Below are 88,955 nucleotides of genomic sequence, written 5' to 3' on the forward strand. Positions count from 1 at the left end.
ATAAATAGATTTTATGCTTCTTGTAATGAAACGATCCATCATCATTTGTAAACTTTTTACTCTCGGTGATTGTTAAGTAGTAATCACCAGCTTTAGTAGCGCGAACATCAAAGAAATATGTACGTCTTCCGGCTCTTAAAACCTTAGAGTAAATTTCCTCTTTCTCCATCATCTCGTTATTGTGCATAGTTGTTGTTTGTTGTTATTGTGTCTCAAAAATATAAAAAAAATAAAACCAAGCAACATTTTAAGGTTTTTCTTTTAACAGATTTGTTATTAAATGCTTGAGCTTTCACTCAATTGCTTTAAATAAAGGTCTTTATAATAACCATCGCTGTCTATAAGTTGGTTGTGTGTTCCTTTTTGTACAATTTTACCATCGTCTAATACTATAATATGGTCTGCATTTTTAGCAGAAGAAATTCTATGACTTACAATAATACTTGTTTTTCCAACCGATACTTTTTTAAGATTATTTAAAATTTTCTCTTCTGTTTCTGTATCTACTGCCGAAAGACAATCGTCGAACAATAATATTTTTGGTTCTTTAATAATTGCTCTAGCAATAGAAACACGCTGTTTTTGTCCGCCAGATAAAGTAATACCTCGTTCTCCTAAAACAGTTTCGTAACCATTTGTAAATTTAGCTATGTTTTTATGTACCTGAGCGTTTTTGGCAGCAGCAATCACTTCCTCATCAGAAGCATTTTCTTTACCAAATTTTATATTATTGTTAATAGTATCGCTAAATAAGAAAGCATCTTGTGGTACGTAACCAATGGCATCTCTTAAGCTAGTAAGGTTTAGCTGGTCTATAGCTTTATTATCTATTAATAATTCGCCTTTATCAATATCGTAAAGTCTTCCAATAAGATCTAATATTGTCGATTTTCCCGATCCTGTTTTACCAATAATAGCTAAAGTTTCTCCAGAATTTACTTTAAAGCTAACGCCTTGTAAGGCTTTAATATTTGTGTCGTCGTAAGTGAAATGGACATCTTTAAACTCAATATCACCTGTAATTTCTGAAGGTTTAAGAGTATTGTTTTTTATTTCAGGTTCAATTTTTAAAAACTCGTTAATACGTTTTTGTGATGCTTCGGCACGTTGAATAATAGAAGTTACCCAACCTACAGTTGCTACAGGCCAAGTAAGCATGTTTACATAAATAATAAACTCGATAATGTTTCCAAGAGAAATTTCTCCATTAATATATTGCTGACCTCCAATGTAGATTACAATAATATTACTAATACCAATAAGCAATAGCATCATTGGGAAAAAGAACGCTTGTATGCGTACCAGACTTAATTGTTTCTCTTTACTTGTTTTGGCAAGTGTATTAAAATCGGCTTGCGTTTGTGGTTCTATTCCATAGGCTTTAATTACCGAAATACCACTAAATGTCTCTTGTGTAAATGTAGATAGCTTAGATAAATACTCTTGTACAACAGTACTACGTTTGTGTATTTCTTTACTAATTAAATAAATTAAAACCGATAAAATAGGTAATGGTATAATTGTATAAAGTGTAAGTGTAGGTGCTTCTTTAAACATAAAAGCCAAAGCGACAACAAATAGTGTAATGGTATTTATACTATACATAATTGCTGGTCCAGCGTACATTCTTACTTGTCCAACATCCTCACTAATTCTATTCATTAAATCTCCTGTCTTATTCTTTTTATAGAAATTTAAAGAGAGTTTTTGGTATTGTTGGTAAATCTCATTTTTTAAATCGTATTCAATATAACGGGATACATTTATAATGTATTGGCGCATAAAAAAAGTAAGAATACCGGCTATAATAGCTGTGCCAATAATAAGTAAAATATTATTTATCAATTCGCTTTTAAAATCTGCAATAGAATTTTCAGGATGCTGCAATTGGTTATTTACAATGTCTATTATAGAACCAATTAGTTTTGGAACATAAACTTTAAATAGAATTGAGATAATTGTGATACTAATTCCTATTAATAATTGCTTTTTATACTTAAAAAAATATTTATTAAGATGCTGTAATTCTTTCATTTACAGATTATGTGTTTAAATTTAATTATGAAATACTCAATTCAAGAGCTTATTTTTTGCAATAACATCAATATTTATTATTTTTACGCGTTCATTTTATGGAATCTGTAAAATGCAACCTTAATGAATTAAATGAATAATCTATGGTTTCAGAAGTTTTAAACACAAACGAATTACATAAAATCGATCCAGTATTTGGACAGTTATCATTCGATAATCACGAACAAATAGTTTTTTGCAATGACAAAGATAGTGGATTAAAAGCAATAATTGGTATTCATAATACTGTATTAGGTCCTGCTTTAGGAGGTACAAGAATGTGGCAATACAATAACGAATGGGAAGCACTAAACGATGTGTTACGTCTCTCTCGTGGTATGAGTTTTAAGGCAGCAATTACAGGTTTAAACCTTGGAGGAGGTAAAGCGGTAATTATTGGAGATGCAAAAACACAAAAAACACCAGAGTTAATGAAACGTTTTGGTGCGTTTGTACATTCATTAAGTGGTAAATACATTACAGCAGAGGATGTAGGTATGGAAACTAGCGATATGGATTTAGTACGTGAGGTTACACCTTATGTTACTGGAATATCGGAAAGTAAAGGAGGAGCAGGGAATCCTTCGCCAATTACAGCTTATGGTGTTTTTATGGGAATGAAAGCAGCAGCAAAATATAAATTTGGAACAGATGCTTTAGAAGGTAAAAGCGTAATCGTACAAGGTATTGGTCACGTTGGTGAAACGCTTGTAGATCATTTAACAAAAGAAGGCGCTAAAGTTATTATTACAGATATAAACGAAGAGCGTCTTGAAATAGTAAGTTCTAAATACGGTGCAGAAATTTATAGAGGTAACGATATTTATTCTGAAGCTGTAGATATTTATGCACCTTGTGCATTAGGAGCTACTATTAACGACGAAACTGTTAATAAAATACAAGCCAAAGTAATTGCAGGTGCAGCTAACAACCAATTAGCAAACGAAAAATTACACGGACAAATATTACAAGATAAGGGCATCGTTTATGCTCCAGATTTTTTAATTAATGCAGGAGGTATTATTAATGTATATGCAGAATTAGAGAAATACGGTAAAACTGAAATAATGAGTAAAACCGAAAACATATACAATACTACTTTAGAAATATTAAATAATGCCGATGTAAATAAGACTTCTACGCACCAAGCAGCATTAAATATTGCACAAGGTAGAATTGATGCTAGAAAAAAAGAAAATTCTAATCGTTAATATTAATTAATATTAGCTTTTAGTATTAATAAAATATACTATTTTTGCAGAGCGAAAGTGACCATCACTTTCGCTCTAATTTTTTTAAGTTCTTTGTAAAGATGCTAAGTAGAAGACACATTAGAATAAAAGTAATGCAAGTGCTTTATGCCTTTAGAGGTACTGAAAGTGATGATTTTTCAAAAGATCAAAGGTTTTTGTTAAACAGTATAGATAATATGTACAATCTATATTTACTAATGCTTTCTTTAATGATAGAAGTACAAAAACGTGCTGAAAATCATTTAGAGAAAACCTCTCAAAAACATTTAGCAACAGCAGAAGAAAAAAATCCTAATCGCAAGTTTGTTAACAATCAAGTGCTTGATATGCTTAAAAATAATGAGCAATTACAAGCAAAGTTTGAAGAGAATCATATTAATAATTGGGAGTTAGATTCTGAATACGTAGATGTTATCTTTAAAGAAATTTTAGCTAGCGATATCTATAAAGAATATTTAGAAACAGATACTACAACCTTTAATACCGACCGTAATTTTATTGTCGATGTATTTAAAGAAATAATTGCACCTAACGAGAAGCTTTACGACTACTTAGAAGATAAGCATTTAACTTGGTTAGACGATCTACCTACAGTTAATACTACCATACTTAAACTGTTACGTAAAGTTAAAAAGGATGCTAGTGCATTTCACTTCTTACCAAAACTTTATAAAGATTTAGAAGATAAAGAATTTGCTATCAAGTTGTTTAAAAAGACCTTGTTAAATCAAACAGCTTTAACAGCAGAGGTTACAAAGAAAACAACCAATTGGGATAGTGACCGTATTGCAAGTATAGATCTTATGTTACTTAAAATGGGAATTTGTGAGATTCAAAGTTTTCCATCTATACCAACAAAAGTAACTATTAATGAATATTTAGAAATTTCTAAGGAATACTCAACACCAAAAAGTAGTGTGTTTATTAACGGAATTCTAGATAAACTTACAAAAGAATATCAAACCGAAGGGAAGCTAAATAAAATTGGCCGCGGCTTGATGTAGTTCAAAAATATTCTTATTTTTGCTTGAAATTACTAATATATTTTAAAAATTAAATTATGAAAAAAGTAGTATTATTATTTAGTGCAATATGTATGATAGCATTATCTTCATGTAAAGAAGATGCAACAAATGCAGTAGACGATACTAAGGTTGCAGCAGCAGCAGTTAGAGATCAAGCAGCATCTAAATTTCCAGTAATTCAATTCAACAAATCAGAGCATGATTTTGGAGAAATTATCAATGGAACTCCAGTAGAAACTGTATTTACTTACAAAAACACAGGTGAATCTCCATTAGTAATTACAGATGTAAAAAGTTCTTGTGGTTGTACTATTCCTAAAGATTGGTCTAGAGAGCCTTTAGCTCCAGGTGAAGAAGGTAAATTTACAGTTAAATTTAACGGTAAAGGGAACAACAAAATATCTAAAGCTATTACAGTAACTGCTAACACAGAAAAAGGTAGAGAAGTAGTTAAGATTTCTGCTTTTATTAAGCCAGATCCTAATGCTCCAGCTAAAGCAACTCCATTATCTCCAGTAATTAAGTAATGGGCGATCTTACAAGTATGCTACCTATAGTAGCCATGTTTGCTGTTGTGTATTTCTTTATGATTGCACCACAGATGAAACGTGCTAAAAACGAAAAAAAATTCGCTGCAGAGTTAAAGCGTGGCGATAAAATAGTTACTAAAAGCGGGATGCATGGTAAAATTGTAGAATTTAACGAGAAAGATAATAGTTGCGTAATAGAAACTATGTCTGGAAAATTAAAATTCGATCGTGCTGCTATTTCAATGGAAAGTAGTAGAGCGTTAAATGCTCCAGTAAAAGAGAAAAAGTAATTATATTTATTACATATTTAAAACCTCAAGTTAACGCTTGAGGTTTTTTTTGTTTAAAACAGTTCTGCTACTATATACCTATAAAAAGAGAAGTCCATTTGTTTTACATTTAGCGATGTACTATCTTGTTATGATATAACCTATTTTTATTATGATTACTCTTAAAGAATTAGCCGAAAAACTCAACGTTTCTATATCAACTGTTTCCAAATCATTAAACGGAAGCAGTGAGATTGGAGAGGCGACTGTTTCTCGTGTAAAAGAGGCCGCTAAATTGTATAACTACAAACCCAATAGAGCAGCACTTAATTTAAAGAATAGTAAAACCAAGACTATAGGTGTAATTATACCTAATATATTAAATCACTTCTTTGCTAAAGTATTATTTGGTATCGAAAAAGAATCTGCAAAACTAGGATACAACATTATAACCTGCCTGTCTAACGAGTTATACGCAAAAGAAGCTAATAGTTTAGAGTTATTAGCAAATGGTAGCGTAGATGGCTTTATTATGTCTATAGCAGAAGAAACCCAAAAAGAAAATAAAAGCGACCATTTCAAGGACATAATCAATCAAAAAATTCCCATTTTAATGTTCGATCGTGTTACGGACGATATCGATTGTGATAAAGTTATTATGAACGATTTTCAAGCAGCCTATAGCGCAACTACACATTTAATAAAAGAAGGTCGAAAAAACATTGTTTTAATTAATAATATAGATGATTTAAGTGTTGGTAAACTAAGATCAAAAGGTTGTTTTAAGGCTATTGAAGATGCTAAACACTATGGTTGCAACTTAACAGAATTAAAGGTTCCTGAAACTTCAGAACTAGAAAAAGAAATCGATTTATTTTTTAAGAATAATAAAACAATAGATGGTGTTATTTCTATTGATAATATTTCTGGAGTTATTGCATTAAATACAGCTACTAAGAAAGGTTATAATGTGCCAAAGGATTTATCGGTAATAGGTTTTAGCGATGATAATGTTTTACCTTTTACAAGTCCTAAATTATCTACAGTTACTCAACATAGTGATGCTGTTGGTGAAGCTTCTGTACAGTTAATGATTAAACGTTTAGAGTCTAAAGAATCTTTAGAAACCGTAGTAAAAACTATCGATTTTTCCCTCAATTTAAGAGAGACAACATTATAAGATTTGTTTTAAGAAACTCTATTGGCTTACTTATTAAAATATGAGTTATGCTTTGCTAGCAATTTTTATACTTATCATGTAAACCACCTCCTTTTAATATCATTGCTTTAATTTTTTCAAGTCTTGATATTTTAGTTTTATCGCGTTTTGCTTCAATTATATAATTACAATATTCTCTTTGGCAGGATGGAGAAAGTTTATTAAAAGCAGTTTTAAAGCTAGTGTCGTTTTTTATTGCTTCAGTTAAAAGTTCTGGAATAACAACATCTTTTTTTGTGGTACGTTCAGGTTTTAATGCCTTACCTAGCTTTTGATTTTCAATAGCTTCTTTAATGTAGGCTAAAACTACAGGTTTATTTATGTCTTCTATAGTTTCAAAACGCATTTGTCGTAGTGCCTTTGTTTTTTCTTGGGCTTGTTCTAAGCAGTTTTGTTCATCTTTTAAAAACACACCATTAAAAAACCAAATACAAAAGTGTTTTTTAAAAGCACCTAAACCTAAAACGTTTTTACCGTTAATGCTGTAAACAGGAGCGTTCCATTTAATGTTTTCTTCCATGTTTAATGACGTAATTAAGTCTCTCAAATTTTCTAGAGGAGTTTTAAAATGATCATTTATTTCAATATACTCTTCTACAGATGTTGGTTTTTTCATAATAAACTATATGTATTGTAAAAATACACTTTTAGCATAAAACTATTTTTAATTCTATGTTATTGTTAGTCAAAATAATACAACTAATTGTTTTTAATTAGTCTAAATAAGCTTTGTGATTTTAGTTTTGAATTATATATTTGCGTTTTATTTATAATAAATCTAAATAACAAACCGATGTATACAAGATTAAGTTTACTTTTTATTCTAATTGTACAATTCTCCTTTTCACAAGCAGCACTTAAAGGTAGCATTGTAAACCAAAACAATGAAAGCATTCCTTTTGCTTCTGTAATTATTAAAAACACGAACTATGGAGCTTCTGCAGATGCTGATGGTAATTTTAAAATTAATGCTATTGAAGCTGGAGATTATATCTTAAAAATATCTTCTGTGGGTTACACGACTTTAGAATATGCTATAGCTATTAATAATAGCCAAACACAAAGTATAAAAATAGAATTAACAACGGACGGAAGCCTAGAAGAAGTAGAGGTTTTTGGAAGTCGTTTTACTCATCCAGATAAAATAGAGGCATTAACAAGATTACCACTAGAACCTTACGATCAAATACAAAGTATCTCTATTATTTCAGAAAAATTAATAGAGCAGCAAGGAAATTTAACTATTTCTGATGCAACAAAAAATGTTCCTGGTGTATATACATTTGCAACTTATGGAAATAAGAGAGAAAGTATGTCTTCTCGAGGATTTCGTGGTATTCCTATTCTAAAAAATGGTGTTCGTGTGCATTCCGATTTTAGAGGTACAGGAATTTTAACAGACATGCAAGGAGTCGATAATATTCAAGTATTAAAAGGTGCCGCAGCAATAACTCAAGGTGTAGCTACAGATATAGGTAGTCCGGGTGGAATAATAAATATTGTGACTAAAACACCTAAATATTATTTTGGAGGAAATGCTTCTTTACGTTTAGGAAGCTTTGGTCAAGCAAGAACAACATTTGATGTGTTTGGACCATTAGCAGAAACCGAAAATGTAGCTTTTAGAATTAATGGTGCTTTAGAACGTGCCGATAGTTACAGAAGCGGAATATCGTCAGACCGTTTTTATATTAATCCTTCGTTAGAATGGAAAGTGGACGATAAAACTAAAGTAACTCTTGAAATGGATTATTTTGAAGATAGTAGAACTCCAGATTTAGGTACAGTTAATTTAGGTGCTAACGATAAAAATAATATTTACGATTTACCAGAGAGCCAGTTTTTAGGTTTTGCAAACGATAAATCTTTAACAACAAGTACGTCTTATTCTATTAGGTTTGATAGAGAACTTTCTAATAATTTAACCTTAAAAGCTGCACTTTATAAGTCTAATTTAGATTTAGACGATAAAGGAGCAAGTTTAGGAAATGTAATTGAAGATGAATTAGGAGCACCAATTTATAACCAAGTTAAAAGAGGTTATACAACGTCTACACGTAGCGATGATAATAGTGTATTACAGTTTGATTTAATTGGTGAAGATGTAAATACAGGTAGTATTTCTCATACTTTTCAAGTAGGATTCGATTATAGAACAATTAACTATAGTACATTCTCTCAAAGTGTTGCAACTGTTGATAGTATTAATGTTTTTACAGCGAATACCCATGTTTTACCAAGTGATTTAGCTTTTTCTGCTCCTATTACTGCTGGTGCGAAGTCTAAAGCTTTAGGTTTTGTAGCGCAAGATGTTATTACTTTTAATAAATATTTAAAAACATTTATTGGTTTACGTTATAGTAAAACACAATCTATTACAGTAACAGAAACTACAGAAAGCGATGCTTTTAATCCATTATTTGGTGTAATTGTATCTCCATTTAAAAATGTTAATGTGTTTACATCTTATACAAACAGTTCTTATCCAAGAACAGCTACACGTTTAGATGTTAATGGAAGTGAGCTTGGTAACGAACGTTTTGATCAATTTGAAGCTGGAATAAAAACAAATTGGTTAGACAGTAGATTACGTTTTAATTTTACATTCTTTAAAATTAATAATAAGGATATTAATTTACCTGTTTACGATGAAAATTGGGTAGCTACTGGTTATTTTCAAAAAGGAGGAAATGACGAACGTAAAGGAATAGAGGTAGAGTTAAGTGGTCGCGTTTTAGAAAATCTAGAAGTTATTACAGGTTACTCTTATATAGATGCACAATATAAGGAGCATACATCTTATGTATATGGTTCTGCACCGTTAAACACACCTAAACATACTTTTAATGCTTATGCTAATTATAGTTTTAAACAACGTTTAAAAGGATTGTCTATAGGAGCAGGAGTGTATTATACAGGCGAAAGACCAATTAACGATTGGAGTTCTGGAGCAGTTACGCATGAAGGTATTGTGCCAAATCAAGAACCTTTTAATGTAGAGGCTTATACTCAAGTTAATGTGCAAGCAGGCTACAGATTTAATAAACATTGGAACACAAGATTGTTATTAAATAATGCCTTTAATGAAATAGGTTACAATGCATACAGAACTAGTTTTATAAACCAAACAGACCCTAGAAATTTCTCGGGAATATTAACTTACTCTTTCTAAATTTTAGCGTTATTTGCTTGTTGTTTTGTAAAGCGAATTTTAAGTAAAATTAAAAACGGAAAAAGCCAGTTATAAAATATTATAACTGGCTTTTTTTATAATAATAACCGTAAACTAATAAAGACTATAGTTTTCTATAGAAAGCTAATATCGTTTTTAAAACTATGTTCTGTTGGCCTTAAGAGTATTAAGTAAATTAGAATTAATATTCCAAAAAGTATAAACTCTGGTTTTAAAAATAAAATAACAAATGCAGAACCTTCTAAAATAGCCCAACGTGCTATAGAAGCTGTTTGAAATATGCTAAAGTTAAAATCTTCCGTAGCATTTTTATCTGCTTTTTTTAGTAAAAACTTATATATAAAGTTACTTGCAACAAATGCTAATAGTGGTATTGCTATATATAGGTAATCGTCTGTAGAAACCTCCGTGATGTTAAAAATATCACTAATAGAATTTATATTAGATAATATAGTAAAGGCAACAATAACACCAGCACATAAGGCTAAGTGAATAATTTGTAATGTTTTAATGTTTGGCTTCATAAGTTTATTTTTTAACACGTAAAATCTTGTCCATTTTACGTCCTCTAGCTAGTTCTTCTATTAGTTTATCTAAATAACGTGCTTGTTTGGTTAAAGGTGTTTCTATATCTTCTATTCTGTAACCACATATTACGCCTTTAATAAGTTCTGCATTTGGGTTTAATGTTGCACGTTCAAAGAAGGTTTTAAAAGTTACTTTCTCATCAATTAACTCTTGTAGCTTTTCTTCGTTAAAACCGGTTAGCCATTCAATTACAGTGTGTAACTCTTTAATTGTTCTGCCTTTTTTTTCAACTTTGGTAACGTAATGCGGATAAACAGAAAAAAACTTCATTTCTGCAACTCTTTTATCGTGTTCAGGTGTTGTGGTCATAGTATATTGTTTGATCTTAAAAATATGAAAATTTAATGACAGTTAATTCAGTAGTTAACTGTGCTTTTTCCAATATTTTTTTCCGTAGCTGCAAAATATTTCTTCACCAGATTTAATTTTCTTAGTTGCTTTTAAGCAAACATTGTCATCTGTATCTAAAGTGATTTCTGCATTTTTTTTAAAGCCACTATTAATAGCATCGTTGGCATACTTTGCAAAGCAGTCTGTATGCATGCTGTCCATAATAGTGCCATCTAATAAATTTATAAAATAACGATCGTTGTTTTGTTTGGCTCTTTTTTCGGCCTCTTTAGCATCGAGAATTTCTCCTTTAAACAATGTTATTATTTCATTTTTAAAGATATCTATTGCTGTAAATAATCCATTGCCAGCATTTTTAATTTGAGAAGCCTTAGTGTATAGATAATCTTCCTCTGGAGCTTCAATAGTATTTGTTTCTATGTAGTTGTTTTCAGGATTATCTACTTTCAATTTTAAAATATTTTGATTTTATATTAATGCTTAAAAAATCTAATTTAAGCTTTATTACTGTTATTCATTTTATGCTTTAATTTTTTTATAAGAATTACTGCTAAAGCACCTCCTAAAAATGAAACAATACAGTTGATAATAAATAACCAAAGATGAAACGCTCCGTTTTCCATTATAGAAAAAGGATTAAAACCCAATCGTCCAAAAGACTTAATTAAGAATATACTACCAAAAACACCGGCAATTGTATTGCCTATTAAACCAAACGAGTATTTTTTTAAGGCATAACCAGTACTGTTTGCACCAATTATACCAATAAGAATACTAATTAAGGAAATTAAAGTATCGGTCATAACAGTGGCTTTAAATTAATGTCCGTAATCCATTTTATCAATTTTTCCTCCCATTAGCCTTTTTTGGATAATCATATAGACAAAAAGAAGAATGAAACCTATAATTCCCCAATTAAGGGCTACAGATAAACCATACTCCGAAGCCGAAGTATTATAGATGGTTAAAGACTCGTTAACGTTATTAATGGATGGTAAAATTACTGGGAATAACGATGCTAGAGAAGAGGTTATGCCACCTAATACCAATAAGGTTGAAAAGGTAAAGCCGTAGCTCTCTTTTTTTAATTTCTTAATAAAGAATAAGCCAACTAGTCCTGTTAAATATATAATAGGAAAAAGTATTAAATAAGGTCTAGTAATAAAATTATCTAAAGCATTTGGGTTTACTTTTAGCCATACAATTACAGAGAAAATGGTAAGTATAACAAGCGCAATATTTAGTTTGAAAATAATCTTTTTAAGTTTGTTGTTTATAGATGAATTGGTTTTTAAAATAATCCAATTGGCACCATGTATTGCTAAGGTAACAACAGATATTATGCCTATAATAATTGTAAACCAATCTATAATTCCTGGTGTTTTACTTAATGGACTAAATGTACTATCCCATAAGGGTAAGAAAAAGTAATGACCTTCATAAGTCGAGACTCCGTTTTCTACACCACCTAAATTTACACCTCTAACAATGTTACCTAATGCGATACCAAAAAACAAGGCTAATAATAAACTTGCTACTCCAAAGGATTTATCCCAAATGTCTTTCCACATTTGATAGTTAAACTGTCCTCTAAACTCTAATCCAATAGCTCTAAAAATAATTAACCACAGCACTATTATTAACGGTAAATAAAAGCCACTAAATACCGAAGCATAGAAGGTCGGGAACGCCATAAAAAGCATACCACCTGCGGCTACTAGCCAAACTTCGTTAGAATCCCAAAATAAACCAGCAGACTTAGCTATAACTTCTTTATCCTCTTCTTTTTTAGCAAAGAATAAATGAATAATTCCTGTTCCAAAATCGTAACCATCTAAAATAAAAAACATGGCTAAAACAATAGCTATTATTATGTACCAAAATACTTCCATAATTTAATGTGTTTGAGGTTTTGGGCCTTGGTTAATAGTTTTACCAACTAAGACTAGAAATAATAAACCTAGTAGCATATACAAAGCCACAAAGCCAAGTAAAGTAAATAAGGTGTTACCAGATGAAACTGTTGGAGAAATACCATCGCTTGTTCTTAATAAACCATATACTAAATACGGTTGTCTGCCTAACTCTGCAACATACCAACCAGTAATATTTGCTATGTATGGAAACGGAACTAAAAACATAATAACCCAAAGTAAAGATTTGGAAGTGTATAGTTTTTTGCGCCATAATAAGAAAAGTGCTAATGCCATAACGCCAATAAATATAGTGCCTAAACCAACCATTATATGATAGGAGTAATACAATGCCGGAATATTATCTGGTAGTTCTTCTTCTTTAAACTGATCCATTCCTGGGATTTGTTTATCCCATTCTTGATGCGTTAAAAAACTTAATACATTAGGTACAGCAATTTTATTGTCTAGTTTTTTTTCTACCATATTTGGCTGACCAATCAATACAATTTCGGCACCAGCTTCTTCGGTTTCAAAAATACCTTCCATAGCTGCAAAAGAAGCTGGTTGGTATTTTGCTACATTTTTAGCATTCCAATCTCCTGTTGGAAAAGCCAATAGAATACTAGAAACCAAACCAAAAACAACTCCTGTTTTTAAGAATAACTGTCCGTATTGGGTTTGCTTATTTCTTAAAATATAAAAGGCACCTATGCTAGCAACAACAAAAGAAGAAGTGACAACAGATGCTAATTGATTGTGCAAGAATGCTGGTAGAAGCCAAGGATTTGTAAATAATGCCGAAAAGTTTTGTAATACAAATTTACCATTGTCTAAAATTTCGTAACCTACAGGATGCTGCATCCAAGCATTGGTTGCTAGAATAAACCAACCACTTGCCCAAGAACCTAAAAAGACTAGAAATCCGGTTAGGAAATGTAGTTTTTGTCCCATTAGTTTTTCGCCAAAAATAAAGAGCGCTAAAAAAGAAGATTCTAAAAAGAAAGAGAACATGCCTTCCATTGCTAGAGTCTGTCCAATAATACCACCTGTTAATTCAGAAAACTTAGCCCAATTGGTACCAAATTGAAATTCCATTGGAATTCCAGTTACAACACCCATTGTAAAGTTGATAGCAAAAATTTTCATAAAAAACTTTGCAGCGTTATTATATTTCTCAATGTTGTTTCTAAGGTATTTCCATTTAAAATAAACTATCAATAACGATAAGCCCATGGTTAATTGTGGAAATATATAATGAAAAGTGATAGTAAATGCGAATTGCAATCTATCGTAAAAGATCATGTCTTCCATACCCTTGTTTTAGACTATAAAAATACGACAGATAGAGCGATTTTGTGTAACATTTATTACAAATATTACATTAAGATTTTTGTGTGTAACTCTCGTTTAAATAATTTTATTTAATGTTATGGAGAAGTGTTTTCTCTGTTGAGAAAATTGAATTGATTTTTTTAGTTAGCAAAAATTATTATTTCATATTTTTTTATAATTATTTTCACAAAATTAAAATTTTTATAGTCAAATTTTATGGATTTCGCTTTTATGAGCTGAGCAAGATATTTTAGCTAACAGATGCATATCTTTGCGGCAAAAATTATACATTATTTATGAAAAAACCAACTATAGGATTTATCGGACTTGGCCTTATGGGCGGAAACATGGTTGAAAATCTTCAAAAGAGAGGATTCGAATTAACAGTAATGGATCTTAATAAAGATGAAGTTGCAAAAGTTATCGCTCGCGGTAATGCTACTGAAGCATCTTCTCCAAAAGAATTAGCTCAAAAGAGTGATATTGTAATGTTTTGCCTTACTACTTCAGCGGTTGTAGAAAAGATTGTTTACGGTGAAGACGGTGTTCTTGCAGGTATTAAGGAAGGTTCTGTTTTAATTGATTTTGGAACATCTATTCCAGCATCTACTATTAAAATAGGGAAAGACCTTGCTGCAAAAGGTGCAGGTATGATTGATGCTCCACTTGGGCGTACACCTGCTCATGCAAAAGACGGTTTACTTAACATTATGGCTGCAGGAGATAAAGATATTTTCGCGAAAGTAAAACCAGTTCTTGACGAACAAGGAGAGAACGTATTTTACCTAGGTGCTCTTGGTGCTGGACATACAACTAAACTGATTAATAACTTTATGGGTATGACAACTGTGGTTGCTATGTCTCAAGCTTTTGCTGCGGCTAAACTTGCTGGTGTAGATGGACAACAACTTTTTGATATTATGTCATCAGGACCATCAAATTCACCATTCATGAAATTCTGTAAAAACTATGCAGTAGATAATGTAAGTGATTTAGGTTTCTCTATAGCGAATGCTAATAAAGATTTAGGTTATTTTGTACAGATGATGAATGACCTTGGTACAACTTCTACAATTGCCGAAGCAACTTCTGGAAACCTTAAAGCTGCTTTAGGTGCAGATATGGGTAGTTTAAATGTTCCTGAAATCTTCGATTATTTCACAGATTTAAAGAAATAGTAGTACGTGAATTTATATTAAAAAATTAAATTTATAAAAAGTAAAAAAGCCAAAACAATATATGTTTTGGCTTTTTTGTATAAATTATATTGGGTGTTTTTTGTTTTTTATTCTCCTTTTTTATTTCCTGAACGAGCTATATCCTATTAAACTCCATATAACAAATAATCCTAATAGACCTATTCTTGCGTAGCCAAAAAACATTGCAAATAAAAGTAATAGGCTAAGTACTAAAGCTATCATTTTTATTCCTTTTACTGTTTTTCCGCTAGATTCAGATTTATTATTAATTAACTGATTTAAAAATATTTCATCAGATTTTTTTAAATAATACTGAATTTGAGATTCTTCTAAACCTTCCTCTTTTAATCTTTTTTTTATTTCGTTAGATCCAAAACCTTTCTTTCTTAATGAAATACTATAATCTAATTTATTCATTTCATTTAAAACTGTTGATAATGTTTAGTCGCTATAAAATTGTTTTAATATTCTATACCAAACATCAAACGAAGTTCGATTATTAATATTAAAAAGTCAAGTTAGTAAAAATGAAAACAGCCAAAACAAAATAGGTTTTGGCTGTTATACTTAAATTAGAGAGAATATGGTTTGTTTTTAAAAACGTTTATTCAGGATATTGATTTTTTAGTTTTTTTGAAGTTTCGTTTAATGTTTCGTTGATATAAAATCGTTTCAATGTTTTATATCATACGTTAAACGAAGTTAGCGTATTTTTTTTGCAAAGTCAAGTTTGTAAAAAGCAAAACAGCCAAAACAAAATATGTTTTGGCTGTTAAATTTATAGTAATAAAATACTGTTTATTTCTGCTCTGCAGTAAGCTCACAAATTTTGCAAATAACTTCGGTAGCTTTAATCATACTTTCTACAGGTACGTACTCGTAGCGTCCATGGAAATTATGTCCACCTGCAAAAATGTTAGGGCAAGGTAAGCCCATATAACTTAATTGAGAACCATCTGTACCACCACGAATGGCTTTAATTAATGGTGTAATACCTACTTGTTTCATTGCTTCTTCGGCAATATCTACAATATGCATTACAGGCTCCACTTTTTCTTTCATATTAAAATATTGATCTTTAATCTCAATTTCAATAACTTCTCTTCCGTATTGTGCGTTTAACTCGTTAGTTAACTTTAGCATGACTTCTTTTCTAGCTTCAAAATGTCCAAGATCATGATCACGTATAATATACTCTAGTTTAGTATCTTCAACTTCTCCTTTTATAGAGTATAGGTGAAAGAAACCTTGGTATCCTTCTGTATGTTCTGGTGTTTCCATACGTGGTAAAGAGTTTATAAACTCTGTAGCAATGTACATAGAGTTTACCATTTTACCTTTTGCATAACCAGGATGCACTATTTTACCTTTTACGGTAACTACTGCTCCTGCAGCATTAAAGTTTTCGTATTCAAGTTCTCCAATTTGGCTACCATCCATTGTGTAAGCCCAATCTGCACCAAATTTCTTTACATCAAATTTATGTGCACCACGACCAATTTCTTCGTCTGGTGTAAAACCAACTTTAACGTCACCATGTTTTATTTGCGGATTAGCAATAAGATATTCCATAGCAGAAATAATCTCTGTAATTCCAGCTTTATCATCTGCTCCTAAAAGTGTTGTACCATCTGTTGTAATTAAGGTCTGACCTTTATATAATAATAAATCGTCGAAATAATCTGGAGATAATACAATGTTTTCTGCTTCGTTAAGCATAATGTCTTTACCATCGTAGCTCTCAATAATTTGAGGTTTTACGTTAGCACCAGTAAAATCTGGAGTCGTATCAAAATGCGAAATAAAACCAATAGTTGGTGTGTCGTGATCTACATTACTAGGTAAAGTTGCCATAATATAAGCGTTCTCATCTATAGTAACATCGCTCATACCAATAGCCTTTAACTCATCTACTAATATATTTGCTAAATCCCATTGTTTTGCTGTACTTGGCGTTGTGTCGCTTTCTGGATCAGATTCTGTATCAACAGTTACATAACCTACAAAGCGCTTTATTATATCTTGTTTTGAAATCATTTTATCAATGTTTTATTTTATGAATTCGAGTGAGTGAACTTAATAACTCTTTAGAGTTTCAAAGTTACAATTATTAAGTTTTTTGGCTTTTGAATTGTTCATCTTTTTTTTTAGAAGTATTTTTGTATAAACATTATTAGATGTACAAATTACTACTAAGGCCATTATTCTTTCTTTTCGATCCCGAAAAAATTCATTATTTCACTTTTTCATTAGTAAAATTCACTTCAAAAATTCCTGGAGTAGCAGCTTTATATAGAAGTTTATTTCTTATTGAAGATGCTAAGCTAGAGCGTAAGCTTTTCGGTTTAACCTTTAAAAATCCAGTAGGATTAGCAGCAGGTTTCGATAAAAATGCGGTGTTGTATAACGAATTAGCAAACTTTGGTTTCGGTTTTATAGAAATAGGAACTGTAACACCAAAAGGACAAGCTGGGAACCCTAAAAAGCGTTTGTTTAGACTTAAAGACGATAAAGGGATTATTAATAGAATGGGTTTTAATAATGAAGGACTCCAAGCTGCCATAACACAACTTAAAAAGAATAAAGGCAAGCTAATTATTGGAGGAAACATTGGTAAAAACACACAAACAAAACCAGAAGATTATACTAAAGATTACCTAGAGTGTTTTAACGCTTTACATCCTTATGTCGATTATTTTGTACTTAATGTAAGCTGCCCAAATGTTGGCAGTCATGCAAAGTTAAATGATAAAGATTATTTGTTAGAACTAATTGGTGCTGTACAAACAGCAAATAAAACATTTGATAAGCAAAGACCAATACTTTTAAAAATTGCTCCAGATTTAAATAACGGACAGCTTGACGAAATTATAGAGTTGGTTGCCGAAACAAACCTAGATGGTGTAATTGCAAGTAATACCTCTAACGATAGATCGGGTTTAAAAGCGTCGGAAGAAAGACTTGCCGAAATAGGAAACGGAGGATTAAGTGGGCAGCCTGTTTTAGAAAAGTCTACACAGGTTATTAAGTATTTATCTGATAAGAGTAAAAAATCCTTTCCAATTATTGGAGTAGGAGGTATACACTCTGCAGAAGATGCCTTAGCAAAAATTGAAGCAGGAGCAGACTTAGTGCAAATTTATACAGGTTTTATATACGAAGGTCCTTCGCTTATTAAAAAAATAAATAAGGCAATCTTAAAAGATTTTTAAGTGAATTACGATACACTTATAGCGTTTATAGTAGCCACTTCGGTATTATCATTATCGCCAGGACCAGACAATATTTATGTTTTAATGCAAAGTATTGTAAACGGAACAAAATATGGTCTAGCAACTGTTTGTGGGTTAATTTTTGGCTGCTTGTTTCATACCACTTTAGTCGCCTTTGGAGTGTCTGCTATTATTAAAGAAAATGATACTTTATTTTTTGCTATTAAATGCTTAGGAGCTGGCTATTTATTATACTTGGCTTATAAGGTCTATAGAAGTGATGCGAAAGTGGATTTAAACAGTGATGCTGTACCTAAAAAAAGCATGTTGCAATTGTTTAAGCAAGGTGTAATTATGAATGTACTTAATCCAAAAGTTTCAATTTTCTTTTTAGCTTTTTTTCCAGGTTTTTTATATTCCGAAACCATAAGTTCTGTAAAACAGTTTTACGTTTTAGGCTTGTTGTTTATGGCAACTTCATTTATAATATTCTCAATAATAGCAATTTTGGCTGGTTCAATTTCTACGTATTTAAAATCTCATAAAAACATAGGCGTTGTTTTAAAATGGTTGCAAATTGTTGTGTTTGTAGGTATCGCAGTTTTTATTTTGTTTTCAGAAAAATAGAGTCATATAATTTAAGAGTTAATAATCACTAGTTTAGGCTTTGCCATTTGGTTTGGGTTTTTAGGTGCATTAATTTTACCATAATCTATAAAGAATAAAGATTTGTAAACGACTAATCTTTTTTATCTTTGAATTTAATATGAAAGACCACGTTAAAGTTATAGAATGTCCAAGAGATGCCATGCAAGGCATAAAAGCTTTTATTCCCACGGAAAAGAAGGTGCAATACATTCAATCTTTACTTCGCGTAGGTTTCGATACTATCGACTTTGGAAGCTTTGTGTCACCAAAAGCAATACCGCAAATGGTAGATACACGAGAGGTGTTATCTCAATTAGATTTAAGTAAAACAACGAGTAAACTACTAGCTATTATAGCTAATACTCGTGGTGCCGAAGATGCTTGTAAACACCCAGAAATAGATTATTTAGGTTATCCGTTTTCCATATCAGAGAATTTTCAAATGCGTAACACGCATAAAACTATAGCACAATCTGTAGTAACATTACAAGAGATTTTAAACCGTGCAGACCAAGTAAATAAAGAGGTCGTGGTTTATATTTCTATGGGCTTTGGGAATCCTTATGGAGATCCATGGAGTGTAGAAATTGTAGGAGAGTGGACAGAGCGCTTAAGTAAAATGGGTGTTAAGATTTTGAGTTTGAGTGATACTGTTGGTACTTCAGATCCAGAAAATATCGACTATTTATTTTCTAATTTAATTCCAGCATATAAAAATATAGAATTTGGTGCACATTTACATACTACGCCAACTACATGGTTCGAGAAAGTAGATGCAGCTTACAATGCAGGATGTAAAAGATTCGATGGAGCCATTCAAGGTTTTGGTGGTTGCCCAATGGCAAAGGACGATCTTACGGGTAATATGCCTACAGAAAAAGTACTGTCTTATCTTACTACAAAGAAAGCTTCTAACTTAAATGCAATGTCTTTTGAGAGCTCTTATAATGAAGCAACAAAGATTTTTACTAAATATCATTAAAAAACAATAGTTATAACTAGCTGTTTAATAGTTGGTTATAATTTATTTCGTTTTTTATTTAAATTTAGTCTAAATAAACTTGCGTAAATTACTTTTCATTTTTATTTTTGAAGTCGAATTACAAGTCTATTTGTAATTAGTCTAAATAACAATAAACAAATTAAAATGAAGAAATTCGTATTAGGATTAGCAACTTTAGCAACATTAGGTTTCACATCTTGTGATAGTGACGACGATGGAGGAACACCTGTAGTAACAAACAACGTAACAGCTCCAGATACTTATGTGTTTGAAAGAGGTGCAGCAAGTACAGTTAGTTTTGGAGGACAAACAACACGTATCCAAATGGCTCAAGAAATTGTTTCTGGATTAGTTAATACTGCTAATACAGAATTAGCTTTAGATAATATGTTTGCTCACGTTGAAAACGCTAACGATTTTACAGATGCAGATCTTAATGCTTCAGATAAAAGTGTAAGAAGTAAAGTAGCAGCATCAACAGATTATTTTGCAGCTAATACTACAGATGCTAACGTTATTAAATCAACATTCGATTTATACATAGAAGACCAAGTAAATACAGTATTCCCTAACTGGGCAACTACAGCAACTTCTGGTGTTGCAGGACAAATACAACAAGCTGGAGGAGGCTCTATACGTTATGTAAACGGAAAAGGTTTAGAGTATAACCAAGCATTTGCTAAAAGTTTAATTGGAGCTTTAATGGTAGATCAAATCTTAAACAACTACTTAAGTACTGCTGTTTTAGATGCAGGAGATAACGTTGCAAATAACAATGCAGATGTTTTAGATGGTGATAATAATTACACAACTATGGAGCACAAATGGGATGAGGCTTACGGTTACTTATATGGTAACGAAGACAATCCTGCTGTTCCTTTATTAGAAGCAGATAAGTTTTTAAGCGAATACTTAGCAAAAGTAGATGGAGATGATGATTTTTCTGGTATTGCTTTAGATGTTTTCAATGCTTTTAAATTAGGTCGTGCTGCAATTGTAGCTAAAGATTACGATGTACGTGATGCTCAAGCTGAAATTATTAGAGCTAAAATTTCTCAAGTTATTGCTGTAAGAGGCGTTTACTATTTACAACAAGGTAAAGCTAAGTTAGGTACAGATATGGCATCAGCATTTCATGCATTATCTGAAGCTTACGGTTTTATTTATAGCTTACAGTTTACAAGAAAGCCTGGTACTACAGAGCCTTACTTAACAAAAGACGAAGTACTATTATTAACAGACGAGTTAATGACAGGAAATGGTTTCTGGGATATTACACCAGCAACATTAGATACAATCTCAGATACAATTTCTGCAGAGTTTAGTTTTACTACAGCACAAGCTGGTAGTTAATAACTTATAAGTTTTAAAATAGTAGACGTTTGTTATAAACGTCTACTATTCTTATTTTTGCGCACTGAAAAAGAAAAAAATATTTATGAAAAAGTTAGCTTACATTTTTACTTTAATGTTACTAGTAGCCGCTTGTTCAGGGTCTGATGATTCTGGTAGTGGTAGTAATAGTACTCCAGATAATTACAATAGAGCTGCTATGCAAACTAACTTGGCAGATAATATAATTATTCCAAGATTTCAAGATTTAAAAACTGGATTAGAAACTTTAGCTACTGTTGGTGATACTTTTACAGCAACACCAAACCAAGCTAATTTAGATAATTTAAGAGCTGCTTTTGTTAATGCATATAAAGATTGGCAATTAGTAGAGCCTTTTAATATCGGTCAAGCCGAAGTTCTACAATACAGTTTTCAAATGAATGTGTATCCTACAACGACTGCAGACATTGAAGCAAATATAGCTAATGGTACTTACGATTTAACAGCAGTAGGTAATAATGATGCTGTAGGTTTTCCTGCCGTAGATTACATGTTACATGGTATCGCTGCTACAGATACAGAAATATTAAATAAGTATGCAACTTCAAATTACGCAACTTACTTAACAGATTTAATTGCACAAATGAATAGCTTAACACAAACTGTGTTAACAGATTGGACAACTAATTACAGAGCTGTTTTTATTAGCAGTACAAGTAATACAGTATCTAGTGCGGTAAATAAATTTATAAACGATTATATTTTCTATTACGAAAAAGGACTGCGTGCTAATAAATTTGGTATTCCTTCAGGTGTGTTTTCTTCAGGTCCTTTAGCAGATAAAGCTGAAGCTGTTTATAACGGAACAATCTCTAGAGATTTATCTATTATAGCGCTTGATAATGTGCAAAACATCTTTAATGGTAAAGCAACAAGTACCTCTCCAACAGGAGATGGTTTTTATAACTATTTAATTGAATTAGATAGAGCAGATTTAGCAGAATTAATTAATACAAGAATTGATAATGCTAGACAAAAAATACAAGTTTTAAATGCGGATTTAAAAACGCAGGTTGAAACAGATAACACAAAAATGACTGAAGCTTACGATGCATTACAATTAGTAGTAGTATCTTTTAAGGTAGATATGCTACAAGCGTTTAATGTAAGCGTAGATTATGTTGATGCTGATGGAGATTAATTTTAAGGAACACTAATTTTATTAAAGGTTGATTTTTAAATCAGCCTTTTTTTTGCATTATGAATTTTAGCCTAAAAACATATTTAAATAAAACTACAGATGCAGCTCCTTTGGCTGTGTTCAGGATTGGTTTTGGATTAATGATGTGTTACGGTATGATTCGTTATTGGTTAAAAGGATGGATTGAAACCATTTATATTCAACCACAATTTCATTTTAAATACTACGGATTCGAATGGGTTAAAACCTTAGGTGATTATACTTATTTGCTATTTTTAATCTGTGGTTTGTCTGCCTTTTTTGTAGCTATAGGTTATAAATATAGATTGGCAATTATTACTTTTTTTATCAGCTTTACGTATATAGAGTTCATGGATAAAACCACGTATTTAAATCATTATTACTTTATAAGCATACTTAGCTTTTTAATGATTTTTTTACCAGCAAATGCAACTTTCTCACTAGACAATTATACTTCAAAGATTAGTTATAAAACTATCCCGAAATGGACTATTGATGGTATAAAACTACTTTTAGGCATCGTTTATTTTTATGCAGGATTGGCTAAGATAAATAGCGATTGGCTACTAAAAGCGCAACCTTTAAAAATATGGTTGCCTTCTAAATACGATTTACCACTTATAGGCGATACGCTAATGCAACAAGAATGGTTTTATTATGCTATGAGTTGGACAGGTATGCTGTACGATTTATTGATTCCGTTTTTCTTATTATACAAGCGTACTCGAGTTGTAGCCTTTATAATGGTTGTCTTTTTTCATGTATTTACACGAATACTGTTTCCAATCGGGATGTTTCCGTTTGTAATGATTGTAAGTGCATTAATCTTTTTCGATGCTTCATTTCATCATAAAATAATAAGCAAAATCAAGTCGTTACTGGCATTTACTTCCGCGAAAGCGAAAAATATAGACTATAAAACCGTTTACAAAGTACGGTACAGCAAATTATTGCTACCAATGCTTGGATTGTTTTTTGTGGTGCAATTGGTGTTTCCGTTTAGGTACCTATTATATCCTGGCGAATTGTTTTGGACAGAGGAAGGTTATCGTTTGTCTTGGCGCGTAATGCTAATGGAGAAAATGGGTAACACTACTTTTAAAATTAAAGATGGAGAAGGCAACTCGTTTCTAGTGAATAACTCAGATTTTTTAACGCCTTTACAGGAAAAACAAATGAGTTTTCAACCGGATTTTATTTTAGAATATGCACATTATTTAGGTAATCATTTTACCAAACAAGGTCATAAAGGCGTAGAGGTATATGCTAAAAGTTATGTGGCTTTAAACGGCAGATTAAGTCAATTATTTATTGATGAAAGCGTAGATTTGTACCAAGAAAAAGAATCGTTTAAACATAAACACTGGATTTTACCATTTACAGATGAAATTAAAGGACTATAGCTTACTAATTATAACATTGCTAATCACTTTTGTAACAGTTGCTCAAGAGCAAATTACAGGTGTAATAGTAAATGAGCAAGGAGAGAAACTTAAAGACGTTGAGGTTTACGGTAAAAACTTAGGTCTTTTAGCGAAGTCTGATGCTAATGGATTTTTTAAAGTTGAAATAGAAGAAGAAAGTATTGTTTTAACTTTTTTTACATACGAATACAATGTACTTGAGCAAACAATTACTGTTAGCGAGAATAAAAATGTAAAAATAACTTTATTGCCTTTTGCAGAAACAACTTTGTCTGAAGTAGAATTAACCTCTAGAAAAGCACAAGCATTTAGTTTAAAACGCTTAAAAGATGTAGAAGAAACTGCTATTTATGCTGGTAAAAAGACAGAGGTGGTTTTAATAGACCAATCTATGGCGAGTTTAGGTACAAATAATGCAAGACAATTATACAGTCAAGTAGCAGGTTTAAATATTTACCAAAACGACGATGCTGGTTTGCAGTTAAATATTGGTGGTCGTGGTTTAGACCCTAATAGAACAGCCAATTTTAATACACGCCAAAATGGTTACGATATTAGTGCCGATGTTTTAGGATACCCAGAAAGTTATTATTCTCCTCCAGCTGAAGCTTTACAAGAAATTCAGATTGTTAGAGGTGCTGCTTCTTTGCAATATGGAACACAATTTGGAGGTTTAGTTAATTTTAAAACAAAAACACCAAATACTAAAAAACCATTAGAGGTAATTACTAGAAATACTATTGGTAGCAATGGGTTGTATACTAACTTTACTAGTGCGAGTGGTACTAAGGGTAAGTTTAGTTACTACACTTATTTTAATTATAAAAAGGGAGATGGATTTAGAGATAATTCTAACTTCGAATCTAAAAATGTATTTGCACATTTAGGTTATCAGTTTAATGATAAAACTAAGGTAGAAGGTGAGGTTTCTTATTTAAGATATTTAGCAAAACAAGGTGGAGGACTAAACGATTCTCAATTTGAAGAAGATCCATACCAAAGTAATAGAGAACGTAACTGGTTTCAAGTAGATTGGTTGTTGTATAATTTAAAATTATCGCATAAATTCTCTGAGGATACTAATTTTACTTTTAATGCCTTCGGATTGAATGCGTCTAGAAATGCTTTAGGTTTTAGAAGTAACCGTGTAGACCAACCAGATGCTAATGGTGTAAGAGATTTAATAAAAGGCGAGTTTAATAACTATGGTTTCGAAACACGATTACTAACCAATTACAGTCTTTTTAATAAAAAATCAATTGGTTTAATTGGTGCTAAGTTTTACAAAGCTGAAAACACATCGGAACAAGGTCCAGGAAGTGATGGGTCTGATGCTAATTTCGATTTTCAATACGATACGTTTCCAAATTATACTAATCAGTCAGACTTTACTTATCCTAATCTAAATGTTGCTGTTTTTGGTGAGAACATTATCTATTTAAACGATAAGTTATCTGTTACACCAGGATTTAGATTTGAATATATAAACACGCAAAGTGATGGTTTTTTTAGACGAATAAATACAGATGCTGCTGGTAATGTTATTTTAAATGAAAAAAATGAAGATGCATTAACTAGAGAACGTTCTTTTGTGTTATTAGGTTTAGGACTAAGTTATAAACCAGGGACTAATTTTGAGTTATACGGAAACGTTTCGCAAAACTACCGTTCTGTTACTTTTTCAGATATTAGTATTGTTAATCCAGCATTTACCATTAATCCAGATATTGATGATGAAAACGGTTTAACTGTAGATGCCGGAATTAGAGGAAAAATAAACAATAAAATATCTTACGATGTAAGTGCCTTTAGCCTTTTTTATAATGATAGAATTGGATTTGTACAACGTGTAGCGTCAGATACTAGTGTAAAGAGCGAACGTGGCAATGTTGGTGATGCTGTTTTATATGGAGTAGAGAGTTTAGTGGAATTTAATTTAGAAAGTTTATTCCTTAATAACAAGGATTATATCTTTAATTACTTTGTTAACGCCTCTTTTGTAGACTCTGAATACACTAAGTCTGATGAGAATGGAGTAGAAGGTAGTAAAGTAGAATTTATACCTAATTATAACATTAAAACAGGAATAAGATTTGGTTATAAAGACTTCTTATCTAATATTCAATATACATACTTGTCGTCTCAATTTACAGATGCAACAAATGCTGTTGAAGGTAATTTAAGTGGTGTTATTGGAGAGATTCCTGCTTACAATATTCTAGATGTATCACTATCTTATAAATACAAGAAGTTTAAGCTAGAAGCAGGTGTAAACAACCTTTTAGATACAGCGTATTTTACTAGACGAGCAACAGGATATCCAGGACCAGGAATTATACCATCGGCTAATAGAAACTTCTATACAACGTTAGAAATTAAGTTTTAAAAGCGTGCTTATTTTAAAACAGTCTAAATACAAACTGTTGATTTTCAGTGTGTATTAAGTGTTTTCGAGATGTGATTTTCTTATATTTAAGAAGTATTAACTTAAAAACAAGAAATTATGTCGATAAGAATAGGAAATAGTTGTGTTAATTGTCAGAGTTTAACTGCTAACGAAGTCTGTAAAGTACATGCCGTAAAAGTAAGTGATAATTATACTTGTGACAGTTTTGAAATGAAGGCTTCTTTAAAAAATGATCCCAATTGTAGTTCTTGTGCACGTTTTGAATCTTCAAACTGTGCAAACCCACAAAAGGCAGCACCAGGAATGTTATGTTCGCAATGGGCTCCGCAAAATGCTCAAGCTTAATTTTTAATAATAGTTTAAATAAAAAAAGACCACTTTTTAAGTGGTCTTTTTTGTTTGTTGCTAATCTCCATCATTATCTGTGGAAGTAATAATTATAGATAGTATACTTCTAACATCTACACTAAATAATATGCCTAGTGCATCTAATTCTGTATGTAGTGTTTCTACTTGATTGGGATGAGATGTTATAGCATCGAATAAAGGTACAGGAATGGCATCAATAGCATTCTGCACATCATTAATCTTGTTTTGAATCGCTAAATTTAAATCGTTGTTTTTAATAACATGATAAGTGTAATCATCGATTCCAACTCCTTCTGTATTAAAATAAACCTCTTCAACGCTATTTATATTTTCTTTTAAAATACTTAAAGATAAACTACTAAAATAAGCTTGAGATTGATCTGGGTTTGTAGCCTGAGAGTTCTCTAGTCCAGCAGGTTTACCTATTTTGGTTATTTTTGCAGTATCGATTAGGTTGTTTAAACCATTAAACAATCTGTTAAAAGAGTCTCGAATACCAGTCTCGTTATTATCTATGAATGCAGTGGCATAATTTCCAGGCGTATTCCAAATACCTTGTAATCTTTTAGCTTGAAATTCGAACTCTATGGCAGTAAATTTCAAATAGTTTTGCCTTTTTACCGAATTTATAAACTGAGCGTTTAACGTTGTTGCATCGCTTCCAAACAATAAATACTCTAAACCAGACAGTGTTTTTATTTGCGGACTTAAACTAGCTACTAACTCTTCTGTAATAGCATCATTATTTGTAATAACGTTTTCTAAAGCACTAGGTAGAGTTGGCCAATTGTATAATGCTAAGTGCATAAACTGGTCTCTAACATCACCAATGTTAAAGGCATATATTTTACCATAGGCTTTAGCAGTTACTCTCCATTGGTTTCTTGCTAAATTTAAGTCTGTTTCTGTATAAGTAGTTAAGTAAGTTTGTACTGTAGCGTTTAGAGTAATGCTTTCTGCTGTAAAAGTATCAACACTAGGTAATATTTGTTGGTTAGTAACATCGTCTAAAAGTTGCATAACATTAAATGTAGCTTCTTGTTCTTGATTGTTATCACTATTACAGCTAAAAATTAATAATAGTAGTAGTAATACTTTAGATTTTTTTATCATAATTATAAAGAGTTTACAAAATCAATTAATTGTTGACGTTTTTGTGCAGATAGATTTTTAAAATTTTGTTTAATTGTTTCGGCTTCGCCACCATGCCATAAAATAGCTTCTTCTATATTTCTAGCGCGACCATCATGCAAAAGGTTAGTATGGTTATTAACTGTTTCAATTAAACCAATTCCCCAAAGCGGTTGTGTTCTCCATTCGTTGCCATTGGCATTAAAATCGTTTCTATTATCGGCTAAGTCGTCTCCCATATCATGTAATAAAAAATCTGAATATGGTTTTATAGTAATATTCTCTAGAAACTCACTTTCAGCATCTGTACCAGTTGTTTGGTTTATGGCATGACATCCAATACAATTAAGTTCGGAAAAAAGCATTCTACCTTGCTGCACATCTTCATCTAAATAATTACGACGATTAGGTACTGCTAAATGCGCTTGGTAAAAAATAACTTTGTCTAATTGGCTATCTGTAACTTCTGGAGTCCCTCCATTTGGAGCATCAAAGCAATCTTGTTGAGGTGAAGGACAATTTTGTTCAGAAAAAATAGAAGTGGTTAATCCCATATCGCCATGAAAAGCTCCTGCTATTTGTTGTTTTAAACTTGGTGCATTCGCTTTCCAACCATATTTACCTAAAGCTGTTGTATTTGTTTCGTAATTATAAACAAAGTTGGCACGACCAGAAATACCATCGTTATCACTATCATTTATATCTTCAAATTTTATAATTTCAATGTCTGGCAAAGCCGAAATTAAACCTAAACCAATAGTTTGTTGTGCAACTCTAGGAGATGTGTTAACACCTGCTAAAGAACCAAATTGTTCCTCTTGAAAAGTATATATTGGTTTTTGAAGCTGATATTCACTGCCATCTGCGTAAGTACCATTTATAATTTGATAGTTAACATTTATTTTAGTTTCGTATTGAATACCGTTATTAGCAAGATCTTGTAATTGTAAACCATAACCAGGAACAGGAATTGCATCTCCATTAGCATCTTGTCCGTCTAAACTAATACGCATTAAAAAGCCATTAGAATTTGTACCATTAATTAATGGAAATCCTCTACCATCTTTAAAGTGGCAAGTAGCACAAGCCCGCGCATTAAATGTAGGACCCAATCCATCTCTTCCAGTTGTAGAAGCCGGAGAGGAAACCCAAGTTTGATTAAATAATGAGTTTCCAGAAGCAAAGGTTGCTAATTGTTGAAATGATAAACCATCAATCTCAAAACCAAAAGCATTAGCACTTGTAGAGTTAACACCTAATGCACCTGTTAAGAGTTCCTCTCCTTCTATATAATTAGATGTAGGTTCTAGTACGGCTATATAATCATCATTATTACAATTAAAGAAGGTTAAAATTAGTAAAGAGAAAAGCGTTAATTGGTATTTCATATTGCAATTGTTTTAAATAGAAAAATCTCGAAACTAAATTCGAGATTTTTTAACTTTAGAAAGAGAATTATTTATAGACTAATTCCTATAGTTGTAGCAGATGCACTGATCTCGTCAGCCCAATCTTGAAGTGCTTGAACGCTTTGCATTACAACACCAAAGTTAGAATCTGTTGAACTTTCTAAGGTTATTAAATAATCGAACGGTTGCGCATTGTTAGCGATAGCGTTTACTTTTTCCATTGCATTATCGGCAGCAGCTTTTAAGGCAGCTGCTTGTGTAGGATTTGCTTGTTTTACTAAATCGTAAAATGATGCGCCATCAATAGCATTGTATGCTCCAAAAACAACATTGTAAACACCTTTTGCATTTGCATAAATATCACGATGCGTATTGTCACTAAAACAAGAATGTTCATCTTCTTGACCTAATCCTCCAATACCGTCTGTAGAATCTACAGGTGCAATAATACGCTCAGAACTTAACTCGTCACCAGCAATAAAAAAGGCACCATTAATTAATTGTTGTAAAGCAATGTCTTGATTTAAATCATTAAAAACAGTTCTATATGTTCCACCAGTAGCCCAAGTAGTTGTTAGTGCATTTAAATCGCTTACTAATAAGTTAGTTGCTACTTGTAAATATAGTGCACGTCTATCTGCATTGGTAGCAGTTGTGTAATCTGTAAATTCTCTTAATCCAGGTAAGTTTTCAGAAGGCATTGTATTGTCTTGTCCCCAAAGTAAAAACTCAATAGCGTGCCATCCTGTACTTATAGATTTATCATTTTGTCCTTCGTTTAAACCAGAAATAGTTGTTTGGTCTATTGAGATAGTAGTATCGCTTATAATACTATCGTAATTGTTAGCGTAATCTTCAGTTCCAGAAGCAACATAATCAATATAACTTTCGTCTATTGGCCAAGCATTCATTTGTCCTTCGGTTCCTAAAGACCAAGAATCAGATTCTGTATCTATAGGTCCGTTAGTTTCTCTAAAAGTTTCGGTTAAACCGTAAAATTCTCTAGCAGCTAACCATGAGGTTTTTGCTAAATCAAAATTAGTTTGGTTTGGAGTAGCAATAAAAGTATTGATGGCAGATTGCATAGTTACTGCGCTATTATAACTGTCAAGGTAGGTTTGATAAACAATATCACCATAGTTGTTTATAACGTCAGATTTACTAACGTTGTTCGCGCTATCTGTTGTATTGCTATCGTCATCACTACTACAAGAGAATAATGATAATGTTAAAGCAATGATAAAAGTTGATTTTAATAGATTGGTTTTCATATTGTTGTTATTTAGACTTAATAAAAATAATGCTGCAAATATATTTTTACTTGTAATACAAACCAAGCTATTTAGAATAAATCTTAATAATTATTATTATGATAATCTTTAGTTGATTGTAAGTCAATAGTTTTATTTGTAATTATTTTATATTCTAAATTAGAAAAGGTGTATTTATTATATAATTATATTTATCTTTACTCGCAATTAATTCCAATTGCAATGACAGCACACGAAAACAAGATAGTAGGTGAAGGTTTAACTTACGACGACGTACTATTAGTTCCAGCTTTTTCTGAAGTTCTACCAAGAGAAGTCAATATTCAAACAAAATTTACACGTAACATTACCATTAACGTTCCTATTGTATCTGCAGCGATGGATACAGTTACAGAAAGTAGAATGGCAATTGCTATGGCTCGCGAAGGTGGGATAGGTGTTTTACATAAAAACATGACTATCGAGGAGCAAGCAAACAAAGTGCGTAAAGTAAAACGTGCAGAAAGCGGTATGATTATCGATCCTGTTACATTACCACTTACAGCTGTAGTTTTAGATGCTAAAAATGCAATGCGTGAGCATGGTATTGGTGGTATTCCAATTATTGATGATAATGGCGTATTAAAAGGAATTGTAACCAATAGAGATTTACGTTTCGAACACCAAAACGATAGACCTATTGTTGAGGTAATGACGAGCGAAAACTTAATTACAGCTCCAGAAGGCACAAGTTTAAAAGGTGCTGAGATTATTCTTCAGAAAAATAAAATTGAAAAACTTTTAATTGTAAAAGGAGATAAGCTTGTTGGTTTAATAACCTTTAGAGATATAACTAAAGTAACTCAAAAGCCTATTGCAAATAAAGATACTTATGGTAGATTACGTGTTGCAGCAGCTATTGGTGTTACAGGAGATGCAGTAGAAAGAGCAGCAGCTTTAGTAAAATCTGGTGTAGATGCAATAATTATAGATACTGCTCATGGTCATACAAAAGGAGTGGTAAATGTATTAAAAGAAGTTAAAGCAAAGTTTCCAGGTTTAGATGTAGTTGTTGGTAATATAGCAACAGCAGAAGCAGCTAAATATTTAGTAGAAGCAGGAGCAGATGCCGTGAAAGTTGGTATTGGTCCAGGTTCTATTTGTACAACTCGTGTAGTTGCAGGTGTTGGTTTTCCTCAGTTTTCGGCAGTATTAGAAGTTGCAGCAGCTATTAAAGGCTCTGGAGTTCCAGTAATTGCAGATGGAGGAATTAGATATACAGGAGATATCCCTAAAGCAATTGCAGCAGGAGCAGATACAGTAATGTTAGGTTCTTTATTAGCAGGAACTAAAGAATCTCCAGGAGAAACTATTATTTACGAAGGACGTAAATTTAAGTCTTACCGTGGAATGGGTTCTGTAGAAGCTATGAAACAAGGTAGTAAAGACCGTTACTTCCAAGATGTAGAAGACGATATTAAAAAATTAGTACCAGAAGGTATTGTTGGTCGTGTACCATACAAAGGAGAGCTTTTTGAAAGTATTCACCAATTTATTGGAGGCTTAAGAGCAGGAATGGGTTATTGTGGTGCTAAAGATGTAGCAACACTTCAAGAGACTGGAAGATTTGTGAAAATTACAGCTTCTGGAATTAACGAAAGTCATCCACACGATGTAACTATTACTAAAGAATCTCCTAACTATTCTAGATAGAAATTTAAGTTTATATAGTATTGAAAAAGCGCAACCATTGGTTGCGCTTTTTTTATGTTTTCGAAAATAATATAACGGTCTTGTGTATGATTAGTTGCGTTTTTGTTTGCAGGGATTTTCCGTAGGAAAATCAACAAAAACAAAAATGCAACAACTTTAATGTATCACAAAAATAGCAATTAATTATACACGGTGTTGTAAATAGTTTTTATTTCGGTATCGTAATATTCAGGTCAATAACCTCGATAGATTCTAATTTATATTTTACAAATCTTCCGCTGATATTCGTTCCCTTTGCTTCTAAAACTATAAAATTCATAGGTGATTTTATTCTATTGTATAATTGAGTTTCAAGAGCAGAGAGTCTAAAAACAGAGAAATAACTTTTGTCTGTTTCTTTTATTACGAATTTATATTTCGCAACTTTCTTATTTTTATTATTCAGAATTTTTAAAGTAACCTCTTTAATTCCTTTTTTTTCTTTTATCTCAGAAAACTCAAATTTATTTTCAGTGACATTTTTTGTCATATTTTTTGTCTCTATAAAATATAGTTTTAAGGAATCAGATTTGTCAATATGAAAATAATGTACTTGATTTTCTTTTGTATCAAATATTCTAGATACTAGAGAATCGTTGCGGTTGTATATCTGCATATGATATGAATCATCCTCAGAATTGAATAGATTAGTCCATTCCTGATTCGGAAATAATTGAGTGGAAAAACTATTCTTTACTACTTTATCAAACTTATAGTTTTGGCTGTAGCAAATACCTATAAATAATAAAAAAAGTACGGAAAATATCGTTTTGAGTGTTTTCATAAATTATTTACAATGTGTCTCGAATATGATTCCGTTTCAATGAATTATATTCAACGTTATATTATTTTCGAAGTTAGTAGATTTTTTTTACAAAGTCAAGTTTAAACCTTTTGTAGAAAGAGTGTTAATATTATTTTAAAGAATCCCAAATACTTATGATTTTTGTTTATTTTGAAGCAAGAATTAAATTATAGTTATTGGTTGTCTGAAAACGAAATAATTTTTGATTACTAATTCGGAAAAACATCAAAACGGAATTGCATGGAAATTATTGGAAACATTATAAAGGGAGCTATTAACTTAAAAGGCGCTTTAACACCAGAAATTAATCCAATTGAAGCACAAGAAAAAGTGCTAAATAGCTTGTTAGAAACTGCCAAAGATACTTTATTTGGTAAGCATTATAATTTTGATGTTATTTTAAAATCAGAAAAACCTTCTGATTTATTTTCTAAAAACATTCCTTATTTCGACTATAATGAAATCAATGCTAAATGGTGGAATAAACTACACAATGGAGAAGAGAATATAACATGGCCTGGAAGCCCTTCATATTTTGCATTAAGTTCTGGTACTACCGGAAAAACCAGTAAACGTATTCCTGTTACAGATGCTATGTTGTCGGCTATTAGACAAGCAGGAATAGACCAAGTTACTGCACTTAGTAATTTTAATTTGCCTGCCGAATTTTTTAGTAAAGAAGCTATGATGTTAGGCAGCTCTACAGATTTAACTGAAAAGGATGATCATTTAGAAGGAGAGATTAGCGGAATTACAGCTAGTAACATTCCGTCATGGTTTAAAGGCTTTTATAAACCAGGAGAAGATATTGCTAAAATTGACGATTGGGATAAACGTGTAGCAACAATTGCGAAACGTGCAAAAGAATGGGATATTGGCGCTTTAAGCGGAATACCATCATGGATGGAGTTAATGCTAAAGATGGTTATAGATTATCATAAGGTAGATACTATTCATGATGTTTGGCCAAACCTGCAAGTGTATACTTCGGGCGGAGTTGCTTTTGGCCCTTATCAAAAAAGTTTTAATGCATTATTAGGGAAGCCTATAACGGTTATTGATACTTACTTAGCATCGGAAGGTTTTTTAGCTTTTCAAGCAAGACCAGAAACAGATGCTATGCAATTGGTTACAGATGGAGGAATCTATTTTGAATTTGTACCATTTAAACCAGAGTATATTAACTCTGATGGTTCTTTAAAAAAGGAAGCACCAAGTGTAACTTTAAGAGATGTGGAATTAAATCAAGACTATGTAGTCATTATAAGTACTGTTAGTGGCGCTTGGCGTTATTTAATTGGAGATACTATAGAATTTACAGATGTTGAAAGAGCCGAAATAAAAATTACTGGTCGTACTAAGTTCTTTTTAAATACGGTTGGGTCACAATTATCGGTAAACAAATTGGACGATGCCATTAAACATTTAGAGGAAACATTTAATACTACAATTCCAGAATATACTTTGTGTGCTAAACGTTTTAAGGATGGCTTTTACCACAGTTGGTATTTAGGATCTGAAGGTTTAAAAGAAGACAATACAACTATTGTAGAAGCTTTAGATGAATTTTTGAAAAAGGCCAATAAAAATTATAAGGTGGCTAGAGGTAAAGCATTAGAAGGTGTAAAAGTTGAGGTTATTAATACTAATGTTTTTGCAAATTGGAGCGGAGCCAATAAGAAAAAGGGAGGACAAGTTAAAATGGAGCGCGTTATGGGAGAGGATAAGTTTAAAGATTGGGAAGCTTTTGTAGCCAAGCACTAAGATTTAGATAGCTCAGCATCTCTTTGGTTTATAATTTCCATAATTTCTTCTGGAGACAGATAATACCTTTTAATGCGTGCAATGTATTTTTTATCAATATTTGCTTGATTTAAAATAAAGTCTTTGGTAATTAATATATACTTTTCCATACCAGATTTAACGGCATAAGTATCAGCAGCACGTTCTGCTTCAGCAATATGGCTGTCGGATAATATGTATTTTAATCCAAACCAGATTAAGTTTAAATTACTTCTGTTTCTATAATCCATAACATGACCTAATTCATGACCAATCCAACCTATTAAAACATCTTTTGGCATGTTTTTAGTGTAAAATACTTCGCCAGAAATGTTTACAGTTTCGCTAATATATATGTTATAAGAACGCTTTCCTTTTCGTTTAAAAAAACTACCAAAAGAAGGTTGCGCTTGCATTGTAGATTTTTTAATCTTCTTTTTAAACTCAAAATTTATTGAAGTCTCTTTTAACTCTGGATAAAAAGATAAAGCCGTTTGTATTTCGTCTCTTATAGATTCGGGTATGGTAGATTGTGAGTAAAGTGTATTAGTCATTAACAGTAGTATAATTAATTTAAATTTCATCTTCGTATTAAGATAATAGATAATAATTCAATTACTAAATATTTAACTTTAAACTAAAATATTTTAACATTATAATACTTTAAAACACTAATGTTTACTTTGTTTATTTCGGATTTAGAAGAGTTTTTTATATGAAGAGATAAGGCAGTCTAAAAACGCTTAAATAAAAATATTACTCCATATACACTTGACCACGATGTGGCTTTAATGCATCTCTAACAGGTTTCATTTCGTCTTCATTAACTACCATAAAAGCAATAGAATGAAAATCGTTAATAGTTTCAAAACCAGTAATGTTTAAGCTTATTTTTTCAATAGCTATATATTCTTTTAAATGTATTTCGTGATGTTGGGCAATTTTTAAACCATCAGGTCCTTTAAAATCCCATATTAATTTTAGTTTACGCATGTGCTACAGATGTGCCTTTTTCGGCAAAGTTTTTAAAATCGTTAAGATAAGCCATAGATTGTTTTTTTATAGACTTAGGAGCTAATAAAATCATTAAGCGCATATTAAAAGTTGTAGGTATAAGCTCGCATTTACAAATCCATTTAGTATGACCTTCTATTGTTTGTTTAAAGTAATTATGCTGTATAGTATGCATTCCTTTTGCGTCGTAATGCATGTGATATTCATGAGGGAATGAGTTTTTGGTAACGGTCTCAAAAAGTGAGATTTTTCTTTTCCCAAAACTATAGTTTAGTTTCATCTTTGTTCCAATTTCTCCAGGATCGCCAGAAATATGCTCAAAACTGTCTAGACCACGTTGCCAATGCTTCATATTGTCGTGATTATCGAATTTTTCGATAAACTCTTCAATAGGAATATTTACAATAATCTGCGAAGTGTACTTCATTTTAATATAAATTGAAGTTGCAAAACTATGCAAATTACTAGCAGTAGTTATTAAAGCAACGCTAAATGATTTTTTTATTCGTTAAAAGGACTGCGTTAGCATGCAGTTAACGTAATTTACTTGCCAAGCGTGTCTATTTATCTACAATAAACATTCTTTATCTATCGTTTTGTATTGTACTTGCATTATAGGCTAATATTGTTATTTTTGCAAGACTTTATAATATCTATATATAATTATGAGATTTAAACATTTACCATTCTTTTTTGCTTTTATTTTTGGATCTATGTCTTTAGCTCAAGCTCAGGATAAAGCAGTGCTTTTTACTATTGAAGAGACGCCAGTTTATGCTTCAGAATTTATGAGAGTTTATAATAAAAATTTGGACTTAGTAAAAGACGAATCTCAAAAGGATATTGATGGTTATTTAAAGCTTTTTATTAATTACAAGCTAAAATTACAAGAAGCAAAACGATTAGAATTAGATAAAAAGCCAAGTTATTTACGTGAATTCGAAAGTTATAAAACGCAATTAGCTAAAAATTATGTAACCGATAATAAAGTGACAGATGCTTTAGTGGAAGAGGCACACAACAGGTTGCAAACAGAAGTTAACGCAAGTCACGTTTTAGTAAGAATAGACGAAAATGCGGAGCCACAAGATACATTAGCAGCGTATAACGAAATTGTAAAATTACGTGAGCGTGTTATTAAAGAGGGTTATAAAAATGTGCAAAAATCTGTACATAATGGAAAAACAATTTTTGCAGAAGATTTAGGGTATTTTACAGCTTTTAAAATGGTGTATCCTTTCGAGAATGCAGCTTACAATACAAAGGTAGGTGAAGTATCACAACCATTTAGAACGCGTTTTGGATACCATGTTGTTACTGTTTTTAATAAACGTGAGGCTAGAGGAGAAGTTTCTGTAGCACACATAATGATAAAAACAGAAGCGGATAATAATAAAGAGAGCGAAACTAAAATTAACGAAATATACAAACGTATTCAGCAAGGTGAAGCGTTCGATGCGTTAGCAAAACAACTCTCTGAAGATAAAAGTACTTCAAGCAAAGGCGGAATGTTAAAGCCGTTTTCTAGTGGCGAAATTAGTGCAGAAGAATTCGAAAAAGTAGCATTCGAATTAAAAAATATAGACGATGTTTCAAAACCTTTTAAAACGCAATTTGGATGGCATATTGTAAAATTAAAAGATAAAAAGGGAGTTGCGCCTTTGGCAGAAATGAAACCGCAATTAGAGTCTAAAATTAAAAGAGATTCACGTTCTAAAGTTATTAACGACTCTAGAATTAAAGCCTTAAAAGCAAAGTATACTGTTACAGAAAATGCTAGCGCTTTAAGTTATTTTAAAGGAATAGTAAATAAAGACTATCTTAATAAAAAATGGAGTTTGCCAGAGGATTTAGAATCTGAAAAAGAGTTTGTTAAGATTCAAGAAAAAGTAATAACTTATAAAGATTTTGGTCAGTTTTTAGTTAAGAACCAGCGTAATTATAATAACACAATTACTATAGCTGCTGTTTTAGATAAGGTTTATGAAAGTTTCTTAGAAAACGAATTGCAAAAATATCAAGAAGAAAATCTAATGACCGAGAATAGTGATTACGCTCAAATTGTTGGTGAATATAGAGATGGTTTATTGTTGTTCGATTTAATGCAAACCGAAATTTGGGATGTTGCCAAAAACGATACTATTGCATTAGAAGAGTACTATAATACAAACAAAGATAATTATTACTATCCAGAACGTGTAGATGCGGTAGTAGCTTCTTCAGCTAAAAAAAGCATTATAAAAAAGATTGCTAAGTTAATGAAACAAGGCGCAGATACTAAGACTATTAAAAACTTAGTAAACACTAAAGATCAAGTAAATGTTAGTTTCTCTTCAGGAGAAATGGATAAAGAACATCAAGCATTACCAAAGCAATTTAACTTTAATAAAGGAGTTTCTAAAGTGTATAAACATAACGATGGTTATATAGTTGCCAATGTTAATAATGTTTTACCAAAAAGCATAAAAACATTTAAAGAAGCTAAAGGTCGTGTTACTAGTGAATACCAAGAATTTAAAGAAGAGAATTGGCTTAAAAAACTAGCTTCATTATACACGGTAAAAGTTAATGAAGACGTTTTAGATAATGTAAAACAGACTTTAAAAAAATAATATGTTTAAACGAATTGTATTGTACGTAATTATTGGTTTAGCCTTCGCTTCGTGCGAATATTTCAAGCAAGCCGAAACTCAAGATGCAATTGCTCGAGTAAACGAGACTTACTTGTATAAGCAAGATGTTGAAGATTTACTTCCCGAAAATTACACAAAGCAAGACAGTACAGTTATTGTAAATAATTTTATTAATAATTGGGCAACAGAACAATTATTGGTTCAAGGCGCAACTTTAAATTTAGACGAAAATACTCAGGAAGAATTTAACGATTTAATAAACCAATACAGAAGCGATTTATATAGCAAAGCATATTTAGAAGCGTTAGTTTATAAGAACTTAGATACTGTAGTTCCTAAAGCTGAAGCAACAAAATATTACGAAGCAAATAAACAAGCTTTTAAACTTAATGAAGATCTTATAAAATTTAGATACATTAATATAGACGAAAACAGACTCGATTTTAGCGAGGTTAAGCAAAAGTTTAAGCGATTTAATTCTAAAGATAAACGCGAATTAGATTCTATAGCAATTCAATTTAAATCTTATTCGTTAAACGATTCTGTATGGATAAGATTAGGTCAAGTAATTACTAAAATACCAACAGTTACTGCAGATAATAAAAATGAACTGTTAAAAAAATCTAATTTTATACAAAGCAAAGACTCATTAGGACTATATTTGATGCAAATTAACGATGTTTTACTTAGAAATGCCGAAGCACCTTTAGAGTACGTGCTGCCAACAATTAAGCAGATAGTAGTTAACAAACGAAAATTAGAACTAGTTAGACAGCTAGAAAAGGATATTACAAAAGATGCAATTAAAAATAAACAATTTGAAATTTACAATTAATTTGAAACACATAATAGCAGTTTGCTTAACACTTTTTGTCGCTAATGGAATATTAGCTCAAGAAATTATTGACGAAACAATTAAAAAAGAAGAGGTTGTAGATAGTATTAAGCCAACAACAGATATTAAAGTAGATGGTGTATCTGCAGTAGTTGGAGACTATATTATTTTGGAGTCTGATATCGATAAAACGTTTTTACAATTAAAAGCGCAAGGTGGAGATCCATCTGTAATTTCTAGATGTCAATTATTTGGAAAACTTTTAGAAGATAAATTATACGCGCACCATGCAATACAAGATAGTATTGTTATTAATGATGCCGAAATTCGTTCTTATGTTGGACAACAACTAGAGCAAATAAAACAACAAGTTGGTGGAGACATGCAACAGGTTTTAGATTTCTACAAAAAATCTGACGAGCAGAGTTTAAGAGACGAAATGTTCGAGATTAATAAGTCGCAAAAATTAGGTTCAGAAATGCAACGTAAAATTATCGACGAAATAGAAGTAACTCCAGAAGAAGTACGTCAGTTCTTTAATAAAATACCTAAAGAGCAACGTCCTACATTTGGTACAGAGCTTAAGGTAGCGCAAATAGTTATTAAGCCAGAACCAACACAAGAAGAAATAGATAACGTAATTGTTAAGCTTAAAACTATTAAAAGAGAAGTAGAAGAAGGAGGGAATTTTAGATCTAAAGCCTTATTTAATTCAGACGATCCTGGTTCTAAAAAAGATGGTGGTGCATTACCTCCAATGAATAGATCTAGACCTAGAATGGTAAAAGAATTTAGAGAAGTAGCATTTTCTTTGCAAGAAGGTGAAATTTCAGAACCATTTAAAACACAATACGGTTACCACATTATTTTACTTGAGAAAATTAGAGGTCAAGAATACGATGTTAGACACATTTTAATGATTCCTGAAGTAGCCGAAAGTTCTGTAAAAGCTGCAAAAGAGAAAATTGAAGAAACTAAGAAAAACATTGAAGAAGGTAATATTTCTTTCGCAGATGCTGCAAGAGAAGTTAGTGACGAGGTAGAAACTAAGTTTCAAGGTGGACAATTAATTAACCCAGCAACTCAAGATTATAATTTTGAACTAACTAAAATAGATACAGAAATCTATGTAAAAATTCAAGATCTAGAAAACAATACAATATCAGATGTTCTTGTAGATAGAGATGAAATTGGAAATGTACAATTCAAAATCCTTACGGTAACAGATAGAATAGATGAGCACGAAGCAAACTACGCTAGAGATTACCTTAAAATTAAAGAATTAGCGCTTAACGAAAAGCGTTTAGATGCAATAGCAAAATGGCAAGAAGAAAAAATTCAAGACACTTATATTAAAATAAGCGGATCTTATAGAGATTGCGATTTTACTAACAATTGGCTTAAAAAATAATATATAAATAGAATGTCGGACGTAGCAGCTATCAACCAATTAGTAATAAAGTATAACGCATTAAGACAAGAGATTGCAAAAGTAATTGTAGGTCAAGATGATGTTGTAAATCAAATATTAATTTCCATTTTCTCTGGAGGTCACGCTTTATTAATAGGTGTACCAGGTTTAGCAAAAACGTTAATGGTTAATACCATTGCACAAACTTTAGGATTAGATTTTAAGCGTATTCAATTTACACCAGATTTAATGCCAAGTGATATTCTTGGTAGTGAAATTCTAGACGAAAGTCGAAATTTCAAATTTATAAAAGGTCCAATATTCGCTAATATTATTTTAGCCGATGAAATAAACCGTACACCTCCAAAAACGCAGGCCGCTTTATTAGAAGCCATGCAAGAGAGGTCTGTAACGGTTGCAGGACATAATTACAAGCTAGATTTACCTTACTTTGTATTAGCAACACAAAACCCAATTGAGCAAGAAGGAACTTATCCTTTGCCAGAAGCACAATTAGACCGTTTTATGTTTGCTATTAATTTAGATTATCCAACGTTTGATGAAGAAGTTCAAGTTGTAAAAGCAACTACAAACGCTTCTAAACCATCTGTAAACGCACTGTTTAATGCGCAAGAGATTATAGATTTTCAACAATTAATACGTCGTATTCCTGTAGCAGATAATGTTATAGAATATGCTGTAAAAATGGTTGCAAAAACAAGACCTAATAAAGATACTGCTGCAGATTTAGTGAAGCAGTATATCGATTGGGGAGCTGGACCTAGAGCCTCTCAAAACTTAATTTTAGCAGCAAAAACACATGCAGCTATAAATGGTAAGTTTTCTCCAGATATTGAAAACGTTCAAGCTGTAGCTACAAGTATTTTAAGACACAGAATTATTAAAAATTATAAAGCTGAAGCTGAAGGCGTAAGTGAAGAGCAGATTATTCAAAGTTTGTTTTAAATGAAAGCGAAACAGTTTATTCTACCATTAATTATCTTCATATTAGGAATCATCCTTACTATTATTGGTGCTTTATTCAAAATTCAGCATTGGCCTTATGCATCGCAAATTCTAACGCTAGGAACAATTGCAGAAGTCATTGGTTTAGTATTTTTTATAGTGGTCTTAATCAAGTATTTTTTTAAGAAATAGTCAATAACTATTCATTAATAGTAAAATATTATTTTATAAATATCCTTCTTACTTATAGAGTAATTGACTTTTCTTATTAATTTGATATTTTTTGAACATTCAAATTATCATTTTAATAATAAACAGAAGTATTAAATTAATAATACTGAGTTATTCGCAAACGTTTTCGGATTGCGCTACAAATTTTTAAATTCTTCAATATTTTGTACTTTTGAAATCCAATTTTAATAGACCGTATAACGTTTTTTTAATCTTAAAAAGATGTTTGAAATTTGGAAAACAATAAAGCGTACTAACACAGCTTTCTAAGCTGAACAAAAACAGAACTAATTCTATTATATGAACATTTATAACGATTACCTTAAGCAGATCGAAAACCGAAAAGAGCAAGGGCTTCATCCGCAGCCAATTGATGGTGCTGAATTACTTAGCCAAATCATTGAGCAAATTAAAGATTTAGATAACGAGCATAGAGAAGAATCTCTTAACTTTTTTATCTATAACGTTTTACCGGGTACCACTAGTGCTGCTACTGTTAAAGCAAAGTTTTTAAAAGAGATTATTTTAGGAGAGTCTACAGTAAAAGAAATTACACCTGCTTTTGCATTCGAGCAATTATCACACATGAAAGGTGGACCTTCGGTAAAGGTATTGTTAGATATTGCATTAGGAAACGATGTTGATTTAGCAAAACAATCGGCTGAGATTTTAAAAACACAAGTTTTTCTTTACGAAGCAGATACAGACCGTTTAGAAGATGCTTTTAAACATGGAAATGAAATCGCAAAAGATATTATTGAAAGCTATGCGAAGGCTGAGTTTTTTACTAAGCTTCCAGAGATAGACGAAAAGATTGAGGTAGTAACTTACATCGCTGGTGTAGGTGATATTTCAACAGATTTATTGTCTCCAGGTGGAGATGCTCACTCAAGATCAGATCGTGAGTTACATGGCCAATGTATGTTCGAGCATAATAAAGATATGCAAAATGAATTATTAGCTTTAAAAGAACAACATCCAGATAAGCGTGTAATGTTAATCGCAGAAAAAGGAACAATGGGAGTTGGTTCTTCAAGAATGTCTGGTGTAAATAATGTTGCTTTATGGACAGGTGTTCCTTTTAGTAAATATGTACCATTCATTAATTTTGCACCAGTAATTGCTGGTACTAATGGTATTGCTCCAATTTTCTTAACTACAGTTGGTGTAACAGGAGGTATTGGTTTAGACCTTAAAAACTGGGTTAAGCAAAAAGATGAAGACGGTAATACTATTGTTGATAAAGATGGAGAACCGGTATTAAAACAAGAGTTTTCTGTGGAAACAGGAACTGTATTGACTATTAATACAAAAGAGAAAAAATTATACAACGGAGATAAAGAACTTAAAGATATTTCTGCAGCATTTACACCACAAAAAATGGAGTTTATGAAAGCAGGAGGTTCTTACGCTGTTGTTTTTGGTAAAAAATTACAAACATTTGCTTGTAAAACTCTAGGTATAGCTGTACCTAAAGTATACGCCACTTCAAAAGAAGTATCTATTGAAGGACAAGGCTTAACAGCAGTAGAAAAAATATTCAATAAAAATGCAGTGGGAACTTCAGGAGCAACTTTACATGCTGGTTCTTACGTTCGCGCAGAAGTAAATATTGTAGGTTCTCAAGATACTACAGGATTAATGACTTCTCAAGAATTAGAAATGATGGCAGCTACAGTTATTTCCCCAATTGTTGATGGTGCATACCAATCTGGTTGTCATACAGCTTCTGTTTGGGATGATAAATCTAAAGCTAACATTCCAAGATTAATGAGCTTCATGAACGACTTTGGTTTAATTACAGGTCGTGATCCAAAAGGAAAGTACTTTCCTATGACGGATGTTATTCATAAAGTACTTAATGATATTACAGTAGGAGATTGGGACATCATTATTGGTGGAGATTCTCACACACGTATGTCTAAAGGTGTTGCTTTTGGAGCAGATTCAGGTACTGTTGCATTAGCACTTGCTACAGGTGAAGCTTCAATGCCAATTCCAGAGTCAGTAAAAGTAACCTTTAAAGGGCAAATGAAATCTTATATGGATTTCCGTGATGTTGTTCACGCAACACAATCGCAAATGTTAAAGCAGTTTGGTGGTGAAAACGTATTCCAAGGTCGTGTTATCGAAGTACACATTGGGACGCTTACTGCAGATGAAGCGTTTACTTTTACAGATTGGACTGCAGAAATGAAAGCGAAAGCTTCTATCTGTATTTCAGAAGACGAAACATTAATAGAGTCTTTAGAGATAGCAAAAGGTCGTATCCAAATCATGATTGATAAAGGAATGGACAATGCTAAAGAAGTACTTAAAGGTTTAGTAGATAAAGCAGAAACAAGAATTATTGAGCTTAAAACTGGTATGAAGCCATCTTTAAGACCAGATGCAAATGCTAAATATCACGCAGAAGTTGTTATCGATTTAGATGAGATAGCAGAACCAATGATTGCAGATCCAGATGTAAATAACGACGATGTTTCTAAACGTTATACACATGATAACATTAGACCATTATCTTACTATGGAGGTACTAAAAAAGTAGATTTAGGTTTTGTAGGGTCTTGTATGGTTCATAAAGGTGATATGAAAATATTAGCTCAAATGTTAAAGAATGTTGAAGCTCAATATGGTAAAGTTGAATTTAAGGCACCTTTAGTTGTTGCTCCTCCAACTTATAATATTGTTGATGAGTTAAAAGCAGAAGGAGATTGGGATGTTTTAGTAAAATATTCAGGTTTCGAATTTGACGATAACGCACCTAAAGGATTAGCACGTACTAAATATGAAAACATGTTATATTTAGAGCGTCCAGGTTGTAACTTATGTATGGGTAACCAAGAAAAAGCAGAACCAGGAGACACGGTTATGGCTACATCTACACGTTTATTCCAAGGTAGAGTTGTAAAAGATACTGGTGAGAAAAAAGGTGAGTCTTTATTATCATCTACTCCAGTAGTAGTTTTATCTACAATTTTAGGTAGAACACCTACTATGGCAGAATACGAAGCAGCTGTTGATGGTATTGTTTTAACAAAGTTTAAGCCTTCTACAAAACAGTTAGTTAGATAATATAATTTTGTATATATACTTAAAAGGCTGAATCGAAAGATTCAGGCTTTTTTATTGTTATAACTTAAAAAGCGGTTAGCATAGAAAATTCCTATTTTAGAATCAATCTATAATAGCATTACAGCTTTTAAAGTCATTCTGTATTTTGTATATTAGAAGAATTAAACATTAAAAAAAAATAGTATGGCATTTGACATAGATATGATTAAGAAAGTTTACAGCCAAATGGCAGAACGCGTTGATGCAGCTCGTGATGTCGTAGGTAAACCATTAACACTTTCAGAGAAAATTTTATACAATCACCTTTGGGATGGTAAAGCAACAAAAGCTTTTACTAGAGGTAAAGATTATGTAGATTTTGCACCAGATCGTATTGCTTTACAAGATGCAACAGCTCAAATGGCTTTGTTACAATTTATGCAAGCAGGGAAAAGTAAAGTTGCTGTTCCTACTACTGCACATTGCGATCACTTAATACAAGCTAAAGATGGAGCTTCTACAGATTTAAAGCATGCTAACGATGTTAGTAGTGAAGTCTTTGATTTTTTAGAATCCGTTTCTAATAAATACGGTTTAGGTTTCTGGAAACCAGGAGCAGGAATTATTCATCAAGTAGTACTAGAAAATTATGCATTTCCAGGAGGAATGATGATTGGTACAGACTCTCATACGGTAAACGCTGGTGGACTAGGAATGGTTGCCATTGGAGTTGGTGGAGCAGATGCTGTTGATGTTATGGCAGGAATGGCTTGGGAACTTAAATTTCCAAAACTAATAGGTGTTAAACTAACAGGTAAATTATCTGGTTGGACAGCACCAAAAGATGTTATTTTAAAAGTAGCAGGTATTGTTTCTGCAAAAGGAGGAACAGGAGCTATTGTAGAATACTTTGGTGAAGGTGCTACTTCTATGTCTTGTACAGGAAAAGGAACGATTTGTAATATGGGAGCCGAAATAGGAGCTACAACGTCAACTTTTGGTTACGATGATTCTATGGAACGTTATTTACGTGCTACCGAAAGAGCGGAAGTTGCAGATGAAGCAAATAAAATTAGACCATATTTAACAGCTGATGCTGAAGTTTATGCTAATCCAGAGCAATATTTTGATGAAGTTATAGAAATTAATTTATCAGAATTAGGGCCATTATTAAACGGACCTTTTACACCAGATTTATCAACTCAAATTGGTAAAGATATGGGTGCGGCTGCAAAAGCAAACGATTGGCCAATAAATGTAGAATGGGGATTAATAGGATCTTGTACAAACTCTTCTTATGAAGATTTATCTCGTGCGTCTTCAATTGCACAACAAGCTATAGACAAAGGTTTAAAAATGAAATCAGAATTAGGTATTAATCCTGGTTCTGAAAAAGTAAGATACACAGCAGATAGAGATGGTATTCTTGGAATATTCGAAAAACTAGATGCTAAAATATTTACTAACGCTTGTGGTCCATGTATTGGGCAGTGGGCTAGATATAGCGATCCTAAAAATGCACCTAAAAATAGTATTGTACATTCTTTTAATAGAAACTTTGCTAAGCGTGCAGATGGAAATCCAAATACGCATGCCTTTGTTGCATCTCCAGAAATAACTGCAGCAATTGCAATTGCAGGCCGTTTAGATTTTAATCCGTTAACAGATAGTTTAATTAACGAAAACGGTGAAGAAGTAATGTTCGACGAACCTACAGGATGGGAATTGCCTCCAAAAGGTTTCGAAGTTAAAGACAATGGTTTCTTAGCGCCTATGGCAGATGGAAGCGGAGTAGAGGTTGTTGTTAGTCCAACATCCGAACGTTTACAATTATTAACGCCGTTTACACCAATTGGAAGTGAAATTAAAGGAGCTAAATTATTAATAAAAGCATTTGGAAAATGTACAACAGACCATATTTCTATGGCTGGACCTTGGTTACGTTTCCGTGGACATTTAGATAATATTTCTAATAACTGTTTAATAGGTGCAGTTAACGCATTTGGTAAGAAAACCAACTTTGTTAAAAACCAATTAACAGGAGAGTTTGGTGGTGTGCCAGATACTGCAAGAGCATATAAAGCTGCTGGTGTTCCTACAATTGTAGTTGGAGACCATAACTATGGAGAAGGATCTTCAAGAGAACATGCAGCAATGGAGCCAAGACACTTAGGTGTTGTAGCTGTTATTGTAAAATCTTTTGCACGTATTCACGAAACTAATTTAAAAAAGCAAGGTATGTTAGGTTTAACATTTGCTACAGAGAGTGATTACGATTTAATTCAAGAAGACGATACATTTAACTTTGTTGATATGGCAGATTTTGCGCCTAACAAACAATTAACACTAGAAGCTGTTCATGCAGATGGTAGTAAAGATGTTATTATGCTTAACCATACCTATAATCAACCTCAAATAGATTGGTATAATGAAGGTTCTGCATTAAACTTGATAAAAAAGGAGAATGCTTAATTAGTCATTCTTAATATAATTTAAAAACTCCTAATAATTATTAGGAGTTTTTTTATGCTGTATTGTAAGTAATATCGATAAAAATAGACCAATAACTATCTATTAACCAGCAAGCAATATATTATGAATTCACTTTGGTTTTTTGAAGACACAAACCTCTTCAAAGTATTATGTCCACATAAGTTTAAAGCATATAAGAAAGATCACGATTTCGATGCTTATAAAAAGAAAGACTACATTTATTTTACCGAAGATTCTGCTAATAAAGTTTACTTAATAGAAAAAGGTAAAGTTAAGGTTGGTTATTATAGTGAAGATGGTAAAGAGGTGGTAAAAGCCATACTATCTAAAGGACAGCTATTTGGGGAAAAAGCTATTTTAGGAGAATTAAAACGAGATGAGTTTGCACAATCTATAGATAATAGTACTTCAATTTGTCCAATAAGTGTAGATACAATGCATGATTTAATGAGAGATAACCAAACGTTTAGTTTTAAAGTGTATAAGTTTATTGGATTTAAATTTAAAAAATTAGAGAGACGTCTTCAGCTTTTAATGTTTAAAGATACTAAAACAAGATTGTTAGATTTTTTAGATGAGTTGTGTGCGGATTATGGATACGATTGTCCAAAAACGGGAGATCACGTTATAAAACATCCTTATACTCAAAAAGATATTGCCTCTTTAATCGGTACTTCAAGGCCAACTTTAAATATTTTAATTAATGAATTAAAGGAAGATAAGATTTTAGATTTTAATAGAAATGAAATTAGAATGTATAAACGTATAGCTTAATTGTAGAATGCTTTTTTAAATTAAGATTATAAAAACAAAAGAACCATAGTATTTACTATGGTTCTTTTGTTTTTTAATAGATACTGATAATATTTTAATTAAATTTTTTTGAAAAAAAATCGAGTTGTGTTAGCTAGCTAACATTTAATAAGAAGTTGCTCTCTTAATTTTGTAATAACAAATACAAACTTTAAAAAAACAGCAATGATTAAAAAAATGATTTTAGGAGCCTTGGCATTAGGATTTTTTGCCACCTCTTGTAGTAACGACGACGATGCAGCAGCAGCAGTATCAACAACTTCTGGTTTAACAATTAATCTTGACGGCTTAGAAGCACTTGGAGACGACTTTGTATACGAAGGTTGGGTAATAGTAGACGGAAGTCCAGTATCGACAGGGAGATTTAGTTCTGTGGCTTTTCCACAAACGTTTCAAGTAAATACAGCACAATTAAGTGCAGCAACTACTTTTGTTCTTTCTATAGAACCAACAGTAGATCCAGATCCATTACCAGCAGCAACAAAAATATTAGCAGGTGACTTTTCTGGAAACTCTGCAGCAGTAAACTCTAATTTAGTAGCAGACTTTTCTTTAGTAGAAGGAGCTTACATTTTAGCAACACCAACAGATTTAGATAATACTAATGAGTCTAGTGGAGTTTGGTTTTTAGATAATTCGTCAGGTAGTGCAGTTACAGGTTTAACATTATCAACATTATCTGACGGATGGAAATATGAAGGATGGGCAGTAATTGATGGAACACCAGTAAGTACAGGTACATTTACAGATGCATCAATGCAAGATGATAATGCTGCAACATCACCATTTAAAGGAGATGCAGGAAATGGTCCAGGATATCCAGGAGAAGATTTTTTACAAAATGCACCAGCAGGAATGACATTTCCAACAGATTTAAAAGGAGCGACAATCGTTATTTCTGTTGAGCCTAGTCCAGATAATAATCCAGCGCCATTTACATTAAAGCCATTAGCGCATATGGTACCAAGTGATGCTATGGATCATACAACAATAAATATGGGTGCAGGTCCAGTGACTTCTTTAATAGGATCTGTAACTAGATAATTATAAATAAAACTACAGAATACTATTAATTACCAAATTAAATAGAGTTTATAAGGTACTATAGTATAGTTTGTTTTTATTAGATTTGAAGCGTTAATCGAAAGGTTAACGCTTCATTATTTTATAATAATTGCAAGTAGATTTTAATATTGATATAGATTATGGCAAAAGGAAAAATTTCAACTAAAAATGTAATCTTTATAGTAATTATTGCTTTAATGGTCATTCCGCAAACAAGACAACAGATTCAAATAGCATTACATACAGTAATGGCTAAATTAAGTCCAAGTATAGAGAAAAGCGAAGATTATAAACAAGTTAGTAGTTATAATTGGCAATTACAGGACATAGAAAGTAATAGTTTTCAATTAAATAAAACAAAAGGGAAGATTATATTTGTAAATATGTGGGCAACTTGGTGTCCTCCATGCATTGCCGAAATGCCTTCAATTCAAGAATTGTATAATGATTATAGCGATAAAATTGAATTTGTTATAGTATCTAATGAAAAGCAAGAAGTGGTTAAAAAATTCTTAGAAAAAAAGAATTATAATTTTAAAACATATACACCTCTATCTCGAGCTCCAGAAACCTTTAATATATCAAGCATTCCAAGAACTTTTTTAATAGATAACGAAGGAAATATTATTATTGATGAATCTGGTGCTGCAAATTGGAATAGTGAAACTGTTCGTAATACTATAGATAAATTGTTAAAGGATAATTTACTTTAAATAGAAAAAGAGAAACCAAATTAGATTTCCCTTTTTTAAGAATTGATTAATAGTGTCTTTAATATTTTATCTAATTTAGAGGTTTCACAGTTGTTGTTTATATATCTTCCAGTTAAGATTGTAGGTTAATAATAATTTCTTGTTCTGTTATACCTCCAAAACCGTCTGTTGCAACAACTAAAATCGTGTTTTCTCCAGATAAAAATAGATTGTATTCAATAATATAAGTTAAGATATTTAAGTTTTCGATTATTAGATCACCATTTAAATAAATTGCATAAACAACATCTTGGTTATCTGGATCTACAGAAGCCGTCCAATTAAAAATTATACCTGTATTTGTGGAGTCTCCTTCTGTTACTGTAAAATTACTTGGATTACTATTAGCTGATGGTTGATCGTCATCAGAATTACAGTTAAAAATTAATAGTGTTAAGCAGGTTAAAAATAATGCTTTAAAAATGTTCATAATATTTTAGTTTAAATTAGTTTGCAAATATTAAAGAAATCAATAGTGTAAATGTGAATTATTTAATAAATTGTGAATTTTTTTAGTGAATAGTAAGTTTATAAACCAAAAAAGGAAATTTTTATACTTCCTTTTAATACTTGAAAAGTTGTTATTTGTATCTTAACTAGTGTGTATAAATCTTATGTAATATTTAATGAAAAGGACTACCACAAGATTCTGCAGTTTTAGGGCAACTTGCTTTGTGTTCATCTGCCATTTTCCAGCCTCTAAGTGTTTTTTGACCAGCAGGACTTTGCCAATACGCATCGTTTTTATTTTTAATGTATTCAGCATATTTTTTACCTTCTGCTTTTACTAGCTCTAAATCGGCTTCTTCTTTTGCAGTTGTTGTATGGGCAGCTTGCTTTGCTTTCATTGCCGTTAAATACTCAGTTATCATTTTTTTATTGTCCTGAGACATCAAAGCTTTATATTCCGGAGCTTTAGTGTAATCTTTTACAGAACGCGTATTTAATGCAACATCTTTGACTTTACTTAGAAATTTCCCGAATTTTTTCTTCTTTTCCTTTTTTTGTGGTTCAACGCCATCTGGTGTAGTACCTTTTAAAACGTAAACACGACTAATTTCTCCAAATTCTGTTTTACTTTTAAAATCTTTAAGAAAAAACACATAATTACCTATGGCTACATAACCTTCGTAATAACCGTTATGAAAAGTAATAGAGGTTTTAGGATAATTAATTAGATCTATATAGGTTTGTTTCGTCATATCTTGCCAGTATTTAACAGATTGTTCGCCGTCCTCCGAAACAGATAAAATCTCAAGTCCACAAGGAATATTCTCATGTTTTCTTATTTTTATCTGTACTTCTTCTGGCAGTCTCCCAGGATTAAGATGTGCGTAAAGTTTGCCTTTATTATCTTTTCTAATAGCTCCATATTCTAAATAGGTAATATTGTCTCCATGGTCTTCTAAATTTTCAAAAAATGTTTTTTGAGCAAATAAGCTTGTAGTTATTAATGCGATAAAAAATAATAAAATGTATTTCATAATAAATTTGGTTTTATAATTATGTAACAAAAGTGATAAAGTATTGAAAGTTAATTTCAATACTTTTAGTGAATAGTAGGTTTTGAATAATGAATAGCAACAAAAAAAGGAAAGTCCAAAAAGGCTTTCCTTTTTTTTAATATCATAGAATATGGTTTATTCTTTTACAAATCGTTTTACGTTCTGAATACCTTTATCATCTATAATCTTTATTAGATAGACTCCTTTTACAAGGCTAGAAACATCGAAAGTTTTAGTATTTGTTTTAAAAACTTCTTTTCCTAGTAATGAATAAATCGTAATACTAGTAAGCTCTGTGACTGTTTTTGTTTTAATATTTAATATTGATTTTGTTGGGTTAGGATATAGTGAGATTTCACTTGTATTCAATTCAAAATCTAAAGTACTTAAAGTTGAATTATACTCGTAAACACCAATGTCTACAGTAGTATTGAATATTCGTGAGTTTCCTGCTAAATCGGTAGTCGTTCCAGCTGGAATTTTAGAACTATCACCAGTATCTACTGCTGTAGAAGATCCTTGTAATGTATAATCATTTGATGCACTACTTGTAAACAACGGGTTCGCATTGCTGGTATTAGCTAAGTAAATTAAATTTGAAAAACTATCTTCTCCAATAGAGTTACTCACAATGGTTTGATTTGCAATAGTTTTTGCTAATTTTCCAACAGATGGTGTTATTGTGTTATCGGTAAGTGTATTGTCATATACAATACAATTAGATATATTAACATTATTTGAGCCATTATCTATTGACAAGCCTATAACAGCAGATTCTACACCAGAGGCAGCTAATAAATTGGTATTATTGGCAAACGTGCAATTGACTATATCTCCAGTAATAGTAGAATTATTATTATTAGCATGAAATTGAATAGTTGCGGTACCCTCATTAGGGCTTGTAATAGCAGAGCTGTAAATATTATTAAAAAATAAATTATTAACTAAAGTTACATTTAATCTTGTGTAGGTAGATCCTGTTTCGCAATAAATAGCTTGTCCCCAATATCTAGCACTGTTATTACTAAATTCGGAATTTTCTACATTAAAATTGGTAACAGCTCCAGCACCATTTTGTATTAATCCTGCAACAGCAAAATATACAATCCCTGCTGATCTTGAAGAATTATTTAAAAATTTGCAATTTTTAATAGATAACCCAACTTGAAAATTAGAAAATATAGCAGCTCCAGCAGTATCTGAATTTCCACCTTGCACAGTAACACCATTTAATTCAAAATACCTGCTACCTTGGGTAATTATTCTTCTTATATTATCAGCTCTAGAACTATGGTATGGATCTGTTGAAACATCATTACCATTAACATCGCCTTCTAAAATAGTGGGTGCATTATTTAAAACATCTCTTTCTGATAATTGTGTTTCTGTACCATCAAAACCACCATATAATGTAAAGCCTTCATTAACAATATTAAATGTACTAGCTGTACCGTTTCCTGTAGGAGTATATGTACCATCTGCAAGCCACATTTCTGTAGTATTAGTTCCAATATTATCTAAAGCATCAGTTAAACTAGTATATGCGTTTGCCCAAGAAGATCCATCGTTTGTTCCAGTTGCATCTACATCTACATACATTTTAGTTAAATTTAAAGGTGCTACAATTGTGTATTTTTTCATTGAAATTTTTGGGCCATCTTGATATAAAACATACAAATTACCATCATATTCATTAATTGCCATTTTTACAAAAAAACTACTAGCACTACTATTTAAGCCTATCGTTGGTAATGTTGACCATGTATTTGAATTGGTATCATAATTTTCAAAAACAATATCTTCTATGCTATTAGCATACATTAAATACAATTTGTTATCATTTAGACTTTTTCTTAACTCTACAATACCATTAGTTGCAGTTTCTGACTTAATAAAGGAACTTCCATTGTAAACTCTAATATCATTATTTGCTGCTCCTTGTGGAATTATATCATTATAAAAGGCATGATAATTAGAATCGTAAATTCCTGATATATTTTTTGTAGTAGTACCATTTAAAAAGTTTGAAAAATCAAAACTATTATTTGCCGATCCTACATTTTTACGTCCTGTAACTGATCCGTTGTAATTATTTTCTTGAGACACAAAATATTCGTCGTAGGCTGTATAATCATATCTATGGTCTCCATTATATTGATTATTAGAATTAAGTAAAACCTCTAGATGGTTTGGTCCTGTACCAGCTGTATCTCGTTCTACAATAAATAATTTTTGAGTCCATTCTCTTCCAGCTACTCTAATAGTACCTGCTGCATTAAATTGAATTTGTAAACGATGGTCTGACAAAGCTGAACTTCCAACATCTGTAAAAATTGATGTCCAAGTAGTTCCATTATATCTGTAAGCAGACATATTATCATTTGCGTTTTTATAAGCAACTGTTGGTTCATTTGTCAAGGGATTTAATTTTATAGCAACATTATCTCCTGCATCGGCAGATACTGCACCAATTGAGATCCAACTTGTCCCATCAAATTTACTAACGTAAACCTTATTCCCATCTAAAATATTAGTATATGCAACATAAATATCTCCATTTGTAGAATCAAAAGTCATTGCGCCATCTGAAGCAAAATTTGTAAACTGAGCTAACCCTACTTGCGACCAATTTTGCGCAAAAGTATAACTACTAACTAAAAACAATACATAAAGTAATTTTATTCTCATAATAAATTTAATTTTAAAATTATGGAACAAAAATGCTAAACTATAGACGTTAATTTTTTAACTTTTTAGTGAATGGTAAGTATTTGTAAATGAATGGTTGTTTTAAAATACTCGATTGATAATTTCCATAAATTCATCCTTACGGTCTCGTGCAATTGGAATGCTTTTATTATTACTCATTATAACTTGAAGACCATCTTTTTTAGTAATTTCTGCCATGTACTTAAGATTAATTAAATACGATCTATGCGGTTTATAAAACAAAGATTTATTACTTAATTGTTCTGTGAAATGTTTTAAAGTTTTACAAATTAATTCTGTTTTTCCATTTTGCAAATACACCTTGGTATACACACCATCGGCTTCAAAAAACAAAATATCTTCATGCGATACAAAACGAATCCCTTTTGGTACTTCTAAAGCGATTTTATTTAATGCTAACTGCTGAAAATTACGTTCGAGATTTAGTAGTTTTTCTTTTATGGAATTTTCTTCGAGATAGGTTGATGCTTTAGCAATAGCTACTTTCATTTCTTCTACATCAATAGGCTTCAAAAGATAATCTACAGCCGATAATTTAAAGGCTTCTATAGCATAATGACCATAAGCAGTTGTGAATATTATTTGAAAATTAATCGCATCCGTTTTAAAAAACTCTAAAATCTGAAGCCCAGAATGGTTAGGCATTTCAATGTCTAAAAAGACAATATCTGGTTGTTCTTTTTTTATAATAGTGACACCATTAACTAAGTTTTCAGCTTCAAAAACGGTATGTATTTTTGGACATTCTTCTTCAATTAACACATTTAAAATTCTTCTTGCGCGTTTCTCATCGTCTATAATAATCGCTTTCATAGTTCTACCGTTAATACGTTAATGTCATTGTAATAATTACTTTAGTGCCTTGTACTTCCCTTTTTTCATTGGTAATATCTTCAACTTCTAGTACTACTTTTTTATCTTGACTTCTATTCAATAAATCTATGCGTTTCTGGTTTGCAGATGTCGCAAAAGATTTATGTTGTTTTGAGCGTTGACTCTTAATGTTCTCTGAAGCCTCACGACCAATACCATTATCAATAATTTCACAGATTAATAAGTTTTGGACGTCATCTTTTATAAAATTTAACTGTATTCTCTTATTGTTTTTTTTATGAAGTAATCCATGTTTCAATGCATTTTCCACATACGGTTGTATAAATAAGGAGGGTAAAAACATAGTCTCGAGATTAAGACTTTTGTCTACTGTTATTTTATAATCAAAATCATCATCGAAACGTTCTTTTTCAAGATTTAGATATAAACTGAGTGCTTTTATTTCTTCTTTTAGCGATACTTCATTCGATTGACTGTGCTCTAAATATGTTCTTATTAAACGAGAGAATTTTACTAAATACTCTCGTGCTAATTTACTTTCGTTTAAAATAATATAATCTTGAATGGAGTTTAAAGCATTAAAAATAAAATGAGGATTCATTTGAGATCTTAAATTTTCTAATTGTGAGAATACTAATTGTTGATTGATTTTTGCTTTTTCTAAGGCTTGATGTTGGACCGCATTTAAACGCGCTGTTTTTCTAGAAAAATACCACCACACCATAGTTATTGAAATTATTAGAAACAACGTATAAAACCACCAGGTTTTATAAAATGGTAATCGTACTTTTAAAAATACACTTATTGGTTGTGTATATTCTTTTTGAAATGTGTTTCTTGCTCTTAAATGGAATGTAAATTTTCCGGCTGGCAAAGTATTGAATTTTACAAAATCTAAACCATCTTCTACCTCAATCCAATTATCACTGTAACCTTCTAATTTGTATTCATAATTTACAAATTTATTAGATTGAAATCCGTTTACATTAAAACCAAATCGAATTTCACTATCCGTTTGGTCTAATTCATAATTAGATTGAATAATAGTATCCTTTTCTAGAATTGCTACAGAGGTAAAATACGGTAGAAGTGTTTGTCTTGTTTTAATAATATTATTAGAATCAAATTGATATAATCCCATATTAGAACCAAAGAAAATATCATTTTCAAGAACTACAATAGAGTTAATGTTGTAAGAGTTTATGCCATCTTCTCTATTTATAGTTATTACCTTTTGGGTGTCATAGTTATAATTTTGTAAGCCTTTATCTGTAGCAATCCAAATTGATTTTTCATCTGGTGTAATCACATTAATTACATTAGAAGCTAAGCCGTTGTCCGTGTTTAATCTGTACTGTAGAGTATCATTTACAAAACCATACAACCCTTTATTATATGTGGCTACCCACACAATATCATCTTTAGTTATTGTAATTTTAGAACCATATATTGTTGAATCGTTAGAGGTGATTTTTTTATAGGTCTTAGTTTTTAAATCGACCATACCAAAACCATCAATAAAATTACAATAGGCTTTAGTTTTATTGGTGTTTAATACAGACCCATAGCTTCTAGTCTGTCGAAGTAAGGAAAGAGAATCTCTTTTTTTACTATAGATAGACAACGCGTGTGGAAGACTCACTAAATATTGATCGTCATCATAAACCGTTATAGATTTTGTTACAATAAGTTTACTCTTTTTATTTAATCTTTCTTCTGAATTATAGAAAACGGACTCTGTTGTCGCTACCATCAAAAGGTCTTTAGATAATGCGTTGTAGCAAATTCCATAAATATTGTTCCTAAAGGTGACATCTATTTTTTCTATATTATGATTTGTTTTAGAATAGTTAAAAATATTAAAGTCCGAAGTCGCCAAATACAAGTCTTTTTGGTACGTTTTTTCAATTGCAGTAATTCCTACATCATTCGGTAAAGGTATTTTTTTTAAGGCAAGATTAGGCATTACAAAAACACCGTCTTTTAGTGTTGTCACCCAGAAATTAGAATTTGAATCTATTATAAGATCTGTAGTGTAGCTATTTTTAAAATAGCGCTCAATAATAATTAGATTATTATTATTATTATTATTATTAATTTCAGTAATAAAAATACCTCTATTCGTTAATACCCATAATTGATTTTTTACTTGATGTGCGCTGACCACAATTAAAGATGTTAATAGCTCTGGTAATTGAACCTCTTGTACATCCTTGTGTTTTGTTATGTAAAACAAATTATTTCTCTTTGTAGAGGTCAATTCATTAAAAAAAAACACATGATTATTATATTTAAAATACTTTTTTGATCCACTTTGTTGAGCGGTTTCAAATGGATATTTATGAATTGGTTGAATATTTTTTAAAGCTGTATCTTCTGTAAAATGAATGAGGTTATTTTTATTAAAATAGAAACCATTTTTAAGGGCATTTAATTGATTAAAATGATCTTCATAAAGTTCATCAATTGTATTAACGACGGTTTTGGTGTCTAGGTTTACACTAACTAAATTATTATTTGCAGAAATTAAAAGATGATTATCATAGATGTTGAAATCTACTAATGTATTAATATCTTTAAAATCCTTAAAGAGTTTTAGCTCATCATCCTCGACATAAAAAAATTGTCCTGAAAGATTATTACACCAAAGACGCCCTTTTGCGTCTAAATTAAGTCCAAACAAAGAACGTCCACGCTTTTTAGGATTGGTGAACAATTTATAATGTTTACCATCGTAACGGTACAATCCTTTATCTGCAGCTAACCATATATAACCGGCTTGATCTTCAAGAATGTCGTAAAATTCAATATCCGGTAAGCCATCTTTTTCGGTTAGTTGTATGCTAACTGGTTGTTGCGCAAAAATTAATTGAACAACAATAAATAGTAAGATTATAAAAAATGTTTTTTTCAAGTGAATAGCTTAGAAATAAATTGAAATGTAAAGCTATTAAATTACTAATAGGTTATTATAGAAATTTAGTAAAATGCATGATTCTATTTATGAATGGTAAAATGTCTTGAAGAATGCTTTTATAAATGCTGAAGAAAATAACGATTTCATAATTTTTAATTCTTCTAATAATGAAGACTCCTCATCTAAAAATCTAAACATTGTTTCAATAGAATTTTTAGCATAAAATTGTTCGAAAATCCATTCGCCTTTTTCATTTTCATCGTGTAAAACTTTCAAGAATATCTTGTCGTAAAACTTATATTTCGATTTAAATAAGGCTGTAGATACTGGCTTATTTTTTTTAAAGTTTTCAATAATTATTGCAACTTTTTTTTCTGTGTGTTTAAAAGAATAACCTGTAGAACCTTTTACCCAACCTCCAGCAGTACCAATCTTCGTTATATTTTTAGTTGAATAATTTTCGAAAGGAAAATTCGTCATAGGAATCTTTCCGCTTTCAGTTTCAACTATTTTATAATTTTCAATTTTTAAAACACCTTTAATATACTCTTTTATGTACTTATCGTAGGTTGCTTCATCTACTATATTAGGAGTGAAATAAGTAAACTCTACAAGAGCTTTGGTTTTAGAAAAAGGCAAGACGTAGGTAAATGTTGTTTGTTCTCCATCTTTTAGTCTATAATCCATCATTGTAAATTGTTCAGGATTAAATACAGGTGTTCCAGTCTCAATTATCCAGCCTTTAAAATGCTGAATAACTTTTGTGTAATTATTTAATTCTGAAAAATAGTCTTCAGTTATTCTACTATCAAAAACATGATGAGCAGAGTAGGAGTTAGTTGCAGTTTTTACAATTGGTTTGGCAGAATCTTCAACTATTATAACTTCATCTATAATAAAATGAATATTAGATTTTTCTAAAAGGATGCGTTTAGCTTCAGAATAAAAATCTGAAGCATGTATGGTTTTGTAAGTATAAGGATTAAGATTTAAAGTAATTTGTTTTTCCGAAGAGTAAAATAAAGCTTCTTGCCACGATTTTTGAATAATATTATCCCATTTTCCTTTTCCTTTTTCCCAAAAACTCCAAGTTTTATCGTTTTCGTGCTTAGTAGATTTATCTATTAAAGCAATTTGTTTTTCTGCAAAAAAAGAATCTTGAGCAAATGATAAAGCTAACTGTAAACCAGCAAGACCGTTACCAACAATAATATAATCGTAAGACTCTCTATTATTCATTCAATAGAGCTTATCGCTTAAAATATTTAAACGGAACAAATAGCATTCCAAAACATTCTCCATCACCTTTTCCTAAATGCTTATGATGCATCTTGTGGGCACGTCTCAATCCTTTGGCATACCAATTATTAGAATTTCTTAAAAGCTTAAAACGTTGATGAATGAATATGTCGTGAACAATAAAATATGAAGCGCCATAAGCCATTATTCCTAATGCTATTGGTAGGCAATACCATACACCTTCGTAACTCCAAAGATAAAAACAGGTCATGCTTACTATGGCGTAAAAAATAAAAAAAGCATCGTTTCTCTCAAACCAACTGTCATGATCTTTGTGGTGATGATCTTTGTGTAAAGACCACAAAAAACCGTGCATAATGTACTTATGTGTAAACCAAGCCATAAATTCCATAGCACTAAATGTTGCTAAAAAAACGAGTATCCAGAATAGAGTTTGCATTACAATAAATTTAGTTGATATTTTACGTAACTCCTAGTTAAAAGTTCTACTTTTTTATAATTTGGAACTCTTACTCGGGTATTTTTTATATCCAAAGCGGGTGTCTTTTTTAGTTTTTTTAATAGCTGACTGTAATAACGGTAGGCCATAAAAACACCAAATTTAGCTTCTATTGGCAATAGTTTTATTCCTTCTAAGCCTTTAGCAAAATCACTTTCGATATCCTTTATAATTAGTTCTTTAGAACTTTCATCAAGATTATTTAAATCTGTATTTGGAAAATATGTACGTTCTAAAACATCAAAATCTGCTTTTAAATCTCGTAAGAAGTTTACTTTCTGAAAAGCAGAACCTAATGACATTGCAGAACTTTTAAGTTTGTTATATTCTTCAGTATTTCCATTAACAAAAACTTTTAAACACATAAGTCCAACAACATCTGCAGAGCCATATATGTAATCGTTGTATTCGTTTTCTGTTAAATATGTCGTTTTAGTGAGATCAAGTTTCATACTCTTCATAAAAGAATCTACCATATGCTTTTCAATATTATACTTATGGTAAGTATGCTGAAACGCATTAAGAATAGGATTTAAACTTATTTTATCTACTAAAGCAATTTCTAAATCTGCCTCAAATCTTTTAAAGAGTGTTTCCTTATCATAATCATGAAAGGAATCTACAATTTCATCAGCAAATCTAACAAAGCCGTAAATGTTGTAAATATCTTGTCTAATTGTAGTCGCAAGCATTTTGGTTGCCATAGAAAACGAGGTGCTGTAAGATTGAGTTACAATCTTACTACAGCTATTAGAAACGGTATCAAATAATGCTTTCATAAATTAATTATGGTGTTTTTTAATTAATCCTGCAACTAACTTTCCAGAAATAAGAGCTGGAGGAACACCAGGTCCAGGAACTGTTAATTGACCAGTAAAATATAAATTATCAACCTTACTACTCTTTAAATTAGGTCTAAAAAATGCAGTTTGTAATAAAGTGTTTGCCATTCCATAAGCATTGCCTTTATAAGAGTTGTAATCTTTAATAAAATCGTTTACACAAAAAGATTCTTTAAAAAGAATTGAATCTCTAACTTTTTGAGAAGTTAAGTTTTCAAAACGAGATATAATTTTTTCAAAATACTGTTCTCGTAGTGTTTCGTTATCTTCTATTCCAGGAGCTAGCGGAATTAAAAATATTCCAGCCTCTTTTCCGTTTGGAGCAGAACTACCATCTGTAATACTAGGGAAACTTGCATAAAATAATGGGTTTTCAGGCCATTTTGGGTTGTCATATATATCTTGAGCGTGAACATCAAAATCAACATCGAAAAATAAAGTATGATGATTTACATTTTTTAATTTTTTGTCAAAACCAACGTAAAACAGTAATGATGAAGGCGCAAATGTTTTTTTACTCCAATATTTTTCAGAATACTGTCTATACTGTTTATCAAGCAAAGTTTCACTGTGGTGGTAATCTGCACCACTTAAAATTATATCTGCAGTATATGTTTCTCCGTTAGAAATAATACCTGTAGCTTTTCCATTATCTACTATGATTTTATCAATCGGACTTTCAGTTTTAATAACAACTCCAAGAGATTTAGCTAAAGCTTCCATTGCAAGAACTACTTGGTACATTCCTTTTTTAGGATGAAATGTCCCGATTCCAAAATCGGCATAATTCATAAAACTATAAAAGGAAGGCGTATTACTTGGTTTTGCACCTAAAAATAGTACAGGAAATTCAAGTATTTGAGCTAGTCGTTCATTTTTAAACTCTTTTCTAACGTCTCTTTTTATGGTACTTAAAAATTGATTTATTTTTTTTATGGTAACCGGAGTTACTAATTCTAAAGGTGAAACTCCAGGTCTGTAAACTAAATCTTTTATAGCAACATCGTAGTTGTTTTGCGCGTTATCAATAAATTTCTTCAGTTTTTTAGAACTTCCTGATTCTTCTTTTTCAAAAGCTGAATATATTTTTTCTATTGTATCTTCAATAGTTATATAATCATCTTTACCAAAATAGACGCTATATGCAGGATTTAGTTTTTCTAAAGTATAGAAATCTGAAGGTTTTGTATCGAAATCGGAAAAGAAACGTTCAAAAACATCAGGCATCCAGTACCATGTTGGTCCAATATCAAAAGTGAAACCTTCTTTCTTTAATTGTCTAGCACGACCGCCAATAGTTGCATTTTTTTCAAAAATAGTTACTTCGTTACCTGACTGTGCTAAGTAGCATGCAGCAGATAGTGATGAGAAACCAGAACCTAGTATGTGTATAGTTTTTTTCATTTGTTTAACAAATATACTAAATAATTAAACAAAATTAATTTTTATCTATATTGAGTTTAGTAAATTTTCTATTGAGTTAAATTTATATGTGCCTTTTGGAAGCTTTTCTTCATTAAGAATACTTGTTTTATAGCCTAATATACAAAGATTTGCCTTTCCATTATTTGTAATTTGTTTATTAAAATTATTTATGTAGGAATACATATCCTTATTATCAGGTTTAATCGTAAAGTAAGTTATAAACGTAATATCTTTAAAAAGGATTTTGAAATTACTTAAATTATCTAAAGGAACACTTTCTCCAAGATAAATAGTTTTGTAGCCTCTGCTTCTTAATTCATAATTTACAAATAATAAACCAATATCATGAATTTCATTTTCAGGTAAGAATAAAACAAACGTTTTGGTTTCGTTTTTAAGAGAGGAGTTTGCTAGTTTTTCTATATTGATTAATACTTTTTGTTTAATTAATGTAGAAATGAAATTTTCATGGGCAGGTATTATTGTATTCGTTTGCCACAATAAACCAATGTCATTAAATAGTGGTAAGAAAATAGAATAAAAAATATCATTAAACGCTCTCTTTTCTATTTGATTATCATAAGTCTTATTAAACAAAGCTTGGTCAAAATTTAACATTGAAATTTTTAATGCATTTATTGCATCATCTTCATTTTTCTCTAATGAAGCAATTTCTTTAACCTTTTCGGTAATGTCTTGCTCTTTTAGTTCGGCTATTTTAGATATTTTTATACCATTATTATTTAGGTAAGTAATATTTAAAAGTTTTTGTAAACTTTCAAGATTATAGTTTCTAATGTTAGTATCAGACCTATTGGGCTCAAGTAGCATGTATCTTTTTTCCCAAATTCTTATAGTGTGAGCCTTGACACCAGAAAGGTTTTCAAGATCTTTAATGCTAAAGTTTGTTTTAATATTGTTCATAGTATTGCTAAAATAGTTAAACAAAATTAAATAGTAGCAATTTCGAATTAAATTTCTTTAAGTCAGAGTATAAAACAAGAAATAGAAGAGTAATTTAAATAGAAGAATGTAATTGTGCGCACGAGAAGATTCGAACTTCCACGATCAAGATGATCACTGGCCCCTCAAGCCAGCACGTCTACCAATTCCGCCACGTGCGCTAAATTTAAAGTAAAAAAAAAGTTAAGCGAAATAGCTTAACTTTTTTTTAGTGACCGGGCTGGGGCTCGAACCCAGGACCCTCTCCTTAAAAGGGAGATGCTCTACCAACTGAGCTACCAGGTCATTTGTAATCGGGATGCAAATATATAAACTTTATGATAATGTGCAATAAATATTTGCTGTATGCGCATTAAAAAAATAAAAAGAAGTTAAGCTAGGCTTAACTTCTTTAGTGACCGGGCTGGGGCTCGAACCCAGGACCCTCTCCTTAAAAGGGAGATGCTCTACCAACTGAGCTACCAGGTCATTCGTTATTCGGGTGCAAATATAGAACCTTTTATTAGTATTGCAAGCGTATTTATATTTTTTTTTTGTTTTTTTGTTTTCTCAAATTATAGTTGTTTAATAATCAAATAATAAAGGCAAAAATGAATATTGTTTTAATTGGATACATGGCCTCTGGAAAGTCTAAAATTGGCGTTGAATTAGCAAAAATGTTAAACTATACCTTTCAAGATTTAGATAATGTTATCGAAAGAGGTGAGGATAAAACTATAAAAGAGATCTTTTCAGATTCAGGAGAGTTGTATTTTAGAAAGAAAGAGAAGGAGTATTTAGATTTACTAGTTAAAAATTCTAGTAATACAATAATTTCTTTAGGAGGAGGAACACCATGTTATTATGACACAATGGAAAGGCTATTAGCCAATAAAGAAATAAAAACAGTGTATTTAAACGTTAGTATTCCTGTTTTAGTTAATAGACTTAATAACGAAAAATCTAAAAGACCATTAATATCTCATATTAAAACAGATGATTTATTAATGGAGTTTATAGGTAAACATCTTTTTGAAAGGGCATCGTATTACAATATGTCAGAAGTGAAAATAAATGCTAATGGAAAGATAGAAGATATAATAGAAGATATTCTACTTCAACTATTTTAGATTTACCTCAAAGTTTTTACCTTCTAAAATGACTTCAACATGCTCATTTAAAGAAGTCGAAAAAGAAATGCCTTTAAAATCTGCTTTAACAGGATATTTTTTATGATTTCTATTAACTAACACAGCTGTTTTAAATTTCTTTAAGGGAACATCTAAAAAATGCTTAACGCCATAGATTAGGGTTGTACCAGAGTTTAAAACATCATCAATAAGAATTACCGATTTGTTTGTGTAATCTTCTTTAGAGATTGATGTTTTTATAACTTCTAATGGGTTTTTCTTATCAATTATTACTTTGCATAGAATAGGCTGTATTGGAGAGATTTTACTTAAAACTGTTTTAAGTTTTTTTGCCAAAATATAGCCATTAGAATCTATTCCTGCTAAAATCACTTCGGTTTCATTACTATTAGCTTCATAAATCTGATAGGCGATTCTTCTTATTTTATGTGTTATCTCATCATGAGAAAGAATACAATTTTTTAAAGTAGTCATGTTTTGCTGTTTTAATTTAAATAGAAGTTATTCTTCTTCATCATTTTCTTTATAGACATCATCAATAGCTCTTCTGTCTTTTTTAGTAGGTCTTCCTGTTCCTTTTTTTCTGTAATAATCTTTTGCAAATTTAAGAAGTTCTTGAGATTCAAAGGCAGATTTTGGTGTAGTATCTACTCTGTAAATATCAACTAGTTTTGCTCCAACGCGGTTTGGAGGTATATCTAAAACAGTAATAGTGTAGTTAATTTGATTTTTTCTTAACTCAATTTTATCTGTTGGATATACTTCTCTACTAGGTTTAACAACTTGTCCATTAACCTTAATGTGTCCTTTTTTACATGCTGTTGTAGCTATATTTCTAGTCTTGAAATATCTAACACACCATAAATACTTATCAATTCGCATATAATTTAACTTAATTCTACCTTAATGGTATTGTGCAAAATTATTATATAGTTTATCTTGCACTCAAAAATAAGCAAAAATGAATTTAAGAAAATTTTTAATCCCAACTTTATCATTGTTTTTTGTAGTTTTTTCATGTACTGATGAAGAAGATGATATTGTACCGATAGCTACAAGGGAGAGACAAGAGGTTTATGATGAGAATGAAGAAGATATTTTAACTTACTTTGAAACCCATTTTTTTAATTATGAAGATTTTGATTTTGCAGATGCTAATAATCCTACAAACAATGAGTTTACGATAGTTTTAGATACTATTTCTATAGGTAATGGAACTTCAGATAAAACTCCTATTATTAATTATTTAAATCAAGCTGAAGGTGTTTTCCCTCGATTAGATATTAAAATAGTTAATCAAGACGATATAGATTATAATCTATATATTTTAAAAATAAGAGCTGGAGAGGGAGACAATATTAGTCCGTTAGATGCTGCTGCTATGATTTACACAGGATTAACACCAGATGGTACTATATTTGATAGTCAAGTAAATATAGGACTAGGTCAACCTTTTGATTTATCTGGAGTTGTTGCGGGTTTTAGAGAGGGTATTGTAGAATTTAAAACTTCTACAGGTTTTACAGAAAATGCAGATGGATCCATAACTTACAATAATCATGGAATTGGAGCAGTGTTTATGCAATCTGGTCTAGGTTATTTTGCAGATCCACCTAGTTCAATAGATCAATATGTACCATTATTTTTTAAATTAAACGTTATTTCTAGAAGTAATACAGACTATGATGGAGATGGCATACCATCTCACTTAGAACATCCTGATGGAGATACAACAGACGATGATGAGGATGATACAGATGGAGACTCTTTTGCTAATTACATTGATAATGATGATGATGGAGATGGTGTATTAACTGCAGACGAGATTGAGCAAAAGGAGTATGAAGACGATGGAACAAATCAATTCATGTCTAAAGCAGAGGCGCAAGCTTATTTTACAGCGAATGCTGCTACTGATGAAATTTTCATTAGTATTGAAGCAGAGCAAGATGGTACATACATATTACATACTGTAGTTGTTCCGGCAACTATGGTAAATGGTGTTTCTATTCCAAACTATTTAAATTCTGATATTACAACAGAATTAGAATAGAGTTTAAATAAAAAATAAAAAAGCCCAATTTGAATTTCAAATTGGGCTTTTTTTATTTTTTGAAATTTTATAATTTAATAGAAAGACTCAATATTAATTGATTTGATCTTGTGTCTAACCGTCCTATATTAACTGTAGAATTGTTTGTTATAATAGTTGCTTCATTGTCTGTAAAACCGCGTTCGTAGCGCAGGTCTATTCCAACAGAATCAAAATTTAAAGCGACTCCAAAGTTTAGGCCAACTGTAAAATCATTTTCTATATCTCCAATTCTTACATTGTCAATATCCGAATCTAAAATATATTGAAACGCTGGACCTGCAAAGACACTTATCGGTCCTAAAACTTTAATACCAACTAAAACAGGAGCATCAATACGTTTTTGCTCAAAATCTCCAGTATCATATTCACTAGTTGTTTTAGTATACACAAGTTCTGGTTTTATGTAGATTTTGTCGCCTAGTTTACCAAATATACCAATGTGATAGCCTATTGCTCTTGTTGGGTCGTCAGAAGTATTACTAATAGAATTAAAATAATCACCATTAGCATTGTAGTTTACACCTCCTTTAATACCAAATCCGCTTCCATTTTGTGCTATTGATGATGAGATAATAGCCAAAACAAAAATTACTGATAAGCATACTTTCTTCCTTAAATCACTTTTATCATTCAAGTGACTTTGAAGTTTTTCAAAATTTCTCATAATTGTCGTTTTTTAATGTGAATTATAGGTTTAAACGAAAATCGTGCCAATATATTTTCTTAATACTATTGTTTGTAAGATAATAATAAATAAAAAAAAGGCTAAAAATAATTATTTTTAGCCTTTTGAATATTCTATTTATATGGAGTACTATTTTCTTTTTATAACTTTTTCACAAGCTTTAATAATAGCATCTGCATTTAAACCGTATTTTTCCATAAGTTGAGCTGGTGTTCCAGACTCTCCAAAAGTATCGTTAGTAGCAATAAACTCTTGAGGAGTAGGATTGTGTTGAGATAATACTCTTGCAACACTTTCTCCTAGTCCACCTAAATGATTATGTTCTTCGGCAGTAACAATACATTTTGTTTTGCTTACAGAGTCTAAAATTGCTTTAGCATCTAATGGCTTTATGGTATGTATATCTATAACTTCAGCAGATATTCCTTTTTCATTTAAGGCTTTAGCAGCTTCTAGTGCTTCCCAAACTAAATGTCCAGTTGCAACTATAGTTACATCTGTACCATCTACTAAATGTAATGCTTTTCCAATTTCAAATTTCTGATCAACCGGAGTGAAGTTTGCTACTTTTGGTCTTCCAAAACGTAAATAAACAGGTCCTTTATGTTCTGCAATAGCAATAGTTGCAGCCTTAGTTTGGTTGTAATCACAAGTGTTAATCACAGTCATTCCTGGCAACATTTTCATAAGTCCAATATCTTCAAGAATTTGGTGAGTTGCACCATCTTCTCCTAAAGTTAAACCAGCATGAGATGCACAAATTTTTACGTTTTTATCAGAATAAGCAATACTTTGTCTTATTTGATCGTAAACACGACCAGTAGAAAAGTTAGCAAAAGTTCCAGTAAATGGTATTTTTCCACCAATAGTTAAACCAGCGGCAATACCCATCATGTTTGCTTCTGCAATTCCTATTTGAAAAAAACGTTCTGGATTCTCTTCTATAAATTGATCCATTTTTAACGACCCAATTAAATCTGCACATAATGCAACTACATTTGGGTTTGTTCTTCCTAATTCTGTTAATCCTGCTCCAAATCCTGAGCGAGTATCTTTATTTCCTTGATTTTCGTATGTTTTCATCTTTTGTCTCTTAATTTGAAGGATTAATAATCTCCTAAAGTTTCAGGATTTTGGGCTAAACCAATTGCTAATTGCTCATCGTTAGGTGCTTTTCCATGCCAAGCATGTGTATGCATCATGAAATCAATTCCATTACCCATTACTGTTTTTAATAATACACAAACAGGCTTTCCTTTTCCAGTTAAAGATTTTGCTTCTGCCATTCCTTTTAAAATAGCTTCTATATTATTACCTTCTTCAATTTCTAAAACAGTCCAACCAAAAGCTTCAAACTTTGCTTTTATGCTACCCATAGGTAGTACTGTGTCAGTAGAACCATCAATTTGCTGACCATTCAAATCTATAGTAGCAATTATGTTATCTACATTTTTTCCTGCAGCATACATAATAGCTTCCCAATTTTGACCTTCTTGTAATTCACCATCTCCATGTAAACTATAAATTAAATGATTACAACCATTTAATTTTTTAGCTTGTGCTGCACCAAGTGCTACACTCATCCCTTGTCCTAAAGAACCAGACGCTATACGAACACCAGGTAATCCTTCATGAGTAGTTGGGTGCCCTTGTAAACGAGTGTTTAATAATCTAAAAGTATTTAACTCTTCTACAGGAAAATAACCAGATCTTGCTAAAACACTATAGTAAACAGGTGAAATGTGCCCATTAGATAGGAAAAATAAATCCTCTCCAATACCATCCATGTCGAAACCTTCTTTTCTATCCATTATTTCGCTGTAAAGCGAAACAAAGAATTCTGCGCATCCTAAAGAACCTCCTGGGTGTCCAGAATTTACTTTGTGAACCATTCGTAAAATATCTCTACGAACTTGAGTTGTAATGTCTTCTAATTGTTGTGTGTTTGCCATTGTTTTTAGCTTGATTTATAAAGCATCAAAAATAACTTTTTTAAAGAAGTAATGCAAAGATAGAGTGAAGGCACTTATTAACGAATTGATACGATTTGCTAACAATTTCAAACTTTTTATAATTTTATTAAATGTTTAAGAACGTATGTTGTTTTGTTAATTATCTTTACAAGCTGAATATTTCCACTAATTATGACATTCGAATTAAAAGGTAAAGACGCACAAAGTAGTGCAAGAGCTGGAGTACTTACTACAGATCATGGTGTAATTGAAACACCAATTTTTATGCCAGTTGGCACAGTTGCATCTGTAAAAGGAGTACACCAACGTGAGCTTAAAAATGATATAAATCCAGATATTATTTTAGGAAACACCTATCATTTGTATTTAAGACCTCAAATAGACGTTTTAGAAAAAGCTGGAGGTTTACATAAATTTATGAATTGGGATCGTAATATTTTAACCGATTCTGGTGGTTACCAAGTTTATTCTTTATCTGCTAATAGAAAGATTAAAGAAGAAGGCGTAAAGTTTAAATCTCATATAGATGGAAGTTACCATACGTTTACACCCGAAAGTGTAATGGAAATTCAGCGTAGTATTGGAGCCGATATTATTATGGCTTTCGATGAGTGTACACCATATCCTTGCGATTACAACTATGCTAAGCGTTCTATGAAAATGACACATAGATGGTTAGATAGGTGTATTAATCACTTAGAAAAAACACCTTTTAAATACGATTATTCTCAAGCATTTTTTCCAATTGTACAAGGAAGTACATACAAGGATTTACGTAAGCAATCTGCTGAGTACATAGCAAACGCAGGAGCAGTTGGTAACGCCATTGGTGGATTATCTGTTGGAGAACCAGCAGAAGAAATGTATGCTATGACAGAGATAGTTACAGATATCTTACCAGAAGATAAGCCACGTTACTTAATGGGAGTTGGTACACCTATTAATATATTAGAAAATATAGCTTTAGGAGTAGACATGTTTGATTGTGTTATGCCAACGCGTAACGCAAGAAACGGAATGTTGTTTACTGCTCACGGTTCTATAAATATTAAAAATTTAAAATGGAGAGACGATTTTTCTGCTTTAGATGAAATGGCAATTACATGGGTAGATACAGATTATTCTAAAGCTTATGTAAGGCATTTATTTACAGTAAACGAAAGATTAGCAGCACAAATAGCAACGATACATAATTTAGGTTTTTATATGTGGTTGGTTCGTGAAGCTAGAAAACATATCTTGGCAGGAGATTTTAGAACTTGGAAAGATATGATGGTAAAACAAATGGATAAAAGACTTTAATATTGAAAATACTTGACTGGTACATATTAAAACGATACTTACTTACATTTTTAATGATGATATTACTGTTTATTCCTATTGGAATAACAGTACATCTTGCAGAAAAAATTGGTAAAATATTAGAACGCGATGCTCCTTTTGGAGAAGTTATGGTGTATCTATTAGATTTCACTGTGTATTTTGCGCACCTGTTATTTCCGTTATTTTTATTCCTTTCTGTAATATGGTTTACTTCCAAATTAGCTAATAATACAGAGATTGTTGCTTTTTTAAGTTCGGGAGTTTCATTTTCAAGATTTTTAAGACCTTATTTAATTGGCGCTACTATTGTTGGATTGATATCTATTGTTTTAGGTTTATATTTAGCACCAAACGCTAGTAAAGGTTTTAACGATTTTCAATACAAATATTTAAAAGGAAAGAAAAGTACTCAGAATCAGAAACTATATAAACAGATTAATGACAACGACATTATTTACGTTAGTAGTTTCGATGCATCTAGAGCTCAAGGGTTAAATTTTTCTTTAGAGCATTTTGAAGGTGATAAAATGACCTGTAAAATTAATGCGAACAGTATTAGATATATGCCTGAGGATTCTGTTTATAGAATGCGTAATTATTTTAAACGTACTGTAACAGATGGAAAAGATATTCTTGAAATTGAAAGAAAAAAAGACACTGTCTTTAGTTTTGAATTAGAAGACTTAGTGCCAGACGATTATATAGCCGAGACACTAAATTACATAGATTTAAAACGTTTTATTACGAGAGAAGAAAAAAGAGGCTCTTCTAATATTGGGAGGTATAAGTTAGAGTTGTATAGAAAATGGAGTTTACCGGTTTCGGTATTTATATTAACTATTATAGCGGTTGCTGTATCTTCTATAAAAAGAAGAGGTGGGATGGGAGTAAACCTTGCTTTTGGTATTACAATTGCCATGATATTTGTATTCTTCGATAAGGTCTTTGGTACTATGGCTGCACAATCGGATTTTTCACCATTAATAGCCGTTTGGTTTCCAAATGTTATTTTCGGTATTTTAGCAGTTATATTATTATACAATGCTAAACGATAAACTTAAAAATTACTTACATCTACATTTTTTAGTCTTTATAGCTGGATTTACAGCTATTTTAGGAAAGCTTATTACTATAGAGGCAGTTTCTTTAGTATGGTATCGTATGGTAATTGCTGTTATATTTATGTTTGTTTACATAAAAATAGCTAAAATTGATATTTCAATAAAGAGAATAACACTTATTAAATTCTCTATTGCTGGAGTTATTATTGCTCTACACTGGATCACTTTTTTCGCATCTATAGACGCTTCTAATATTTCCATAGCATTAGCAATGTTTTCTACAGGAGCCTTTTTTGCTTCATTTATAGAACCAATAGTCTACAAAAGAAAGGTTATTTGGTACGAAATTTTATTCGGAATTATAGTAATTATAGGAATTGCAATCATCTTAAAAACAGAGATGAAGCATATAACAGGAATTATATTGGGTATTGCGTCAGCCTTTTTTTCATCATTGTTTGCAGTATTAAATGGTAAGTTTTTAGAGAAAGATTCAGCAACAAAAATTTCATTTTACGAGTTTTTAGCTGGTGTTATTTTTATTTCACTTTTTATAATAATATTTGGAGATGGTTTCTCTATAGAATACTTTCAATTAAGTAGTCAAGATTTTATTTATCTGCTAATTTTAGCCACTATTTGTACAACTTATGCCTTTATTGCATCAGTATACGTAATGAAGCAAATTAGCCCATATACAGTGGTCCTTACCTATAATTTAGAGCCTATTTATGGTGTTATTTTGGCATTAATTATATTCCCACAAACAGAGACTATGACACCTTCATTTTACTATGGTGCACTTATTATATTGACTACCGTTATATTAAACGGAATAATAAAAAACACAAAAGCCTTTAAAAATAAGAGGACACAAAACGAAAAATTTGTGTAATTTTGTAAGCTAACTAAGAAATTATATTAATACAATTCTCAATGGAATATTTAGAATTTGAATTACCAATAAAAGAGCTAGAAGACCAATTAGGCAAATGTCAAATTATTGGTGAAGAGAGCGATGTCGATGTTACAGAAACTTGTAAGCAGATCGAGAAAAAGCTTGTAGCTACTAAAAAGGAAATTTATAAAAACCTAACACCTTGGCAGCGTGTGCAAATGTCACGTCACCCTAATAGGCCTTATACTTTAGATTACATTAAAGCTCTATGTGGAGACTCGTTTTTAGAGTTACATGGTGATCGTAATTTTAAAGACGATAAAGCCATGATTGGTGGTTTAGGAAAAATTGGAGACCAGAGTTACATGATTATTGGTCAACAAAAAGGATACAATACTAAAACAAGACAATATAGAAACTTTGGGATGGCAAATCCAGAAGGTTATCGTAAAGCATTACGCTTAATGAAATCTGCTGAGAAGTTTGGTATTCCTGTAATCACATTATTAGATACTCCTGGAGCCTATCCTGGTTTAGAAGCAGAAGAACGTGGTCAAGGTGAAGCTATTGCTAGAAATATTCTAGAAATGACTCGTCTTAAAGTACCAATTATTACAATTGTAATAGGAGAAGGTGCTTCTGGTGGAGCTTTAGGTATTGGAGTAGGAGACAAAGTGCTAATGTTAGAAAACACATGGTACTCTGTAATATCTCCAGAATCTTGTTCTTCAATTTTATGGAGAAGTTGGGAGTATAAAGAACAAGCTGCCGAAGCTTTAAAATTAACTGCTAACGACATGAAAAAAATGAAGATAGTAGACGAGATTATTAAAGAACCTTTAGGAGGTGCACATAGTAATAGAGATAAAACATTTTTAGCAGTTAAAAATGCTATCGAAAAAACTTTTGATGAGTTAAAAAACTTATCACCAAAAGATTTAGTTGCTCAGCGTATGGATAAATATTCTCAAATGGGAGTTTACAAAGGCTAACAGTAATAAATACTTATAATATTAAAATCTGAAAGTTAGTCTTTCAGATTTTTTTATGCTTATTAACAATATTATTAACTTATTAACAGTTAAATTGTTAATGAGGTGTGAAGATTGAATTACATTAAAAGTCACATCCTCTTAACAATTGTTTTACTTTCGCTTAACATGAAGCAACCACAAAATGTATCTGGATATAAAGTAGATAAAAGCACAATTATCTCTCTTGAAAAAGGAAAAATACCACCACAAGCTCTTGATTTAGAAGAGGTTGTGCTTGGTGCTATGATGATTGATAAAAAAGGTGTCGATGAAGTAATCGATATTTTAAGTGCTGATGCATTTTATAAAGAAGCACATCAACATATTTTTGAAGCCATATTTATGTTGTTTCAAGAGAGTCAACCTATTGACTTATTAACCGTTTCAACGCAGTTAAAAACTAACGCAAAGCTAGATTTAGCTGGAGGCGATTTTTACCTTATTTCTTTAACGCAAAAGGTATCATCTTCTGCACATATCGAGTTTCATGCACGTATTATTTTACAAAAATTTATTCAGCGAAGCTTAATTAAAATTTCAAGCGAAATTATAGAAACGGCTTACGATGAAACTCAAGATGTTTTCGATTTGCTAGATATGGCAGAATCTAAGTTATATGAAGTAACTCAAGGAAATATTAAAAAATCGAGTGAAACAGCACAAGATTTAGTAATACAAGCCAAAAAGAAAATTGAAGAGATTTCCAAGAAAGATGGAATGAGTGGTGTACCTTCTGGCTTCGATAAACTAGATAAGTTGACCTCTGGATGGCAACCAAGTGATTTAATTATTGTTGCAGCCCGTCCAGGTATGGGTAAAACAGCTTTTACTTTAACTATGGCTAGAAATATAGCCGTAATGCATAATGTTCCAGTAGCCTTTTTCTCTTTAGAGATGGCATCGGTACAGTTAATAACAAGACTAATTTCAAGTGAAACAGGATTGTCTTCAGAAAAACTAAGAACTGGAAAACTAGAAAAACATGAGTGGGAACAATTAAATGTTAAGGTAAAAGCACTTGAAAAAGCACCTTTGTTTATTGATGATACACCATCACTTTCTATTTTCGATTTACGTGCAAAAGCAAGACGTTTAGCGTCGCAGCATGGAATTAAAATGATAATGATTGATTACTTACAGCTTATGACGGCTGCAGGTAGTGGAGGAAATAGAGAGCAGGAAATATCTACTATTTCTAGAAACTTAAAAGCATTAGCAAAAGAACTAGAAGTACCAGTAATTGCACTTTCACAGCTTTCACGTGCTGTAGAAACGCGTGGAGGTAGTAAAAGACCTTTACTGTCAGATTTACGTGAATCTGGTGCGATCGAGCAGGATGCCGATATTGTATCATTTATATACAGACCAGAATATTATAAAATTGATGAATGGGATGATGACGACCAGTCTCCTACAGCAGGACAAGGTGAGTTTATTGTTGCAAAACATAGAAATGGTGGATTAGAAAATATTCGTTTAAAGTTTATTGGAAACTTAGGTAAGTTTGACAATTTAGATGATTTCGATACTCCTTTCGGGCAAGAATTCCATAGTAAAATGAATGGTGCTGCAAACGAGGATACATTTAAAGCAGATAATTTTTCAGCTTCTCCTGAAGATGCATTTGGAGCTCCAGATGATGAAGTACCATTTTAAAATCTACTGTTAAAATTCATTAATAAAAGGCATCATTAAATTATCTTTACGTAAAAATAAGTGTAACAATAATGGATAAACTCCGTACCACAAATTATTTACTTTTAATTATAGTAATACCAATAGTATTTTATTTACTAAAAACGCTATCCTTTATTTTTGTGCCTTTAGTATTTTCAATGTTTATTGCCTTATTGTTTTTACCATTAATGCGTTTTTTAAAGCGTAGAGGAGTACATAAAATTATTAGTATTTGCATTGTACTATTAATTATTATACTTGGTACCAAATTAGGAATAGAGTTAGTTAAGTTATCGAGTAAGCAAATAATGGAAAGTGATTCTTCTTTTCTATTAAAAGCACAAACTAAAGTTAACGATTTAGTTTACGAAGTGGAGTCTGTTTTTGGTACAGATGCTATAAAAAAAGATAATGCAAAGTTATCGCGTTTTCTTAATAAAGAAGCTATTTTTAAGAATTTCGGGAATACTTTAAGCGTCGTTAGTAAGGCACTTACAGCGTTGTTAATGACTGTATTTTTTGTAGTTCTCTGGTTAGCCGAGTCTATAAATATTGAAAACCTTTTAAACAAAACTTTATTAAAGAAAAGGCACCAATCTATAAAGACATTTATTAAAATTGAAAACGATTTAATAAAGTTTATAAAGGTAAAAGTGCTAGTTAGTTTTTTAACTGGTGTGTTTACAGGTTTAGCATGTTATTTTTTTGATGTTAGTTTTCCTATTTTTTGGGGATTATTTGCTTTCTTAATCAACTTTGTACAAATGGTTGGTTCTTTTATTACAGTTATTTTATTATCTATTTTTGCCTTTGTAGAATTAGAAGCTTCAAGTACATTACTGTTTTTCATTATTGCAATTGCAGGAACACAAGTACTTTATGGTAGTATATTAGAGCCTGTATTTATGGGTAAATCTTTTTCTATAAATGTTATTACAGTATTGGTCTCTTTAATGTTTTGGGGATTTATTTGGGGCGTTCCAGGCTTAATAATGGCAATTCCTATTACTGTATTCCTTAAAATTATTTTCGAACAATTTTCTAGTACAAGAGAGATCGCTAAGCTTATTTCTGCTTAATTAATTATTTCAGCTTCTGTTGTATCATTTTTAGAAAGGAATAATTTTTTGATTATCTTTCAACTGGATTATTTTAATACAAATCAATTTTTGAAATAATTATCTTCAAGGCAATGAAAAAAATATTATTCATATTAATTCTTCTAATTACTAGTCAAAGTTACGCATCATATATTTTAATACCAATGGATGCAGATACCCAAGAAAATCATTTAAAAGCATACGGTATTACCTATTGGACATTAGCTAAAGACATAAAAGTAAAATGGTTATTAAATTATAGAGGTGGTTCTTTTTTGTTGCCAGACACAGATCAAATTCAGAAAGAATGCAAGATTAGAGGCGTAAGCTTCGAGATTTTAAGTAATGATAAAGCAGAAGGTATTCTTAAAGAAATTAGCAGTCCTAGTAAAAACATGGAAGCTGTAGTTTTAGAAAAAGCACCAAAAATAGCAGTATATACTCCAAAAGGAAAATTACCTTGGGATGATGCCGTAACAATGGTATTAACTTATGCCGAAATTCCTTACGAAACAATTTACGATGAAAATGTTTTAAAAGATGAACTTATTTTATATGATTGGTTGCATCTACACCACGAGGATTTTACAGGGCAATTTGGTAAGTTTTATTCAAGATATAAGACAGCAGCTTGGTATATTGAAGAAAAAAAATCTGCTGAAGATTTAGCAACAAAATTAGGATACAGTAAAGTCTCTAATGAAAAAAGAGATGTAGCCTTAAAAATTAGAGATTACGTTGTAGGTGGCGGTTTTATGTTTGCTATGTGTAGTGCTACAGATAGTTTTGATATTGCATTATCGGCAGAAGGTGTAGATATTTGCGAGCCAATGTTCGATGGAGATGCTAGTGATGCTAACTACCAATCTAAAATACAGTACCATAAAACGTTTGCATTTAAAGATTTTACACTAGAACGTAGCCCATTAGTTTACGAGTTTTCTAGTATAGACATGACTCCAAAACGAAAAATTCCAAAACAAACAGACTACTTTTCTTTAATGGATTTCTCTGCAAAATGGGATCCAATTCCAACCATGTTATGTCAAAACCATACAGCTTTAGTAAAAGGTTTTATGGGACAAACAACATCTTTTACTCGAGAACAAATTAAGAGCAACGTACTTGTTATGGGTGAAAATAGAACAAATGGAGAAGCAAAATACATTCATGGTATTAAAGGAAAAGGCTTTTTTACATTTTATGGAGGTCATGATCCTGAAGATTATACACATAAAGTAGGTGATCCCAAAACAGAATTAGAATTACACCCAACATCACCAGGTTATAGATTAATACTTAATAATGTATTATTTCCTGCTGCTAAAAAGAAGAAGCAGAAAACCTAGTATGAGATGTTTATTTCTTTGTATTTCATTTTTAATCTTTCATTTGTCATTTTCTCAAAATGATGATATTGTAGATTTTGGTCAGAATTTAATTTATGAAAACAAATTAGACGAAGCCATTAGTTATTATAATAAACATGTAATAGAGTCTCAAAATCAAGAACAAAAAATTAATCTCCTTTTAGGATTAGCAGAAATTTATAAACTAAAGCTAGATTATGATACAGCTAATGATTATTACATTAAGGCTTTTGATAATATTAAAACCATTAATAATAATCAGTTAGAGTTTTTATACCATGTAAAAATGGCAGAGTTTTTTAGAAAGAGAACAATGCTAATAGAATCTATTGCTGAGCTTGATAAAGCAGCACAAATTTTAAAACAACATAAAGTTGAAGCGCTTTATTTAGCTAAATATTACAATAGGAAAGCAGCACTTTTTACAGAGTATTATAATATAAATGATTCAACACTTTTTTATGCCAATAAATCACTTGATTTGGCAAAAAAAATAAAGGATAAAGATAATGTGTTTTATTCTTTACTTGAAATTGCAGGCGTTTATGAGCGTAAAAAAGAATATAACACAGCAATACTCTATCTAGAAGAAATAATCGAATTTGCAGAAAGTAATAATATGGAGCAACAGGAAGCTGATGCTTATATAAGTTATATTATGGCTTTAGCAAGAAGCAATCAATTAGAGAAAGCATTGGAAAAAGCTTTATATGCGGCTAACTTTTTTAAAGAAAAAAACTTATTATATAATGAAATAATCTTTAATGAGAATATTCAAAACTTGTATTTTAGACTCAACAATACAGAAAAAGCATACGAGTATTTAAAATACAGACTAGAGCTTACTACTAAGTATAACGAAATTAAAAAAGAAGAATTATTATTAAACATTGAAGGTAAATACAGACTTAAAGAAAAAGAAAATCAAATTAAAATTAATACTCTCGAAATTCATAATAAGAACAAAGAGTTAGTAGCAAATAGAGTGAATTTATATGTAAGTACAGGCTTGTTTTTGTTTGCTTTTTTTATAATTGCTGTTATCGCCTATTTTCTTAAAAGAACAAGAAAAAGCAACAAAAGGTTGCAATCTTTATCCCAAGAAAATGAATTTTTGTTAAGTGAAGCCAATCATCGTATAAATAATAATTTACAGCTGGTAGTTATTCTTATTACTAATCAACTTAAAAAAACTTCAGAAAAAGAGGGTATTCATCTAAAAAATATTTTAACTAAAGTTGAGGCTATTTCAACCTTACATAAACATTTGTATAAAAGCGAAGACAAAAAGAAGGTCGATACCGCTAGTTATCTTAACGATGTAAAAGTAAGTTTTTTCGATGTGTTTAAAGACAACGATATTATAACCAATTTTAATATTACTTCCATAGAAATCCCTACAGATCATGCAATGTATTTTGGGCTTTTACTTACAGAATTATTAATAAATTCTATAAAACATGCTTTTTATAAGCAAGATAATAAAACAATAGATTTTGAATTACAATCTATTAATGGTTATTTATTATTTAATTATACTGATAATGGAATTACTAGTTTAAATAAAACAATTAAACCAAAACTAATTGATAAAATCTGTCGTCAATTAGAAATGGATTATAAAATAAATACAGACAAAGGTTTTTCTTTTTCACTCTCAAAAAAATTAACTAATGAATAAGCTAATTGATACAAAAATTCTAATAGTAGAGGATGAAATTATTATTGCCGATTATATTGAAGAGTTGTTGCAAGAAGAACACTTCACAAAAATTAATATTGCAAATAATAAAGAATCTGCTTTAAAAGAAATGTCTTCTTTTTTGCCAGATATAATCCTTATGGATATTAATTTAAAAGGAGTAAATGAGGGCATTGAACTAGCAAAATTAAAGAATAGTAATGCAACAATTATTTTTATTACAGGTCAACACGATTTAGTATTAATGAATGATGCTTTAAAAACAAATCCGGATGCCTATTTAACTAAACCTTTAAAAAAAGTAGATTTATTGGCTTCTATAAATTTAGCCGTGCATAAAAAACAATCACAAACATTTCAGTTTAAAGATGGTTACGATATAGTTAGTTTAGATTTTAATGCTATTAAGTACTTTGTAGCAGAAGGTAATTATGTAAATATTCAGACCGCTTTTAAAAAATTTACTACTAGACAATCTTTAAATACTATTTTAGAAAAATTACCATCACAAGTTTTTAGTCAAACACATCGATCTTATATTGTAAATAAAAATAAAGTACAGCGTGTTACTTCAAACTCAGTATTTATAAATGGTGTAGAAATCCCGCTTTCTAGAACCTACACAAAGCAATTTAAATAGTCTTCTACATACAAAATACCGCATTTCAACCCTTGTTATTTGTGTTTTATAGATTAAAAGTTAGTTTTAGCGTCCTTAATTAAACTAACAAATTTATAATTCATGAAACAATTTTATTTTACTTTTTTTGCTGTACTGTTTTTTGGTATGGTCTCTGCTCAAACCTTTCAAGAAGGTGGAGTTAATTATTATGTCATTTCAGCAGCTAACAGCACTGTTGGTGTTGTATCATCAGCAGATTTTGAAGGCGCACTAATAGTACCTCCAACGGTTAATAACGCTAGTGTTGACTATACTGTAATTGCTATTTTAGATAGTGCGTTTGAAAATAGTACAACGCTAACTTCGATAGAAATACCTAATACAGTAACGTTTATAAGTAATGGTGCATTTCGATTTTGTACCAATTTAACTTCTGTAATAATACCTAATTCAGTTACAAGTATCGGACAATTGGCCTTTGGTGCATGTACTAGTTTAACTTCTGTTGTAATACCTGATTCAGTTACTTCTATCGGTATTGAAGGATTTGCGGCTTGTTCAGGTTTAACTTCTCTAACAATTTCTAGTTCGTTAACTAGTTTGTCAGTTGGCGTATTTGGAGGTTGTACTAGTTTAACGTCGTTAAATATTCCAAACTCAGTAACTAGTATTGGACAAGATGCCATAAGAGCTTGCTCAAGTTTAACTTCGGTAACGATTCCTAGTTCAGTTACAAGTATTTCTAACACTGTATTTCAAGACTGTGCTAATTTAAATGCAGTTACTGTTAATTGGGAGTCACCTTTGTCTATTAATGCTAATGTTTTTTACAATGTAAATGTTGGTAACGCAACCCTTTATGTTCCTGTTGGTGCTGAGGCACTTTATCAATCAGAGCCAGTTTGGCAAAACTTTGGTACTATTGGTCAACCACAAGCAGGATCACATCTTGATTTTGGTAATTCGAATGACTATGTAGATTGTGGTAATAACCCAAGTTTAGAGATTACAGGAAATACAATTACCTTAGAGGCTTATGTGAAATTTAATTCTTTTGGCGCTGCACATTGGTTAGGTAATATTATTAATAAAGCATCACCAGATGCTAGTGGTTATATGTTAAGAGCTGGTGGTAATGGTGCTGTTAATTTTGTTGTTGCAAATTTTGGATGGCATGAATTAACTACTGCGGATAATACAATTACTCTAGATACTTGGTTTCATATTGCAGGCGTGTATAATGGTACTACCTCAAAAATTTATGTCGATGGAATTGAAGTTGCTTCCACTAGCATTGCAATGGGTAATATAGGTGAATCCGCTTTTAATGTAAACTTAGGGAGAGATCCTCAAGATACTGGTAGAGGATTAGATGCATCACTAGACGAGGTTCGTATTTGGAATATAGCAAGAAATGAAACTCAAATTATTACAAGTAAAAATTGTGAATTACAAGGTGACGAAACTGGTTTAGTAGCGTATTATAAATTTAATCAAGGGATCGATGCAGCAGATAATACATCAGAAACTACAGTTATTGATGTAACAGGAATAAATAATGCTACTTTAACTAATTTCACTTTGTCAGGAACAACTTCTAATTGGTTAGCTGGTTCTCCAGTAACAACAGGCTCAATAATTCCTTCTGAAGCAACAGTTACAACACCAGTAACATATACTCAAGGAGATACTGCGTCACCATTAACAGCTACTACAGGATCTAATGGAACAGGATTAATGTGGTACACATCAGAAACAGGTGGTTCTGGGTTATCAACAGCACCTTCACCAAGTACTGCAACTATTGGGACAACTTCATATTGGGTTTCAAGTACTAATGATAATGGATGTGAAAGTGAAAGAATAGAAATAGTAGTTAATGTTTATGCTCCAGCAACTCACTTAAATTTTGATGGATCTAATAATTATATTGAATTAGCAAATGAAGCTAATTTTGACTTTACAACTGAAATGACTGTAGAGGTTTGGGTGAATTCAAACGTGTTGCCTCAACAATGGGATGCTTTAGTCGTTAAAGGAGATGATAGCTGGAGATTACATTTAAATGATTCAGGAACTGTGAATTTTACCTGTAGTGGCGTAACATCTACACAAGAAATTAATTCAACTACAAATATAAACGATGGAAATTGGCATCATATAGCTGCAACTTTAGGTGGTAACGCTATTAAGATTTATATAGATGGTATATTAGAAACTCAAGCTACCGCTTCTGGGATTATTAATAACAATGCGCAGACTGTGTTAATTGGAAACAATCCAATATATCCTGATCGTTTTTTTACAGGTAATATGGATGATATTCGTATTTGGAGTGTTGCAAAAACAGCTAATCAAATTAATGCTGGTAAAAATTGCGAATTACAAGGTAACGAAACAGGTTTAGTAGCTTACTACAATTTTAATCAAGGTATTGACGCAGCAGATAATACATCGGAAACAATTCTATTAGATGCTACTGCAAATGCAAATAATGGAACGTTAACAAATTTTGCCTTAACAGGAACGACTTCTAATTGGTTAGCAGGTTCTCCAGTTATAACAGGATCAATAATTCCTTCTGAAGCAACAGTTACAACACCAGTAACATATACCCAAGGAGATACTGCTTCACAATTAACCGCAACAACAGGATCTAATGGAACAGGATTAATGTGGTATACTACAGAAATTGGAGGAATGGGTGACGTAAATGCTCCAACACCAGATACATCTACAGTTGGCTCTACGTCGTATTGGGTAACTAGTACAAATAACAATGGTTGTGAGAGTGAGCGTTCAGAAATAGTAGTTAGTATTGAAGAAACATTAGGAGTTAATAATAATAATAATAACGAACTAAGTAATATCACTATATATCCAAATCCTAGCAGTAGTTTATTAAATATTTCTAATATAGACGGAATTGAATTACAGTTATCTATTTACGATATTAACGGTAGATTATTGTTAAGTAAAACATGTAATAAAGAAATTAATACAGTAGATATTTCGTCATTTAGTAATGGAATGTATTTATTAAAAATGAAAACCGATTTTGGTGAAGTTACTAAAAGAGTAATTAAAGACTAAGTTTTCCTATTATAACAAATATAAAGAGTCGCAGAAATGCGGCTCTTTTTTGTATAAATACAAGATTATATCCAAACATAATTTCTTACTTTTAAACAAAATCAAAACGCATGTCAGCAAAAGAAGATATTTTAAAGAAAATACAAATCCTTATAACCAATCATTTTAAAACACCAGAAGAAGCTTTTCGTTTTTTTGATGAAGATGCAAATGGTAAATTGTCCAAATCTGAAATTAAAAACCTACTCAAAGAAGCAGAAATTAGTGGTTTCATTCGTGGTATTGTTAGTTCAAAATTAATTGAAGGATACGATAAAGATGGTGACGAACTTATAAATTGGGCAGAATTTCAGGCAGCTGTAAATGAAATATCTAACTAAACACACGTGAAAAACTACGTTATCCAATTTTTAAGCTTACTGTTCAGAACAATTATTTTCTGGACGTTGGCTTTTAGTATTTTTGTTTTTATAAGATATTATGCAATAGGAGCAGAGGAAGGTTTAATAGTTACAGATTATCATATCTCAGATATATTGCGTTATGCAAGTCCGTTAGGATTGTTAATCGGAATTCTATTTGCTATTGTAGAATTTGTTTTCGATAAATTCCTCTCTAAAAACCTATCACTAGCATTAGTATTAATAGAGAAATTTGTAATATATTTTATAGGTATAATTCTCTCATTAAATTATGTTTTTCCGCTAGTAGAAAACGAATTAAATTTAAACCTAACTACAGAAGAAGGTTGGTGGAAAACCAGTCAAATATTCTGGATTATTGTAGGTTATTTTTTAATCTGTTCTATAGTTTTTTCTTTTGTAAAAATTGCAAACGATAAGTTTGGCAAAGGAGTATTCTTTAATTTATTATTAGGTAAGTATAGAAAGCCAAGAGAAGAGAAACGAATTTTTATGTTTCTAGATTTACAAGCATCTACAACAATTGCCGAAAAACTTGGTCACTATAATTATAGCGAACTAATACAAGATTGCTTCTACGATTTAAATAGAATTGTAACTAAATATGATGCTGAAATATACCAATATGTTGGTGATGAAGCAGTGTTAAGTTGGACTTACAAAAGAGGTATTAAGAATAATAATTGTGCTAAGTTATTTTTTCATTTTCAAGACAGGATAAAAAAAAGAGAAAAATATTATCTAAAAAAGTATAATCTTGTTCCCGTATTTAAAGCAGGAATTCATGGAGGAAAGTTAATCGTAACAGAAGTAGGTACCGTTAAAAAAGAGATTGCATATCATGGAGATGTTATTAATACATCAGCAAGAATTCAAGGAGAATGCAATAAGTATAAAGAGTTACTATTGTCTTCTAATATCTTAATTAATGATTTGTCCCTTTCATCAAAGTATAAAACAGAATTTATAGGTAAGATAGAACTAAAAGGTAAAGAAGAGAAGTTAGATATTTCTGCAATTAGAGTGTCTTAACTTTCGGTCTAGCATCAAGCATTTGCTTTAAAACATGTTCAACACCATTTTCATTATTACTTTTGGTTTCAAAATTAGCTGTAGCCTTAACATTAGGATGAGCATTTTCCATCGCATAACTAAACTTTGCGAGTTTTAACATTTCAATATCATTATTATAATCGCCAAAGGCCATAGTTTCTTCGGGTGTAATATTATGCTTTTTCTGTATTAAGGAAATAGCATGACCTTTATTAGCTATGTTTTCAGATATATCTACCCAATGATTTGCACTAACTTTCACCTTAAAGCGATTTTCAATATGTTTAACATGAGGGTAAATAAAGCGTTCAGAACTTTTTTCATGAAATAGAGCAGCTTTGTATATAGGTTCTTTAATTTCAGATGGATTGGATATTAAACTGTATTTAGGATAATATTCCTTCAATAGATCTAATAGCAATATAGAATCGCTTAAAACATAAGCTTGATTTTTAGCGCAAAAGACAGCATGAGAATCCTCTATGTTTTTTATTAATTCACTAATCTCTTTAAAGTGATCATTCGCTATAGGGCTAGATAAAAAGAGTTCATCGTTTTTAATCGCGATTCCACCATTTTCCGAAACTATAATAATATCGTCTTTAATTTTAGCAAACTTATTTACCATACTATAATAGGGGCGGCCACTGGCTGCAACAAATAGAATGTTTTCAGATTTTATCTGTTCAAATAGTTCAAAAAACACATCACTTATTTCATGATTAGAATTTAGTAAAGTACCATCAAGATCTGTAACTATTAACTTTACTTCAGAAAAATCAATCATCATATTTGTTTAAATTTTAAGACAAAGATAATTACTCTCCTTTGTTTTGTGCTAACATTAGTATTATGTTAACGTAAATCAAACACAAAAAAAAGTCCGATTCTTTCGAATCGGACTCTCTATCATATAAGTGAAATGATATTTATTCAATTGGCAAAATGCCCTTATTTAATTTTGTTCACAATTGCTTCAAAAGCACCTGGGTGATTCATAGCTAAATCAGCTAAAACCTTACGGTTTAATTCGATATTGTTAGCTTTCATCTTACCCATAAATTGAGAATAAGACATACCGTGTAAACGAGCTCCAGCGTTAATACGCGTGATCCATAATGCACGAAATGTTCTCTTTTTTACTCTACGGTCTCTGTACGAATATTGCATCGCTTTATCAACCGCATTTTTTGCTACTGTCCAAACGTTTTTACGACGTCCAAAGTAACCTTTTGCTTGTTTAAGCACTTTTTTTCTTCTGGCTCTTTTGGCAACAGAATTTACTGATCTTGGCATAATTTTAATGTGTTTTGTAGTAGGCGGTCAATAAAACTGACACTTTGTTTAAATCTAAGTTTGCCTAACTCCAGGGTTTATAAATAATTTGTAACCGAATTAAGGTAATGTTACTTTAAACGTAGCATTACTTTAATGTTGTTCTCATCTGCTTTATGTACTAAACCATCATGAGTTAATTTAAGCTTACGTTTCTTAGACTTCTTTGTTAAGATGTGACTCTTAAACGCGTGCTTTCTTTTAATCTTTCCAGTACCTGTAAGCTTAAAACGCTTTTTAGCACTAGATTTTGTTTTCATTTTAGGCATCTTGTTTCCTAGTTTTAATTATTTCACTTATAATATCTTATGTTGGGTTTCAATCAACACTCTTAGTATTAGGTTAAAAAGTTTAACGCTAACAAAAAATTATTTTTTAGGAGCAATAAACATAGTCATTCTTTTTCCTTCCAATCTTGGCATTTGTTCTACTTTACCAAGTTCTTCTAGGTCTTGTGCTAAACGCAACAATAAAATTTGACCTTGCTCTTTAAACACAATCGAACGTCCTTTAAAGAATACAAATGCTTTTAATTTAGCACCTTCTTTTAAAAACTTCTCGGCGTGTTTCTTTTTAAATTCGTAATCATGATCATCCGTTTGTGGACCAAAACGAATTTCTTTAATAATTACTTTTGTCGCTTTACTTTTTAAAGCCTTATCACGTTTCTTTTGTTCGTAAAGAAACTTCTTGTAGTCCATAATTTTACACACAGGAGGATCCGCCTTTGGTGAAATCTCCACCAAATCAAATTCTTGTTCCTCAGCCATGGCTAAAGCTTCTCTTGTTGTATAAATACCAACTTCGACGTTTTCTCCAACTAGACGCACTTTCTCTGCTCTAATTTTTGAGTTTATTCTGTGTTGGTCTTCTTTAATGACTCTTAAAGGGCCTCTCGATCTTTTTCTACGTATTGCTATGACTTTATGTTTTTAGTTAAACGATTAATTTAATTATATTAAAATTGTTTTAATGTCTTATTTATTTCTGTTTTAACAATTTCTGAAAACTCATCTACACTTATCGTGCCCAAATCGTCTCCACCATGTTGTCTTACAGATATCTTGTTTTCATTCTCTTCATTCTCTCCTATGATAATCATATAGGGCGTCTTATTCATTTCAGCCTCTCTAATTTTCTTACCAATAGTTTCACTGCGGTTATCTACAAGAGCGCGAATTTCGTGTTTTTCTAGCAAATTTAAAACTTTTTCACCGTATTTCTCATATTTCTCACTAAGAGTTAATATAGAAACTTGATTTGGCATTAACCAAAGTGGAAAATTACCACCTGTATGCTCAAGTAAAATAGCTATAAAACGTTCCATACTTCCAAAAGGAGCACGGTGTATCATTATTGGTCTGTGTAACTCGTTATCACTACCTTTATAAGTAAGTTCAAAACGCTCAGGTAAATTGTAATCAACCTGTATTGTACCTAGTTGCCATTGTCTTCCTAAAGCATCCTTTACCATGAAATCTAATTTAGGACCATAAAAAGCAGCTTCACCAGTTTCTATAACATAATTTAGATTTTTATCTTTTGCAGCACTAATAATTGCCTGTTCAGCTTTCTCCCAGTTTTCAAGACTACCTATATACTTTCCTGGATTCTCAGGATCTCTAACAGAAACTTGAGCAGTAAAGTTCTCAAAGCCTAAAGAACCAAACACATAAAGTACTAAATCAATAACATCTTTAAATTCTTTATCCAATTGGTCAGGAGTACAAAAAATATGTGCATCATCTTGAGTAAAACCTCTTACACGAGTTAAACCATGTAATTCACCACTTTGTTCATATCTATAAACGGTACCAAATTCGGCAAAACGTTTAGGTAAATCTTTGTAAGACCATTGTGTTGCGTTATAAATTTCACAGTGATGTGGGCAATTCATTGGTTTCAATAAAAATTCCTCATCCATTTTCGGCGTTTTTATAGCCTGAAAACTATCCTCTCCATATTTTTCATAATGTCCAGAAGTAACATAAAGTTCCTTTTGTCCAATATGCGGAGTCATTACCATTTCGTAACCTGCTTTTTTCTGTGCAGCTTTTAAGAAATTTTCTAAACGCTCACGTAAAGCAGCACCTTTTGGCAACCAAAGCGGTAAACCAGCACCAACTTTTTGTGAAAACGTAAATAACTCTAATTCTTTACCTAGTTTTCTATGATCACGTTTTTTAGCTTCCTCTAATAAAGCCAAGTATTCAGTTAACTCTTTTTGCTTAGGAAAAGTAATTCCATAAACACGAGTTAATTGAGGTTTTGTTTCATCACCTCTCCAATAAGCACCAGCAACAGATAATATTTTTGTTGCTTTTATAATACCTGTGTTAGGTATATGTCCGCCACGACACAAATCTGTAAAAGTAGAATGATCGCAAAAAGTAATAGTACCATCTTCTAAGTTCTCAATCAATTCAGTCTTAAATGGATTGTCTTTATATAACTCTAAAGCTTCCGCCTTACTAGCACTTCTCATTTTAAACTCATGTTTACCACGAGCAATCTCCAACATTTTGTTTTCAACCGTTTTAAAATCCTTATCAGTTAAAACATTTTCTCCAAAATCTACATCATAATAAAAGCCACGCTCAATAGCAGGACCAATAGTTAATTTAGCATCTGGATAAAGCTCCTGTATAGCTTGTGCTAGTACGTGAGCACTAGAATGCCAAAAAGCAGTTTTTCCCTCATCATTATTCCAAGTATATAATATCAAAGAACCATCAGTGGTTAAAGGCGTTACGGTTTCAACGGTTTCTCCATTAAAACTAGCCGAAATAACATTCCTAGCTAAGCCTTCGCTAATGCTTTTAGCAACATCCATAGGTGTTGAGTTCGCTTCAAACGATTTAACACTCCCATCAGGTAAAGTAATCTGTATCATATATAAGTTTAAATTCAGTTAACAAAGATAATAGGTTATAAACACACAAACAATACATATACGTAAATTATCTTTATTTCTATTTGGGCGTTACCTAAAGGTCGGGCTTTCCACTATATCTTTTTGCCGAAAAAGCAAAAAGGATGCCGTTTCAATCCCTAACGCGTTAGCGATGTAAACTATTCTTAACACAATAATAAAGTAATTATAACACAGTAGTCTTACAAAACCCAAAAAGAGAGTAAAATAACAAAAAATCAAGGCTTATATAATAAGGACAAAACAATTAAAAAAGGAAGAAGTGAAATCACAATGCAACTGCTTGATTAATAATGGTTAAAAGATGCTCTTAAAAATAATAATAAAAAACATAAAAATAAAGGTTGCGTAAGTAAAAAACGGTTGTACATTTGCAGCCGCTTAGCGCCGCAGTCACAACGACAAGGTATAAAGCGAAGTTCATTATCAAGACGAAATAAAATAATATAAAAAAGATTCAAAAAAGTCTTTTTATATTAAATAAAGGTTGTAAGTTTGCAGCCGCTTAAAA

At 31.2% G+C, this 88,955-nt stretch carries 79 protein-coding genes and 3 tRNA genes (1 of these 82 cut by a window edge); 41 read left to right on the top strand and 41 right to left on the bottom strand.

Annotated elements, in window-relative coordinates; all coding sequences use genetic code 11:
* Window positions 1-187, bottom strand: the 5' end (the start) of a protein-coding gene (locus Q0935_RS09360; RefSeq protein ID WP_299385148.1) for a PUR family DNA/RNA-binding protein. Its footprint begins 221 nt before the window's first position; only the first 187 of its 408 coding nucleotides appear in the window; the start codon lies at window positions 185-187; the stop codon falls past the left edge of the window.
* Window positions 188-276: 89 nt separating this feature from the next.
* The gene (locus tag Q0935_RS09365) at window positions 277-2,034 is read right to left on the bottom strand and encodes an ABC transporter ATP-binding protein (RefSeq protein WP_299385151.1); all 1,758 of its coding nucleotides are present in this window, start codon (window positions 2,032-2,034) and stop codon (window positions 277-279) included.
* A gap of 143 nt (window positions 2,035-2,177) precedes the next feature.
* Between Q0935_RS09365 and Q0935_RS09370 the strand changes: the two genes are divergently transcribed.
* From Q0935_RS09370 to Q0935_RS09390, 5 genes are all read left to right on the top strand, one after another.
* Window positions 2,178-3,284, top strand: coding sequence for a Glu/Leu/Phe/Val dehydrogenase (locus Q0935_RS09370; RefSeq protein ID WP_299251762.1), 1,107 nt, complete (start codon window positions 2,178-2,180; stop codon window positions 3,282-3,284).
* Between the two features lie 101 nt (window positions 3,285-3,385).
* Window positions 3,386-4,330, top strand: a complete 945-nt coding sequence (nusB, locus tag Q0935_RS09375) for a transcription antitermination factor NusB (protein WP_299385155.1) — start codon at window positions 3,386-3,388, stop codon at window positions 4,328-4,330.
* Between the two features lie 56 nt (window positions 4,331-4,386).
* A complete protein-coding gene (locus Q0935_RS09380) occupies window positions 4,387-4,878 on the top strand; it encodes a DUF1573 domain-containing protein (protein WP_055435352.1) in 492 nt (163 codons plus the stop codon).
* Entirely contained in the window at window positions 4,878-5,171 is a 294-nt protein-coding gene (gene yajC / locus Q0935_RS09385) for a preprotein translocase subunit YajC (RefSeq protein ID WP_055435351.1), read from the top strand. Before Q0935_RS09380 ends, yajC begins: the two co-directional genes overlap by 1 nt.
* 151 nt (window positions 5,172-5,322) lie before the next feature.
* On the top strand, window positions 5,323-6,330 hold the full coding sequence (locus Q0935_RS09390; protein WP_299385162.1) for a LacI family DNA-binding transcriptional regulator: 1,008 nt from the start codon (window positions 5,323-5,325) through the stop codon (window positions 6,328-6,330).
* 55 nt (window positions 6,331-6,385) lie between these two features.
* Here the strand turns inward: Q0935_RS09390 and Q0935_RS09395 are convergent, their stop codons facing one another.
* Window positions 6,386-6,985: a DUF1801 domain-containing protein gene (locus Q0935_RS09395; protein WP_299385166.1), complete on the bottom strand. Its 600-nt coding sequence runs from the start codon at window positions 6,983-6,985 to the stop codon at window positions 6,386-6,388.
* Window positions 6,986-7,162: 177 nt separating this feature from the next.
* Here Q0935_RS09395 and Q0935_RS09400 point away from each other — a divergent pair, with 177 nt between their 5' ends.
* Window positions 7,163-9,541, top strand: a complete 2,379-nt coding sequence (locus Q0935_RS09400; RefSeq protein WP_299385170.1) for a TonB-dependent receptor — start codon at window positions 7,163-7,165, stop codon at window positions 9,539-9,541.
* A gap of 134 nt (window positions 9,542-9,675) precedes the next feature.
* Here the strand turns inward: Q0935_RS09400 and Q0935_RS09405 are convergent, their stop codons facing one another.
* Genes Q0935_RS09405 through Q0935_RS09430 form a run of 6 tightly spaced genes read right to left on the bottom strand, consistent with a single transcriptional unit; the run spans window position 9,676 to window position 13,728 of the window.
* Window positions 9,676-10,086 (bottom strand): MFS transporter, encoded by a 411-nt coding sequence (locus Q0935_RS09405; protein ID WP_299385173.1) that lies wholly within the window; start codon window positions 10,084-10,086, stop codon window positions 9,676-9,678.
* A gap of 4 nt (window positions 10,087-10,090) precedes the next feature.
* On the bottom strand, window positions 10,091-10,459 hold the full coding sequence (locus tag Q0935_RS09410; protein WP_299251780.1) for a DUF2200 domain-containing protein: 369 nt from the start codon (window positions 10,457-10,459) through the stop codon (window positions 10,091-10,093).
* A 54-nt stretch (window positions 10,460-10,513) separates the two neighbouring features.
* A complete protein-coding gene (locus Q0935_RS09415) occupies window positions 10,514-10,951 on the bottom strand; it encodes an SET domain-containing protein (RefSeq protein ID WP_299385178.1) in 438 nt (145 codons plus the stop codon).
* A 44-nt stretch (window positions 10,952-10,995) separates the two neighbouring features.
* Window positions 10,996-11,304, bottom strand: coding sequence for a hypothetical protein (locus tag Q0935_RS09420; RefSeq protein WP_299251786.1), 309 nt, complete (start codon window positions 11,302-11,304; stop codon window positions 10,996-10,998).
* Window positions 11,305-11,319: 15 nt separating this feature from the next.
* The gene (cydB, locus tag Q0935_RS09425; protein WP_299385182.1) at window positions 11,320-12,393 is read right to left on the bottom strand and encodes a cytochrome d ubiquinol oxidase subunit II; all 1,074 of its coding nucleotides are present in this window, start codon (window positions 12,391-12,393) and stop codon (window positions 11,320-11,322) included.
* A 3-nt stretch (window positions 12,394-12,396) separates the two neighbouring features.
* Entirely contained in the window at window positions 12,397-13,728 is a 1,332-nt protein-coding gene (locus tag Q0935_RS09430) for a cytochrome ubiquinol oxidase subunit I (RefSeq protein WP_299385186.1), read from the bottom strand.
* A gap of 317 nt (window positions 13,729-14,045) precedes the next feature.
* Between Q0935_RS09430 and Q0935_RS09435 the strand changes: the two genes are divergently transcribed.
* A complete protein-coding gene (locus Q0935_RS09435) occupies window positions 14,046-14,927 on the top strand; it encodes an NAD(P)-dependent oxidoreductase (protein WP_299385189.1) in 882 nt (293 codons plus the stop codon).
* A 120-nt stretch (window positions 14,928-15,047) separates the two neighbouring features.
* On the opposite strand, the gene Q0935_RS09440 is transcribed toward Q0935_RS09435, so the two are convergent.
* Complete coding sequence (locus Q0935_RS09440; protein ID WP_299385194.1) at window positions 15,048-15,365, bottom strand: hypothetical protein; 318 nt, start codon at window positions 15,363-15,365, stop codon at window positions 15,048-15,050.
* Window positions 15,366-15,746: 381 nt separating this feature from the next.
* Window positions 15,747-16,985, bottom strand: coding sequence for a peptidase T (gene pepT / locus Q0935_RS09445; RefSeq protein ID WP_299385198.1), 1,239 nt, complete (start codon window positions 16,983-16,985; stop codon window positions 15,747-15,749).
* Window positions 16,986-17,125: 140 nt separating this feature from the next.
* Here pepT and Q0935_RS09450 point away from each other — a divergent pair, with 140 nt between their 5' ends.
* The 8 genes from Q0935_RS09450 (at window position 17,126) to Q0935_RS09485 (ending at window position 26,544) form a co-directional block, all read left to right on the top strand.
* Entirely contained in the window at window positions 17,126-18,160 is a 1,035-nt protein-coding gene (locus tag Q0935_RS09450; RefSeq protein WP_299385202.1) for a quinone-dependent dihydroorotate dehydrogenase, read from the top strand.
* The gene (locus Q0935_RS09455) at window positions 18,161-18,787 is read left to right on the top strand and encodes a LysE family translocator (protein ID WP_299385206.1); all 627 of its coding nucleotides are present in this window, start codon (window positions 18,161-18,163) and stop codon (window positions 18,785-18,787) included. It abuts the gene before it with no gap.
* 139 nt (window positions 18,788-18,926) lie between these two features.
* A complete protein-coding gene (locus Q0935_RS09460) occupies window positions 18,927-19,790 on the top strand; it encodes a hydroxymethylglutaryl-CoA lyase (protein WP_299385209.1) in 864 nt (287 codons plus the stop codon).
* A 165-nt stretch (window positions 19,791-19,955) separates the two neighbouring features.
* Entirely contained in the window at window positions 19,956-21,164 is a 1,209-nt protein-coding gene (locus tag Q0935_RS09465; RefSeq protein WP_299385212.1) for a DUF4856 domain-containing protein, read from the top strand.
* Between the two features lie 85 nt (window positions 21,165-21,249).
* Complete coding sequence (locus Q0935_RS09470) at window positions 21,250-22,347, top strand: imelysin family protein (protein ID WP_299385215.1); 1,098 nt, start codon at window positions 21,250-21,252, stop codon at window positions 22,345-22,347.
* A gap of 59 nt (window positions 22,348-22,406) precedes the next feature.
* Window positions 22,407-23,771: an HTTM domain-containing protein gene (locus tag Q0935_RS09475; RefSeq protein WP_299385220.1), complete on the top strand. Its 1,365-nt coding sequence runs from the start codon at window positions 22,407-22,409 to the stop codon at window positions 23,769-23,771.
* Complete coding sequence (locus tag Q0935_RS09480) at window positions 23,752-26,178, top strand: TonB-dependent receptor (RefSeq protein ID WP_299385224.1); 2,427 nt, start codon at window positions 23,752-23,754, stop codon at window positions 26,176-26,178. The genes Q0935_RS09475 and Q0935_RS09480 overlap by 20 nt, the downstream gene beginning before the upstream one ends.
* A 117-nt stretch (window positions 26,179-26,295) precedes the next feature.
* Window positions 26,296-26,544 carry a hypothetical protein gene (locus Q0935_RS09485; RefSeq protein WP_055435337.1) on the top strand — a complete coding sequence of 83 codons (249 nt, stop codon included), beginning with the start codon at window positions 26,296-26,298 and terminating at the stop codon, window positions 26,542-26,544.
* 60 nt (window positions 26,545-26,604) lie between these two features.
* Here Q0935_RS09485 and Q0935_RS09490 read toward each other — a convergent pair whose 3' ends face one another.
* From Q0935_RS09490 to Q0935_RS09500, 3 genes are all read right to left on the bottom strand, one after another.
* Window positions 26,605-27,681, bottom strand: coding sequence for an imelysin family protein (locus Q0935_RS09490; RefSeq protein WP_299385229.1), 1,077 nt, complete (start codon window positions 27,679-27,681; stop codon window positions 26,605-26,607).
* 2 nt (window positions 27,682-27,683) lie between these two features.
* Window positions 27,684-29,087: a di-heme oxidoredictase family protein gene (locus Q0935_RS09495; RefSeq protein WP_299385232.1), complete on the bottom strand. Its 1,404-nt coding sequence runs from the start codon at window positions 29,085-29,087 to the stop codon at window positions 27,684-27,686.
* 71 nt (window positions 29,088-29,158) lie between these two features.
* Window positions 29,159-30,379 carry an imelysin family protein gene (locus Q0935_RS09500; RefSeq protein WP_299385237.1) on the bottom strand — a complete coding sequence of 407 codons (1,221 nt, stop codon included), beginning with the start codon at window positions 30,377-30,379 and terminating at the stop codon, window positions 29,159-29,161.
* Between the two features lie 222 nt (window positions 30,380-30,601).
* Here Q0935_RS09500 and guaB point away from each other — a divergent pair, with 222 nt between their 5' ends.
* A complete protein-coding gene (gene guaB, locus Q0935_RS09505; protein ID WP_299385241.1) occupies window positions 30,602-32,071 on the top strand; it encodes an IMP dehydrogenase in 1,470 nt (489 codons plus the stop codon).
* Window positions 32,072-32,279: 208 nt separating this feature from the next.
* Here guaB and Q0935_RS09510 read toward each other — a convergent pair whose 3' ends face one another.
* Window positions 32,280-32,894 (bottom strand): hypothetical protein, encoded by a 615-nt coding sequence (locus Q0935_RS09510; RefSeq protein ID WP_299385244.1) that lies wholly within the window; start codon window positions 32,892-32,894, stop codon window positions 32,280-32,282.
* A gap of 261 nt (window positions 32,895-33,155) precedes the next feature.
* On the opposite strand from Q0935_RS09510, the gene Q0935_RS09515 reads away from it, so the two are divergent.
* The gene (locus Q0935_RS09515) at window positions 33,156-34,679 is read left to right on the top strand and encodes a GH3 auxin-responsive promoter family protein (protein ID WP_299385247.1); all 1,524 of its coding nucleotides are present in this window, start codon (window positions 33,156-33,158) and stop codon (window positions 34,677-34,679) included.
* Here the strand turns inward: Q0935_RS09515 and Q0935_RS09520 are convergent.
* The 3 genes from Q0935_RS09520 to Q0935_RS09530 form a co-directional block, all read right to left on the bottom strand.
* Window positions 34,676-35,251 carry a hypothetical protein gene (locus Q0935_RS09520; RefSeq protein WP_299251838.1) on the bottom strand — a complete coding sequence of 192 codons (576 nt, stop codon included), beginning with the start codon at window positions 35,249-35,251 and terminating at the stop codon, window positions 34,676-34,678. The genes Q0935_RS09515 and Q0935_RS09520 overlap by 4 nt on opposite strands.
* Before the next feature lie 202 nt (window positions 35,252-35,453).
* Window positions 35,454-35,690: a hypothetical protein gene (locus Q0935_RS09525; protein WP_299385249.1), complete on the bottom strand. Its 237-nt coding sequence runs from the start codon at window positions 35,688-35,690 to the stop codon at window positions 35,454-35,456.
* Entirely contained in the window at window positions 35,683-36,138 is a 456-nt protein-coding gene (locus Q0935_RS09530) for an SRPBCC family protein (protein WP_299251844.1), read from the bottom strand. Before Q0935_RS09530 ends, Q0935_RS09525 begins: the two co-directional genes overlap by 8 nt.
* Before the next feature lie 238 nt (window positions 36,139-36,376).
* On the opposite strand from Q0935_RS09530, the gene Q0935_RS09535 reads away from it, so the two are divergent.
* The 10 genes from Q0935_RS09535 to Q0935_RS09580 all read left to right on the top strand — a co-directional run bounded on the left by Q0935_RS09535 (window position 36,377) and on the right by Q0935_RS09580 (window position 49,925).
* The gene (locus Q0935_RS09535; RefSeq protein WP_299385252.1) at window positions 36,377-38,323 is read left to right on the top strand and encodes a peptidylprolyl isomerase; all 1,947 of its coding nucleotides are present in this window, start codon (window positions 36,377-36,379) and stop codon (window positions 38,321-38,323) included.
* A gap of 1 nt (window position 38,324) precedes the next feature.
* The gene (locus Q0935_RS09540) at window positions 38,325-39,179 is read left to right on the top strand and encodes a peptidyl-prolyl cis-trans isomerase (RefSeq protein WP_299251850.1); all 855 of its coding nucleotides are present in this window, start codon (window positions 38,325-38,327) and stop codon (window positions 39,177-39,179) included.
* 1 nt (window position 39,180) lies between these two features.
* On the top strand, window positions 39,181-40,590 hold the full coding sequence (locus tag Q0935_RS09545) for a peptidylprolyl isomerase (protein WP_367181450.1): 1,410 nt from the start codon (window positions 39,181-39,183) through the stop codon (window positions 40,588-40,590).
* Between the two features lie 12 nt (window positions 40,591-40,602).
* Entirely contained in the window at window positions 40,603-41,556 is a 954-nt protein-coding gene (locus Q0935_RS09550) for a MoxR family ATPase (RefSeq protein ID WP_299251855.1), read from the top strand.
* A complete protein-coding gene (locus tag Q0935_RS09555) occupies window positions 41,557-41,748 on the top strand; it encodes a hypothetical protein (RefSeq protein ID WP_299385255.1) in 192 nt (63 codons plus the stop codon).
* 339 nt (window positions 41,749-42,087) lie between these two features.
* Window positions 42,088-44,862 carry a bifunctional aconitate hydratase 2/2-methylisocitrate dehydratase gene (locus Q0935_RS09560; RefSeq protein ID WP_299385258.1) on the top strand — a complete coding sequence of 925 codons (2,775 nt, stop codon included), beginning with the start codon at window positions 42,088-42,090 and terminating at the stop codon, window positions 44,860-44,862.
* A 183-nt stretch (window positions 44,863-45,045) separates the two neighbouring features.
* Window positions 45,046-47,313 (top strand): aconitate hydratase, encoded by a 2,268-nt coding sequence (locus Q0935_RS09565; protein WP_299385261.1) that lies wholly within the window; start codon window positions 45,046-45,048, stop codon window positions 47,311-47,313.
* 123 nt (window positions 47,314-47,436) lie between these two features.
* Window positions 47,437-48,108 (top strand): Crp/Fnr family transcriptional regulator, encoded by a 672-nt coding sequence (locus Q0935_RS09570; RefSeq protein WP_299385264.1) that lies wholly within the window; start codon window positions 47,437-47,439, stop codon window positions 48,106-48,108.
* Between the two features lie 204 nt (window positions 48,109-48,312).
* Window positions 48,313-49,191: an anti-sigma factor gene (locus Q0935_RS09575; protein ID WP_299385267.1), complete on the top strand. Its 879-nt coding sequence runs from the start codon at window positions 48,313-48,315 to the stop codon at window positions 49,189-49,191.
* Between the two features lie 161 nt (window positions 49,192-49,352).
* Entirely contained in the window at window positions 49,353-49,925 is a 573-nt protein-coding gene (locus tag Q0935_RS09580; protein ID WP_299385271.1) for a TlpA disulfide reductase family protein, read from the top strand.
* 112 nt (window positions 49,926-50,037) lie between these two features.
* Here the strand turns inward: Q0935_RS09580 and Q0935_RS09585 are convergent, their stop codons facing one another.
* The 13 genes from Q0935_RS09585 to Q0935_RS09645 form a co-directional block, all read right to left on the bottom strand.
* On the bottom strand, window positions 50,038-50,394 hold the full coding sequence (locus Q0935_RS09585; RefSeq protein WP_299385274.1) for a hypothetical protein: 357 nt from the start codon (window positions 50,392-50,394) through the stop codon (window positions 50,038-50,040).
* 193 nt (window positions 50,395-50,587) lie between these two features.
* The gene (locus Q0935_RS09590; RefSeq protein WP_299385277.1) at window positions 50,588-51,448 is read right to left on the bottom strand and encodes a hypothetical protein; all 861 of its coding nucleotides are present in this window, start codon (window positions 51,446-51,448) and stop codon (window positions 50,588-50,590) included.
* A gap of 156 nt (window positions 51,449-51,604) precedes the next feature.
* Window positions 51,605-54,157 (bottom strand): T9SS type A sorting domain-containing protein, encoded by a 2,553-nt coding sequence (locus Q0935_RS09595; RefSeq protein WP_299251882.1) that lies wholly within the window; start codon window positions 54,155-54,157, stop codon window positions 51,605-51,607.
* Window positions 54,158-54,259: 102 nt separating this feature from the next.
* Window positions 54,260-55,012, bottom strand: coding sequence for a LytTR family DNA-binding domain-containing protein (locus Q0935_RS09600; RefSeq protein WP_299251885.1), 753 nt, complete (start codon window positions 55,010-55,012; stop codon window positions 54,260-54,262).
* Window positions 55,013-55,022: 10 nt separating this feature from the next.
* A complete protein-coding gene (locus tag Q0935_RS09605; protein ID WP_299385281.1) occupies window positions 55,023-57,947 on the bottom strand; it encodes a sensor histidine kinase in 2,925 nt (974 codons plus the stop codon).
* 87 nt (window positions 57,948-58,034) lie between these two features.
* Entirely contained in the window at window positions 58,035-59,189 is a 1,155-nt protein-coding gene (locus Q0935_RS09610) for a lycopene cyclase family protein (protein ID WP_299385283.1), read from the bottom strand.
* A gap of 10 nt (window positions 59,190-59,199) precedes the next feature.
* Window positions 59,200-59,649 (bottom strand): sterol desaturase family protein, encoded by a 450-nt coding sequence (locus Q0935_RS09615; RefSeq protein ID WP_055435318.1) that lies wholly within the window; start codon window positions 59,647-59,649, stop codon window positions 59,200-59,202.
* Window positions 59,649-60,488 carry a phytoene/squalene synthase family protein gene (locus Q0935_RS09620; protein WP_299385287.1) on the bottom strand — a complete coding sequence of 280 codons (840 nt, stop codon included), beginning with the start codon at window positions 60,486-60,488 and terminating at the stop codon, window positions 59,649-59,651. Before Q0935_RS09620 ends, Q0935_RS09615 begins: the two co-directional genes overlap by 1 nt.
* Before the next feature lie 3 nt (window positions 60,489-60,491).
* Entirely contained in the window at window positions 60,492-61,955 is a 1,464-nt protein-coding gene (locus Q0935_RS09625) for an NAD(P)/FAD-dependent oxidoreductase (protein ID WP_299385291.1), read from the bottom strand.
* Between the two features lie 45 nt (window positions 61,956-62,000).
* On the bottom strand, window positions 62,001-62,900 hold the full coding sequence (locus Q0935_RS09630; RefSeq protein WP_299385294.1) for a MerR family transcriptional regulator: 900 nt from the start codon (window positions 62,898-62,900) through the stop codon (window positions 62,001-62,003).
* A 115-nt stretch (window positions 62,901-63,015) separates the two neighbouring features.
* Window positions 63,016-63,100: transfer RNA gene (locus tag Q0935_RS09635), tRNA-Leu, on the bottom strand.
* Between the two features lie 51 nt (window positions 63,101-63,151).
* Window positions 63,152-63,224: transfer RNA gene (locus Q0935_RS09640), tRNA-Lys, on the bottom strand.
* A gap of 110 nt (window positions 63,225-63,334) precedes the next feature.
* Window positions 63,335-63,407, bottom strand: a tRNA-Lys gene (locus Q0935_RS09645).
* Window positions 63,408-63,529: 122 nt separating this feature from the next.
* On the opposite strand from Q0935_RS09645, the gene Q0935_RS09650 reads away from it, so the two are divergent.
* Complete coding sequence (locus tag Q0935_RS09650; RefSeq protein WP_299251905.1) at window positions 63,530-64,048, top strand: shikimate kinase; 519 nt, start codon at window positions 63,530-63,532, stop codon at window positions 64,046-64,048.
* Here Q0935_RS09650 and Q0935_RS09655 read toward each other — a convergent pair.
* The gene (locus Q0935_RS09655) at window positions 64,040-64,543 is read right to left on the bottom strand and encodes a phosphoribosyltransferase family protein (protein ID WP_299385299.1); all 504 of its coding nucleotides are present in this window, start codon (window positions 64,541-64,543) and stop codon (window positions 64,040-64,042) included. The two genes, Q0935_RS09650 and Q0935_RS09655, sit on opposite strands and share 9 nt — an antisense overlap.
* Window positions 64,544-64,570: 27 nt before the next feature.
* Window positions 64,571-64,951 (bottom strand): RNA-binding S4 domain-containing protein, encoded by a 381-nt coding sequence (locus Q0935_RS09660; RefSeq protein WP_299385304.1) that lies wholly within the window; start codon window positions 64,949-64,951, stop codon window positions 64,571-64,573.
* Between the two features lie 79 nt (window positions 64,952-65,030).
* On the opposite strand from Q0935_RS09660, the gene Q0935_RS09665 reads away from it, so the two are divergent.
* Window positions 65,031-66,122, top strand: coding sequence for a hypothetical protein (locus Q0935_RS09665; RefSeq protein ID WP_299385307.1), 1,092 nt, complete (start codon window positions 65,031-65,033; stop codon window positions 66,120-66,122).
* Window positions 66,123-66,189: 67 nt separating this feature from the next.
* Here Q0935_RS09665 and Q0935_RS09670 read toward each other — a convergent pair whose 3' ends face one another.
* From Q0935_RS09670 to Q0935_RS09680, 3 genes are all read right to left on the bottom strand, one after another.
* Window positions 66,190-66,828: an outer membrane beta-barrel protein gene (locus Q0935_RS09670; RefSeq protein ID WP_299385310.1), complete on the bottom strand. Its 639-nt coding sequence runs from the start codon at window positions 66,826-66,828 to the stop codon at window positions 66,190-66,192.
* Between the two features lie 150 nt (window positions 66,829-66,978).
* Complete coding sequence (locus tag Q0935_RS09675) at window positions 66,979-67,932, bottom strand: transketolase C-terminal domain-containing protein (protein WP_299385315.1); 954 nt, start codon at window positions 67,930-67,932, stop codon at window positions 66,979-66,981.
* A 23-nt stretch (window positions 67,933-67,955) separates the two neighbouring features.
* Window positions 67,956-68,801 (bottom strand): transketolase, encoded by an 846-nt coding sequence (locus Q0935_RS09680; RefSeq protein ID WP_299385318.1) that lies wholly within the window; start codon window positions 68,799-68,801, stop codon window positions 67,956-67,958.
* A gap of 192 nt (window positions 68,802-68,993) precedes the next feature.
* Between Q0935_RS09680 and tgt the strand changes: the two genes are divergently transcribed.
* The 12 genes from tgt (at window position 68,994) to Q0935_RS09740 (ending at window position 84,156) form a co-directional block, all read left to right on the top strand.
* Window positions 68,994-70,124, top strand: a complete 1,131-nt coding sequence (tgt, locus tag Q0935_RS09685; RefSeq protein WP_055435307.1) for a tRNA guanosine(34) transglycosylase Tgt — start codon at window positions 68,994-68,996, stop codon at window positions 70,122-70,124.
* Window positions 70,125-70,126: 2 nt separating this feature from the next.
* Entirely contained in the window at window positions 70,127-71,200 is a 1,074-nt protein-coding gene (locus tag Q0935_RS09690; RefSeq protein ID WP_299385322.1) for an LptF/LptG family permease, read from the top strand.
* Entirely contained in the window at window positions 71,187-72,101 is a 915-nt protein-coding gene (locus tag Q0935_RS09695) for a DMT family transporter (protein ID WP_299251927.1), read from the top strand. The genes Q0935_RS09690 and Q0935_RS09695 overlap by 14 nt, the downstream gene beginning before the upstream one ends.
* Before the next feature lie 41 nt (window positions 72,102-72,142).
* Window positions 72,143-73,096, top strand: a complete 954-nt coding sequence (locus Q0935_RS09700; protein WP_055435304.1) for an acetyl-CoA carboxylase carboxyltransferase subunit alpha — start codon at window positions 72,143-72,145, stop codon at window positions 73,094-73,096.
* 168 nt (window positions 73,097-73,264) lie between these two features.
* A complete protein-coding gene (dnaB, locus tag Q0935_RS09705) occupies window positions 73,265-74,794 on the top strand; it encodes a replicative DNA helicase (protein ID WP_299251933.1) in 1,530 nt (509 codons plus the stop codon).
* A gap of 71 nt (window positions 74,795-74,865) precedes the next feature.
* The gene (locus tag Q0935_RS09710) at window positions 74,866-75,894 is read left to right on the top strand and encodes an AI-2E family transporter (protein ID WP_299251936.1); all 1,029 of its coding nucleotides are present in this window, start codon (window positions 74,866-74,868) and stop codon (window positions 75,892-75,894) included.
* Between the two features lie 113 nt (window positions 75,895-76,007).
* Window positions 76,008-77,264 carry an asparagine synthetase B gene (locus tag Q0935_RS09715; RefSeq protein WP_299251939.1) on the top strand — a complete coding sequence of 419 codons (1,257 nt, stop codon included), beginning with the start codon at window positions 76,008-76,010 and terminating at the stop codon, window positions 77,262-77,264.
* A gap of 1 nt (window position 77,265) precedes the next feature.
* Entirely contained in the window at window positions 77,266-78,966 is a 1,701-nt protein-coding gene (locus Q0935_RS09720; RefSeq protein ID WP_299385329.1) for a histidine kinase dimerization/phosphoacceptor domain -containing protein, read from the top strand.
* Complete coding sequence (locus Q0935_RS09725; RefSeq protein ID WP_299251945.1) at window positions 78,959-79,627, top strand: DNA-binding response regulator; 669 nt, start codon at window positions 78,959-78,961, stop codon at window positions 79,625-79,627. Before Q0935_RS09720 ends, Q0935_RS09725 begins: the two co-directional genes overlap by 8 nt.
* A gap of 102 nt (window positions 79,628-79,729) precedes the next feature.
* A complete protein-coding gene (locus Q0935_RS09730) occupies window positions 79,730-82,702 on the top strand; it encodes a LamG-like jellyroll fold domain-containing protein (protein WP_299385334.1) in 2,973 nt (990 codons plus the stop codon).
* Between the two features lie 110 nt (window positions 82,703-82,812).
* Window positions 82,813-83,082 (top strand): EF-hand domain-containing protein, encoded by a 270-nt coding sequence (locus tag Q0935_RS09735; protein WP_299385338.1) that lies wholly within the window; start codon window positions 82,813-82,815, stop codon window positions 83,080-83,082.
* Between the two features lie 6 nt (window positions 83,083-83,088).
* The gene (locus Q0935_RS09740) at window positions 83,089-84,156 is read left to right on the top strand and encodes an adenylate/guanylate cyclase domain-containing protein (RefSeq protein ID WP_299385342.1); all 1,068 of its coding nucleotides are present in this window, start codon (window positions 83,089-83,091) and stop codon (window positions 84,154-84,156) included.
* On the opposite strand, the gene Q0935_RS09745 is transcribed toward Q0935_RS09740, so the two are convergent.
* The 5 genes from Q0935_RS09745 to thrS form a co-directional block, all read right to left on the bottom strand.
* Entirely contained in the window at window positions 84,143-84,967 is an 825-nt protein-coding gene (locus tag Q0935_RS09745) for an HAD family hydrolase (RefSeq protein WP_299385346.1), read from the bottom strand. The two genes, Q0935_RS09740 and Q0935_RS09745, sit on opposite strands and share 14 nt — an antisense overlap.
* A 161-nt stretch (window positions 84,968-85,128) precedes the next feature.
* Window positions 85,129-85,473, bottom strand: coding sequence for a 50S ribosomal protein L20 (gene rplT / locus Q0935_RS09750; RefSeq protein ID WP_055435294.1), 345 nt, complete (start codon window positions 85,471-85,473; stop codon window positions 85,129-85,131).
* Window positions 85,474-85,583: 110 nt separating this feature from the next.
* Window positions 85,584-85,781, bottom strand: a complete 198-nt coding sequence (rpmI, locus tag Q0935_RS09755) for a 50S ribosomal protein L35 (RefSeq protein WP_055435293.1) — start codon at window positions 85,779-85,781, stop codon at window positions 85,584-85,586.
* Between the two features lie 99 nt (window positions 85,782-85,880).
* Complete coding sequence (infC, locus tag Q0935_RS09760; protein ID WP_262494949.1) at window positions 85,881-86,390, bottom strand: translation initiation factor IF-3; 510 nt, start codon at window positions 86,388-86,390, stop codon at window positions 85,881-85,883.
* Window positions 86,391-86,470: 80 nt separating this feature from the next.
* Window positions 86,471-88,405, bottom strand: a complete 1,935-nt coding sequence (gene thrS / locus Q0935_RS09765; RefSeq protein ID WP_055435291.1) for a threonine--tRNA ligase — start codon at window positions 88,403-88,405, stop codon at window positions 86,471-86,473.
* Window positions 88,406-88,955 lie beyond the last annotated feature (550 nt).

This window comes from uncultured Lacinutrix sp., from assembly GCF_947500605.1.
In the GTDB taxonomy this organism is placed as follows: domain Bacteria; phylum Bacteroidota; class Bacteroidia; order Flavobacteriales; family Flavobacteriaceae; genus Lacinutrix.

Bases quoted from the DNA above. Each gene is read 5' to 3' on its own strand.
- Q0935_RS09460 (WP_299385209.1), top strand. From the start codon at position 18,927: ATGAAAGACCACGTTAAAGTTATAGAATGTCCAAGAGATGCCATGCAA.
- Q0935_RS09365 (WP_299385151.1), bottom strand. From the start codon at position 2,034: ATGAAAGAATTACAGCATCTTAATAAATATTTTTTTAAGTATAAAAAG.
- Q0935_RS09395 (WP_299385166.1), bottom strand. From the start codon at position 6,985: ATGAAAAAACCAACATCTGTAGAAGAGTATATTGAAATAAATGATCAT.
- dnaB (WP_299251933.1), top strand. From the start codon at position 73,265: ATGAAGCAACCACAAAATGTATCTGGATATAAAGTAGATAAAAGCACA.
- Q0935_RS09535 (WP_299385252.1), top strand. From the start codon at position 36,377: ATGAGATTTAAACATTTACCATTCTTTTTTGCTTTTATTTTTGGATCT.
- Q0935_RS09585 (WP_299385274.1), bottom strand. From the start codon at position 50,394: ATGAACATTTTTAAAGCATTATTTTTAACCTGCTTAACACTATTAATT.
- Q0935_RS09530 (WP_299251844.1), bottom strand. From the start codon at position 36,138: ATGAAGTACACTTCGCAGATTATTGTAAATATTCCTATTGAAGAGTTT.
- Q0935_RS09495 (WP_299385232.1), bottom strand. From the start codon at position 29,087: ATGAAATACCAATTAACGCTTTTCTCTTTACTAATTTTAACCTTCTTT.
- rplT (WP_055435294.1), bottom strand. From the start codon at position 85,473: ATGCCAAGATCAGTAAATTCTGTTGCCAAAAGAGCCAGAAGAAAAAAA.
- Q0935_RS09675 (WP_299385315.1), bottom strand. From the start codon at position 67,932: ATGAAAACATACGAAAATCAAGGAAATAAAGATACTCGCTCAGGATTT.
- Q0935_RS09715 (WP_299251939.1), top strand. From the start codon at position 76,008: ATGAAAAAAATATTATTCATATTAATTCTTCTAATTACTAGTCAAAGT.
- Q0935_RS09560 (WP_299385258.1), top strand. From the start codon at position 42,088: ATGAACATTTATAACGATTACCTTAAGCAGATCGAAAACCGAAAAGAG.
- Q0935_RS09525 (WP_299385249.1), bottom strand. From the start codon at position 35,690: ATGCGTAAACTAAAATTAATATGGGATTTTAAAGGACCTGATGGTTTA.
- Q0935_RS09435 (WP_299385189.1), top strand. From the start codon at position 14,046: ATGAAAAAACCAACTATAGGATTTATCGGACTTGGCCTTATGGGCGGA.
- Q0935_RS09575 (WP_299385267.1), top strand. From the start codon at position 48,313: ATGATTAAAAAAATGATTTTAGGAGCCTTGGCATTAGGATTTTTTGCC.
- Q0935_RS09595 (WP_299251882.1), bottom strand. From the start codon at position 54,157: ATGAGAATAAAATTACTTTATGTATTGTTTTTAGTTAGTAGTTATACT.
- Q0935_RS09400 (WP_299385170.1), top strand. From the start codon at position 7,163: ATGTATACAAGATTAAGTTTACTTTTTATTCTAATTGTACAATTCTCC.
- Q0935_RS09625 (WP_299385291.1), bottom strand. From the start codon at position 61,955: ATGAAAAAAACTATACACATACTAGGTTCTGGTTTCTCATCACTATCT.
- cydB (WP_299385182.1), bottom strand. From the start codon at position 12,393: ATGGAAGTATTTTGGTACATAATAATAGCTATTGTTTTAGCCATGTTT.
- Q0935_RS09510 (WP_299385244.1), bottom strand. From the start codon at position 32,894: ATGAAAACACTCAAAACGATATTTTCCGTACTTTTTTTATTATTTATA.
- Q0935_RS09470 (WP_299385215.1), top strand. From the start codon at position 21,250: ATGAAAAAGTTAGCTTACATTTTTACTTTAATGTTACTAGTAGCCGCT.
- Q0935_RS09550 (WP_299251855.1), top strand. From the start codon at position 40,603: ATGTCGGACGTAGCAGCTATCAACCAATTAGTAATAAAGTATAACGCA.
- nusB (WP_299385155.1), top strand. From the start codon at position 3,386: ATGCTAAGTAGAAGACACATTAGAATAAAAGTAATGCAAGTGCTTTAT.
- Q0935_RS09440 (WP_299385194.1), bottom strand. From the start codon at position 15,365: ATGAATAAATTAGATTATAGTATTTCATTAAGAAAGAAAGGTTTTGGA.
- tgt (WP_055435307.1), top strand. From the start codon at position 68,994: ATGACATTCGAATTAAAAGGTAAAGACGCACAAAGTAGTGCAAGAGCT.
- Q0935_RS09370 (WP_299251762.1), top strand. From the start codon at position 2,178: ATGGTTTCAGAAGTTTTAAACACAAACGAATTACATAAAATCGATCCA.
- Q0935_RS09610 (WP_299385283.1), bottom strand. From the start codon at position 59,189: ATGAATAATAGAGAGTCTTACGATTATATTATTGTTGGTAACGGTCTT.
- Q0935_RS09590 (WP_299385277.1), bottom strand. From the start codon at position 51,448: ATGAAATACATTTTATTATTTTTTATCGCATTAATAACTACAAGCTTA.
- Q0935_RS09475 (WP_299385220.1), top strand. From the start codon at position 22,407: ATGAATTTTAGCCTAAAAACATATTTAAATAAAACTACAGATGCAGCT.
- Q0935_RS09720 (WP_299385329.1), top strand. From the start codon at position 77,266: ATGAGATGTTTATTTCTTTGTATTTCATTTTTAATCTTTCATTTGTCA.
- thrS (WP_055435291.1), bottom strand. From the start codon at position 88,405: ATGATACAGATTACTTTACCTGATGGGAGTGTTAAATCGTTTGAAGCG.
- Q0935_RS09490 (WP_299385229.1), bottom strand. From the start codon at position 27,681: ATGATAAAAAAATCTAAAGTATTACTACTACTATTATTAATTTTTAGC.
- Q0935_RS09465 (WP_299385212.1), top strand. From the start codon at position 19,956: ATGAAGAAATTCGTATTAGGATTAGCAACTTTAGCAACATTAGGTTTC.
- Q0935_RS09570 (WP_299385264.1), top strand. From the start codon at position 47,437: ATGAATTCACTTTGGTTTTTTGAAGACACAAACCTCTTCAAAGTATTA.
- Q0935_RS09390 (WP_299385162.1), top strand. From the start codon at position 5,323: ATGATTACTCTTAAAGAATTAGCCGAAAAACTCAACGTTTCTATATCA.
- Q0935_RS09695 (WP_299251927.1), top strand. From the start codon at position 71,187: ATGCTAAACGATAAACTTAAAAATTACTTACATCTACATTTTTTAGTC.
- Q0935_RS09670 (WP_299385310.1), bottom strand. From the start codon at position 66,828: ATGAGAAATTTTGAAAAACTTCAAAGTCACTTGAATGATAAAAGTGAT.
- Q0935_RS09515 (WP_299385247.1), top strand. From the start codon at position 33,156: ATGGAAATTATTGGAAACATTATAAAGGGAGCTATTAACTTAAAAGGC.
- Q0935_RS09520 (WP_299251838.1), bottom strand. From the start codon at position 35,251: ATGACTAATACACTTTACTCACAATCTACCATACCCGAATCTATAAGA.
- Q0935_RS09500 (WP_299385237.1), bottom strand. From the start codon at position 30,379: ATGAAAACCAATCTATTAAAATCAACTTTTATCATTGCTTTAACATTA.
- Q0935_RS09665 (WP_299385307.1), top strand. From the start codon at position 65,031: ATGAATTTAAGAAAATTTTTAATCCCAACTTTATCATTGTTTTTTGTA.
- Q0935_RS09450 (WP_299385202.1), top strand. From the start codon at position 17,126: ATGTACAAATTACTACTAAGGCCATTATTCTTTCTTTTCGATCCCGAA.
- rpmI (WP_055435293.1), bottom strand. From the start codon at position 85,781: ATGCCTAAAATGAAAACAAAATCTAGTGCTAAAAAGCGTTTTAAGCTT.
- Q0935_RS09730 (WP_299385334.1), top strand. From the start codon at position 79,730: ATGAAACAATTTTATTTTACTTTTTTTGCTGTACTGTTTTTTGGTATG.
- Q0935_RS09380 (WP_055435352.1), top strand. From the start codon at position 4,387: ATGAAAAAAGTAGTATTATTATTTAGTGCAATATGTATGATAGCATTA.
- Q0935_RS09725 (WP_299251945.1), top strand. From the start codon at position 78,959: ATGAATAAGCTAATTGATACAAAAATTCTAATAGTAGAGGATGAAATT.
- Q0935_RS09655 (WP_299385299.1), bottom strand. From the start codon at position 64,543: ATGACTACTTTAAAAAATTGTATTCTTTCTCATGATGAGATAACACAT.
- Q0935_RS09735 (WP_299385338.1), top strand. From the start codon at position 82,813: ATGTCAGCAAAAGAAGATATTTTAAAGAAAATACAAATCCTTATAACC.
- Q0935_RS09410 (WP_299251780.1), bottom strand. From the start codon at position 10,459: ATGACCACAACACCTGAACACGATAAAAGAGTTGCAGAAATGAAGTTT.
- yajC (WP_055435351.1), top strand. From the start codon at position 4,878: ATGGGCGATCTTACAAGTATGCTACCTATAGTAGCCATGTTTGCTGTT.
- guaB (WP_299385241.1), top strand. From the start codon at position 30,602: ATGACAGCACACGAAAACAAGATAGTAGGTGAAGGTTTAACTTACGAC.
- Q0935_RS09600 (WP_299251885.1), bottom strand. From the start codon at position 55,012: ATGAAAGCGATTATTATAGACGATGAGAAACGCGCAAGAAGAATTTTA.
- Q0935_RS09710 (WP_299251936.1), top strand. From the start codon at position 74,866: ATGGATAAACTCCGTACCACAAATTATTTACTTTTAATTATAGTAATA.
- Q0935_RS09565 (WP_299385261.1), top strand. From the start codon at position 45,046: ATGGCATTTGACATAGATATGATTAAGAAAGTTTACAGCCAAATGGCA.
- pepT (WP_299385198.1), bottom strand. From the start codon at position 16,985: ATGATTTCAAAACAAGATATAATAAAGCGCTTTGTAGGTTATGTAACT.
- Q0935_RS09700 (WP_055435304.1), top strand. From the start codon at position 72,143: ATGGAATATTTAGAATTTGAATTACCAATAAAAGAGCTAGAAGACCAA.
- Q0935_RS09430 (WP_299385186.1), bottom strand. From the start codon at position 13,728: ATGGAAGACATGATCTTTTACGATAGATTGCAATTCGCATTTACTATC.
- Q0935_RS09680 (WP_299385318.1), bottom strand. From the start codon at position 68,801: ATGGCAAACACACAACAATTAGAAGACATTACAACTCAAGTTCGTAGA.
- Q0935_RS09480 (WP_299385224.1), top strand. From the start codon at position 23,752: ATGAAATTAAAGGACTATAGCTTACTAATTATAACATTGCTAATCACT.
- Q0935_RS09745 (WP_299385346.1), bottom strand. From the start codon at position 84,967: ATGATGATTGATTTTTCTGAAGTAAAGTTAATAGTTACAGATCTTGAT.
- Q0935_RS09420 (WP_299251786.1), bottom strand. From the start codon at position 11,304: ATGACCGATACTTTAATTTCCTTAATTAGTATTCTTATTGGTATAATT.
- Q0935_RS09540 (WP_299251850.1), top strand. From the start codon at position 38,325: ATGTTTAAACGAATTGTATTGTACGTAATTATTGGTTTAGCCTTCGCT.
- Q0935_RS09660 (WP_299385304.1), bottom strand. From the start codon at position 64,951: ATGCGAATTGATAAGTATTTATGGTGTGTTAGATATTTCAAGACTAGA.
- Q0935_RS09580 (WP_299385271.1), top strand. From the start codon at position 49,353: ATGGCAAAAGGAAAAATTTCAACTAAAAATGTAATCTTTATAGTAATT.
- Q0935_RS09615 (WP_055435318.1), bottom strand. From the start codon at position 59,649: ATGCAAACTCTATTCTGGATACTCGTTTTTTTAGCAACATTTAGTGCT.
- Q0935_RS09555 (WP_299385255.1), top strand. From the start codon at position 41,557: ATGAAAGCGAAACAGTTTATTCTACCATTAATTATCTTCATATTAGGA.
- Q0935_RS09620 (WP_299385287.1), bottom strand. From the start codon at position 60,488: ATGAAAGCATTATTTGATACCGTTTCTAATAGCTGTAGTAAGATTGTA.
- Q0935_RS09630 (WP_299385294.1), bottom strand. From the start codon at position 62,900: ATGAACAATATTAAAACAAACTTTAGCATTAAAGATCTTGAAAACCTT.
- Q0935_RS09650 (WP_299251905.1), top strand. From the start codon at position 63,530: ATGAATATTGTTTTAATTGGATACATGGCCTCTGGAAAGTCTAAAATT.
- Q0935_RS09405 (WP_299385173.1), bottom strand. From the start codon at position 10,086: ATGAAGCCAAACATTAAAACATTACAAATTATTCACTTAGCCTTATGT.
- Q0935_RS09485 (WP_055435337.1), top strand. From the start codon at position 26,296: ATGTCGATAAGAATAGGAAATAGTTGTGTTAATTGTCAGAGTTTAACT.